The following is a 115,093-nucleotide window of genomic DNA, read 5'->3' on the forward strand; positions in this document are numbered from 1 at the left end:
TCGCTGCAGGAATTGACGAACTGCCCATCGGAATCGCGCAGTACGTTGGCCCGGTCCACCAGGGGGGTGAGGGCCTCCCGGTCGGTACCGCGCGCCGCGTTGAGTGCGTTCGCGAGGTTTTGGACGACGGCGGTGCCGTCGCCGATCGGGTACCCCAGTGCCGTGGTGATCGCCCTGACGATTGTCGCCCGCGACCACGGCAGTCCACCGTTCTGAGCGCGGTTCAACAGGTCCCCGACGGCACCCGCGGGATCCGGTCCCAGCGGGCAGTTGTTGGCGACGCACTGTGCCGCGAATGCGTCGAATGCCGACTGCTCGCCCTTGAGCCGTTGTTCGGCGGCCGCTTCGGCGGTGATGTCGACGGCCACAGGGGAGTCGAGCATCAGCCGCGCCAGCTTGTTGGGGTGGGACCCGGCGTAGGCCAGGGCGACGCGGGCGCCACTGCCGATGCCGAGGAGCGCCAGGCCGGGCACATCCCATTGGGCGCGCAGCGCCTCCAGGTCCTCCGCGGCATGCGCGTCGTTATAGGCGGAGTCGCCGGGAGAGATGGTGTCGGTGCAGTTGGTGGTGGCCGTTTCGACGATCTTTCCCAGGCTGGCGACGGGATCGTCGCCGCCCCGGTTCTGCGCCAGGTCACGCATATCCCGCAGGTCCCAGGTGTCCCGGCAGGTGATCGCGTCGGATCGCCCGATACCGCGACGGTCGACGGCCACCACGGGGCGCTGCTTGAGCACTTCCGCGCCCGGGCCGTTGAGCCACGTCGCCAGCTGGACCGAGGACGGCAGATCGGAGCCCGTGGTGAACACCAGCGGGCCAGCGTCGGCAGGTGTCTGGGAGGTCTTGGCGCGCACCGCGCCCAGCGTCACGCTGCCCGGTGCTCCGTTGATCGGGTCCAGCGGCGCCTTGTATTCGGCGCATTCGAGCGTGAACGTCGGCGATGTGGTGATGTTGGCGCTGCCGAGCACCTCACGGGTGCAGTCCTGCCACGACAGGTCCACCTTGGGCTTGTCGATCGATGGAGGGCCGCTCGGTGGCGGTGCGGTGGCGGGGCCGGCATTTCCGTGGCCCTCGTCCATGGCGAAATGCGGTCCCGCCGAGGGGCCGGGCGCGCACCCAGCCAGTACCCCGGTCAGCAGCTGGGCAACCGCCATCGCCCCCATTAGCCGTGCACGCATGCCGACCACAGTATCGGGTGAATGTCACTCAAGCCCGGACGTGCCGCGCGAACAGGTAGCCGTCGGCATCGCCGAGTAGCAACACTCGCCGCCACGACGTGAGCTCTTCGGAGGGGCTTGCTGTGATCCGGCCTCCGCCGCCGACGATCGTGATGGGTGCGGTGGTCAGGCACAGTTCGTCGACGAGCCGCGCCGCCAGCAGAGTGCCCAGCAGGGAGGGGCCTCCCTCGCACAGCACCCGGGACAGACCCCGGTCGTGCAGCTGCGCCAGCGCCGCACGCAGATCGACCTTCCCGGCGGCATCGACGGCGAGAACTTGCACACCCGCCACCTGAGACGTGACGTTCCTCGCCCCGGCGGACGAGGTCACCACGATGGGTGCGACCTCGGACTCGGTGAACAACGGGATGCCCGGATCTACCGCCCCTGAGGCCGTGACCACGGCAATCACCGGAACCTCGCTCTGTCCGCGTGCCTGGCGGCGCTGGCGCAGACCGACCGGCAGATGTGTTCCGTGGTAGCGCTCGGCCCGGACCGTGCCGGCCCCGACGAGAATCACATCGGCGTTGGCGCGCATTGCCGCGAATACGGCCCGGTCGCCCTCGCCGCCGAGTCCGCCGGACAAACCGGTTACCGTGGCGGCCCCGTCCAGGCTGCCAATCATGTTGGCGCGCAGGCAAAGTTCATCGCTGTCCGGGTAGTCGTAGAGGTCGACCAGCTCGCCGGAATCCACCGGCGCCCCGGTCGTCAGCTGTGTGAGCTGTATCCCAGCCGGGCCCCGTATCGCCTGTTCACCCTCACTGTCGGCCACAAGGAGATCTCAACACGCCGTTACGCTGCCCGTGTGACTGATCCGCAATCCGGTGCCGTTTCGGGCCATTCCCCGTCGCTTCGCTCGCCCGGGAACCTCCAGCACCTTGCCGACCGGCACCCCACCGTTTCCAATGAGCGGCTGATTGCGCAGCTGGTGCCGCCCCCCACGTTCACGTCGGTGAGTTTCGACTCGTACCGGCCTGACCCCAACGAGCCGACGCAGGCGGCGGCCGTGGAATCGTGCCGCGCCTTCGCTCAGGAGGCGACGATCCGCCGGGCGGGCAAGAAGAAGCTGTTCGGCAAGCGCGAGGTATTGCCCGGTGTCGGCATTTATCTCGACGGCGGGTTCGGAGTCGGTAAGACCCACCTCTTGGCCTCGATCTATCACACCGTGCCCGGCCCCAAGGCGTTCGCCAGCTTCGGTGAACTGACGCAGGTGGCGGGGGTTTTCGGCTTCCTGGAGTGCATCGAGCTGCTCGCGGAGTACACGGTGGTGTGCATCGACGAGTTCGAGTTGGACGACCCGGGCAACACGACGCTGGTATCGCGGCTGCTCTCGGAGCTGGTGGCGCGCGGGGTGTCGATTGCCGCCACCTCGAACACACTGCCCGAGCAGCTGGGCGAGGGCCGGTTCGCGGCACAGGACTTCTTGCGCGAGATCAACACGCTGTCGGCGATCTTCAACACGGTGCGCGTCGAGGGCCCCGATTACCGCCACCGCGACCTGCCGCCGGCCCCCGAGCCGCACACCGATGATGAGCTTCGCGAGCTGGCGGCGTCGATCGAGGGCGCGACCTTCGACCAGTTCGACGATCTGTGCCGGCACCTGGCGAGCATGCACCCGTCGCGGTATCTCACCCTGATCGAAGGTGTGACGGCGGTGTTCATCGCGGGCGTGGAGCAGGTGCACGATCAGGCGGTGGCACTGCGGATCGTCGCCTTGACCGACCGCCTCTACGACGCGGGTATCCCGGTGGAGGCCTCGGGCGCGAAGCTGGACACGGTTTTCGACGACGAGATGGTCGCCGGTGGATTCCGCAAGAAGTACCTGCGTGCCACCTCGCGGCTGCTGGCGCTCAGCGCGGCTCCGCTGCCAAGCGCTATATGACCCGCTGCATCACGTAGTCGTTCTCCAGGCGTTCGCCCACCTGGAAGGTCTTCGTGCCGCTGCGGTTGAAGCCGTGTTTGGCGTAAAAGCGCTGCGCGCGTTCATTTTCCTGGTTTACGCCCAGCCAGACACCGATCGCTCCGCGCGCGGCGGCATCGGTAAGGGCCGCGGTCATCAGGGTGCCCGCCACCCCCGCCTGGTGGAATTCGGGCAGCACGTACATCTTGGAGAGCTGCATGGCGGGCCGCAGCGTGACGGCGCGCTGCACGTCGGGGTCGTCGACCACGCCGTCGACGAGCATCGAATACCCGACGATGACGTCGTTCTCGCGAGCCACCAGCACGCGGTGCTCGCGGATGTACTCGTCGAACTTGGCCGTGCTGAGGTTGGCCGCGATGAATGCCGCGATGTTCTCCGGTGTTGACGACGCCGGACACGCGAGCGGGAAGGTGCGGGCGGCGACAGCTGCGAGTTCGGTGCTGTCGGCAGCCGTCGCGCTACTGACCTGAATCGGCATGACCGGCACGCTACCTATACTTGGCGCGGTTCCGAGACAGCGACCATGTTGATGACCAACCCTGAGGAGCACCATATGACGCGGCGCGTGACGGCCTTCGGCGAGATTCGTGACGCCGTGGTGGGGCAGGGCCTGCGCACACTTGCCCGCACCACCCCGTGGGTGGAAACCGAGCTAGTGGGTATCGCGCAGGTGGTCAAGCCCGGAGATGTGTGCCTGGATGTGGGTGCCGCCGCCGGTTTCTACACCGCGGAGCTGGCGCGCCTGGTGGGTGCGGACGGCCTGGTGTACAGCCTGGAGCCGCTGCGGTTCGCCCATGCCACGTCCTCCGCGGCCCTGGGCCTGCGGAGCGCACAGAACGTGCGCCGCCATGCCGTTGCGCTCGGCACCAACCCGGGTGAGCAGGTCATGAGCGTTCCGCTGCGCAACGGCAAGCCGATCACCGGACGGTCGTTCGTTGACGCCGGGGCTGACGGGCTGGGCTCGAACGCCGAGTTCGACGAGCACATCCGGGTGGTCGTGGACACCGAGACGTTCGACGGGTTCTGCCAGCGCCTGAGCATCACGCGGATCGACTTCGTGAAGATCGATGTCGAGGGTGCCGAGCTCGATGTCCTGGTGAGCGGCGAGAAGACCATCGAACGGACCCGCCCGGCGATGATGCTGGAGGTGGAGGATCGCCACATGGAGCGGTTCGGTCGCACCGCCGAGGACATCGTCGCGTGGTTTACCGCGCGGGATTACCGGATGTCGGTATGGAGCGCCGACTCCTGGCGGCCTGTGGAGAAGGTCACCGAGACCTATCGGAACTATCTGTTCCAGCCCCGCTGAGAGCTCAGAGGTCCCATTGGGCCAGGTGCACCTGAGTCTGCGATGAACGCAGCACGATATGACGTACCGGTCCGCGGTAGACGTCCCAGTACACCGCGCCGCTCACGGTCGAACCCTGAGGCGCGTTGCGCAGCGCGTAGTTCAGATCGTCGGGCTCATCGGTGCGCTGGGGCTCATAGGCATCCCCGGTTTCCGGTGAGATGCCGCCAAGCTTGAGCGCCATCAACAACGCATACGCGTTGGGCACCTTGGTCGGCCGGATGGTCACGTACGCCTTCCAGATGATGCCGCGCGGAGGAGCCATTCCGGCCGGTACACCGGTGGGTTCGATGTTGTGCACGGTGACATCGGCGCCGATGGTGCCGTAGTCGAAATGCAGGGTCTCGCCGATGTGCCCGATGGGCGTTACCCGCTCGGGTTGCGCGGTCGCCGCCGGAGCCAGGGCCATGGCGATGGCGGCGAGGGCGGCGATGAGCTGGAATGCAGGGCGTAGACGCACCCAGCGATCTTGGCACACGTCATGCCGGCGACGGTGCCACATGGCTCTTCGGCATTCGCCCGGTATGGAGGCGCTGACAACCTACGATGTCCTGATGGGAGCGGTCCGCCGCACCGGAGGAGGCGTGAAGTATGCGCGTATTGGTCACTGGCGGTACCGGATTCGTGGGTGGATGGACGGCGAAGGCCATTGCCGACGCCGGGCATCAGGTCCGTTTTCTGGTGCGCAAGGAGGCCCGCCTGCAGACCACGGTGGCGACGCTCGGTGTCGACGTATCCGACTACGCCGTCGGCGATATCACCGATCGGGACTCGGTCGAGGCCGCGCTCGACGGATGCGACGCGGTAGTGCACAGCGCGGCCATGGTCAGCACGGATCCCCGGGAAGCCGACCGGATGATGTCCATAAACCTCGAAGGCGCCCAGAACGTTCTCGGGACGGCGGTTGACCGGGGCCTCGATCCGATTGTGCACGTTTCCAGCATCACCGCGCTGTTTCGGCCGGGTCTGGAGACCTTCGAAGCCGACCTGCCCGCGGCCGGAGGCAGCGACGGATACGGTCAGTCGAAGGCGCGGGTCGAGCTGTACGTGCGCGACCTGCAGGACTCTGGTGCACCGGTGACCATCACCTACCCGGGCATGGTGCTGGGACCGCCGGTCGGGGATCAGTTCGGTGAGGCAGCCGAGGGGGTGCGCTGGGTCCTGCTGATGAGGTCCGTCCCGGGACGCAGCGCGGCCTGGCTGGTGGTCGACGTCCGAGACCTCGCTGCCCTGCACGCCGCGCTGTTGGAACCGGGGCGGGGCCCGCGACGCTACACCGCGGGCGGTCATCGGCTGGAGGTCGACGAGCTGGTGAACGTCTTGACCGATGCGGCCGGCAGCACCGTGCTGGCCGTGCCGGTGCCCGACTCGATGCTGCGGGTCGCGGGAACGGTCATGGATCAGATTGGGCGTTATGTGGCGCTCGATACTCCGATGACCGAGGCAGGGATGCAGTACTACACACAGATGCCTGCGTCCGATGACTCGCCCAGCGAGCGTGAACTCGGGGTCACCTACCGTGACCCACGGGAAACCCTGACGGACACCATCGTCGCCTTGCGCGGTCAGAAGGCGACCTCGAGATTGTTGGGCTTATGGCCCTTCTCAGAATAGAGCGCGCCAGTGCGCTGTCCGTCGGCGAAGCTTTCGCGCGAATCACCGAGTGGCCGCGGCACAGTGAGCACATTCCGCTGACGACGGTATCGGTGACGAGCGCGCCGCCTGCGGGGGTGGGTACCACGTTTGTGGGGCGAACAGGTCTGGGAGCCATAGGTTTTGACGACCCGATGACGGTCACGTGGTGGCAGCCGCCACGAGAGGGGAGCCCTGGCCGCTGTCGGCTGGAGAAGACGGGGACCTTGATTCTGGGATGGGCTGAGATCGAGGTAGAGGCGCAGGGCAGTGGTTCACGCGTCGTGTGGACCGAAGAGGTGAGCATTCGGGGCGTGCCGCGCGTCTTCGACCGATTGGCACAGGCGGGCGGGCAGTGGATGTTCGGCCGCGCGATCGACGGATTACTGCGCTAGCGGGAAGCGCGCCACTGCGCGATGGCGATTCCGATCTCGGTCGCGGGTGGGTCGCCGTAAATCCACTCGCGCGCAATGCGATGCCAGTTGCCGGTGACATTGAGCTGGCCGAGTACACCGAAGGTGTAGAAATCCGCGCGGCGCGAGAAAATATGCTCGGGAGGCAGGTTTTGCCTGCGCATCCCGGAGAACTCGCTCGAACGTGGGTCCACCGCGAGAATCATCGCACTAGAAGCGATTTCCGGGGTGATGGTCATTTCCTCGTCGACAAGATTCCACCCCGAAGCCGCATGGCAGTACTCCAGACAGTCCTGGGGGGTGACGTCCGAATGCGGCTCCACGATCCCGCGCGTCACCATCGCGTCGTACATGTCCTGGGCGCGGCCCTCGGTGGCAGCGCGCATGATCGTTCGTTCGAAGTCGACGTGTTCGGGGTTCATTCGGTTGTACAACCCGAAGTCCACGAATCCGATGGTGCCGTCGGCCGCGCGCAGAATGTTCCCCGGATGCGGGTCGCCGCAGAAGTCGTTGTCCTGGAACAGTGATCCGATATAAAACCGGAAGATGAGCTCACCGATGCGGTTGCGTTCCTCGTCATCGAGTGTCTGCATGAAGGGAAAGGCTTGCCCGTCCAGGAATTCCGTCACAAGAATCTGCGAGGTGCACAGCTCGGGTAGGCAGTCGGGGATGACGATGAACGGGTGTCCGCGATAGCGTTCGGCGATCTCGAGTTGCGTGCGAGCTTCCCGCGGATAGTCGAGCTCGCTTTCCAGATTCATGGAAATCTCGTCCATGAAGGCCGAATTGGACAGCGTCGGTAGCGCTTTACGCCAGAACTTGGTGAACAGCGCGAGGTTCTGCATGTCTGCTCGTACCGCGTCATCGACGCCGGGGTATTTGACCTTGACCGCGACCTCGCGCCCGTCGTGCAGGATGGCGCGGTACACCTGGCCGATGGAGGCGGCGGCGACAGGAGTTTCGTCGAAATCGCGGAAGTTCTTCCGCAGCGCTCCGAGGTTGGACTCGATGATCGGGCGCATCACCGTAAACGGCTCACGCGGAGCCTGATCGCGCAGCCGGGCCAACTTCTGGCGGAAGCGCTCGCGATGGGCTTCGGGCACCATGTCCACTTCCAGCATCGACAGCAGTTGGCCCAGCTTCATCGCCGAGCCCTTGAGCCCGCCCAGCACGGTCACGAGCTGATCGGCCGCCTGCAGTGTGGAGCGTTCCGCGAGGAGCGCGCGTGCTTGTTCGGATCGCCCGATCATGGAGAGCCGACTGCTCGCGGTGCGTACCGCCTGCCCGGCTGCCAACTTGCCAAGCGCCCGGCCGCGGGTGATGCGTGCCAGGGGGACCCCGTCGGTCATGCGGTGCCGCCGCGCGCGCTGGTGAATGCCAGGTGTAGAGGCTGGTCGGGATCAAGCGTGAGGCCGTTGAACTCGGCGATCGATGCGGCGAGTCCGGAGAGGACGGTGGTCAGGTACTCCACGAATGTCTCAATGGGCATCGGTTGCGCACGTTGCTGATTGGGGCCCAGGAACCATTCGGTGGCGGTACCAATGGCACCCGCGGCAGAGCTGACCGCTAAGTCGGCGTCGTCGATGTCCACCGTCTCGTCGTCGATCGCATTCGACAGTATTTCGGCGATGTCGTGCGTCATCTGCTGCGCGGTCTCTACCAAACGCTCAGTGCCATCACTGGAATTGACGAAATGGCCGTGCACGATGAAGCGCAACACATTCGGGTGATCCGAAATCATGCGCGCGTACTCCTGGGCGCCATGCTGGACCAACTCGCGGGCCGAGTCGGCCAGCAGATTTATCCGGTCCATGGCCGCGTTCCACACCATGTCTTGTACGCGTTCCAGCACGGCGCTGTGCAGGTCGGCCTTGTCTTCGAAGTAGCGGTACAACTTTGGTTTGGCTACTCCCGCCTCTCGGGCGATGTCGTCCATGCTGACGATGGAGCCGATGGCGTCGATGGCGCGAAACGCGGCGTCCACCAATTCTTCCCGGGCAACCTTGCGGCGGTCGCCACGTCGGGCGGCGCCGGGGCCGACCTTTGACGCGATGGCTGTACTCACGCTTTCCACGCCTCTCATCACCAGTGATGGTACGTGTGCCCGGCCTCTGGTTCGCCAGTTCGGGACGACACACGCGTGCTGCCTATTGTGCTAGCGCCGTGCGGTATGGATACTACCAGTAGTACTCGGAGTACTACTAAGAAATCGCCAGGTCAGACGTCAATGGAGACGTCCCAGGAAGGAGTTCCGTCATGGCTGTTGTCGAGCAGGGGCGGCGGGGAGTCGCGGCACGCGAGTTGCCCAAGGTGCGCCGGATGAACTTCCGATTCGGTGAGCCGGCCCCCATGAAGAAGCACTACGTCGAGGGCGACATCGTCTTCAGTCACTTGGTGTCGCTCCTTTCCGGCGCGTTTCCCCCCGGTGAGGAGTCCTTCATCAGGTCCGTGCGCAACTACGCCGACCAGATCACCGACCCGGTGTTGAAGAAGCGGGTGGCGGGCTTCATCGGACAGGAGGCCATGCACGGCCGCGAGCATCGCAAGCTCAACGAGAAGATCATCGATATGGGCTATCCCTTGGTCCGGATCATGAACTTCGAGGAGGGGAGCCGGCGCGAGAAATTCGTCATCGCGCTGGAGAAGCGCGCACCCAAGATCGCACATCTGGCTATGACCGCCGCTGCCGAGCATTACACGGCGGTGCTCGCCCAGCGGGTGCTCTCCAGCGCTGAACTGCAAGAGATTCCGATGTCCGACGAGGTTCACCACCTCCTGAACTGGCACGCCATGGAGGAGATGGAGCACAAGTCTGTCGCCTTCGACGTGTATCGCTCGGTGGGTGGTCCGGAGTCGGTGCGCATCGGCGTGATGTCGCTGATTTGGGCGGGCACGCTGCCCTTGATGACGCTGGCCGTCTTGGCGTCGATCCTCACCGACCCCAGTGGATGGAAGCCGTTGGCAGTGCTGCGGCAGACCATCGATGTCTACCGCGGCCCGCTGGTAAAGGGTTTGATGCGTGATATCGCCGAATACATGCGCCCCGGATTTCATCCCGACGATGTCGACACCGAGGAGCTGCTCGAAGAATGGCAGGGAATCCTCTTCGGTTCCGAGGGCGAGCTGAATGATCGCTTGCCGGGCCGCCGTGCGGTGGGCCAGTGACGGCAGAAGCCATCCGGGTCACCGGCAGCGACACCACCGGGAACGCGGTCCTGGAGGTTGAAATCTACGGCAGCACACATGTTCTGGACTGGCCGAGGGGTAAGAAGCTGCTCGACGTACTCCTGGACGCTGGGATCGACGCGCCCTATGTATGTCGCGAATCAGCCTGTGCCACCTGCATGTGTTCGGTGCGATCGGGTCAGACGCGGATGCTGATGAACGAGTCTCTCATCGACAGCGAGGTGGCCGAGGGGTTCACGCTGGCGTGCCAGACGCTGCCGGAATCTGACCGGGTACAGATCTTCTTCGACGCGTGAGTAAGGACTCCCGCGACACCTGGCGGAAATTGCGCCAGGCGTCGCGGGAGAACCGTGCCCGGGTCCACCCGCAAACCCGCAGGGCCGGGCCATGATCCAACGCCACCGCAGCGGTGGCGCCCGCCGCCACGACCATCCAGCACGCACGCAGCAGGATTTTGACGGTCCGGGGAGTGGACGCGAATCCCTCGTGTAGCGAGTCGATCTGGAACGCCACGTGATGATGCTCATCGTCGAGGATTCGCATCGACATCGCCTCCACCGCGGGGTCGCCGCACTGCGACATCGCGGCGTAGTAACTCAGGGCGATCACCTCGGCCACCGTCAGCACCATCACCTCCCAACGCAGCGTGAACATCCGGCGAGCCGATACGAACACCGAGTTCGACCAATGTCGCGACAGCGGCGGCACATCGAGGTGCTCCAGGCTTCGGCCCAGGAGGTGGGCGTGCTGCTGTTCTTCGGCGACGAACAATTCCAGCGCCCGCGCGTAGTGGGGGTCACCTGTGCGCGCCTTGCGGAGCAGCACCTCCCCATCGCCGCGTTCGCCGATTTCGAAGCGCTGCAGGGAACGTCCGATGGCCAACGCGGCCTCCCTGGACAGCATGGTGTCGCCGCGCCAGTTGATCGCGGCATCGACCTCCCGGTTGCGCGTACGGTTCCGTTCGAAATGGTCGACCCAGTTCATGCCGCACGGTAGCAATCAGTTGTGAAGCACCTGTGAAGACGCAGATGGGTCTTTCAGTTAGGCATGAATACTCAGGGATAAGCTGAGTATCTGCTGATCGAGTGAGGTGGATCGACTATGGCGACATTTGACCTGCTGGTGCGTGGCGGCCTGGTGTTCGACGGGACGGGCGCACCCGGCCAAGCTCTGGACGTCGGGATTCGCGGCGGCAAGGTGGTGGCCATGGCCCCCAGCCTGTCGAGTGCCGACGCGAGCGAGGTCATCGATGCCGACGGCAAGTGGGTTATCCCCGGCATGGTCGACGTGCATACCCACTATGACGCCGAGGTGCTGGTCAGCCCGGGACTCGGCGAATCGGTGCGGCACGGTGTCACGTCCGTCATTTACGGCAACTGCTCGATGTCCGCCGTGTACGCGGATCCGGAGGATGTTGCCGATCTTTTCGCCCGGGTGGAGGCCCTGCCGTGGGATGCGGTTCATTCCGCCCTCAAGGAGCACAAGGACTGGGACGGGCCACGTGGGTACCGCAAGTGCATCGAGTCACTTCCCTTGGGCGCCAACGTCGCAACGCTGATCGGGCACTCGGATATCCGTGCGGCGGTCATGGGTCTTGCGCGTGCGACCGACTACGACGAACGCCCCACATCCGAGGAGCTGACCCGGATGCGGGCCATGGTGGCCGATGCCCTGGACGCCGGTTTCGTCGGCTTGTCCACCGACCGGCTGCGTTTCTCCAAGCTGGAGGGCACCCGGTTCGCGGGTCGGCAGTTGCCGTCCACCTACGCGACCTGGCGCGAGTACGGCGCGCTCTATGACGTGGTGCGCCGCCGGGGCGCGGTGGTGCAATCGAACCTCGACGTGGAGAAGCGGCCCGAGACGGTCATGCACTTCTTGCTCAGCGGTGCTCGCCCCTGGCGGCGCTCCCTCAAGACCACGCTGCTGGCGGCCTTTGATCTGAAGAGCAACCGGTCGGTGATCAATCTCCTGAAGGCGGCGACCGGCGCTCTGAACCCGCTACTGCGCTCCCAGGTCAACTTCCAGCTGCTGGCGGTGCCGTTCCATCTGTACTCCGACGGTATGGATTTGGTGATTTTCGAGGAATTCGCCTCGGGCACGGCGGCACTGGATATCCGTGATCAGCTCCAGCGGGTCGATCTGATCAGGGACGAGGGGTATCGGCGACGGTTCCGCAAGGAGATGGCCCAGAAGTACGGGGTGGTGGCCTGGAATCGCGATATGTACGACACAGAGATTGTTGCTTGCCCCGATGAGTCGGTGGTAGGCAAGTCGTTTGGTCAGGTGGCAGACGATCGTGGGGTGCAGCCCGTCGACGCCTTCCTCGACCTCGTGTCCGAGTACCCGGGCAAGGTGCGCTGGCACACCACCATCGCCAATGACCGAACCGACATTCTGAACGAGGCCATCAAGTACCGCCATTTCCAGCTGGGCAACAACGACTCCGGTGCGCACCTGCGCAACATGTCCTTCTATAACGCGGGGCTGCGGTTACTCAAGCGCGTGAAGGAGGCCAGCGAGGCGGGCGTGCCCTTCATGCCGCTGGAAGCCGCGGTGCACCGGCTCACCGGCGAACTCGGTGGGTGGTACGGACTGGATGCCGGCCGTCTGCGCATTGGAGACACTGCCGATATCGCGGTGATCGACCCTGCGGGCCTTGATGATTCGCTGGAGGAGTATCACGAGCAGTTCATGGACGAATTCGGGGTGTCGCGGCAGGTATGCCGCAATGACAAGGCGATCGCGGCCACGGTCGTCGGTGGGCAGCGGGTGTACTCCTACGGCACCTTCGTCGAGGGCTTCGGCAGCACGGTCAAGGCGGGCCGGTTCCTGGCCGCGAGCTAGCTCAACCAGCCCATGTTCTTCCCGAAGGCCTCGGCCGCCGGAGACAGTGAGCCCAGCTCGCTGCTGCGCTGCACATAGCCTTGGATGGCAACCATGAACTGCATCGGGTTATAGATGTCTTCCTCGTTGGCCCATTGATTGTCGCCGGCGTAGCGGAAGATGCTGATATTCGTTGCTTCCCAGATGCTTCCGTCGCCAGGGTCCTTCATCCGATTGACCAGCTCGCAGATGACCCAGCCGTGTTCCTCGTCGACCACATGCCAGTTGGAGAAGTAGTGCGGCATCTCGGCTCCGGGGAACTCCGACATGGTCTTAACCATGGATTCGCGGATGGCCTCGCGCCCCTCGAACGTTCCGTAGGTCGGTTCGATATAGCTGGCTTCCTCGGCGAATAGGTCGGCGTATGTGGCCCACTCACCCTTGGGGCCTATCTCATCGACCACCCGGAGGTGATGGTCGAACATGTTCTGCAGCTCGTCGCGTGACCACTGTCCCATGGCCGGACACTAACACCGGTCACGAATCCGAATCCGGGCTTTCGCCGGTATCACTCCGGAATTGAAAGCGGCGCACAGAAATTCGCGCGGCTACAGTAGGCCGAGCTGTTCGAGGTCCGTTGCGTACTTGACGATGAGATCCTGGGTGAGGTGGGGGATGTCGATGTTCTGGACGGCCTGGACGCCTTCGCGGAATCTGGTCGCGGGTATGAAAGCCCCGTTGTGCGCGTGCTGCGGGTACCGGTACGCGTGCAGCAGTGGCAGCAGGGAATGCTGTTTTTGTTTTTCGGGCAGGCCGCGGAGGGCGGTGTCGAAGCGGGTGAACCAGTCGCCGTAGTTGTCGATGCGCTGGATGGGGTAGCCGGCGTCGATGAGCCAGTCGACGAAGTTGTCCAGCGAGATGCCGTCGGAATGTGGGTTTACCGAATCGTAGGTCTGAAATCCTTCAGAAGACGCAACTGCGCTGCCGAGTGCGGTAATGGCTGATGCCGTGAAATCGGCTGGCAGCCCGTCATAGTGGGCGTGCGGACGCTCACTCGTCGCCTGTTTCTGGTAAAACGACCCTGGGGCGATGCCGGTGGCGATGAGGCTGAGGATAAGCCGGGTGAACTGGTCGGGGACGTTGAGCTGGCCGGTATAGCGGCTGTGGGCCAGGATCATGTCGGAGCGGAACACCGCGACCGGCAGGCCACAGAGGTCGTGCGCTTCGCGCAGCAGCACCTCGCCCGCCCACTTGGCATTGCCGTATCCGTTGGCGTACCCCTCGTCTATTGGCCGGACCCCGCTGATGGTGCGGATGTCGGAATCCTCATTGAACACCCCGGGATCCACCGACATGGCCACGGCGACCGTGGACAGATAGGTGACAGGCTTGATCGTGGTGGTCAGTGCCAGCTTGATGATCTCCGCGGTGCCAACGACATTCGGGCCGAACAGCTGGCTATAAGGGAGCACGTGATTGACCAGGGCCGCGGGGTGAACGATGACGTCCACGGTGTCGGCCAGGCGCTGCCAGGTGTCCGCATCGAGCCCCAGGTTCGGGTCGCCGATGTCGCCGGGGAGCACCTCCAGGTGTTTTTCGGCCAGCGCCCGGAAGTGTGCCAGCAGCTGCGCGTCGCCGCTGCCGAATGCCTCTTCCAGGCGGCGGTAGGCGGCGTCGGCGTCCTTGCCGCGGATGATGGCGATGAGCTTGCCGCCGGTTTTGTCTAGGCATTCAAGCCATTCCAGTGTCAGGAACCGTCCCAGGTAGCCGTTGGCTCCGGTGAGTAACGCGGTCTGCGGTGTTCCGACGGCTCGGGGGAGCGCGGGGGCCGCCCGCAGCGTGGCCTCGTCGATGAACTTGTCCAGGGTCAGGTCGGCGGCGCGGATCTCGGTGTGCCCGGCGCCGTGCACCGTTTCGGCGGTCGGTTGGGCCGACCCGGAATCGCGGTGCTTTTCGATGATGCGCGCGATGGCGGTCAAATCGTTCGCGGCGCTGACGATATCGCCGACCGGAACGTCGACGGCGAAGATGTCGCGGAGCAGATCCGAGAAGGACAGGGCAGAGAGGGAATCGCCGCCGAGGTCGATGAAATGCGCGTCCGGGCTGACCTCTGCCGCGGACAGCCCCAGTAGCGCCGTCACCGCACGTTGCACGGTGTCGAGGACCGGCTTGCCCTGGTGTCCGGCCGCGTGCAGCGCCTGCAGTTCGAGCGTCTGGGCGCTCGCGATATCGGAGTACAGCTGTTCGAGACGGGCACCGTACTTCTCGTGCAGCTTGGGGCGAGCCAGCTTCGCGATACCGGTCAGCAAGCCGTTGGCGGCCGTGAACGGCTCGGTCTCCACCAGGAAGTCGCGGGGCACCTCGTAGGGTTGCAGCTCGGCATCGCGGGCCACCTGCTGAAGTGACTCGGCGATCAGGCGTCTGAGTAGTTCGTCATCGCCGTGGCTTAGCTCGAACGCCTCGGAGGTCGGTACCACCACGGCCAACAGATACGATCGCTCGCTGCTTCCATAGACGCAAATCTGGTGCACCAGTGGGCTGTTGGCATACTCGGCCTCCAAGTTGGCGATCGCGACGAACTCGCCCTGAGACAGCTTGATGACGTTGTTGCGCCGGTCGACGATCTGGATCTTGTCGGGTTCAAGCTCGGCGACGATATCGCCGGTCTTGTAGTACCCATCCGGATCGAACACATCGGCCGTGACGTCGGGACGCTTGAAGTAGCCTCCGAACACCGACTCGGCCTTGACGAGCAGCTCACCGCGCGGGTGCGGCTTGTCGGTGGAGAAGTAGCCCAGCTCGGGCACATCGATCAGCTTGTAGTCGATGACGGGCGGGCGCTGGATTCGTCCGTTGCGCACAATGACCCCGGCTTCGGTGGATCCGTATCCGTCGGTGATGCGGGCGTCGAGGCAGGACTCGATGAACGCCGCGAGCTCTTCCGATAATGGCGCAGAGCCGCAGACGATGGTCAAAACGCGTCCCCCGAAAAGGTTTTCACGGATCTCGGCTTTGACGTCCGCGCCGAGTGCGGCGAGGTTGGCCGCGGGATCTTCCCCGGCGCGGCGTTCGACCTCATTGCGGTAACGCTGAAAGAGCATGTCGCACACGCGGGGAACGAGAGTCACCACCGTGGGGCGGGTGAGGGTGATGTCCTCGAAGAGGGTGGACATATCGCTGGACGCCGCGAAGTAGGCGAGGCCGCCACAGGCCAGCGCGGTGACCAGGCTGCCGCGTCCCATCACGTGGCTCATCGGCATGAAATTGAGGTTGATCAAAGGAATTTCGGCCTTGGAGCTCAGGGTGTCGGCCCGCAGCCATGGTTTCGCGACCATCTTCTCGGTGTATGTGGCGCCCTTGGGGGTGCCCGTACTTCCCGAGGTGTAGATCACCAGGGCCAAGGGGTCGTCGCCTTCGGCGGCGGTGAACAGGGGAGCCTCCGGCAGGGCGCGCCCATGTCCGATCACCGCGGATATCACGTCAACGGAAATCGGCAGGCCGGCTTCGGCGATCCGGTGCTGCGCGGATTCGATGCTCTCGTGCTGTGTGTCGACACCGGGGTGGTAGTCGAAGACAGTGATATGCCGCAGGGACGGCGTGACGAGTGCCGATTCCATTGCCGCATCCAATAACTCGGCGCTTACGGCCAGTACCGAGGGTTCGGACTCGGCAAGGATCGCGGTCCAATTCGATGCGGGCGCGCTGGTCTGCAGCGGCACCGCTACCGCGCCCAGGTGGATGCACGCGAGATCAACCGCGGTGTAGTCGACGCTCGTGAAGCCGAGCATCGCGACAAAATCGCCGGTCCGCACCGGAGCGTGGGCATCGTGATGCCAGGCAGAAGCCAGCGCACGGGCCATACCCCACAGCTCGCCGTAGGTGACGGTCTCGAATTCGGGCAGCGGACGCAGCGTCGAGCGTCCCGCCTCATCGGTGACGAGCTCCTGGGCGCGGTGTCCGAGGGCGGGACGTTCGGCGTATCCGTCCATGATCGTGGCGACCACCTGTGCGAGCCGCAGACCGGGCACCGCGACGGCGGCATCGACCGCGGTGTCAGGTTTGGCAGCCCGGAACTGCGGATCCTCGGTGAAGAGACGCCTCACGCGGTCACTCAACCGCTGACGACGTGCTTCCTTCGTATGGGCAGCGGTGGCGTCGATCGTCATATCGGGCAGCTTACGAAACCGTCGATTCTGTAAGCGCGGGGGCTCACCTGGACCTACAGAAGACCGAGCTGTTCGAGGTCCTTGGCGTATTTGACGATCAGCTGCCGCGACAGATGAGGAATGTCGGTCGTGCCGTCTTGGCCGACCGGGCCGATTCCGGCGGCCTGGACCGCGTGCTGGAAACGCTTGGCCGGAACTACTCCATGGTCTTCGGCGCCGGAGGGTTGTTCGAACGCGTGCAGCAACGGCAACAGAGAGTGCTGCTTTTGCTTCTCGGGCAGGCCTCGGAGGGCGGTGTCGAAGCGGTCGAACCACTCGCTGTAGTTGTCGATGCGCCGAATGCGGTAGCCGGCGTCGATGAGCCAGTCGACGAAGTTGTCCAGCGAGATGCCGTCGGAATGGGGGTTCACACAGTCGTACGTCACATAGGCCTCGGGGCCCTCCGGCACCTGCGTGCCCAACGTCGTGATGGCCTCTGCGGTGAAGTCACCCGGCAGCCCGTCATAGTGCGCACGGGGACGCTCAGCCGTGACCTGCGCCTGATAAAACGATCCGGGTGCGATGCCGGTCGCGATCACGCTGAGGATCAGGCGGGTGAACTGGTCGGGGACGTTGAGCTGGCCGGTATAGCGGCTGTGGGCCAGGATCATGTCGGAGCGGAACACCGCGACCGGCAGGCCGCAGAGGTCGTGCGCTTCGCGCAGCAGCACCTCGCCGGCCCACTTGCTGTTGCCGTAGCCGTTCGCGTACAGCTCGTCCACGGGGCGCACCGCGCTGATGAGCCGGATATCGGACTCTTCGTCGAAGGTGGCCGGATCGACATACGCCGCGACCGCGACCGTGGACAGATAGGTGATGGGCTTGATCTTGGTGGTCAGTGCCAGCTTGATGATTTCAGCGGTCCCAACGACATTCGGGCCGAACAGCTGCTTGTAGGGCAGTACATGGTTCACCAGTGCGGCCGGGTGCACGATCACGTCCACGGTGTCGGCCAGGCGCTGCCAGGTGCCGGATTCCAGGCCGAGGTCGGGGTCGCCGATATCGCCCGCGAGCACCTCCAGCTGCGTTTCGGCCAGCGCCCGGAAGTGCGCAAGCAGTTCGGTGTCGCCGGTATCGAACGCTTCCTCGAGGCGGCGGTAGGCGGCGTCGGCGTCCTTGCCGCGGACGATGACGATGAGCTTGCCGCCGGTCTTGTCCAGGCGTTCAAGCCATTCCAGTGCCAGATAGTGGCCCAGGTAGCCGTTGGACCCGGTCAAGAGCACCGTCTGCGGGACTCCGACCGCTCGGGGGAGCGCGGGGGCCGCCTGCAGCGTGGCCTCGTCGATGAACTTGTCCAGGGTCAGGTCGGCGGCGCGGATCTCGGTGTGCCCGGCGTCGTGCACCGTCTCGGCGGTCGGTCGGCTTCCGCCCGAATGGCGTTGCTCGTCAACGAACTTCGCGACACCGCTGAGGTCGTTCGCGGCACTGACGATGACTCCGACGGGGACCTCGACGCCAAAGATATCGCGCAATAGATCTGAGAAGGACAAGGCGGACAGCGAATCGCCACCCAGGTCGGTGAAATGTGCGTCCGCGGTGAGTTCGGCCGACGAGACGCCCAGCAGAGCCTGTGCAGCCTTGAGCACCGTCTCCAGCGCGGGCTTATCGGGATCGTAATCGGAACGCAGCCGGTGCATTTCCAAGCTCTGCTGCTCGGCGATGTCGGCGTACATCTGTTCCAGCCGATCGCCGTAGTGCGACTTGAGGTTCGGACGGGCCAGCTTGGCAATGCCGGTCAGCAGTCCGTTGCCCTGGGTGAATGGCTGGGGCTCGATGATGAAGTCGCGCGGGATCTCGTAGGACTGCAACTGGATCTCTCGGGCGATGTCCTGCAACGAATCCGCGATGGTCGCCTTCAGTGCCGCTGCGTCGCCCTGTGCGGCCGCGACGGCTTCCGGTGTCGGCACCACGACCGCCAGCAGATAGGACCTTTCGCTGCTGCCATACACGTAGATTTGGTGCACCACAGGGCTGTTGGCGTACTCGGCTTCCAGTGTGGCGACCGCGACGAACTCGCCCTGGGACAGTTTGAGCACGTTGTTACGGCGATCGACAATCTGGATGTTGTCGTGGGCGAGCTCGGTGACAATGTCGCCGGTCATGTAGAAGCCGTCTTCGTCGAAGACGCCTGCGGTGACCTCGGGACGCTTGTAGTAGCCGAGGAACATGCCGTCGGTCTTCAGCAGCAGCTCACCGCGCGGGTGCGGCTGGTCGGTGGAGAAGTACCCCAGCTCGGGCACGTCGACCAGCTTGTACTCGATGACCGGCGGGCGTTGCACGACTCCATCACGGAACACCATGCCCGCCTCGGTGGATCCGTATCCGTCGGTCAGATGCAGCTCGAAGCAGGACTCGATGAATTCGCCCAGCTCTTCGGATAGCGGTGCCGAGCCCACCATGACCGCCAGTACACGTCCACCAAAGAGGTTGTCACGAATCTCGGCCTTGACCTCTGCGGCCACCGCATCTGGATCCGCGGCGTGACCGCTGGCGAGGCGGCGATCCACCTCCGTCTGGAACCGCTGGAAGACCATGTCGCATACGCGGGGCACCAGGGCGAGTGCGGTGGGGCGGATCAGCTCCATGTCGTCGAAGAGCGTTGACATGTCGCTGGATGCGGCGAAGTACCCGAGTCCACCGGTGGACAGCGTCGAGGTGAGTGTGCCGCGGCCCATGATGTGGCTCATCGGCATGAAGTTCAGTCCGATCATCGGCAGGTTCTCGGTCCCGGCCATGACGTCTTCGCGAATCCACCAGCGGCGCACGATGTTCTCACTGTGCATGGCGCCCTTGGGGGCCCCGGTGCTGCCGGAGGTGTAGATCAGCAGCGCGAGCGGGTCGTCGCCGTCGGAGGGTGCGTAGAGCGGGGCCGCGGGAAGCTTTGCGCCGCGGGTGATCACCCCATCGAGCGGCTCGATGGTGATACCGGTTCCCGCGAGCTGTGCGCTAGCGGCGTCGAAGGCCTCGCGTTGCGCATCGACCTCGGGGGCGTAGTCGAACACCACGACCTGCTTGATCGACGGGGTGGCGAGTACCGATTCCAATGCGGTGCCGATCAATTCGACGCTCACGGCCAGCGTGTTGGGTTCGGTCTCGGCGAGAATGGTGGTCCACTGCGACGCCGGTGCACTGGTCTGCAGCGGAACCGCGACCCCGCCGAGAATCATGATCGCGAGGTCCAGCACGGTGTAGTCGATGCTGGTGAACCCGAGGGTCGCCACCAGGTCGCCACCGTTGACCGAATGAGCCGCGTCGTGGTGCCAGTATGCTGCGACAGACGTTGTCCGGGACCATAATTCACCGTAGGTGGTGGTGTCGAAACGGGGGAGCAGCCGCAGCACGGTCCGGCCCTCGTGGTCGGTGACCAGTTCACGTGCACGCTCGCCCAGCGCCGGGCGCTCGGCGTATCCGGTCATCAACGTCGCGATGGCCTCGGAGAGATGTAGGCCGGGGCGCAGTACCTGCTCGGCGACCGTGCGATCGGGTGCAGTGGCGCGGAACTGTGGATCGCTCTCACGCAGATTTTCGATGCGGCGGGCCAGCTGCTCCAGCTGCGGGTCGGTCTCGTGGGTCACGGTCATGGCAGCCTCAAATCAACAGGGTGTTCTTTGGAAGTCTGAAAAGTAGATTACCTAAACTAACGATATATCCAGATATGGTATTCCTCACAACAGGCTCCCACTATCCGGGATGCAAATCCACTGCCGACGCGGCCGCGGGAACCGTTGCGCTCGTGCCTTCCCGCACGAAGGATTATCCGGCTTACGTGCTGTGAAAGGGATTGCCATGGCGCACGCGGCGGTTGCTCACGGGGGCCGGCGGGGCGCCGGTGCTCGCGGGTTTACACGAAGAATGGGCATCGATGGTCGAGCCCTGAACCGTGCTGTGGGCCGAGGAAATGGCCGTCGACGGTGTACCCGATGTGGCGGGGGGGTGGGATCAGGTTCGGGTGAACTCCACGATGTCGCGCCACCGGCTTCCGGTCGCCGAGGCAAAGGCGAAACCCCCTGATTCGGCGAGGGCGCGTAGCTCGGAGATGCTCAGGCGATCGGGGTCGAGGAAGATCTCCTGGAACACCAGCCGTCCGCCGGGTTTGAGCGCCTTGTGCAGAGACCGGATGCATGCGGTCTTGTCGGGGACTTCGCCGATCACGCTGGCGAGGAAGGCGATGTCAAAGGAGTTGTCCGGGAAGGGAAGTCCATTGCTGGCGTCGCCCGAGTGAAATCCCGCGTTCCGATATCCGGCCCGGTCGAGTTTGCGTTTCACCTTGTCGAGCATCTCGGGCTGCACGTCGAACAAGTCGAGATGGCCGGACGGGAGTCGTGGGGCGATCTGCACGCTGAAGATTCCCGGCCCTGGGCCGATCTCCAACACTCGTTCGTCACCACGCAGCGCCAGCCGCTCGGCTACGCCCGCGGGATTCACGAACCTTCGATGAATCGGATTGTCGAGCATGAAGGCCGCCTGGTGAGGAAACGGGAAGTCGCCCACCCTGCGCACCTGGCGTACCACGGTGTCCATCCATGTTGTCGGCATGAAATAAGGGTACCCTTACTTCCGCTGTGGGTGGGGCTCTCGCTAGTGGTGGCCGCCACCGCTGCTGCCACCGCCGCCGTAACCACCACCGCTACTGCCGCCCGAACTGGGTGCCTGTGTCGCGGTGCTGTACGTCGGTGCCTCCCGCGTGGGCGCGTCGCGTGTAGGCGCCGCGGTTTCTGGCGCCGACGCTCGTGACGGGGGCGTCTCACGCTCGACGGGTGTCTGCTTCGCTGGAGCCTCGGTCGGGACCTGCTGGGGCGCAGGTTCTACGGTCGCCCGCGGTGCGGGCGCTTCGGACGTCGGCGTCTCGTACGTCGGCGTGCTGCGCTGCTTGGTCGGTTCGGGAGCGACCGAGGGCTCGGCTGTTTCCGGTGGTGCTGTGGTGACCGTTTGGCGTGGCGTTGGCGTGACCGGTGTCTCGTGAGTCGGGGCCGTCGGCGTCGTCACGGGCGCGGAGGTCTCCTCCTTCGGTGTGGGTCCGGGAGCAGCCGAGGTGGGAGCGGGAGCGGACGGGCTGGTGGTGGCATCGGTCGGAGGCCCGGACGTCGGGGTCGGTGAGTGTGACGGTTCGGTCGACGGGGCCGGGCTCGACGTGCTGGACGTTGCGCGCGGCTCCGTGGACGGGGCCGGTGTCAGTGGCGGAACCGTCGGCAGTGACGGGGGTGTGAAATCTTCGGGCACTTGCTTGGGCGGAACTGTCGGCACTGGCGCCGTCAATACCGGTGGGGCGGCGGGCTTTACCTCGGCAGGGGGCACCGATGTCGGTGCCTTCTCGGGAGCCGGGGGCGGGGTGGCCAATTCCTTGCTGAAGTTTCGGACCGACTTAGTCGACAGATCCTTGATGAGATCCCCCGATGGATGGGCGGACTTGTCATCGGTGAGGAACTGCGCGAGTGACGCATCGAGGTTCACCACCGGCTCGGACAGTACCGGGCGGTCGGCGACCCGGGCGGTGCTGGTTACGGGGGACCAGTCGCGCTCTAACGGGTTGTCCCAGCCGCGATTCAGGTTCCAATCCCGGTATTGTGCGGGATTGATTCCATGCGCTTGATCCCACAGGTTGCGGCTGTACACCGGGTTGGTGTTCTGGAACTTCCAGTCGTAGTACTCCCGATACGGGTGATACCGGTCGTACCAACCCTGGTCGCGGGGATCGTCGTCCCGGAACTGACCCCATTCGTTGCGGCCGTCCCGATCTCGACCGTCGCGGTTGTAGCCCGACCAGTTGTAGCCGTCCCAGTTGTAACCCGACCGGTCGTAACCCCATCGGTCGTAACCCCATCGGTCGTAACCCCATCGGTCGAAGCCCATGAAGTCGAACCCGTACCGGTTGAAGCCGGACAGTCCCCAGTTGAACCAGTCCAAGACGTTGTATCCGTAGAGCAGAGACCACGACGGGTCGTAGCCACCCAGATCGAGCAGGTTGGGCGTCAACGGCGGCGCGACCGGAGCCGGCCAGTCGGCAACGGGATCGACCGGAATTCCGGGAGGCGGGGGAGCCGAGTAGGACTGCGGTGCCGGGCCCGGTGCGCTCGCGGCGGCGGCGTAGCCCCAGCTTGGCGGCGATGATGCCGGTGCGGCGGGCCCCACGTTGGCGGCCAGATTCGCGTCGGTGTTCACGCCTGGGGGCGCGGGTAGCGCGGGAAGTTGCTGTGCCTGTTCGGGTGTGTACTGGCGCAGCTGCTGAGTGAGCTGCAGATAGAGGTTCTGCAGTGTGGTGCGTTCATTGGAGGCGGAGACGAACTCCAGTCCTCGTTTGGCCTCGTTGAGTGAGGTACGCGCCTCGGTGAGTTGATCGGGAGAGGGCTGCGTGCCATTGCCCAGGATGTCCTGGGCGTTCTTGAGCGGGGAAACCACGGCACGCACAGCCACGTCCTGGGAGTGAGTGGTGAAGACGGTTTTGTTCAAGGCCCACAGTGAACCGCCGGGCTCGGCGCCATAGGCCGCGCCCAGTAACACCGCCACCAGCAGACCGATCAGCGTCCCGAAGGCCGCAGCACGCAGCTGCGGCTCGCCGGGTGCGTACTTGGCCGACGATGCGGGCGGTTCGGGGTCGTTCTCGGGGAACTCCCACGCCCGCATCGCGGTGTCCTCGACGGGAGGCGGAACAATCGTCATCTCAACCCTCTGTACTACCGGCGCCCCCACCACACCGGGCGGAGACAACTATCAGCACTAATTCACACCGAACTCTAGGTATTCCATCGCCAGGGTAGTCGCGGTCGTTACCGATTCTCACGGATCCGGTGAGTCCGCTATCAGCGACGTTGGGGCGCAATCAGTCCCGGTACATTGCCCACAGCGTGGGGCCGTCGGGCGCCGGTTTGATCTCGTCGACCACGGTGAATCCGAAGCGTTCGTAGAGCGGGTTATTGCGGATATTGGAGCTCTCCAGATATGCCGGACCTTCGATCTGATCGATCTGGTGTTTGAGGAGCGCTGAGCCGATGCCTCTGCCGGGGATGGCGGCACCGATAGTCGCCAGATACCAGTGCGGGTGCTTGGGCCGGACCGCGGCGGCGGCACGCGCCAGGGCGACACCGCGGAAGACGCCGAGCCGCACCCCGCCGAGAAGCAACGGGATGGCGCGCATCCGCTGCGCACCCGGAGGCTCCCAGCTCGGCGGATCCCAATGCGCGGCTCCTACCGCCACACCGTCGTCGTACAGCAGGTACTCACCTTGGCCGGAGCCGTGCAAGGCCAGCGAGATCCCACGGAATATCGCCACGTCACGCCGGGGGTCGGAGTTCACCCAACGCAGTACGGGATCCTCTGCGAATGCCGTGGCGATCACGCGGTGGGCAACGGCCTCAGTGGTGGAGTCGATGTCTCGGATCTCACGGGTCATATGTGTTCTACGAGCCCGGTGCGTCGAAGGTTCCCGATCAGGTGTCGCTGTGACGCATCACAACGGCGGCCGTGATCGCGGTGGCGACCAGGACCAGCGTCGATACTCCCGCTACCGCGTGGATTCCGTCGGTCCATCCGGTTCTGGCGAGCTCAGCCGCGGCGGCGCCCGTCTCGCCACCGATGTCCTTGGCGCGCGCCATGGCCTGCCCGAGTGTCTCGTGCACGTGGGTGCGTGCGGCGAAGATGGCGGAGGCGAGGGCACCGAACAAGGCCAGTCCAAAGGCCGTCCCGAGCTCAAAGCTCATCTCGGAAATGCCCGTGGCTTGCCCGGCCCGCTCGGTCGGGGCGGCATTGAGCGCTACGGCCGAGACGAACGTGAACATGACACCCGCCCCGGCGCCGACGATCACCGTCGCCGCGATGTAGACGCCCACCGGCCCGTGCGGGCCCAGGGCGAGGAGGACCGCGTTGCCGACGGCCATGGCCAGCAGAGACGTCACAAACGTCCAGCGCTCCCCGAGTAGACGCTCGATACGTGCCGCGTCCATCGAGAAGTAGGCGACCGTCAGCGCCATGGGTAGCCCGAGGAAGGCTGCGGCCAGTACGTCGAAACCGAGCACCGACTGCAGGTAGAGCCCGGTGAGGTAGGTCGTGGCGCCGAACGTCGCCATCGCGGCGACGGTGCCGACGATCGCCACGGTGAAGGTCCGGTTGCGGAACAGGTCCAGTGCGAGCAGCGGGTGCGGGCAGCGCATCTGCTGCCGGATGAACATCACCAGGGTGACGACGCCGATCACGCCGGTGATCGCGACAGATAGCGAGAAGCCATGCGTGGCTGCGGCTTTCACGGCGTATACCAGTGTCATGATTCCGGTCATCGACAGCGCGACGCCGGCGAGGTCAAAGGGTTCCAGGACGGGGTTCCGGTATTCGGGGATGAGCGCGTTGGCGGTGAGCAGCAGCACGATTAGCACCGGAACGTTGATGAGGAACACCGAGCCCCACCAGTAGTGGTGCAACAGCAGGCCGCCGATGACGGGTCCGACGGCGGCGCCGAATGAGAAGGCTGCGGCCCAGATGCCCACCGCAAGCGCCTTCTGGCGGGCGTTGGGGAACATGACGCCGATCAGTGCGAGGCTGGCGGGGAGCAGGGTGGCCCCGCCGATACCCATCAGTGCGCGGGCCGCGATGAGGGCCAGTGGAGTGGGTGCGAATGCGGCGATCACCGATGCGATGCCAAAGAGCGTTGCACCCCAGAGCATGAGGCGTCGGCGTCCCCACCGGTCGCCGAGGTTGCCCATGGTGATGAGCAGTCCGGCGAGCAGAAATCCGTACACATCCAGGATCCACAGCTGTTCGGCCGCCGACGGATTGAGCGACTCGGACAGTCGTGGCATCGCCAGGAATAGCACGGAGACATCCATGGACACCAGGAACACGGGCAGCAGGAGAGTGGCCAGCCCGAACCAGGTACGGCGTCCAGCGCGGGCGCCTTCTGGCGTCGCGTTTTCGGGCGCAGTGCTCTTACAGGTGGTCATGGGGTATCGCTCCGGTGATATTTTTGGCGCGTACGGCGTACGCAGTAGACTGGGTACACTGTACGCAAATTGGTGAAGCCGGTCAATCGAGTTATGGAGGGAGCATCGTGACCGATCCGCGTCTCACGCTGGAATCGATTGTCGCCAAGGCCATCACGATTGCCGACGCGGAAGGCCTGACCGGTGTGTCCATGCGCAAGATCGCCGAGGCTCTCGGCGTGGGCGCCATGTCGCTGTACCGCCACGTCGCCGACAAGGATGCGCTGCTGGTCGAGATGACCGCCGAGGTCACCCGGCGATTCGCCTATCCCGCTGACATGCTGGGCGACCCAGACTGGCGGGCACGGGTGCGCGTCGCCGTCGAATATGACTTCAATCTGTACAGCACCCATCCCTGGGTGCTGTTGGCGTACGCGGTGCCACGCAACGGGATGCAGCCCGACACCCTGGTGTGTTTCGACTGGTTGTTGGAGGCCTTCGGTCACCTTGGGGTTCCGGTGCCTGAGGCGGCGGAGTTGGCGTTTCAGGTGTGGAGCTACTCGCAGGGCGTCGGTCTCGGTGCGGTCGGTGGGCAGCTTGTCTCCCCGGGTGCACGCACCGACTTTTCGGGATTGTCGGAGCTGATCGGCGGTAATGCCGAGCTGCCGGAGTCCCCGCGACTGGCCGCACTGGTGGGGGTGGGTGAGCTGCCACAGGTGACCAATCCGCGTGAGGTGATCGTCAAGGGCGTGGAGATCTTGTGCGACGGGATCGCACGACGCTACGGGTCGCTATAGATACCTGGCGATGACTGCGGCCTCTTCGCGCAGCTGCGTGGCGGCCTGGGCGTGGCCGAGCGTGTCGTAGCGCTCGGCTTCGGTGACACGATCATCGACCTGTGCCTGCAGTACGGCCCGCACATCGGCCGGGGAGAGCACCCTGCGAGTTGCCTCGGCTGACCCGAGGCCTTTTGTCGCACCAGCGACATGAGCGTTATCCAGGGAGGCTTGCGCTGCGTTGTCCACTGACTCGGCGTTGTCGATCGCGGCGATCGCTGTCCGCAGTGCACTCACGGCCCGGCTGTTGCGGGCCTTCATCGCGGTGCTGAGATCGGTGCGCATGGCTGTGCGCAGTACATGTGGGTCGTGGGTCGAGGTCATGGGGTCTCGAGCGTATCGAGAAGGATCGATGCCGGCCATCGGATATTCGATGGTGTCAAGCGGATCCGGCCAGGCCGACGCCGTCTTCGTATTCCACGATGTCGACCGTGGAGGCCGCACCCCCGGGTGTCGCGAGGATCCATCGCTCGCCCGAGTCGGCGCCCGCATCCTCGATGTCGAAGAGCACCCGCTGGCGCAGTTCGTGGGCGATCGTCTGTGCCACCGCTTCCTGGGATCGGGGCATCCGCGTGGTAGGCGGCCAGATGATGCACAGTCCCATCTCGAATCCGTCTGTGTACTCGGTGATCTGCACGTAGCCATCCGCGTCGTCGACGGGATGGCCATCTGATTCCAGGCCAAGGCCACAGGCCTTGGTACAGGCCATGACCACCGCCGCATCGGAGGCGGCCCGCTCGACGAAGAAGTTCATGTAGTTGGGATCGGTCATGGTTGGTGCCCGCGGTCAGGCGTCGCCATCGCGTGGCTCGTCGTCGGAATTGTTGCGCCACTCCGAGAATCGGCGTCGCACGTCGGTGGCGACATCGGTGACGCCCTGGCCGACGACATTGACCACGCCGTCGAGCGTGGATCCGAAGTTGCGCAGCGCGGAGATCAGCGGATCGGTGGAGGAATCGAAATTGTCCTTGTATGACTTTGCCGCGGAGCGGAATTCGGAACCCAGGTCAGCCTGTGCGTCCTCGTCGCGTCGCGGATAGTCGCCGCGGAGGATCGCGCCGTATTCGCCGCGGTCGATCCACTTGCTGAGCTCGGCGGCCCGCAATACCGAGAACGGGTGCGATTGCAGTTCGAGGTTGAGTAGTTTGAGCACGCCGTCACGCATATCGCCGGTGCGCTCGTACTCTGCCGCCTGAGCCAGAAAGCGCTGCGTGTCCATCTCGTCGAGGCGTGAGCCGCCGGCCAGCTTCATCTCCACCCGGATCGCGGTGTCCACGTCCTGACCACAGAGCATTCCGGCGCGGTCCCCGGAAAGCTCGGACTTGCGCTGCCATTCCATGAGCGCGGCGACGACGGCGCGCAGCGCCCACCCGCCGATCGGCATCCAGCCGAGGTTCCCCGCCAGCCGCATCAGGTGCATCAGCATGGTGCGGTACACCGCATGGCCGGAGAGTGCATGCCCGAGTTCGTGGCCGACGATGAAGCGCAGCTCCTGCTCGTTCATCAGGTCCAGCAGGGCGGAGGTCAGCACGATGAACGGTTGGTCCATGCCGATGGTGTACGCGTTGGCGTATGGCCCCTGAATGACGTAGAGCTCCGGGGTTTCGGGGGCATCGAGGATGCGAGCGCAGTCATTGAGGGTGTCGTGCAATGACGTGAACTGTCGATCGTCGACGCGGACGGCGGTCGCCAGATACATCAGCCGATGCTGCCGTTCCCGCAGCAGTGCGGCCAGCGCTTTGAGGACGGTGTCGAAGCCTTTGAGGCTGCGCAGTGTTTGCAGAGCTGCCCGGTCGGCCGGGTGCTCCCAGGCGCGTGTGCTGATTCCGGGAAACTCGGCATAGGTGCGAGTAGGCAGATCGGACATGGCATTCAACCTATCTGGTTACCGTGCTTACCGTGTGCGCCCGGCGAAATCGGGGAACGCGACAGCTGTTAGCGGATACCGTCGCGGCAACGCCTGGTCTCGATGTCATGTGTCCCCCCGGAAGCGCTTCTTGTTAGGTCAGACGATCGCGCACACGTTTTGGTTCCCCGGGCACGTCTACGTATTCGTGTTCCGGAGTTCCCTCTGATACCACTCCGACTTGGTCCTCACCGCGTCCATCAGTGTCGGGTACTGCCCGATCCCGTTAGGGCCGCCAGCGCCGAGCTCGAACACGGTGCCCGGCTCGTCGCTGAAGTACGAATGGGCAACGGCGACGATCATGGCGTAGTCGTCCTCGGTGCCGAGAACGGGAATCAGCTGGTTGAAGGAATGGGCACCAAAGTATTCGGGAGTCAGCGACGCGCCTTCGATGTAGGCCTTCATGCCCTCCCAGTTCGTCGAACCCGGCGCCGAATCGGCGAGGGAGAACAAGTCGTCGAAGCCACAGAAGGCGCGCATGCCGTCGGATATCTGAAGCAGTTCCCGGTGGTCGGCATCGAGATACAAGCCCCACTGCCGTTCCTTTGCGCGGATGTCCTTGCGCGTCGTCGGCTGGGGTGCGCCGGGGAGGTCGTACAAAGGGTCCTTTTCGTGCAGAGCCTTCTGCTGGTCGGCGAGCATCGACACGAGCGACGACCATTCGTCGTGCCGGGCAGCGCTGCTGGGGGACACACACGCACACAGGAATGCGGCGATGAGGAAGAGTGTCGCGCTGAACCGCACGCGACCCGCAAAACTTGCGTCCATCAGCAACGATAGCAAACGGCACGAAAGCGGGATGACGAAATTCAGTAACCGAGCCTCATCTTGACAACGATTGATGTCAACATAATCATTGCTCGGGGTGACACGCCTCGGCTCTGCCGCCGCAACGCGAAACAGTCAGCAGCACACGAGTTATGGGAGACCCGATGCGGGCCGTCAGGCACATGATCAACGTTCTCACGAGGCCGGTCAGCATCAGCTACCCATGGACTCCGACACTGTCCGAGCGCGTGGGCGGTCGGACAGTGTTGATCACCGGCGCGTCGAGCGGGATCGGCCGCAGGCTGGCCGAGAGGGTCGCGGAGGCGGGCGCTCGTGCGATTGTCACCGCACGCCGGGCCGATGAACTCGACGACGTCGTGCGCGAGATCACTGTGCGGGGCGGTGCCGCGCACGCTGTGCCCGGCGACCTATCGACCAGCGATGGCGCGGATGCAGTCGCCAACGAGGTGCTCGAACGCTATGGGGCACCGGATATTTTGGTGCTGAACGCGGGCAGATCGATCATGCGGTCGCTCGCAGATTCCGAACACCGGCTGCACGACTACGAGCGGACCGTGGCGATCAATTACCTCGGTGGTGTGGGCCTGGTGCTGCGCCTGCTGCCGGGCATGCGTGCCCGTGGCTCGGGGCATATCGTGCACAGCTCGTCGATTGGAGTGCTGGGCAACCTGCCCGACTTCTCTGCCTATGTCGGGTCGAAGGCGGCCATGGATGCGGTACTGCGTATCGCGGGCATTGAGAGCCGTGCCGACGGAGTGCGCGTCACCAACGTTCATCTCCCGCTGGTGACGACCGACATGATCGCCCCGTCGGACTGGAGCCAGTACGCATCGCTGACGCTGGAGGAGGGCGTCGACATGGTCGTCGACGCGCTCAGGCGGCGCAGTCGCGAGGTGAACAACCCACTGGGCATCCTGTACCGGGATTCCTACCGTGTACTACCGGGAATCGTGAGCCGGGTGCAGAACGATTACTACCGTTGGTATTCGGGTCGCGGCCGGAGCCCGGAAGGCCAGGTGGAAGCGGTGGCCGGCCCGTTGAGGTAGACCCCAACGGGCCCCTCTGCGTGGATATACTCGCCGACCTATGGACAGCGTGCCTACCGCCCTCTCGGCGCCGAGCGGGTCGGCTGAGCAGCGTGGTGTGAATGAGCCGGGGCACCCCGACAAGCTCGACGCCGTACTGCTGCGGATCGCTGGCGTCTGCGGTTTGGCCAGCGTGATGGCATTTTTGGACAGCACGGCGGTGGCGGTCGCCCAGCGCACCTTTGTCGCCGAGTTCGGTTCCAGTCAGGCCGTGGTGTCCTGGACCATCGCCGGTTACATGCTTGCCTTCGCAACAGTGATCCCGATGACCGGATGGGCTGCCGACCGTTTCGGCACAAAACGTCTGTTCATGGGCGCCGTCCTGGTATTCACGGTTGGCTCGTTGTTGTGCGCGGTGGCCCCAAACATCTTGTTGCTCATTATCTTCCGTGTGATTCAGGGCATTGGTGGTGGCATGTTGATGCCACTGAGCTTCATGATCTTGACCCGTGAGGCGGGCCCGAAGCGCCTTGGCAGAGTGGTCGCCATAGGAGCGGTGCCCTTCTTGCTCGGCCCGATCGGTGGGCCGATCCTGGGGGGATGGTTGATCGGCAGCTACGGCTGGGAATGGATATTCCTGATCAACCTGCCGATCGGTTTGAGTGCCATCGTGCTGGCGGCCTTCATGTTTCCCGGGGATAACCCCGAGCCTTCAGAGAAACTCGACGTGGTGGGCGCACTGTTGCTCTCACCTGGCGTGGCGATGTTGCTTGTCGGGATGTCGGCGATCCCCGGGCGCGACAGCGTGGCCAACCGACATGTCCTGCTACCCGTCATCATCGGTTCCGCACTGATTTGTGCGTTCGTCGTGCACACCAGGAACCGTGCGTCACATCCTCTTGTCGACCTACGGCTGTTCGAAAATCGTGTGGTCAGGTGGGCCAACATCACGCAGTTCGCCTTCGCCGCCACCTTTGTCGGCGTCAGCTTGCTTGTGCCGAGTTACTTCCAGGTGGTGCTGCATCAATCGCCGATGCGGTCCGGGATGTCCATGGTGGCAATGGGAGTCGGTCTCATGCTGGCCATGCCCCTCGCGGGGATCTTCATGGACAGGCGCGGGCCAGGGACGATTGTGCTGATTGGCCTCCCGTTGATTGCGGTGGGCTTGGGCATCTTCACATTCGGTGTGGCGCGACAAGCAGATTTCTCGCCGATACTGCTGGCCGGGTTAATGGTCATGGGCATGGGGGTTGGCTGTACGTCGACGCCACTGTCAGCGGCCTGCGTGCAGTCGCTGGCACCGTCCCAGATCGCGCGGGGCACCACGCTGCTCAGCGTCAACGATCAGGTGGGCGGATCTGTGGGGGCCGCGTTGATGGCAACGCTGTTGACCAATCAATTCAATCGTGCCGGAGGCGGAATTCGGGTCGATCCGTTGTCCACAGCGGAGGGAGAAACCGCCAATCGCGGATTATCGAGTGACCCGATGATGAATCCCGCTTCAGATTTTGCGATAAACAATCCTGAGTGGCTTTCGCGCGCGTACACGGCGGTATTCTTAGTGGCCGCGGCATTAGCGGTGTTCACCATTGTTCCGGCGGTATTTTTGCCGAGGAAGTTGGTGGTGGGCGCCGACGCCTGAGAATTATTGCCACGTTTGGTTCCGTGCGCTCGTGCAGGTTAGCGGCCCGATGCCCAGCCCCGGGGCCCCTTCCTGTGGGTTAGGGAAGGCTTGCGTAACCTGAGGAAACCCTTAAGCTGATCTGCCAGTGGTGTTCAATTTGAGGGCATAAGCCCCTGACCAGCGCTTAAGAGCTAAGGGGTCGCACATGCGCATTGTGTCGTTCGGATATCAGGTCTGGGGCTACCGAACCCTGCAGGCCCTGATTGATCTCGGGCATGAGGTCGTTCTCGCCGTCACGCACCCGGCCAGCGAGGAGGCGTACAAGGCGATTTGGTCGGCACCGGTCGACGAACTCGCACGCAAGCATGGTATTCCTGTGCATTTCACCAAGCGGGTCGATGCCGAAACCATCAATTTGGTCAAGGGTGCCGAGCCCGACGTCATCGTCGTCAATAGCTGGTACAACCGGATGCCCGTCGAACTCTATGATTTCCCGCCACACGGCACCCTGAACTTCCATGATTCGTTGCTGCCCAAATTCACCGGATTTTCCCCTGTTTTATGGTCATTGATCAGCGGCGAGTCCGAATTCGGGTTGACCGTGCACCGCATGGACAGCGGGCTGGATACCGGTGACATTCTGGTGCAGCATTCGCTTCCGATCGGCCCCGCGGACACTGGCACCGAGCTGGTCCTGCGCGGGATGGACCTGATTCCGGGCGTGCTGTCCGAAGCGCTCAGCGCGCTGGAGTCCGGCAACGCTGTCTGGCGGCCGCAGAACAAGGCCGAACGGACCTACTGCCACAAGCGTTCAGAGCGGGATAGCGCGATTGACTGGACATGGCCTGCCGAGGACCTCGAGCGATTTGTTCGCGCACTGTCAGACCCGTACCCCCGCGCCTTCACCTTCTACGAGGGTGAACGGATCGAGGTTTTGGAGGCGCGGATCTCCGAGGCCCGCTACGGCGGGACGCCGGGCCGGGTGATCGTCCAGGAGGAAGGCGGCGTGGTGGTGTGCGGTTCCGATGCGTACCGTGTCGGCAACCGCGGCCTGGTGATCACCCGCATCCGTTGCGCCGACGGAGTGGAGCGCAGTGGCGAAGAGTACTTCCGGCGCGGGGGATATCTCAACAGCCACACGTGATCTCGAGGTAGCAGAACCGGTGCTGAATGCGGCGCCGTTGCGCTCGGATCGTGATGATGAGGAAAGTCGATGCAAACCAATCCCTTTGACGATGACAGTGGCAGTTTTCTGGTCCTGATCAACGACCAGGAACAACACAGCCTGTGGCCGTCCTTCGCCGATGCCCCGTCGGGCTGGAGCGTGGTCTACGGTCATGCCGACCGTGCGGCGTGTCTCGAGTACATCGATGAGCATTGGCCCGACATACGGCCGAAGGACTTACGCCAAAGACTCGCGTAGAGGGCCTATTCACCTTGCACGCCAAGGTATCTCAACGCTGATATCTCAGACGCCAGTACGCAGGCCCAAGTAGGGAGTTCGTCGTCCTCATGCTCAACTATGGAACGCAGTCCGACGTTCTTGGACCTCTGACAGCCGCACAGCGGTCGATATGGGTCGCGCAGCAACTGCGTCCCGAGGTTCCCTACAATTTTGCGGGATTTGTCACGATCGATCACGACGTGGACGCCGAAAAGTTGATGGTGGCCTGTGAATCGATGGCCGCACGGTTCGGTACGCCATGTGCACGGCTGTCCATCGAGGACGGCGAACCGGTCTTCGTCGTCGACCGTGCGTTCCCGGAGATCATGCCCTGCATCGATTTACGCTCCGAGCGTGATGCTGTCGCTGCTGCTCGCCACTGGATGGACGAGGAGTACCGCCGACCCATCGACTTGCTCAGTGAGCGCCTCACGTACTTCGCGCTCCTGCGGGTAGCCGACGATGTGTCGTACTTCTACATGCGCACACATCACGTTCTCTTGGACGGGTATGCCACCAACAATCTGCTGAGGCATATCGCGGATGTGTACTCGGGGTCGGTGGCGGCCGAGACCGATGTCGATTTCTCGGAGTTCTCCGTGATTCGCGAGGCCGATCAGAAGTATCAGCAGTCCTCGCGCAGCGATGCGGATTTCGAATACTGGAAGAACGTCCTATCCCGTCCGATAGAGACGGCTGATCTCGCGGGGATGGAGCGTGTCGTCACGCCGCGACACCCACTGGTACGCGAATTGGTGTGCGATGAGTTGTTGTCGCAGAACGGTCTTGGTCAGTTTGAGGTGGCCCGAGTCGTCGCGACGCTGGCCTCCTTCTTTGCGAAGACGACAGGGCGTCACAATGTTTCATTGTCGCTGCCGGTGTCCGGGCGGACTACCGCGGCGCTGAAGAGATGTGGCGGCATGGTGTCGAATCTGGTGCCGTTGTTGGTCACCGTCGATGATGGGGACACCATCGGAGCGCTGGACGACCAGGTCGCCAAGGCCGTGGTGGGCGCGCTGCGCCACCAACAGTTCCGGCGCTGGCCGGAGCTGGTCGTCGATGCGGGACGTCGCGACACGAACATCGAATTCGGCCAGGTAATCAACGTCTTCGACTTCGCGGATGTGTTCTTCTTCGGACCGTCGGAGGCGGTGGTTAACGTGTTGACCACCTTCCCTGTCCAGGACATCGCGATCAACATCTATCCGCGCCCGGGCGGCGGCACGTCGCGCATCCAGTTCGCGTGGAATCCCGATAGGTACACCGTTGCCGAGATCGATAGGCACATAGCCCGTTTGGAATCGCTCCTGGGACGGCTTCTGGGGGCCGAGCGCTCGGTGGTTGTGGGCGAGGTCCCGCTGCTGGATCAGCGGGAACGTGATCTGGTGCTGTCGCAGTGGTCCGGTGCGGGCGTACAGGCGCCGGTTGGTGTGGCACCGCAACTGTTGGCCGCAGCAGTGGCCGTCACCCCCGGGGCGGTGGCGGTGGTCGATGGTGCCCGAGAGCTGACCTACCGCGAGTTGGACGAATGGTCGACGCGCTGGGCGCGGGTGCTGATCGAGACCGGGGTGGGTCCGGAACGTGCGGTGGGTGTGGCGATGGACCGCTGTGCCGAGCTGGTGGTGGCGTGGTGGGCGGTGGCCAAGGCCGGCGGGGTGTACGTGCCGGTGGATAGCGCTCATCCGGTCGAGCGGGTTGCCGCGGTCTTGGACTCGGTGGCGGCGGCGTGCGTGTTGACCTGCGGCACCGACGAGGCTTCGGGGGCTGGTGCTCGTCCGGTGCTGCGCATCGACGGCCGCGACGTATCCGGGCTATCGGCCGAAACGCTCACCGACGCCGATCGATCGGCGGCGCTGCGGGCGGAGAACACCGCGTACGTGATCTTCACATCGGGCTCCACCGGCACCCCCAAGGGTGTGGCGGTGGGTCACGCCGGGCTGCCGGGAGTGGCGGCGGCGCAACAAGATCTGTTCGAACTGGGTGGCGAAGCGCGGGTGCTGATGGTGGCCTCGCCGACATTCGACGCCTCGGTCTTCGAGATGGTGTGGGCGGTCGGCGCAGGGGCCACGCTGGTAGTGGCGCCGCGCGACGTGTACGCCGCCGAGGCGTTGACGGAGTTTTTGCAGGCCCGGCGGGTCAGCGCGGCGGTGCTGACCCCGACGGTGTTGTCGTCGCTGGACCGGATGCGGCTGGACAGTCTGGGCACATTGGTCACCGCGGGGGAGGACTGCCCGCGCGAGCTGGTGGATGACTGGGCGCCGGGACGGCGGTTGGTCAACGCCTACGGCCCGAGTGAGGCCACCATCTGGGCCACCTCCGCGCCGATGGCGGCGGGGCAGCCGGTCGGGATCGGTGCCCCGATTCCGGGTATGCGCACCCTGGTGCTGGATGCCGGGCTGAACCCGACGCCGATCGGTGTGGTGGGCGAGCTGTATCTGGCCGGACCCGCACTGGCGTCTGGTTACGTGGGCCGGGCGGCGTTGACGGCGGAGCGGTTTGTGGCCAATCCGTACGGGCCGTCTGGGGCGCGCATGTATCGCACTGGAGATCTGGTGCGCTGGAACGCCGATGGTGCGTTGCAGTACATGGGCCGCGCCGACGAGCAGGTCAAGATCCGCGGTAATCGCATCGAACTGGGCGAAGTGCAGACCGTGCTCGCCGGTGCACACGGAGTGGAGCAGGCCGTGGTGATGGTCCGCGAGGACCGTCCGGGTGATAGGCGGCTGGTGGGTTATGTCACCGGTGCCGTCGACGCTGCCGGGACCCGCGCCGCACTCGGTGATCGGCTTCCTGCCTACATGATTCCGTCCGCGATCATCGTGTTGGACGCGCTTCCGCTGACCGCCAACGGCAAGCTCGACCTCCGAGCACTGCCGGTACCCGAGATCACTGCTGGTGCGTACCGCGCGCCGACGGACGAGGTTGAGCAGACGCTGGCCACCGTGTACGCCCAGGTCCTCGGGCTCCCGCGGGTCGGTGTGGACGACTCATTCTTCGATCTCGGCGGAGACAGCATCATGTCCATGCAGGTGGTGTCGCGGGCCCGCGCCGCCGGAGTGCTGTGCCGACCTCGCGATATTTTCGTCGAGCAGACCGTGGCACGGCTGGCTCGAGTGGCCACCACCGTCGTTGGCGATGCAGACGTGGCCGATGACGGACTGGGCGAGGTGCTCGCGACGCCGGTCATGCGATGGCTGCGGGATGTGCCGGGCGAGTCAGACCAGTTCAACCAGACGATGGTGGTGACGGTCCCGGCCGCCGTGACCGAGGCCGATGTGCTGGTGGTGCTTCAGGCTCTGCTGGACCGCCATCCCATGCTGCGGCTGCGTGCCGAAGACAACGGTGCGGCAGGCTGGTCGTTGATCGTTCCCGACGCGGAAACGGTGGACGCGCGCAACTGCCTGCAATCCGTGGATGTGTTGTCCGACGAGGCCCTGGTACAGGCCCGGGCCCGGTTGAGCCCGGCCCATGGGATGATGCTGAGCGCGCTGTGGGCCAGCTCCACGGCACAGTTGGCGCTGGTCATTCACCACCTCGCGGTCGATGGAGTGTCCTGGCGAATCCTGCTGGAAGACATGAACATCGGCTGGGCCCAGCGTCGCGCCGGACAACCGGTTGCCCTGCCGCCTGGCGGCACGTCCTTCGCCCGGTGGTCGGCATTAATCGACGAGCACGCGCGTACCGCCGGGGTGGCCGAACATGTCGACGCGTGGAAGCGGGTGCAGGCGATCCCCGCACTCTTGCCCGCCGTGCGGCCCGAACTCGACACGTACGCCACCGCACACACCTTGTCGGCGTCGCTGGATGCCGAAACCACCCGCATCTTGCTGGGCGAGGCGCCCGCGGCGTTCCACGCCGGGGTGGGCGACATCTTGCTGATCGCGTTGGGCATGGCAGTCGCCCAGCTCTCGGGCAACACCGGTGCACCAGTCGGCATTGACGTGGAAGGCCATGGGCGCCAGGAGGAATTGGTCACCGGCGGGAATTCGCCGGTGGACCTTTCGCGCACGGTGGGGTGGTTCACCAGCAAGTACCCGGTGGCCTTGAGTCTGGGCCGGCTGGACTGGGCGCAGGTGAGTGCCGGCGGCCCCGCGTTGGGCGCGGTGATCAAGGAGGCAAAGGAACAGCTCCGCGCGCTGCCCGATGGAATAACGTACGGCTTGTTGCGCTATGCGAATCCCGAGGTGGATCTCGCTGGGGCGCAGCCAGTTATCGGATTCAACTATCTGGGACGGCTGGGCGGCGTCGGTGATCAGGTCGGCGGCTTGTGGCTGCCGAGCCCCGACGCCCTGTCGGCGGCCGCGGTGGCCGCCGCGGTGCCGCTGGCGCTGGCCCACACCGTGACGCTGAATGCGGGCGTCCTGGAATCAAGTGCCGGCACAGGTCCCTCCCTGCAGGCCAATTGGACCTGGGCGCCCTCGATGGACGATGGGCAGATCACTCGGCTGAGCCAGCTGTGGATTGAGGCACTGACAGGCATCTGTGCGCATGTGCGTGGCGGCGGCGGGGGATTGACTCCGTCGGATATCGTGCCCGCACAACTCACCCAGCAGCAGATCGACGAGCTGGAGCGGTTGCACCGGGTTGCCGATGTGCTGCCGCTGACCCCGCTGCAGCAGGGGCTGCTGTTCCATGCCACCGCCCACGCCAGCAGTGACGACGTGTACGCGGTGCAGCTGGACCTCACTCTCTCGGGCACGCTGGATGCGCCCAGACTGCGCGATGCGGTGCATACGGTCGTGGCTCGGCACCCCAACCTGGCCGCCCGCTTCCATCAGCAGTTCGATCCGCCGGTGCAGAGCATTCCCTGCGACCCGGTAACCCCTTGGCAGTACCTCGAATTCACGGGTATCGATATCGAAGACCAGATCGCACAGCTGTGTGCTGCCGAGCGCGCGGCGGTATGCGACTTGACCAATCCGCCGCTGTTCCGGGTGGGGCTTATCGGAGTCGGTCGCGACCAACACCGCCTTGTCCTCACCAGTCACCACTGCGTCCTCGACGGTTGGTCGTTGCCCATCCTGTTGCAAGAGATCTTCGCGAGTTATGGCGGGCACGGCCTGCCGCCGGCCGTGCCGTACCGCAGGTTTGTGACGTGGCTCGCCGATCAGGATCGTGATGCGGCTCTTGCTGCTTGGCAGGATGTGCTGGCGGGGTTCGAGACGCCCGCGTTGGTGGGCTCGTCGCACAAGCTGGGATCGGGGCGGCGCCAGACACAATCGCTTCGACTTTCCGGGCAGGCCACGCGGGCGCTGACCGAACTTGCCCGCACCCACCACACCACCGTCAACACCGTCCTGCAGGCGGGCTGGGCGCAGCTACTGGTCTGGTTGACAGGCCAGCATGATGTGGCCTTCGGCGCTGCGGTCTCGGGCCGTCCCGCTGAGGTCGCAGGGGCGGAATCGATGGTGGGCCTGTTGATCAACACGGTGCCGGTGCGCGCGCGTATCACCGCGACGACCACCGCCGGCGAATTGTTGGAGCAGCTGCAGAGCGTCTCGAACCGGACACTGGATCACCAACACGTAGCGCTTCCCGAGATTCACCGAGTCACCGGGCAGGACCAGCTCTTCGACACCCTGTTCGTGTACGAGAACTACCCGATCGACCCGGCGGCCTTCGGGACGGTCATGGGCACAGGAGAATTGGCGATCGCGGGCTTCTCCAGCCGGGAAGCCACCCACTATCCGCTGGCACTACAGGTGACACCGGGTCATGAATTGGTGCTGAACATCGAATACGACACCGATGTGTTCGATTCGGAAAGCGCTGTGGTGTTGGCCGGCCGGTTGGAGCTCGTGCTGGCCGCGATGGTGGCCGACCCGTTGCGGCGGTTGTCCTCGGTGGATGTCCTGGCTGCCGATGAGCGTGTGCTTCTGGATGCGATGGGTAACCGCGCGGTGCTGGATCAGCAGGCGATGGGAGCGTCGATTCCGGAACTGTTTTCGGCGCAGGTGGCACGGACCGCGGATGCGGTGGCGCTGAGTTGCCGGGGCCGGTCGTGGACCTATGCTGCGGTGGAACGTGATTCGAATCGTCTGGCGCACTGTCTGATTGGTTTGGGCGCAGGACCGGGCCACTGTGTGGCGGTGATGTTCGGGCGGTCCGCGGAGGGGATTATCGCGATCTTGGCGGTACTCAAGACCGGGGCGGCGTACGTGCCGATCGACCCCGCGGTGCCCGATGCCCGGATCGATTTCGTGGTCGGTGACGCGAAACCGGTGGCGGTGATCACCACCGCGACGTTGGCCGGTCGGTTCGGGGCACATGATGTCGTGGTTGTCGATATCGACGACCCGGCGATCGCTGCGCAGACCGAAGCATCGCTAGCGCTACCCGCCCCTGACGATGTTGCGCACATCATCTATACGTCGGGCACCACTGGTGTTCCCAAGGGAGTGGCGACAACTCACCACAATGTGACCCAGTTGTTGGAGTCGTTGCATGTCGGTTTGCCCTCGGGGCCGGGACAGGTGTGGTCGCAGTGGTATTCGTTTGCCTTTGACGCGTCGGTGGAAGAGATCTGGGGTGCGCTGTTCCACGGTTCGCGGCTGCTCGTGATCCCGGAGTCGATCGGTCCGGATGAGTTCCAGGCCTTGCTGATTGACGAACATGTCACCGTGCTGCACCAGACGCCGTCGGCCGTATCGGCACTGTCGGTAGCGGCGCTGGATTCGGTGGCGCTGGTGGTGGCGGCCGAGGCATGTTCGGCGGAGCTGGTGGACCGTTGGGCGCCAGGGCGGGTGATGACGAACGCCTATGGGCCCACTGAGACCACGATGTGCGTGACAGTCAGTAAGCCGTTGGCCGCGGGCTCGGGGACGCCGACGATCGGTGGGCCGGTGCCGGGGGCTGCGCTGTTTGTGCTCGATGCCTGGCTGCGGCCGGTGCCGGTCGGTGTGGTCGGTGAGCTGTATGTGGCGGGGCTCGGGCTGGGGCTCGGATATGTGAGCCGGTCCTCGTTGACCGCGTCGCGGTTTGTCGCCTGCCCATTTGGTGCCGCGGGCGAGCGTATGTATCGCACAGGGGATTTGGTGCGCTGGCGTGCGGACGGAAACTTGCAGTATTTGGGCCGCGCCGATGAGCAGGTCAAGATTCGTGGGTATCGCATCGAGCTCGGTGAGATCCAGGCCGCCCTTGCCGACGTGGTCGGGGTCGAGCAGGCGGTGGTGATCGTGCGTGAGGACCGACCAGGCGATAAGCGGCTGGTCGGCTACGTCACGCAGTCGCCCGAAGCGGAGCTGGCGGGGGGAGTCGACACCGCGGCGGCGCGGGTGACGCTGGGCGAGCGGTTACCGCCCTACATGGTGCCGGCCGCGGTCGTGGTAGTGGACGCCCTGCCGTTGACGGTCAACGGAAAGCTCGACACCCGTGCCTTGCCGGTGCCGCAGTATCAGGAAACGCAGTACCGTGCACCGTCGAACGCGGTCGAGGAAATCCTGGCCGATATCTACGCACACGTGCTCGGTCTGAAACGTGTGGGCGTCGACGACTCGTTCTTCGATCTGGGTGGCGACTCCCTGTCGGCCATGCGCTTGATCGCGGCCGTCAACAAGTCGATGACTACGCATCTGACCGTGCGCGCCCTCTTCGACACCCCCACGATCGCCCAGTTGGCCCCGGGCCTGCGAACAGATTCGGGCGGGCGCGCACCATTGGTGCCCGCCGCACGGCCTGATGTGATTCCGCTGTCGTTCTCGCAGCGGCGGCTGTGGTTCCTGGACCAATTGCACGGTGCCTCACCGGTATACAACATGACGGTCGCGCTGCGGCTGAACGGGCAGCTCGACCTGGACGCATTGGGCGCGGCATTGTCCGATGTGGTGAGCCGCCACGAGTCGCTACGCACCGTGTTCCGCGATGAGGAAGGTGTGCCGTACCAGCTGGTGTTCGCACCCGACAGCGCGGAATTCGGCTGGGAGGTGGTCGATGCCACCGCATGGTCGCCCGCGCAGCTGGATGAAGAGATCGGCGCCGCGGCGCGCTATACGTTCGACCTCGCGGCAGAGATTCCCCTGCACGCAAAGCTGTTCACGGTGGCCGATGACGAGCACATCCTCGTGGCCACGGTGCATCACATCGCCGCCGACGGCTGGTCGGTGGCCCCACTCATGCGTGACCTGACGGTGGCCTATGCCAGCCGGTGCGGGGGGCAAGCCCCCGAGTGGGCGCCGCTGCCGGTGCAGTATGCCGATTACACACTGTGGCAACGTGATCAGCTGGGCGACCTCGAAGACAGCGAGAGCGCCATTGCGACCCAGGTTGCCTATTGGCATGATGCGCTGGCCGGGATGCCCGAACATCTCGCACTACCCACCGACCGGCCTTACCCGGCGGTCGCGGACTACCGCGGCGCCAGTGTGGATCTGGAGTGGCCGGAGCAGCTGCAACACGCCGTGCGCGCGCTGGCACGTGAACACGGGGCCACCAGCTTCATGGTGATCCAGGCGGCGCTGGCCGTGCTGCTCTCGAAGATCAGTGCCACTTCCGATGTGGCGGTGGGGTTCGCGGTTGCCGGCCGCGACGAGCCCGCCCTCGACGAGTTGGTGGGTTTCTTCGTCAACACCCTGGTGTTGCGCGTCGACGTCGGTGGCGATCCCACCTTCGCGGACCTGCTGGCGCAGGTCCGGACCCGCAGCCTGGAAGCGCTCGAACACCAGGATGTGCCCTTCGAGGTGTTGGTGGAAAGGCTCAACCCCATCCGGTCTCGGAGCAGCCACCCCCTGGTTCAGGTCGGATTGACCTGGCAGAACCTTCCCGGACAGGATGCCGACGGACTAGGTCTGGGCGATCTGCGGATCACCCAGATACCGGTGCACACCAATACCGCCCGCATGGACCTCACGTTCTCCCTGGGCGAGCGCTTCACCCAGGCCGGGGAGCCTGCCGGTCTCGGGGGTGCAGTCGAGTTCCGCACCGATGTATTCGATCTCGTGAGTGTCGAGTCGCTGATCGGGCGGCTGCAGCGGGTACTCGAGGCGGTTGCGGCCAACCCTTCGCAGCGCTTGTCGGCGGTAGATGTGCTCGACACCGCCGAGAGTGCCCGGCTGGATGAACTGGGCAACCGCGCGGTGCTCTCGGCGCCGGTGACACCGACGTCGATACCAGAACTGTTCGCAGCGCAGGTGGTTCGCAATCCAGCGGCGATCGCGATCAGATGCGGGCAGCGGTCGTGGACCTACCGCGAACTCGATGAGGAATCGAATCGTCTGGCGCACCTGCTCGTTGAGCACGGCGCCGGACCGGGTCAGTGCGTGGCGTTACTGTCGGAACGCCGTGGTGAGGCGATCGTCGCGATTCTGGCGGTGCTCAAGAGCGGTGCGGCATACCTACCGATCGCTCCGGCGGTGCCCGACTCGCGCATCGAATTCATGATCACCGATGCGGGCCCGATCGCCGCCATCGCGAGCGCGGCGCTGCGTTCGCGGCTGGACGGGTACACATTGCCGATCCTCGATATCAGCGATCCCGGGGTGAGCACCCAGCCCGGCACCGCCTTGGCGGGGCCGGCCGCCGACGATATCGCGCACATCGTGTACACCTCGGGCACCACTGGTGTTCCCAAGGGCGTGGCGACAACTCACCACAACGTGACGCAGGTGCTGGGGTATGAGCACCTCGGAGTGCCCTCGGGGCCAGGGCAGGTGTGGTCCCAGTGGTACTCGTATGCCTTTGATGCCTCGGTGGAAGAGATCTGGGGCCCGCTGCTGCACGGCGGCAGCCTCGTGGTGGTGCCCGAATCGTTGGTCCCGGAAGACTTCCAGGCGTTCCTCGTCTCCGAGGGAGTCACCGCTTTGCATCAGACACCTTCTGCGGCGGCCGCGCTGTCGCCGGAGGCGCTGGAGGGCATGGCCCTGGTGGTGGCTGCTGAGGCATGCTCGGCGGAGATGGTGGACCGCTGGGCGCCGGGACGGGTGATGGTCAACGCCTACGGTCCCACCGAGTCCACCCTCTGTGTGACGGTGAGCCCCCCGCTGGCCGCTGGTTCGGGAACACCCGCGATAGGTGTTCCGGTGGCAGGGGCGGCGCTGTTCGTGCTGGACACCTGGATGCGACGGGTTCCGGTGGGCGTAGTCGGCGAGCTGTATATCGCGGGCCACGGGCTCGGGGCCGGTTATCTGCACCGAGCAGGGCTGACGGCATCGCGGTTTGTGGCATGCCCATTCGTCGATCCGGGTCACGAAGGGCTCCGTATGTATCGCACAGGGGATTTGGTGCGGTGGGGTGCGGACGGAAACTTGCACTACATGGGCCGCGCCGATGATCAGGTGAAGATTCGCGGCTACCGCATCGAACTCGGCGAAATCCAAACCGCGCTAGCCGATCTCGAGGGTGTCGAGCAGGCGGTCGTGATTGTGCGTGAGGATCGTCCGGGCGATAAGCGGCTGGTCGGCTACGTCACGGGGACCATCGAGCCGGCCCAGGCGCGCGCGGCGCTGGCCGAGCGGATACCGGCCTACATGGTGCCCGCGGCGGTGGTGGTCATCGACGCTTTGCCGTTGACGGTCAACGGCAAGCTTGATACCCGTGCCTTGCCGGAGCCGCAGTATCAGGAAACTCAGTACCGCGCGCCGTCCAATCCGGTCGAGGAAGCCCTGGCCGGTCTCTACGCGGATGTGCTCGGCCTGGAGCGCGTCGGCGTCGACGACTCGTTCTTCGATCTGGGCGGCGACTCCCTGTCGGCCATGCGCCTGATCGCCGCCATCAACAAATCGATGAACACGCATCTGACCGTGCGCGCGCTCTTCGACACCCCCACCGTGAGCAGCCTGAGCGGACAGCTGGACAAGCATGCCAGCGACCCGCGCTATGTGGCCGTGCACGGTTCCGAGGTCGCAGAGGTACGGGCCGCCGACCTGACGCTGGATAAGTTCATCGATACGGAAACACTCAGCGTCGCAACAACACTGCCGAAGCCCAGCGGGGAAGCACGCACCGTGTTGCTGACCGGAGCGACCGGCTTCCTCGGGCGGTACCTGGTGCTGCAATGGCTTGAAAAGCTCGAACTGCTCGACGGCAAGCTGATCTGCTTGGTACGGGCCTCGTCGGACGACGAGGCCCGGCGCAGGCTGGAACAGATCTTCGACAGCGGCGACCCGGAACTGTTGCGGCACTTCCACGAACTGGCCGAGGACCATTTGGAGGTTATCGCCGGTGACAAGGGTGAAACAGACCTCGGTGTGACCACGGAGACCTGGCAGCGGTTGGCCGATACCGTTGACGTGATCGTCGATTCGGCAGCCGTTGTGAGCGGCGCGCTGTCCTACGGCGAGTTGTTCGGGCCGAATGTGGCGGGCACCGCGGAGCTGATCCGGCTGGCCCTCACCGCGAAGCTGAAGATGTTCACGTTCGTCTCGACGGCCAATGTGGGTGACCCGGTCAAACGGGTGGCCTTCACCGAGGACGCCGATATCCGTGACATCTGCGCCACGCGTGCCATCAAGGACACGTACGCCAACGGCTATGGCAGCAGCAAGTGGGCCGGAGAGGTGCTGCTGCGAGAGGCCCATGATCTGTGCGGGCTGCCGATCGGTGTCTTCCGCTGCGACATGATCCTGGCCGATACCACCTACGCGGGTCAGCTGAACGCCTCGGATGTGTTCAGCAAGATGATCCTGAGCATTGTGACCACCGGTCTGGCACCCAAGTCGTTCTATCGCCTTGACGCCGACGGCAATCGGAGGCGTGCGCACTTCGACGGGCTGCCCGTGGAATTCGTCGCCGAGGCCATCACCACCTTGGGTGTTCAAGTGGTTGACGGGTTCCAGACCTATCACGTGATGAACCCGCACGATGACGGCATCGGTCTCGACGAGTACGTCGACTGGCTGATCGAGGCTGGGTACCCCATCGAGCGCGTCGACGATTTCCAGGACTGGTTGCAGCGGTTCGGGACAGGATTGCAAGCGCTGCCCGAGAAGCACCGGCGAAACTCCGTACTGCAGATGTATCTGACGCTGGTGCAAGATCCCGAGCGGGTCAAGCCCATCGTGCCGACTGCGGGTTCATTCGCCCCAGCCGATCGGTTCCGTGCTGCGGTGCAGGAAGCCAAGATTGGCTCCGAGAGAGACATTCCTCAGGTCGGGGCGCCGAACATCGTCAAGTACGTCACCGATATGGAGCTACTCGGGATGCTCTAGGCGTCAGCTGGCTGCAGTTCGGCAGCGGGACCGATGAATTCGAGACCGGCGTTGATCGCCGGACGATGCCGCAGGATTCGGAAGTGCGCCAGGCGCCCGAGTCCCTTTGTCGCGATGAAACGTGCTCCGGGCCATGACTGCGCCAGACGTTCGCTTGACGCGTACGGCGTGTCCGGGTCGTCGGGGTCGTGGATCAGCAGTAGCGGAGGATGCCCGGCGGTCGCAGCGACGCGCACCAACTCGGTTTCGGGCAGCGTCATCTCGATGCGGCGCTCGAGCTGTCGCTGCAGTCCGGCGCGTATCCGCTTGCCGAAGCCATGGCGTGCGGCGAACAGGTCCAGGTAGAGGGGGAAATCGCCCATTGGTGCCAGGTACACCAGGCGGCCCACCGATGCGCCATAGGAGGCTGCGAAGGTGGTCGCGTTGGCCCCCAGGGAGTGGGCTACCACCGCGTGGGCGGGCCCGTGCTCCTTGATGACGGCCGCCACCGCGTGCGCGCACTCGATGAGCGTGGTGCGCCCGGGTGCCAGCGCGCCCCCAGCGGACTCGCTATGGCTGGGCAGGTCGAAGGCGATGACGCGGTAACCGGCCTGCAGCAGCGGCTTGATGAAGATCCCGAGGTGCGTGCGCTGCCCGCCCCAGCCGTGGACCAGGTAGACCGTCGGCCCTTCGCCCCATGACTCACCCGCAATCCGGTGCCCGTCCCAGTGAGCCTCCAGCGGCTCGCCGGGGGGCACACCGGGCGGCATGCGCAGACTCGATTCGATGACCGGCGGGGTGCACCACAGCTCGACCGCCCACCGGGATCCGATGGCCGGTGCGAGGCGTTCTAACCACCAGAAAGCCCTGCGTATCCGGTCGGAGACAGGGGGTTGGACACCGGAGCCCTCCACGTCGAGGGCGGCCCCCGCGTCCTTGGTGGGTGCGGAATCCGTCTTCTCTCGTTCGGTCACGTCGAAGGAGTCTATTGGCGCTACCCGGGAGACGCACGAAGCGCGGACCGGTCAGCCGTGTTGGAGGGAGGCCCGCCCTGCCGCTGTGAGGTCACCGAAGAGGCGTAAGCGGGCCAGCCCACCGTCGGGGTAGATGTCCAGGCGGACGTCGGTGACGGGCTGCTGACCATCCAGCAGAAAACGGTGCCGGGTGTCGGGCTGTAGCGGGGTGCGCGGCAGCAGCGGGACCCAGTCGCCCTGGGCGCTCAAGCCCTGCAGCCCCGCGGCGCCGGGGCTGTTGCCCACGAAATACGAGGTGTCGATCTCAGCCAGGCGCAGTACTCCTTCACCGGCGAGCCGCACCTGCACCCAGTCGTTGGCCCCGTCGCGGCGGCGGGCGGTCTCCCAGCCGTCGCCCATCACCCGCGCGACACCGGGGAACAGCAGATTCTGCGGTGAGCTGTAGAACCGGTTGGAGCAATCGGTCACCAGCCCGCCGTTCTCGATGGCGGCCAGGTCGAACTGGCCGGCGTCGAGGAATCGCGGGTCGGGCCGGCCGTGACCGTGCACCCGCAACCGTGCGACACCGCCGTCCGGGTGCATCGTCAACCGCACGTGTGTCCACCGCTGCGTCGAGTCAACATCGAACACGTTGCGGGTGTCGCCGTAGACCTTCGTACGCCCGATAATGCTGTGCCAGTCGGTATTCCGCGCGACATCGTCCGCAGGCGGGTACCCCTCGATCTCGGCGGCATCGACCGATATCTCCGGCGGGTAGTTGCCCTTGAACCACGCGGTGTCGACGACGATGCCCGCGATCACACCGGGGACGCCCAGCCGGACGATGGCGGCGTCGTGGCCGGGCTCGCCCGCGGGGTCGCGCCGGCGCCGGGTCTCCCATCCGTCGTACACCTGTCCCTTGTGCCCGAAGGTCGCGGGCCGGTAGTCCGCGGGGCCGGGCTTGATCAGGTTCTCCTTCTCGGCGAAGAGGTCGTCGTTGGCCCAGATCACCGCTCCGCCCAGGGATCGCAGCGCCAAGTCGGGCAGCATCGTGAAATCGGGCAGCCCTGCGGGTGTATTGCTGGTCATTGCTGGTCGGTATCTCCTGTTGTGGTGCGTTGCACGAGTTGGTCCAGTACCGCGCGGTCGCATCCGGGGGCGACGGCGGCGACCTCGTCGGGGGAGTAGGCGCCGCAGTCCAAGCCGCGCAGTATTCCGGCGGCCAGCGCCTGCGCCGTCGCCGGTTCGTCGACGATCGCGCCGCCCTGGCGCCGCAGGTAGGCATCGATGCGGGGCCCGGCGGTGGCCAGCGCCCGCTGGTGGAATGCGTAGGTGGCCAGCCACCGGGTGATCAAGTGCCCGGGATGCATGTCCCAGCCTTGCCAGTAGCCGCGTTCGAGGGCGCGGGTGACCAGCCGGTGGTGTCTGGTGATCGCGGCGGCCTGCTGTTCGGGGGTGCCTTCCGGGATCACCTGGGTGGAGCCGTCGCACACCCAGACACCGGTCTGGGCTGCGGCGGCCAGCATCACCGCCTTGGCGTGATCGGCCACGGGATGTTCCAGCGACTGGTGTTCGGCGGCGATCCCGCAGGCGGCGCTGTAGTCATAGGTTCCGTAATGCAATGCGGTGAGGCGCCCCTGCCCAAGGTGGATGGCCTGAGCCAGGGTGGCGGTGCCGTCGGCGCCTAGCACTGCTTGCGGGCTTTCGATCTGAAGCTCGAAACGCAGTGAACCATGGGGTAATCCGTGTACCCGCTCGAGTTCGTCGAACAGACGCAGGGCCGCCTCGACCTGAGCCAGCGCGCGAAATTTCGGGATGGTGGTGACGAATCCGCGCGGCACCCCCGACGCGCCGTCCAGCACCAGTTCCAATGTGCGCACGCTGCGCCGCAGGTGTTGGGAGGTCAGGCCCTTGATCCGGATACCCAGTACGGCAGGAGGATTCGCCGCGATCGACAGTGAGCGCAAGGTGCGTCCTGCCGTGCGTGCGTCTGCGTCCTCGGTGCTGTCCGCGCGCCAGCCGTAGCCGTCCTCGAAATCGAGCCGCAGGTCCTGAATCGGGTCGGCGGCAAGCCTCTCCCGGACGCGGGGGAGGACTCCCTGTGTATCGAGGGCCGCGAGCGCTTGCTCATGGCGCCCGGCGAGCTCGAGTGCTGCGGCACCCCACTGTTCGGGGGTCTGGACGTCGGCCAGCGCCGCGCTGACGTACGCGGTGTGGATTGGTTGCGGTTCGCCGCGGCCATCGGGGTACGCAGAGGCCAGCTCGGCGTCGAGACCGGCCACCAGCTCTGCGATAGGAGCCAGCCAGTCGGGACCATCGGCCTCTGGCGGGTGGGACGTAGAAGCCGCTGACACGGGTCCCATGCTCGCAGACTCGCTGCGGCGGCGCTCAGGCGTGTGCAGCTGGGGATTCCTCCTCGGGCTCGTCGGCGACCTGTTCACCGGCGAGAACCGCGCGCATGCGGTCCTTGTCGAGTTGGCCTTCCCAGTTGGCGACCACCAGCGTCGCCACGCAGTTGCCCAGCAGATTCACCGAGACCCGCATCGAGTCCATGATCCGGTCGGCGCCCAGCAGCAGGGCGACGGCGGCCACCGGGATGGCCCCGTGGCCTATCGCCGCCACGGTCGCCGAGAGCGCCAGGAACGATGAACCCGGCACGCCTGCCATGCCCTTGGAGGTCAGCATGAGCACCAGCACGGCGGTGATCTGCTCGCCGATGCTGAGGTCGACGCCCAGCGCCTGCGCGAGAAACAGCACGCAGATCGACAGGTACAGGGTGGCTCCGTCGAGATTGAAGGAGTACCCGGTGGGAATGACCAGTCCTGTAGTCGTCTTGGAACACCCCGCGTGATTCAGCTTGGTCATGATGCGCGGCAACACCACCTCGGTGGAGGCCGTGCCGAGGGCCAGGAAGAGCTCGTCCTTGATGTAGACGACGAACTTCGACAGGTTCACTCCCGCGAAGAGCCGCGCGATCACCGCCAGAACCCCGATGAACAGCAACGCGGCCACGTAGCACGCGGCGATGAGCTTGCCGTAACTTCCCAGCGAGCCGATCCCGTATTGGCCCACGATGTAGGCCATGGCCCCGAGCGCCCCGAGCGGTGCCAGCCGCATGATCCACCCGATGATGGTGAAGAAGATGTGACTGAGGTGCTCGATGAATTCCAGCACTACCGGTGGTCCCGATTCGCCGAACTTGGCCAGCGCCAAGCCGAAAAGTACGGCGAAGAACAGCACTTGCAACAAGGCGTTCTCGGCGAAGGCCGAGACAATGGACGAGGGGATGATGCCGAGCAGGAACTCGACGGTGTGTGGCAGTTCGCCATTGTTGGTCTTCTTGGCGATGGCATCGGCACCTGTCGCCAGCGTCCCGGCGTCGATGTGGAACCCTGCCCCCGGCTTGGCAAGATTTCCCACCAGCAGACCGAACAGCAGCGCGAAGGTGGTGACCGCCTCGAAGTAGATGAGCGCCTTGACGCCGATCCGTCCGACGGACTTGAGATCCCCGACGTGCGCGATGCCGAGGACGACCGTGCAGAAGATGATCGGCGCGATGAGCATCTTGATCAGCTTGATGAAGCCATCCGCTAACGGGCGCAGGTCGGCACCGACCCCGGGCCACTGCCAGCCGATGAGCACACCCGCGACGATGGCGGCCAGCAGCTGGACGAACAGCGACCGGTACCAGGGCGGCTTGTTCGCCAAACGCACCATCTCGCTGGCGGGTACCTCGATCGCGGCCGTCATGGGCGCGACCGTAACGACGGTCTGTTTAACGAATGTGAACGCGGGATGCAGTGCGTATTACGCGGACGGCGGTCATGAGGTTCGATAGGACTATGAGCTTCGCCGCGCCCGATGCCACGGCGGATGTCGTTGCCGGCGCGGTACTCGCGGCAGGAGCGGGCACCCGCTACGGCATGCCGAAGATCCTTGCCGAGGAAGGGCGCTGGCTCGCGCTCGCGGTGAAGGCGCTGGACCGTGGGGGCTGCGACGAGATCTACGTGACGCAGGGTGCCGCGCACGCCGACATGCCTTTTCCTGCACGGGGTATTGAGGTTCCTCGGTGGCGCGACGGTGCGTCCGAATCGGTGCGATCGGTGCTGGAACTGCTGCGCTCGAGAACGGATGTGGCGGGAGTCCTTATCCATCTGGTCGACCTGCCGTCCGTCGGACCGGAGGCGGTACGTGCGGTGCTGCGCGCAAGTGAGCACCGGCGCTCGGCACTGGCCCGTGCGACATTCGCGGGTCGTCCCGGGCATCCGGTGTACATCGGTTCGGAACATTTCGGCGCCGTGCTGGGCGCACTGGTAGGTGACCGGGGGGCCGGGCCGTACCTGAGCACACGCTCCGATGTGATCGAGGTGCCGTGTGATCACCTCGGCGACGGCGCCGACCAGGACTACCGGCCATAGGTCACGTGTGCCGGGACGTAGCGCATGCCCAGCAGGTAGATGCCGAAGCCGATTCCGGCACCCACGAACCAGGTGAAGCTCGCCAGGTATGCGCTGCCCCAGACCACCATCGCGATAGCTGTGAGCGCCCCGACGACAGTCGCGGCCACCGCCACTGGGTTGACCCCGCCGCGGTAGTAGTACGCGCCCGCCGGGGACAGGGTGAAGAGGTCGTCGACCTCGATGGTGCGGTTGCGCACGATATAGAAGTCGGCGATGAGGATTCCGAAGAGCGGGCCGATCACCGCGCCCAGGGTGTCCAGCGTGTAGTGGATGGTGTCCGGGTTGTTGTAGAGATTCCAGGGGGTGATCAGGATCGAGCCGACCGCCGCGATCATGCCGCCGGCCCGCCAGCTGATCCGTGTGGGGGACAGGTTGGAGAAATCGAAAGCGGGCGAGACGAAGTTGGCCACGATGTTGATGCCGATGGTGGCGATCGCGAAGGTGAGAACACCCAGCACTGCCGCGGTGGTGTTGTCGATCTTGTCCACGATCAGCACCGGGTCGGTGATGATGGCGCCGTCCTCGCCGCGGCCGATGACCGTCGCCCCTGCCGACACCGTGCACACCGCCAAAACCGCGAAGAACAGAAAGTTTAACGGCAATCCCAGGAAGTTGCCGCGCTTGACCTCTTCGAAGCTGCGCCCGTACCGCGAGAAGTCGCCGAAGTTGAGCATGGGCCCCGAGAAGTACGACACCACCAGCGCGATTGCGCTCAACACAGTCGCCACCGCGGCGAGCCCGGTTTTCGGCGGACCCGACGCCAGGCCGAAATGCACGTTCTCCCAGCCGGCCGCGACGACGAGATAGAGCGCCAATGCCAGCATCACCGCGTACACCGCGGGCCCACAGAAGTCGATGAACTTACGAATCGCCTCCATGCCGTTCCAGAAGACGGCGGCCTGCAGCACCCACATCAGCAGGAAGCCGCCCCAGCCGAGGAGCGATAACCCGAGAAAGCCGTACTCGCCGGCATTGCCGTAACGACCCAGGGAAGGCTCGAACTTCACCGCCAGGAGTACGAATGCCGTGGAAGCCAAATAGGTTTGGATGCCGTACCAGGCGACGGCGATGAGGCCCCGGATCACAGCGGGAAGATTGGCGCCCCGCACTCCGAACGCGATGCGGGCGGTCACCGGGTACGGCACGCCGGCCTGCTGGGAAGGTCGTGACACCAGATTGCACAGCCAGTACACCGCCACGATGCCGATCGTCAGTGCCAGTAGCACCTGCCAGGCTGAGATTCCCAGCGCGAAAAGACTTCCCGCGAAGACGTAGCCGCCGACACTGTGGACATCGGACATCCAGAACGCGAAGAAGTTGTAGCTGGTCCAGCTCTGCGCCCGCAGCGGGGCCAGATCGCCGTTGGTCAACGCCGGGTCGTACCCGGGTTTGATCACGCTGTCGCCGGCGGCGCTGTGCCCGCTGGCGGGAGCGCTGGCGTCAGCCGTGAGTACGCCGGTCACGTAACCTCCTGCGAATGGTCGACCAGCCAGAAAAGCTGGTGACCCGAAGTTAAGTGGTCGGTGTTGCCATCGTGTTGCGCAGAAACAATATTTTCCCAGGCCAGAATTGCTCCACCGGAACGTGATTCGATGCGGCAAATCGGGCGGCCTACTATCGTGCCCACGATGGCTCATAACGAGACTGGACAGGCGACACCCCGCGATATGGTGGGTTACGGGCGCACGCCACCGCACCCGCGGTGGCCCGGTGAGGCCCGCATCGCGGTGCAGTTCGTGCTCAATTATGAAGAGGGCGCCGAGAACAACGTCCTGGATGGATCGGCGGCCTCGGAGACATTTCTGTCGGAGATGGTCCCGGCCGAACCGTTCCCGAACCGGCACATGAGCATGGAATCGCTGTACGAATACGGTTCACGCGCCGGGCTCTGGCGGGTGCTGCGGGTTTTCGAGCGCCGGGGCCTACCGCTGACGATCTTCGCCGTGGCGCGGGCGTTGCAAGGTAACGCGGAGGCGGTGGCGGCGTTTGGCGAGCTCGGGCACGAAATTGCGTGCCATGGGCTGCGGTGGCAGTCCTACCAGCTGGTGTCCCCGGATATCGAGCGTGAGCACATGGCGCAGGCGATCCAGATTCTGCGTGATCTCACCGGAGCCGCCCCGTTGGGTTGGTACACCGGCCGTGACTCCCCACAGACCCGGCAACTGGTGGTCGAGCACGGGGGATTCGCTTACGATTCCGACTCTTATGCCGATGACCTGCCGTACTGGGTGCGGGTACCTGCGCACGGCGCTAGGGTCGAACACTTGGTGGTGCCCTACACCCTCGACACGAACGACATGCGTTTCGCCTCACCGGCCGGATTCCCTAGCGGGGAACAATTTTTCACGCATCTGCGTGATGCCTTCGACTGCCTGTACGCCGAAGGGGAGGCGGGCAGTCCGAAGATGCTATCGGTAGGCCTGCACTGCCGGCTGGTGGGTCGGCCGGCGAGGACAGTCGCGCTGGAGCGGTTCCTCGATCATGTGCAGGCTCATGAGGGGGTGTGGATCGCCAAACGCATCGACATCGCCGAACATTGGCGCCGGGTTCACCCCGCGGATACCGAACCGAACGAGTCCATCAGTCCGGCATAGGGTTTGATTGGCGGTGGGGCGAACTCGCCCCGTCCTGACTTGCGCAGGCCCATGGATACCAGCGACTGCACCAGGTTCACCGCGGCTGCCACACCATCGATCACCGGTAGTCCGATCTCGGCGGAGATGTCCCGGCACAGCCCGGCCATTCCCGCACAACCCAGCACAATCACATCGCTGCCGTCATCGCGCGCCGCGCATCGGCAGTGCTCGACGAGAATGTCCTTGGTCTTGGGGTTCGTTTCCAGGTCCAGTACCGCGATATCGCAACCGTGCACGCCCCGGCAGAAGCGGGACATCCCGTAGCGTTCGGCCAGGTCCCACGCGCGGCCGGTGGTGCGTTCCAACGTGGTGACCACGCTGAACCCCCTGCCGAGGTGGCTGGCCATGTGCATGGCGGCCTCGGCGATGCCGACCACCGGACCGGCCGCCAGTTCCCGGGCGGCATCAAGCCCGGGATCTCCGAAGCAGGCCAGCACGTACCCTTCGGCACCTTCGGATTCCGCGCGGCGGATTTCGGCCAGCACACCGGGCACACTCAACGCCTCGTCATAGTGGCTCTCTATCGAGACCGGCCCCATCTCCGGGTTGACCGCGCTGATGCTGGTTCCCGGCCAGGCCGCTGATCGCGCCACCGCTTCGATGGCCTTCGTCATGGCCTCGGTGGTGTTGGGATTGATGACGCGTATGCGCATGGCCGACAGGGTACGTCGGCCGCGACGCACGTGGGGTGTGGCGTTGTCGTGGCCGCCGCGTCATGAAACGTTCGCGTTAACTCTGTGTCGCCAGCGATGGCAGCCGGGCACGACCGCTGACAAGATCGAGGTTCGGCAGACGGCGATGGAGGGCGAATGTCACGTACGTTCCGCTACCGGAGGCTGATCAACGAGCTGCGCGCCAACCGGTCCGGGCATGACCAGACGAGCGTGCTCGACGGGTTGCGGCGGGCCATCCTTGATGGTGCCGCGCCGCCAGGTTCCATGATTCCCATCAGCGAGGTAGCCGACACCTACCAAATCAGCCCCATCCCGGTCCGGGAAGCACTCAAGACCCTTGTCGCCGAAGGGCTTGTCAACCATCGGGCCAATGGGGGCTACCGCGTGGCTCAGCTCACGCTGCCGGAGCTTCGCGAGATCTACTTCACCCGAGGCGTTCTCGAGCGTGCCGCGCTCGCACAGGCGGTGGCGCTTGCAACGCCCGAGGATCTGGATCGCGCGCTGGCCGAACATGAGCTGCTGCAACAGGCAACCATTGAAGGCGATGCGCGGGCATTTCACCTACATTCCCGTCGTTTTCACCGCGCACTGGTGATTCCCTGCGGCATGCACCGCCTCTTGCACATGTTCGAGGCCACCTGGAATCTGACCGAACCGTTCCAGGTGATGCGGACGGTTTCCGCGTCGGATCAGCTGCAGCTACACGCCGATCATGAGGCGATGATCACAGCGGTGGCAAGGCGCGATACCGAGGCTCTGCTGGCCGTCGCAGCCACCCACCACGACCGCTTGGAGTCGGTGATAGTCGCTGCCGCAGGACAATTGGACGTGATCGCGGAGACGTAGCGTGGTGACCCGCCGGGAAGATATAGACACCCGGCAACCTGGCCGCAACACGGTCGATCTAGCGTCGCTTCGGCGGTCGGCAAGTAGGCGCGGGCGCACCGAGGCAGGGAGGTTCTGCGATGAGGAGAGTCCATCCCGTCGACGAGGTGCCCTCTGCGGGCAAACTCGTCACTCTGGGCATCCAGCATGTGATCGCGTTCTATGCCGGCGCGGTGCTGGTGCCGCTGCTCATCGCGCGCGCCATCGACCTGGACGCCGAGGCGCTGACCATGTTGATCACCGCAGACCTGTTCACTTGCGGTATTGCCTCGATCCTGCAGGCGGTCGGGTTCTGGAAGATCGGCGTGCGGCTGCCGCTGCTCCAAGGGGTCACCTTCGCGACCCTGGCTCCGGTGATCAAGATCGCCAACGACCACGGCGGCGGCAGGGTGGGACTGCTCACCGTCTACGGCGCTGTCATCGCGGCGGGCGCCTTCACGTTTCTCATCGCGCCGTTCTTCGCCCGCCTCATCCGCTTCTTCCCGCCGATCGTGACCGGCTCGGTCATCACGATCATCGGGGTGTCGCTGCTGCCGGTGGGCATCGGTGACGCCGTCCGCAACCCGCACAGCCCGGTCGCCGCGCATGATCCAGGAAACGGGCGCTGGCTCATGTACGCGGTGGGCACCATCGTGCTGATCGTGCTGATGCAGAGGTTCTTCCGGGGCTTCTGGAGCACCATCGCGGTGCTGCTGGGTCTGGTTGCCGGTACCGCCATCGCCTGGCTTGCCGGTGACACCGATTTCACGCGGGTGGGTGAGGCGGGCTGGATCGGCTTCACCTCGCCGTTCGCATTCGGTGCCCCGCGCTTTGACGTTATTGCGGTGGTGTCGCTGATCGTGGTGCTGATGGTGACCGCTGTCGAATCCACCGGCGCGGTCTTCGCCACCGCCGAGATCGTCGGCAAGCGGGTGCGCGGGGCGGATATCGCCGCCACGGTGCGCGCGGACGGCATCGCCACCATGATCGGCGGCACCTTCAACTCGTTTCCGTACACGGCGTTCTCGGAGAACGTCGGGCTGGTGCGCCTCACCGGGGTCAAGAGTCGTTGGGTGGTAGCGACCGCCGGGGTGATCATGATGGTGTTGGGTGTGCTGCCCAAGACCGCCAAGATCGTGGAGTCGATTCCGGCTCCGGTGCTAGGCGGGGCCGCGATGACTTTGTTCGCGACGGTGGCGGTCGTCGGCATCCAGACGCTGGGAAAGGTCGATTTCAACGACCACCGCAACCTGATCATCGCCAGTACTTCGCTGGCCATGGGGATGTACGTGCAGTTCTCCCAGTCCTCGGGCCCGTCAACTGTCCTGGACCACGGGCGCGGTATCGCGGTTCCCGCGCTCCCGGGAATCGACCAGGCAGTACTGGGGCTACTGCAGATCCCGTTCAGCACCGGCATCACCATGGGCGCCATCACCGCGATCGTCTTGAACCTGCTGTTCTTCCACACCGGCAGCCGTGGCCTGGCGGTGGCTGGGGGAGGCGCCATTCGGCTCGCGCAGGTCAATGAGATGACCCTCGACGAGTTCCGCCACACGTTCGGCAGCCTGGTCCAGGACGTGCACTGGGTGGTGGATCGCGCCTACCAGCAGCGGCCTTTTGCCGACGCACACGATCTGCGCAGCGCATTCCAGGAGGCGATGCTCACCGGCAGCGACGAGCAGCAGCTCGAACTCATCAGATCGTTCCCCGATCTGGGTGCCGAGGACGAAGCTGGGGAGATGGCAGCCGTCGACCACACCATCCTGCAGACCCTCGACGAGGGTGAGCTGAACAATGTGGTGAGCCTGGCCAGCGCCTATCGCGAGCATTTCGGTTTCCCGCTGGTGATCTGCGCACGAGAGACCGAGCGGTACGAACGGGTGCTGCGCAACGGGTGGAGCCGCATGGAGAATTCGACAACCAGCGAGCGTTCCTTCGCTCTCATCGAGATCGCGAAGATCGCCAATTACCGGTTCGATGATCTGGTGGCCGACGCCAATCCCATCACGGCTGCCCGCTTCGGGCGTTACGAGGATTTCCATGCGGCGCGTTGACTGGCGGGGAATCGAGAGCTTCAACGAGCTCACCGATAACCAGGCGATCCACTGGCTCTACGAGTGTTGCACCTCGCGGATATGGGCGGTGCGGGTGGCGTCCGGGCGCCCCTTTCGCGATGAGGAGGCGCTGTACAACCGGGCGGACCTGATCCTGGCCGAGCTCACCGACTCCGATCTGGACGAGGCGCTCGACGGGCACCCGAGGATCGGGGAGCGGCCCGATAACGCGGCCTCGCGCCGGGAGCAGTCCGGCGTGGCCGGTGCCGAGGCCACGGTGTTGGCCCAGCTCAAGGAAGGCAATGCGGAATACGAGAAACGTTTTGGCTACGTGTATCTCGTGTTTGCCAATGGCAGGCCGGCCGGGGAACTGCTGGCGATCTTGCAGGAGCGGCTCAAGAATGACCCCCAGAATGAACGCCGCGTCATGAGAATGGAATTGGGCAAGATCAATCGCAGTCGCCTGGCGCGGATGCTGGGCCCGGCAGGCAGGCATGCCGATGACATCGAGACGGAGGACGGATCGTGACGGGTTTGAGTACCCATGTACTGGACGCGGTCTCCGGGCGGCCGGCGCAGGGTGTGCGTGTGACTCTGCTGGACACCGCGGAGTCTCTGGTGGCCAGTGGTACAACAGATTCCGACGGCAGGATTGCCGATCTTGCTGGGACAGTGCTGACCGCCGGTACATACCGGCTGGTGTTCGACACGGGAACCTGGTTCACCGACAACGCGATCGATGGGTTCTATCCGGAAGTGATCATTAGCTTCCGGGCGGCCGGTAGTGGGCACCTGCATGTCCCGCTGCTCCTGAGCCCGTACGCCTACTCCACCTATCGCGGCAGCTGAGAAAGGAAAGCATCGATGGCAATCGTCCTCGGAGGCAACCAGTACGGCAAGGCCGAGAACCGAGTCGTCCGGATCTACCGGGACTCTCCGCGCCATGAGATCAAGGACCTCAACGTCGGTAGCGCGCTGCGCGGGGACTTCGCCGCCGCCTACACCGATGGCGATCAGCGCAAGGTGCTGCCCACCGACAGCCAGAAGCAGACCATCTACGCCTACGCCAAGGAAAAGGGCATCGAGACCATCGAGCGATATGGTCTGGACCTGGCGTACCACTTCGTGGACGAGTATGAGCCGGTAACCGGCGCGCGCATTGAGATTGACGAATACGCCTGGGAGAGGGTCCTTGTCGATGGGCGCGAACATGATCACGCCTGGGTTCGTAAGGGTCAGGAGGTGCGCACCGCCGAGATCACCGTCGAGGGTGTGGGTGCGGCGCAGCGGACCTGGGTGATCGGCGGTCTCAAAGACCTTGTCGTCCTGAAGTCGACGGGATCGGAGTTCCACGATTTCCTCGAGGACAAGTACACGGTCCTGCAGCCCACCAACGACCGGGTGATGGCCACCTCACTGGTGGCCAAGTGGCGCTTCGTGGGTACCGAAGTCGACTGGGACCAGACCTATCTCGGAGTGAAGGCGCTCATTCTTGAGCGGTTCGCCACCGTGCACTCGCTGGCCCTGCAGCAGACGTTGTACGAGATCGGCAAGGCGATCCTGGAGGCTTATCCGCTGATCGCCGAGGTCCGGCTCTCGGCACCCAACAAACACCACTTCGTGTACGACCTGTCACCGTTCGGGCTGGAGAACCCCAACGAGGTCTTTCATGCCGATGACCGCCCGTACGGGCTGATTCAGGCCGTCGTGACCCGTGACGACGCACCGGAGGCCGGGCCGGCCTGGGATCCACATCTGGCCTGGCTGGTCTAGCTGTCGCGGTTGAGGTAGCCGGTGATATCGCGCCCACGTACTCGCACCGAGCTGATGGCCGGCTCGCGCAGCCCCATCAGCAGGCGGAACAGCGTCTGCTCGGTGGCCAGCTGCTCGTCGTCGGATCGGATGCCGTGGGAAAGGTTGTCGGCCAACGGTTCCCATCGGTGCGGGTCGATGATCAGGAAGTCCGCGTCCTTGCCCTGGTCCAGGTTGCCGAACGTGTCCTCGCGGTCCAGCGCGCGTGCCCCGGCAAGCGTGGCGGTGAACAGCAGCTCGGCGGGGTGTAGAGATACCGCAGCCGAAGCCGGTTCGGTCATATGGACTTTGAAACAGTCGTTCAGTACGCGCGTCAACAGCCATTCGTCGCCACCACCCACATCGGTGCCGAGAGCGACGTTGACTCCACTGCCGACGGTGCGGCGCCATGGCATGGTCCCGGAACCCAGGAACAGCTGGGAGGTGGGGCAATGTGCGATGGAGGTTCCGGTTTCGGCCATGCGGGCCAGTTCCGCGTCCTGGCAGTGCACGGCATGGGCCAGAATGCTTCTGCGGCCCAGCAGGGTCGAGCCGCCCTTGCGGGAGCCGGGCAGAAAATGACCGTCATAGGTATCCAGGTAGCTCCCGACCCCGTATGCGGACAGGGTGGCATCCACCTCGCCGGTGCCCGGCCGGGCGTTCTCGTTGAGGTGCGAATGGAAGTAGACACCCGTATCCCGCACCTCGTCATAGAGCTCGCCGAGCGCCGCGAGGGTGCCGGGCGCGACGGACAGCGAGAAGCGGGGCACCAGTGCCACATCCGTGAGGGAGTCGCCGTGCCAGCTGTCGATTTCGTGGGCGCACAGCCGGATTGCCTGCTCGGTCGTGGTGAGCAGCGGCGTGGCGCTGTCGGGCCCGGTGGTCTGCACACCGCGTCCGCTGACCATCCGCAGGCCCGCGGCGCGGGTCGCCGTGAACAAGGCGTCCTGGGCCTGAGGAAAGGCCGAGCCCATCACCATCGCGGCCGTGGTTCCGGCGGTGATCCGGCGGCGGCAGAAGGTTTCGGCAGCGCGCTGTGCCAGCACCGGGTCGGCCAAGCGGGCCTCGGCGGGAAAGATGCAGCGCTCCAGCCACTCCAACAGTTGGCCGCCGCCATAAGAATCGGTGCAATAGGTCTGCGGGAAGTGCATATGGGTGTCCACGAAACCGGGCAGCAGGAATCCGGGGCGATGATCGTGCACGGGCCACGCGCAGTAGGTCTGGGGCAGTTCGGGGTAGGTGCCGCAGTAGGCGATCACACCATCGATGCCGACTGCCAGCGCTCCATCGGGTATCGACTGCAGATGCGCGGCCGCATCTGCCACGCCGGGGGAGCCCGCGATGTGGAAGATGTGCCCGCGGTAGACGGTGGCTGCAATCGGGTGCATCGCACCATAGTGCACACCACGTGTCATATCCGCAGCCCGAAGTGCGGCAGCGAGTCCGGCCGATGAGCTCAATCACTTTGATCGAGAACGTATTCGTGGCCACGGTCGATCACGACGGGCGTGAGCTTGACGGTGCGACTGTCGTCATCGATGGCCAGCGGATCGCCGCGGTATTGCCGGCCGGAGAACAGAACCCGTGGCGGACACTGGGTGGTGCCGAACGTGTAGATGGTCGTGGTTGTCTACTCACACCGGGATTGGTGAACACCCACCACCACCTCTATCAGTGGATTACCCGCGGACTCGCCGCCGATCACACGCTCTTCCAATGGCTTACCGCGCTGTACCCGGTGTGGGAGGGTATCGACGCCGACAATCTCTACGTAGCGGCACAGGGCGCGTTGAGCTGGCTGGCCTTATCGGGATGTACCACCACGACCGATCATCACTATGTATTTCCTTCTGGTGCAGGCGATCTACTGGAATCTGAGATCGAGGCAGCCAGGCAAGTCGGGCTGCGCTTCGACCCGACCCGGGGTTCAATGGACTTTGGACAGTCCGCCGGGGGCTTGCCCCCGGACAGTCTGGTGGAGTCGATCGACACAGCTTTGGAGGCCAGCGCCGCGGCCGTCGCCCGCTGGCATGATCCGGCGCCAGGCTCCATGGTGCGCATCGGTCTGGCACCCTGCTCGCCCTTCTCGGTGAGCGGAGATCTCTTGCGCCAGTCAGCGCTCGTGGCTCGCGAGCACGGTGTCCGGATGCACACCCACCTGGCCGAGACCCAGGACGAAACTGACTACTGTGCCGAGCGGTTTGGCTGCAGCCCCATCGACTACATGGAACAGCTGGGCTGGCTGGGCCCCGATGTGTGGTTCGCGCACGGGATCCACTTCGACGATGCGGCCATTGCCCGCCTGGCCGGCACGGGCACCGGCATCGCGCACTGCCCGACCTCCAATGGGCGCCTGGGCGCCGGTATCGCCCGCACCCGGGAGCTGCTGGCGGCTGGGGTGCCGGTGGGTCTGGGGGTGGATGGTGCGGCCTCCAATGAGTCGGGACGGCTGCTGGGGGAGGCGCATCAGGCACTGTTGTTGGCGCGTGCTGTCGGAGGGCCTACGGCGCTGAGCACCCGCACCGCGCTGGAGTTGGCGACACTGGGCGGGGCTCGCCTGCTGGGCCGCGCCGACGAGATCGGCTCGATTGAGGCCGGTAAGTGCGCGGATCTGGTGCTATGGGATCTGCGCACGCTGGGCCACAGCGGCATCGATGATCCGGTGGCCGCTCTGATGTTGGGTGCGGTACCGCCGATCAGGTGTTCCTGGGTGAACGGGCGACTGGTCGTCAGAGATGGGGAGATGCTGACGGTGGATACCGATCGGATCGCGGCCGCGGTGCGGGCGGCGCATCATGGATTGATGGGCAGGGTTCGCTGATGGATCTGCACACCATCGACTCGGTGCTGATTCCGCGAGAGCGCGCAGATCTCAGCGGCCTCGGAGCGCAGGACGGCGTGCTGGCGGGCGGAACCTGGCTCATGAGCCAGCCGCAGCCGGAGTTGCGGCGGTTGGTGGACCTGGCCGGCATGCGGTGGCCCGATGTGGTGGTCGATGCGGGCGGCCTGCAGGTCGCAGCCACCTGCAGTATCGAACGCCTCATCAACGCCTCCTATCCGCCGCACTGGAGTGCGACCGTCCTTTTTGAGCAGTGCGCGCGTGCGCTGCTGGCCTCATTCAAGATCTGGCGTGCCGCGACGGTCGGAGGCAACATCTGTCTGGGTCTGCCGGCGGGAGCGATGATCTCGCTGTGCGCGGCCCTGGACGCCCAGCTGCTCATCTGGCGCCGCGACGGCACCGACGAGCGTTGCGCCATCACCGAATTCGTCACCGATGTCAACGAGACGGTATTGCGAGCCGGTGATGTCCTGCGCGCCATCGCCTTTCCCGCTGCGGCGCTCACGCAACCGACAGCGCTACGCAAGCTCGCGTACTCTGCACTGGGCCGCTCCGGTGCGCTCGTTACCGGCAGGCTCGACGGCCACGACATTGTGCTCGGAGTCTCCGCCGGAACGCGCAGGCCGATCGTGCTGCGCCTCCCGGCCGATCCGGAGGGTGTATTCGAGGCCGCTGCGGGCATTCCCGGCTCGGAGTTCCACACCGATGCCCACGGCACCGCTGATTGGCGGCGCGCGGTCACCGCGCAGCTGGCCCGCGAGGTCGCTGAAGAACTGACCGGAGGGCGCCCGTGAAGGTCAACGGCCAGATCATCGACACCAGCCCACGGCCCGGGCAGTGTCTGCGCACGTTCCTGCGCGAGCACGGCCACAGCGAGGTCAAAAAAGGCTGCGACGCCGGTGATTGCGGCGCCTGCACGGTGTTGGTGGACGGTGCCTCGCAACACTCCTGCATCGTGCCCGCACATCGGGTCACCGATGCCGAGATCCTCACCGTCCGCGGTCTCGGAGAAGAACATGACCTGCATCCCATGCAGCGTGGATTCATCGGTCATGCGGGTTTTCAATGCGGATTCTGCACCGCCGGAATGGTGTTGACGGCGGCGACGCTCACCGAGGATCAGACCGGGGATCTGGGAAACGCGTTGAAAGGCAATCTGTGCCGGTGTACCGGGTATAGGCCCATTCGCGCCGCAATCTGTGGTGTCGCACCACCGAAGGGAACCGTCAGCGCTCCGGCCGCCGCGCGGGTGGTCACCGGTACCGAGCCGTACACCATGGACCAGCTGCCCGCCGGTGTGGGACATATTGCGGTACTGGGCAGCCCGCACCCGTCGGCCCGCATCATCCGGATTGACATCGCCAAGGCCCGCGCCCTGCCGGGGGTGCGCGCGGTGCTGTGTTATCGCGACGACCCCGGGGTGCCGTTCTCCACCGCGCGCCACCATGAGCGCAGCGATGATCCCGACGACACACTGGTTTTCGACCGTGTGCTGCGGTTCGCGGGACAGCGCGTCGCGGCGGTAGTCGCGGACTCGTCGACCATCGCGCACCGGGCGCTCGAGCACATCGAGGTCGAATACGAGGTACTGCCGGCGGTATTCGATCCCGAGCTGTCGCAGCAACCGGGCGTGCATCGGGTGCACGGAGATAAAGGGGCCAGTGCCAGGATCGCTGACCCCGCCCGCAATCTGGTGGCGGAGGTGCACGGTGAGGTCGGCGATGTCGAGACGGCGGTGGCCCGTGCGGGGGAGTCTGGTGCGGTGGTACGCGGCAGCTGGCAGACCGCCCGGGTACAGCATGTCCACCTGGAGACGCACGGCTCGGTGGGGTGGCAGGACGAGCGCGGGCGCTACGTTCTGCGCACCAGCAGCCAGGTCCCGTTCCTGGTCCGCGACGAGCTCTGCCATATCTTCGGGCTTACGCGTGAACAGGTTCGGGTGTTCGCGCCGCGCGTCGGCGGCGGGTTCGGCGCCAAACAGGAGATGCTCACCGAGGACCTCGTGCTGCTGGCGGTGCGCGCGACTGGCGCTCCCGCCGTCTACGAGTTGACCCGTAGCGATCAGTTCACCATCGCGCCATGCCGCCACCCCATGCGGGTGGACGTGATCGCCGCGGCGGGCCTCGACGGCGTGTTGACGGCGCTGGCCGTGGATGTGCTCTCCGATGCCGGGGCCTACGGAAACCACAGCGTGGGTGTCATGTTTCACGGGTGCAACGAGTCCATGGCGCAATACCGTTGCGCCAATAAGAGAGTCGATGCGCAGGCCGTGTATACCAACAACCTTCCGTCCGGTGCGTTCCGCGGCTACGGGCTGGGGCAGGTGCTGTTCGGGATCGAGTCGGCCCTCGACGAGCTATCCGGTGAACTCGGTATCGACCCGTTCGAGTTGCGGCGCCGCAACGCCATCGTCCCGGGAGATGCCTTCGTCAGCTGGGAGGTGGAGGAGGACGACCTGGAATTCGGCAGCTATGGGCTGGACCAGTGCCTGGACCTGGCGCAGCATGCGCTGGCGCGGGGCGCGGCCGACCCGGCGCGCAATGGGTCGGACTTACCCGAGGACTGGAAGGTGGGCGAGGGTATGGCCATCGCCATGATCGCGACCGTGCCGCCGCGCGGGCATGTGGCCGATGCGCGTGCCGAGCTGGACGAGCGGGGCCGCTACCGGATCTTCGTGGGCTCGGCCGAATTCGGCAACGGCACCACCACCGTGCACGCTCAGCTCGCCGCCGCCGTGCTGGGGTGCGCACCGAGTCAGGTCGAGGTTCATCAGGCCGATACCGATGCGGTGGGCCACGACACCGGGGCATTCGGATCGGCGGGCACCACAGTCGCCGGACTGGCCGTGCACCGGGCGGCGGAGCTGTTGCGGGACAAGATTATCCGGTTCGCCGCGGAGAAGCTGGCAGTACCGGAATCGCGGTGTGTGCTGGGACCGGATGGAGTGCGGCTCGGCGAGGATCTGCTGAGACTGGCCGATATCGCGGACTCGGCGCCGCAGCCACTGGCGGCGCTGGGACGCCACGAAGGCACACCGCGGTCGGTCGCGTTCAATGTCCAGGCGTTCCGGGTCGGGGTGCATCCGGACACCGGCACCGTGCGGATCCTGCAGTCGGTGCAGTCCGCCGATGCCGGGGTGATCGTCAATCCGCAGCAGTGCCGTGGACAAGTGGAAGGCGGTGTCGCGCAGGCCATTGGCTCGGCACTCTACGAAGAGATCCTGGTGCGCGACGGCGTTGTCAGCACGGCGACCCTGCGCAACTACCACATTCCGCAGCTGGTCGATCTGCCCGATACCGAGGTCTACTTTGCCGACACCTACGACACATTGGGGCCGCTGGGGGCCAAGTCGATGAGCGAGTCCCCGTACAACCCGGTGGCGCCGGCGTTGGCCAACGCCATCCGCGATGCTGTCGGGGTGCGGATGCACCGCCTACCGATGAACGCGGCGCGAGTGTGGCGGGCCATCAATACATCCGGGGCGGGAGAGCCCTCATGAAAGACATACTCGGCGATCTGGTTCGCCTGCTCCAGACCGGTGGCTCTGTCGCGCTGGCCCGCGTGGTGGAGGTCAGTGGTGCGGCTCCGCGCGAGCCCGGCGCCGCCATGATCGTGACGGCCGATTCGGTAGTCATCGGGTCGTTGTCGGGTGGCTGCGTGGAGGCGGCGGTCATTCATACCGCGCGTGAAGTCCTGGAGACCGGCCTGTGCGTGAGCGAGCGGTTCGGTATCGACGACGGTATGGCGGCCGGACTGACGTGCGGCGGCGAGATCGAAGTTGTCACCGAAAGTGTTGGTGCCGACAGATTGCCGCTGCTGCTCCGATTGCGCAGCATGACCGAGGCGGGGGAGCCTGCTGCCGTGGTGAGCACGCTATCGGGGATTCCGGAATGGGCCCTGGTGCGCGCGGGCGAGCCGGCGCCGTGGCCGCAGATCGATGGTGATATCGCGTCGCTGGTGCGGGCGGGGCGCAGCGCGGTGGCAGGTGCCGATCGCTGTGAGCCCGATCAATCCGCGCTGCCGCGCGTGTTCGTCCAGGCATTCGGTGTGCCCCCGCGGATGATCCTGGCGGGGGCCAACGCCTTCGTGCGGGCGTTGAGCCACACGGGGAGCCAGCTCGGCTACCGGGTGACGGTGGTCGACGCCCGTGAGGTGTTCGCGACGCAAACGCAGTTCCCGCACGCCCACCAGGTGGTGGTCGACTGGCCGCACCGCTATCTGCGCGCCGAAGCAGCTGCCGGGCGCATCGATGGGCGCACGGTGGTGTGCGTCCTGACTCACGACCCCAAGTTCGATGTGCCGATGCTGGCGGCGGCTCTCACCATGGTGCCCGTCGCGTTTGTCGGCGCGCTGGGTTCACGACGCACCCACACCGACCGGCTGGCGCGTCTGCGTGAAGAGGGCATCACCGACGATCAGTTGCGGCGCTTACACAGCCCGCTGGGCCTGGACCTCAATGCCCGCACACCCGAGGAGACCGCGATATCCATTGCGGCGCAAATCATTGCGGAGACGTCGGGAGGCTCCGGGCGTGCCTTGAGCGACACCGACGGGCCGATCCACCGGTAGGGCCGTACACGTGGCGTATGTGAAGGCATGCCTGAACGGGGTGCGACGCAAGGACCAGCACCCTGCGATCCCGTGCACCCCGGCTGAGATCGCGGCGGATGCCGCGGCATGTCGCGATGCGGGCGCGGGCGCGGTGCACGTTCATGCCAAGGACGCCAGGGGGTTCGACTCGCTGCTGGCCAGTGCGGTCGATCCTGTGGTTGCGGCCATCCGTGCGCAGTGCCCGGGTCTTCCCGTTGGCGTCACCACTGGCGCGTGGGCTCTGACCGATTCGTCCGCACGCTGCGCGGCCATTAACGCGTGGGCCGAGCTGCCGGACTTCGCCTCGGTGAATTGGCACGAGGACGGTGCGGCCGAGGTCGCCGAGACCCTGCTGGCTCGCGGGATAGGTGTGGAGGCGGGGTTGTGGAACGAGGCGGCCGCGTTGTCGTGGTCGGGCTCGCCGCTTCGCAAGGAGTGCTTCCGTGTTCTGCTGGAGCTGCCGGGCGGGGTCGCCGGCACGGAAGTCGAAGAGCAAGCGGTGCGCATGCTGGCGCAGGTTCGTGTGGCTGGTGCCCTGGATGTGGTGCTGCACGGCGAGGACTCATCGGCATGGCCGGTACTCGACCTCGCGGTGGCGCGAGGGGTTGCCGCACGGATAGGGCTTGAGGACACGCTGCGTCTGCCGGATGGATCGCTGGCCGCAGGCAACGCCGAACTCGTCGCTGCGGCCCGCGCCCGGATGGGGAAGCGCTAGGCCGCCCGCTTCGCCAGCTGCTCCCGGTGCCATCTGCTCTGCGCTGAATGGTGTGCCGAGAATCCCTCGTTGGGGTGGGTGCCCAGCCTGCCGTTGGGTCGGTCGAACTGAACGAATACATCGAGATCTTCTGGGGATAAACTGAAATCGAAGATCTCGAGATTTTCGGTCAACCGGCTGGGCGAGCAGGTCTTGGGGATCACCACATGACCTAGTTCGATATGCCAGCGCAGGATCAGCTGTGCTGGTGTCTTGTTGTGCTTGGCAGCCAGGGCGGCCAGGGGGGAATCCCCGGAGGTACCGATTCCCTGAGCGAGGGGACTCCATGCCTCCGTGACGATTTCGCGGTCGGTGTTGAACTGCCGCAACTCTCGCTGCTGGAAGTACGGGTGCAGCTCCACCTGGTTGATCACCGGCAGCACGCCGGTCGCGTCAACAATGGCCTGTACGTGCTCGGGCTCGAAGTTAGAGACCCCGATGGCGCGAATGTTACCGGCGAGATAGAGCTGCACGATTTGCTGCCAGGCGGTCACATATTGTCCGTGATCCGGTGCAGGCCAATGGATCAGGAACAAATCCACATAATCGGTGCCAAGCATGTCAAGGCTCCGCGCGAAAGCACCTGCGGCATCACAGAAATCGTCCACCCACAGCTTTGTGGTGATGAAGACTTCTTCGCGGGGCACTTCAGAGCGAGAGATGCCGAGGCCGACGCCGCGCTCATTGCCATATCTGGTGGCGGTGTCGATATGTCGGTATCCGGCGTCAAGTGCTTGCCGGACAATGGTTTCCGCCTCGACATCGGGGATGGCGGCGACGCCGAGACCCAGCTGGGGGATGTCGACACCGTTGTAGAAACGAACTTTCGGGACAGTGCATGGTTGCACGACGGACTCCAATCACTCTGCGGCTGAAGGAGCAGTGGAATTGATACCCGGGAGCGACACGTCCTCGTGTCAGTTGAGACGGTACAACTGTCAGTTGAAGTCGGTATCTATGATGCCGATCACAGAATTGCTGTGAACTTGCTGAAATCGCTGAACAGCAAGGGTTTTCGGCGCACGGAAGGCTTTCGGGTTTACAAGATCCTTACGTCGCGAGTATCGCGGTAAGTCCGGTAACGATGACGGATGCGGGCGCTGCGGGGTGTTTATGCGGTGGCGTTGGCTTTGACCAAGCGGGCCACGGATTGGGCCTTGTTACTTGTGGTGTTGCTGTATTCGTGCACCGACACCTCGATGATGTACTGCGATGTCTGGACGGCGGCTCGTTGCGTTTGGCGTGGCGCCAGATGCTGGGGTCCAGTCGATTCGGCGATGATCGCATGCACAAAATCTGGGGAAACGCTTTCCTCTGCAACGCTTTTAACTTCCAGGTTGGTTACCGCGCCCGTCCCGGGGCCCTTTGTGGTGAACGGCTTGTCTTGGCAGCGCCGCCAGCTGGATTCCAGTGTGGTGAACCAGGTTCTGGCACTGTTGGGAGAGTCCATTTCTACTACCTGGATCTCTATTGCGGTTCCTGTACCAGCGCCCCTAATTTTCCAGCGTGTCGACCATTGCTGCTGTATCGCCTGGCGTACGGGAGCTTCGGCGAGTGTGGTGCCCCAACTGGGTAAGGCGACGCCGAGGCACTCGACAGAACTCGTACGGGTGTCCGCGCTATGGGCATTGGCTGCCGCGAGATCGAGTCTTTCGACGCGTGCGTCCGAATGGAGCCGGAGCGCCAGAAGTGAAGACATCTGAGCGTCATCGGGCAGTATCTCTGCGGCCGAGCCAACGTGCCCTTGACCTACGTTCGCGGCGCCGGGAACCACGCACCCAGTCAACAACCCGCCCGCGACGAGCAGGGCACTTAGCTTCACTCCAGCGGCGTGCACCAGCAATTTCTAGTGGGGAAATATCAGATCGTCAAGCCGCAAGAATCGCGAGATTCTTAGAGGTTCAGCTACCGATAAGCCGAAAGGGTGAATGACTTCTTCACTCAGGTGCAATGAGAAATGAACACATGACGGCGAACTGTGTGCAGGAGGCGTATGTGGGTCAACTCACCGACGAGGCAGGCACGCCGCCGGTTAATGGGATCTGAACTACCGATTGACGACTCGGTTGTTATGGCTCACTCTGATGTGATGTCTGGGATGAGTGAGCAGACATTAGTGGCTGCGGTTTAGCAGCGGCTGATGACGAAGTACTCATGGTTGTCGTCTGCGTATGTCTCGGCTGTCGTGCAGAGTGCGCACGCTCAATTCGCAGATTGCCGGGTTCGCGAGTTTGTGCCCTTGCTGGTCGAGTGACGTGCCCGCGTGGAGTTGTCGAAGGCCGGCGCGTCTAGTGCCGTGACGGTGGAGGAGCCCACTGTGTGTCTCGCGTAGCGGGGTATCGGTGGTGTAGGCCGTCGATGAGGCGGTGGGCTTCGTAGAGGTCTTTGCGCATGGCTGACGCCCGGCGGTGGTGATGTCGGTGGGTTGTGCTGTGGCGCGAGGTATGTCGAATGAGGTGTTCTGTCTTGGCCATCGTGGTCGATACCTCGTTGACATGCTCGTAGAGCGATGCCAGGAGTGTCCGGGCTTGTGCCACGGAAGCTTCCTCAGTCACGTGCGTATCCTTGCATCTGGTGTCGACTGTGTACAGATATCTGTCAGGTCCGGCGACAGTGCGTCGACTGCTTGTTGAACCGCCAGCATGGGATGGCCCTGGCAATGCCGGGATCGCCACCGCTGGGCGTGCCCGGTTGTGCCGTAAAACTGGGCGTGCCGGATGCGTAAGAGACGTGCGTGCCCCACAGTGGAGAGGACACTGCGCCAGCTTGGAGGTTTGTCGATTTCTAGGACATTACGAGTGGCGGGCCTGCAATCGGCCGGGAACCCCGCGAATCCGGATGCCAACCTTGCTCAACTCGAGCAGGTCGCGAGAAGACTTGCAGGGCAGGCGGATCTGCTCATCACGCCGGAACTGTTTGTCACCGGTTACGACATCGGGGACCGTTTACCCGAGCTCGTGAGCGCCGATCATCTTGATGCCGTCTGTTCAATCGCTGAACGGAACAAGATTGCGATCATCGTGGGGCTGGCGGAGAGCAGTGCTGCGGGGGCGCTGTACAACAATGCTGTCTTTGTCGATGAGCGTGGCACGGTGTGTGGCCGGCACCGGAAGACTCACCTCTTCGGCGAGATCGATCGTGCCTATTTCACGCCGGGGAGCCAACCGGCGACCGTGGTGCGGTATCGCGGCGTCAACGTCGCCATGATGATTTGTTACGACGTGGAGTTTCCCGAGAATGTCCGGATGAGTGCCCTTGCCGGTGCGCATCTGCTTGCGGTGCCGACGGCACAGATGACGCCTTTCGAGTTCGTCGCCGATGTCGTGATCCGGACACGGGCCTGGGAGAACCAGATCTATGTGGCGTACATCAATCACAACGGTGTCGAGAGAGCGACAACCTATGTCGGCAGGAGCAGCATCGTCGGTCCCGACGGGGGTGTTCTCGACCGCATCGAATCGGGGACCGGGACGATCATGGCCGAGATCGATACCGCGGTGGTACGTGTAGCGCAGCAGGCCAATCCGTATCTGGCCGATTTGCGCCCCGAACTAAATTCCCCTCTGGTGCCACCGCCGACTCGGTGACGTCAATGATCTGGTTAATGGCCATGAGGATGACAACGTCCTCTAGCCTCGCAGCCAGACAGCGGATTCGACTCGAAACCGGTTTGGTGACGCGTATTCTCCCCAGATGACGGTGGGGCAGCTGGCGGGCATTGACCTTCAGGGAAGCGGTGCGGCATTTGATCTCGGGCAGCGGTGCACAACGACGGCGACGTTCAAGGTCGGCGATTGGACCGTAGCTGTGGCAGATGGCTCAAAGTGGCTACTTGTCTACGCTGCGATTGATTCGGACATCGACCAGATTTTCAAAGTTGCCTTGGCACAGGCGAATTTGTGCCTTGACTATCTGTCCGCTATAGGCAGGGGTGACGCCGTTATTCGCCAGCCTTACGACGCTTCTCTGACCTGGGCGATGACGGGCCCGAACGTGACTATGCGCGTCACCAGCATCATTCCTGGCACTTTGGGGATGAGCATGACGGTTCGCGTACTCGACGCTGATGGGAATGAGATACCCTCGCTGCCGCCGCCTCCGCCACGACTTCACGATGCGCTTCGTTTCTTGCGGATGGCGAGGACTGGGGAAGTGCTGTAGGACGCGTATCGCAACATGTTCCTGGCCTTGGAGGCCGTATTACACCACTTGCACCCCCACCGGCGAGGGCGTGAAAGCGATTGGTTCAAGGCCGCTCTCAGGCACGTAGAACCAATCGCGTCGGCAGACATCCTCGCCCCGGAGAATGAAACAGATCCAGTCAGATGGGCGTACCGAAACATCTATTCGGATATGCGCTCGGGTCTGATGCACGCTAAGCATCTCTATCACCTTCCTGGTGACGAGACGCGCCGAGCCGATATGGAACGGTCGTTCGAATCGTTATGGCGCTATACCAGCAAGTTGGTGGGCAGCGCGTTGGACGCCAGATTCGACCGCGGCCACTTTGCCGCGGCTGCGTGGAAAGGTGTCGCTAAGACGGTGTGCGAGACCTTCGAGCTAGTTGCAACCAACGACACACCTCACCGCGTGCCCGGGTCTCAGCGAGCAGCTCGCAGCCGAAGTACCAGACGCGGACTTCGACACCGGGTTCTACATTGATGCGGGCGTACTCCTTGCCTTCGCGTAGGTCGCCGGCGATGGTTTCCGTCCAGACCCCGTGGCCCCAGTTGTGCATCACCGTGCACACCGTCTGGCCGGTCGTGAGTTTGTCGACGTGGAACTTCACCACAATGCGGGACGCTAGCCCCGGGGTATGACAACTAGTCGCGCCAGCGTTCCCCAAGTGCTTTTGCAGCTGTAGAAACCTTCATCACCAGGCGGCGCTCCCGATTCTTAACGGGGGCGAAGCCATAGTGTTTGTAGAACTCCGCTGCTTCGTCATCGAGCGCGTCTACGACGATCAGACGTCCGGCGCCGATCTCAGAAGCGGCTACGGCCTTGCCGAGAGCGTCGACTAGCAGCTGTTCCCCGTAACCTCTTCCGCGAAGTGATTTGTCCAGTGCCAACCGGGCAATGAGAAAGCCGGGGATGCTGGAGTAGCCACCGGCCAGGCTTCGAGGTACCCCGTCCTCCTCGCGGTAGACCAAGGTCGGGCAAATGGCGAAGTAGGCGCACACCTTTGGCTCACCGAGCTGAGTCCAGACATAGACATGAGCAACCCCGTTGTTGTCCGCACGCATGGCATCATTGACCAGCCAATTGTTCAGCGATTCCTTACCGCAGTCGAATCCCTCAACTAGGTGGTCGTCCTCTAAGCGTGCCGACTCGAAGTGCATCAGCGCCTCTTGAACACCGCGGGCTTACGAGCGGCCGCAGCCAGACGTGGCGCCGCATCCGCTACATCCAGCGACTCCATCAACGCGTCGAACTGCTCGGATGGCATGGCCGTCACCAGCTCTTGCCGTAGAACATCTTCCGCTCGCTGAAGTGCAGCTTTGCGTACAAACTCTGATGTCTGCTCATGAACCGCGCTCGCGGCGCGCTGGATGCGCACCAAGCTTGCCTCTTCAGTTCGGAACTCCACCCGTTCCGTTTTCGCAGCCATTAGTGACACCTCCCAATTTGTGTCCATAGGTGCATGCCCAAGTGTACGGCGAATGTCCGTACAAATCTATAGAAGTGTTGTAGTCCAACCGTTATTCCCACGGTGACGAGCGGTAGCCGCCGGTACAGGGAGGGCGTAGACGCTAACGTCACAATGAAGCGGCCCCAGCCAGGGAACTTTGTATTTTCCTGGATGGGGCCGCGCCTCCGTGTATTGGCTATGTGGTTACGGCCGCCAGCTCGTCAGCGAGCGTGATCGCCACGGTTCCCAGATTTCGTAGATCCTGCGGGTCATCGATCTGGTTGGGACTGCGGTCGCCGACGAGTTCGATGTGCGCGTCGTAGGAAATGGTGCCAGCGTCGTACTGCGAGCGGACAATTCGGCCCGTGACGTGACCTAGTGCCACGGTGACAACCGTGTCGACTCGATCCTCGGTGGTGTCGACGGGGGAGACCGGGTGACGCTTGATTTGGATGGACATGGCTTCCTCTCGGTTAGCCATTGGGTCAGGTCCCATCTAGGTCCCGCGTCCAGATTAGAGGTCTTGAAATAACCTCTGAACTGCAAAAACTTTGGTGCGCGATACTGGGATTGAACCAGTGACCTCTTCCGTGTCAGGGAAGCGCTCTCCCGCTGAGCTAATCGCGCGGGGTCTTTATGGAGGTGGAGACGGGAATCGAACCCGTGTGCACGGCTTTGCAGGCCGTTGCCTCACCACTCGGCCACTCCACCGCTAGGGATGACTGTCCACCCTCCGAGCGGATGACGGGATTCGAACCCGCGACCCCAACCTTGGCAAGGTTGTGCGCTACCAACTGCGCTACATCCGCGCGCAACGGATGAGATCGTCACCCGGTGCGAAGTGAAACAGTAGTCGAACGAGAGGTTTAATCACAAATCCCTTGCGTGCGCGGCCCGTCGGCGGCCGGACTGCGGTGTTTCCGGCGTCTCGTGCTAGCCTTTCACCTCGGTTGATCAGCCATCAACGATCAACATGCGGTCTCGTAGCTCAGTGGAAGAGCACTCGCCTCACACGCGAGGGGTCGCTGGTTCGAACCCAGCCGGGACCACAGAAGAAGTACAGGGCAGGAGAGTTTTTCTGCTTTGCCACGCGCCGCACTAATTAAGAGTGCAATAAGAGCTTGATTCGCTTATGGCAGCGCCACGGCGCGATGAGGCTTGAGTGTGCCCTAGGGGCATAGCTGATACTTCGCCCCATGAGTGTTGTAGAGCACTTCGGCGCGGCGAGCGGACCCGCTCGGCCCGGTTGGCTGGAACTTGGTGTAGCTGCGGCCACTGCTGTCTTTCTGTATCTAGTGGGCGGCGTGGCCGCATACTTCGTGCCGGAAGATTTCCCCATTGCCCTCGGACACGTGAACTTCCTGATTTCAGGGCTTGCGCCGTTGGGAGCGTTTGCTGCTGCGGTCCTCGTTCGGATTCGTGATGTCCGTCCGTTCGGGTTGCGGCATACGAGTCTCTTGTGGCTGCTGACCGGCGTCGTCATCGGCCTGGTGTGCTTCGGGCTTAGTTGGCCGGTTTCGGCGATTTTTGATCCGCTGTTTCCGGGGGCGGAGGGTGTTCAGCAGCCCTACCGTGATGCTGCTCGGTCGGGAGCAGTGCCTCTTATCGCGGCAGTGGGGCTGGGCGGTATCTTGACGCCGCTCGGTGAGGAGGCTTTGTTTCGTGGCGTGCTTGCGACTTTCCTGTTCCGCTGGGGGAGCTGCATCAGCGTGGTCTTCAGCGCGGCAGTTTTCGCTGTGGCACATGGGATCAACGGCGTGATGCCTTTGGCCCTCATGATCGGTTTGGCCAATGGTGTCCTGCTGTGGCGCTCAGGCTCGATCTGGCCTGCGGTCATGGTGCACATCGCCTATAACAGTGCGGGCATCTTGTATCACGGCCTCGGATACTGACTGCCGGGGGTCGCGGTGCCCCTGCGGCACGGTCAAGTCGCTCTTGACTGTGCCGCTACGTCCGAGTGTTGGATGCCTGGTGTGACGACATTGCTGAGCGATTCCGATTACGCGCGTGCCGAGCAGATGCTTTTCCCGCACCGGGCCCGGCGGGTGCCGGGCACGGTGCTGACACCGCAGTGGTTCGCCGACGGTGCCCGATTCTGGTACCGGATCGGAACCCGCTACGTCGCGGTTGATCCGAGCGTGAAGGCTCGTCGTGCCGCCTTCGACCACGACGCGCTGGCCGCCGCACTGTCGGCGGCAGTTGGGCAGGCGGTAACCGGTGCCGATCTACCGATACAGGCCGTGGAAATTCGTGCCGACGACACGGTGCTGTTCAGCGCGTTCGGCCGGAATTGGCGATGGGCGGACAACGCCTGCACCGAATCTGACACCACCGCAACCATTCCGGGCGCGATCCCGTCGCCCGATGAGCGGTGGGATGCGTTCGGCCGCGATGGCAATATCTGGATCCGCAACCGGGCCGATGGCACCGAACATGCCCTCACCGATGACGCCGAACCCTACTTCGATTACGGCGGCCTGCCGGACACCACCGGTGCACGCGCACTGACCCGTGCACTGGGCATTCCGGGGCCGATGATTTTGCACTGGTCGCCCGATTCCACCCGAATCCTGGTCGCGCGCATCGATCAACGTGAGGTGCCCGAACTGGTGCTCGTGGAATCTAGCCCGGCCGATGGCGGCCGGCCCGTGGAACACCGCACCCGTTACACCATGCCCGGCGAGGACACCGTGGCAACGATGACCTGGAACGTGCTCGACGTCGGGCAACGCACGGTCGTACGGCAGCAGAGCGAGCCGACACCGATCATGCACAATGTCGCGCTCGTCTATGCCTGGTGGTCGAGTGCGGACGTCGTTCATTACCTGCACCAATCGCGCGACGCCCGGACGTTGCAACTGCGTCGACTCGACCCGTCGACCGGCGAGGTCACCACGCTGATCACGGAGACATGCCAGACGCGGGTCGACCCGACTGCGCTGCTCGGCGACCCGCACATGGTGCACGTGCTGGACACCGGCGAGATCCTGTGGTGGTCGCAGCGCGACGGTTGGGGCCACCTGTACCTCTATTCGGCGGACGGCGCCCAGGTCACCCAGATCACCGCCGGGCCGTGGCTGGTGAGCAGCCTGCTATGGGTCGACGAGAAGGCTCGGCAGGTGTACTTCGCGGCCAACGGTCTGGTCGAGGCCGACCCGTATCTGCGGCAGCTCTGCCGAATCGGACTGGACGGCAACGAGTTCACCCGCCTCACAGATGACGAGCTGGATCATGATGCGGTCAGCCCGCCGCAGGGCGGCTACCTGGTGGACCGGGCCTCAAGCCCGAGCCTGCCGCCACGCTCAGTGGTACTCGACGGGGAGGGTCAGGTGGTGGTGGAGTTGGAGACGCCCGACACCGACGACCTGAGGATTCTGGGTTGGCAACCGCCGGAGCGGTTCCGGACGACCGCCGCGGACGGCAGAACCCCCATCTACGGTCTGCTCTGGCGACCGCAGGATCTGGACCCGGACCGCACGTACCCGATCATCGAACACATCTATCCGGGGCCGCAGCTCTACCGCGCCGGACCGATGTTCAACCCGCCGCACTATGGCGAACCGGAGGCCTTCGCCGCGCTCGGGTTCGCGGTGGTGGCCATCGACGGTCGCGGAAGCGCGGGGCGCAGCAAGGCATTTCATGACCACTCCTATGGAGATCTCGGCAACGCTGGCGCCCTGGACGACCACATCGCCGCAATCCGCGAACTCGGACAACGGTATCCGTGGCTGGACACCGCCCGAGTCGGGATTACCGGACAGTCCGCCGGTGCGTTCGCCGCGGCGCGTGCCGTGCTGCGATACCCGGACTTCTACTCGGTGGCCGTCGCGGTCTCGGGCAATCATGACAACGCCCTCAACCTGGCGATGTGGGCCGAGCACTACCACGGCGATCTGAGCGCCGAAGGCAAAGCGGCGATCTCGAACACCACGCTGGCCGCCAACCTGAAAGGCAAGCTGCTGCTCATCCACGGTGAACTCGACGACAACGCACATCCATACATGACGATGCGCCTGGCCGATGCACTCATCAAGGCGGACAAGGACTTCGACTTGATCATGATTCCTGGTGCCGAGCACTCGCTGTACGGTTGGCTGCACTATTCGCTACGTCGCACCTGGGATTACTTTGTGCGGCATCTACACGGCACCGAGCCGCCCAGCTACCGACTGCAGCCGCTGCTGCTACCTCCCCTCGGCTGACCGGCACGATCTCTCCGTCCCGCTTCAGCACATCTAGCTGCGCCGGGTTGTACAGAGCAGCCATAGCCAGGTGGATCGCCCAGACCGAACCTTTTTCCGCGTGGGCACGAGCTACGTCTGCGGACGCGACTCTAACCCTGGATCGAGCTAGTAGGAATGAAGTTTCGGTACGGGCAATGCGTTCGAGATCTTGGCTACGAGGGCACGAGCCTTCGTGAGCTGTGCCGCCACCTGATCTTCCCGGCGCCAGGTCAGGAAGAGGCCTAGTTCAACGCCAATCACGAACGCCTCACCGAACTCGGACTCAGCTAACCTGCACGACCGTGCACGTCGGCGGCGCAGCGCAGTGGGCCCGATGCAGGCACACCGGCCAGACAACCAATGGGTTGAAAAGGAAGGAAGATGAACCCAAATATCAGGAGCGGTCGCAGCATCGTCGACGGCAGGAACACGGCCGGGGCGGCGAAGGGCCGCGACGCTTTCGACGTCGATGCCCTGGTCACAAGGACCGGCGGCAGCACCACGGGGAAGACGCACTGCGTCGGCCGACTATGCAGGGAAATCCGCACTGCGAGAAAGCGTCTCGTTCGCCCGGATGTCGGCGAGCGTCTGCTGCAGCGTATCGATCACGGCGTCGTAGCCGCTATTGCCTAGGACCAGCCGTCGGGGCGGCGGGTTCTGGGCCATCGCCGCGATCACCGCACGGGCACCGCGGAGCGGATCGCCGGGCTGCACACCGTCCATCCCGACGAAGACGGCTCGGACCTGCTCCAGCATGTGGTGATATTCCGGGATCGGCTCCGCGACAGGCTCGTTGGCGAAGCCGGCGTAAGCGTTCGTGCGGAACGCCCCCGGTTCGACTGTCAAGACGGAGATGCCCTGTGTGGCGACCTCATCACGCAGCGCATCGGTGATGGCTTCGATGGCGAACTTCGTCGCACTGTAGTAGCCAAATCCGGGTGCGGACACAAGCCCGGCCACCGAGGACACGTTGACGATCCACCCGTTGCCGCGGGCGCGCATCCCGGGCAGCACTGCACGTGTCACCGACAGCACGGCGAAGAAGTTCAGTTCGAACATTGCCCGCAACGAGGACTCGTCCATCGCTTCGATCGATCCGTACCAACCGCGGCCGGCGTTGTTGACGAGCACGTCGATGCCGCCGAAGCGCTCCTCGGCGGCATGCACCGCGCGCTGCACCTGCGCCGCATCGGTGAGTTCCAGCGGCACGACCAGAACGCGGTCGCCGTACTGCTCGGCCCACGTCGCCAGCTCCTGCGGGCGCCGGGAGGTGAGCGTTACGCGGTCCCCGGTCTCCAGCGCCGCCTCGGCGAACGCCACCCCGAAGCCGCCGGGCGTGCCCCCGGTGATGAACCATCTCCTTGTCATGGCTCGATCACCAACCGGCTGATCAACGCGCCGTCCAACGTGAAGCGGAAGTGCAGGTCGACGACCCCGCCGGGGAAGTCGCCCTCCAGGTGCTGCCCGACGTCGATGGTCGTGTCGGTTGTGGTCGCGCCGGTGAACTCGGAGGTATAGATGTATTCGCCGGCCGAGGCGGTCAGCCAGGCCCCGATCTCGTCGCGGCCCGTGTAGTCGCGGCCCTCATCGGTCACGACGGCATCGGCGGTGAACGTGGCTACCGCTCGGCCGTCCACTGGGGTGCTGAGTGCGGTCATGAACGTTTTTACGGTGTCCGGGAGTGCTTCCCATTCTGTGGTCATGACCCCAGGTTGGAGCTTCCCCTAAGGGGAAGGTCAACCTTCGGCAGGGCGAATCTCGTATTCGTGCGGCCCCGGCAGCCAGGCCCTCGGTTCCCCAGGGAGGCCACTGGAACGGGACAGGAGCCTTCGGTCTCACGCCGCGATGTTGACCTGGCCCCAGGGGGAGACTTCAGGATGGACCCACCCCTTAACACAGGCGGCGGAACACAGAGGAGGATGCCATGGGCGCGCGGGTCTCGATCGGTGATTTCGCGGTGATGACCAGCCTGAGCAGGAAGGCGCTACGGCACTACCACGACATCGGCATTCTCGAACCAGCTGACATCGATCTCCACACTGGCTACCGGTTCTACGACACCAGCCAGGTCGATCATGCACACATCATCCGCCGGTTCCGCTCTCTGGGCATGTCCATTCCCGACATCAAGGCGCTGCTGAGCACAGACGACGCCGCGGCCCGCACTGAGATCATCACGACTCATCTCGAACAAATGGAAGTGCAACTGCAGCACACCCGTGACACCGTTGGCGCGCTGCGCGAGCTGCTTTCTCCCGTGCACACCTCCGCCGCTGTGGAGTTGCGCCATGAACCCGCGCTCGCCGTGTGGTCGATCGGCGCCACCATCGAGGTTTCCGCGATTGACAGCTGGTTCGTGGCGACGCTGAAGACACTGAGAGACGCAGTTGCCACGGCGACAGGCGCACCGTCGGCGGTCGTTCCGGGTGGCCTCTACGACCGAGCACTGTTTCTCGAATTACGTGGCAAGGCGACCCTGTTCGTGCCTGCGCCGCAGTCCGCGATCACTCCGGAGGGGGTGCGTGCCGAGGTCTTGCCTCAGGCCGAATTCGCCGTGCTCACTCACCCCGGCGGCCACGACGAGAGCATCGACCGCAGTTACGGGGCTCTGGGCATATACGCAAACGAGCATCTGATCAGCGGCCAGGGGCCGATCCGCGAACACTACATCGGTGCTACGCCCTCAGATCCGACAGCGTTCACCGCCACAGAAATCTGTTGGCCGATCTTTAGCACCGCTCCACCGCCATGCTGACAGCAGTTCTCAGCCAGTTCATTCCTCGGCCATGTGCGAGCCCGCGCGGTTTGGGCACGGATTCGGAACACCGTGGGCGCTAGGGTGCGGGATCTGCGGATCGAGCGCGGCATGACCCAGGAGCAGCTGGCGCTGGATCTCGCCAGCGGTTTAGTCGGCGAGGAACTCGGCGGCGGCGGGGGCGAATTCCTTGTGGTACTGGAAGATCCCGCCGTGACCGGAGTTGGGGTAGATGAGCAGTTGGCTGCCCTGGATGCGGTTGTGCAGGTCCTCTGACAGGACGGTGGGGACCATGCGGTCGTGGCCTCCGTTTGCGATCAGCGTCGGCTGGGTGAACATGGACAGGTCTGAGGGAGCCGAGCGGCCGAACTTCTGTATCGCCTTCAATTGAGTCAGCAGCGCCTTGATGTTGATCTCCTGGTCCCGATCGGCGGTGCGTTCCCGGAGTCGCTTGATGAATGCTTTCCCCGCGGCCTTTCCCGCGGTATCGCGGTTGAAGAAGAGGAATTCCTTCGGGTCCGACCTCGTCAATGTCGCGCGCAGGATGTCCCAGTAGGTCACGCTGGCGACCTTGTCGATGTCCTTGCCGCCGCGCGGTCCGGTCCCGGTGAGGACGAGTTTGCGGACAAGGTCGGGATGTTTGACGATCAGGTCCTGGGCGATCATGCCGCCCATCGAGAAGGAGAAGATGTCGATGGTCTCGTATCCGAGTGCCGCGATGAATTCGTAGGCGTGATCGGCGGCTTCTTCGAGGGTGTCAGGCACCTGTCCGGTGGAGGCACCGACGCCGCGCTGGTCGAACGCGATGACGTGTCGATTCTGTGCGATGGGGTCGATGATGCGGGGGTCCCAGTTGTCGAGGGTCCCCGCGAGGTGGACGAAGAAGACAACGGGAATGCCTCCCTTGGGGCCCAGTTCCCGGTATGCGTACCTTGTATTGCCGACGGCGACGGTGCGCGTTGGGGCCTGCGCGTACGAGCTGAGGATGGCCTCGTTGCTGTTGTTGCTCATGGAGAACTCCTTAGGATGTGGTGGCGCTTGCGAACAATGCGTCAGTGACGGTTGTTGTGGTTACTGATACGAGTGCCGGCTGAGTTCGGCTGAGGTTGTCGCACCGGTAGCGTCGTTTCAGGTGTCGGGCGGTGCGAGAGCGGTTGTCGGCTTTCATGACCTTCTGGGGATCGCCGATGAGTTTCGGCGCGCGGCGAGAAGTCCGATTCCCCGACCGGCGCCGGCGACCAGGACGGACGGTGATCTGCCGAAATCGTCATCGGCTCACTGTGATCTTGCCGTTAGCTTTGCCCTGCTCGACGTAGGCCATAGCGTCCAGCGTCTCTGCGAACGGGAAGGTCCGGTCCAGGACAGGTCGCAGGGTGCCCGCGTCGTAGAGCGCCCCGAGTATCGCGAGCTGCGGACCGCTAGCCCGCATGAAAAAGAATGAGTAACGCACGCCCAGCTTGCGTGCTTGACGGCGGATCTTGCGGCTGAGAACGGCCATAACGGGCTTAAGGACCGGCTGCCGGAGTTGATCGGCGAAGGCCGGGTCCGGCGGTCCGACGACGCTGATCGCAAGACCGCCTGGCTGCAGCACGGTCAATGACTTCTCCAGACTCGCCAGACCTAGGGAGTCCAGCACGACGTCGTACCCGGACAGGACCTGGGCGAATTCCCGGGCCCTGAAGTCGATGACCTCGTCGGCACCCAGGGCCCGAACCTTGTCGATGTCCTTGGCGCTCGCAGTAGTGGCGACATACGCGCCGAGGTGCTTGGCGACCTGGATGGCTGTGGAGCCCAATCCGCCTGCGCCGGCGTGGACCAGGACCTTCTGCCCCGGTTGAACATCGGCTAGCTCGGCCAGGGCCTGCCACGCGGCGAGCGCGACGAGGGGCACTGCGGCCGCTTCCTCAAACGACAGGGAGGCGGGTTTGAGGGCGATGTCGTCAGCATCGACGGCTACCTGTTCGGCAAAGGCGCCGATACGCAGGTCTCGCGGCCGGGCGTAGACCTCATCACCAGCCTTGAAGCCGCGGACCTCGGCGCCGACCTTGGTGATCACGCCGGCCAGGTCATGGCCGAGGATGAAAGGCCGCTTGTACCTGATGAGCTGCTTGAACTCCCCGTTGCGGACCATCTTGTCGAGCGGATTGATACTAGCGGCCCGGACGTCTATCAGAACGTCGCGAGGTCCAACGCTCGGCGTCGGGACATCAGCAGCCCGGAGCCCGTCGGGGCCGTAATGAGTGACGACGAAGGCCTTCATTCTGTTTCCTGTCGGATCGTTGGGCGTACGGGATTTCGTGAAGCGCCGGCAAGGGTCATGGCGTTGCTGAACGCCGCCGCAAGGATGCGGTCGGACAGCGCGGTATCGGTGACCGCGCGGGCGGCCTGGAGCGAGCCGACGAGCAAGGAGAACAAGCCAATCGCACGCTCGTTGGTCCGCTGCGGGTCGCCGTCGTCGAGGTGGCGGGCAATCGCCTCGATCATCGAACTGGCGCCGTCGGTGTAGGCCTCCCGGATCGTGACATCGCACCGCCCGATCTCATCCAGCAGTGCCGCGGAGGGGCAGCCACCAGCGAGATCGTGGCGGTGTGCGGGGGAGAGGTACTCCCGGAGGAACGCCTCGACCGAGTCAAGGCCGGCCGGCAGCGAGTTCACAACGGCGACCTGGTCCTCGAGCTGTTGCGCGACGACCGTAGCGACCAGGTCGTCCTTCGAAGAGAAGTGGCCGTAGAAGGCGCCGTTGGTCAGGCCGGCGTCGGCGACCAGCGTCGCGATGCCGGAGCCGTCGATTCCGTCGCTCTTGAACCTGCGTCCGGCGGACTCGATCATCCGGCGCCGGGTCGCTTCCTTGTGTTCCGGGCTGTATCTCACCATGACGCGGATCTCCTTACTGGGCTTGTCAACACCATAGCATTATGATCATAATATAACAGTCGTGCCGCAAAGGAAATCGGACCATTTCACGGCAGCGCCTGCCGATCAGCTCGACGTGCGGTCCTGCGCATGCCCGCCCAACCCCGCAGCACCCTGACGAAAGAAGGAGTCATGGCTACCTGGAAGACCGCGCCCACCAAGACAATTGACGTCGACGGCACCTCGTTCACCTACCGCGAGCTGGGCAGGCCCGTCGGCGTGCCGGTAGTGTTCCTGCACCACCTGACTGCCGTCCTCGACGACTGGGATCCGCGCGTCCTGGATGGCGTCGCCGCTCATCACCATGTGATCGCGTTCGATAACCGGGGGGTGGGGGCTACCGCCGGACGTGTGCCGACCGACATCGAGCAGATGGGCGCCGACGCGATCGCGTTCATCCGTGCGCTGGGGTACGAGCAGGTAGACCTGATCGGTTTCTCGCTCGGTGGTGGCGTGGCTCAGATGATTGCCCTCCAGGCTCCTGACCTTGTGCGCCGCATGGTGCTCGCGGGCACCGGCCCGCGCGGCGGCGGGGGAATCTGGAAGATGCCATTCATCGTCGGTGGCGCCTACACCAAGGCGTTCCTGTCCCGAAAGGACCCACGCCACTTCCTGTTTTTCCCTCGTACCACGAAGGGCAAAGAGGCGGCCAACGCCTACCTCGAGCGGCTCGCGGAGCGCACGTCGGATCTGGACAAGCCGATATCCTCACAGGCCGGCCTCGCGCAGGTGCGAGCAATCACCAGCGCGGGACTGCACCCCGCCGACGACCTGTCACAGATCAAAATCCCGGTCTTCGTCGCCAACGGCGACCATGACCTGATGGTCGCCAGTGAGCACTCCAAGGACATGGCCGCTCGGCTGCCGGACTCCCGCCTTCGGATCTACCCCAACTCCGGCCACGGTGGCGTCTTTCAGTACCACCATGAGTTCGTACCGGAGGTTCTGGACTTCCTGGCTCCGCGCCCGCACCGTCCTGAGGTCGCGGCGATCAGTGCACTGGATCTTCCGCGGAACTGACCGACCCACTGGACCGTCCGCGATGAACGTCAACAACGGTTCAACGGCTTGTCGGTACGCCTCGGCGCTGATTCGACGGCAGTCGCCTGGTCTAAGCATTCCGAGAGTTCTCCGAGATTCAGGCCATGGTGATGCTGAAACCAGCCTCCGGTAGGTACATCGTCGAAGAGTTCGTCCAAGGCCATCGGCATGGACGACGGCTACACGAAGTTTTGACAACGCCGTGCACCGGCGCTCCGGCTTCCGCCTCGCCGAGCGGTCACCGCTAGAGCATGTCACAGCAATCGCCACGCCCTTGTATCGGTGATGGTGGTGCCGGGTCAGCCCGCCTCGGGGAACTGTTGCCTGGGTGTGGCGTTGGCGTGTGCAGATCGTCCAGGTGTGGGCGCAGACGACGACGCCCAAGTGGTGTGGACCTTTCGGGACGGGCTGGCCCGGCACGGTTGGATAGCTGTACCGGCACCTCGCTTTCACCTGATCGTGATCGGATTAGCTTGTGGGCGTGTGGATCTTGTTGGCGGAGGGCTGCGCTGCATCGGGTCGACTCGCCGGACTGGTTCACTGTGTTGTCGCGGCGATGGGCGGTGGTGAGACCGACCAGCTTGCCGGGGCCCGCGAAGGGCGCACCCGACCGCTGGTGGCGCCGGCCGCTGGCATCGGTGAGCTTCGGCGGCGCCGAGTATGGCGTCGACTTCAGCGATCAGCGCTATCAGCCCTGTGGCGTCGTCCAGATCCAGGGTGGCCAGCACCTCTGACTCGGCCGGGCTTGGCGGTGCCGGCGCCACCATCATGACGCTCTGCGTCATTGCTCACCTCCTTTGTGCTGTCAGCGGGGCCGACCATCCAGGTTTTGAGATGCGGTCTATTGCAATATGTATTTCGCTGCAGCCCAGGTGTCTACCTAGGGCATCGGGATGATTGAGCTGAGGATGGATCGCTGGCATGAGCCCCGCCGGCATCATCCCGAGGACACCTGGCGCCGGGATGAGACGTAGCACGGCGCCAGGTGGCATCGGGCGGCCCAGCTAGTGGAACACGAACACAGTCAGGCGCTGACCGGTTCCTTGATCGCACCACCGCCACGCACCGCGTCGCCCTCTTCGGTGATCACCGTGGTGTCATCGATCGCCTTGGCGGCGGCCGGGCGATCCACGGCGATTTTGCGGGGTTTGGCTTTCTCGGCTACCGGGACCACTAACCGCAACACGCCGTCGTGGTAGTCCGCGGTGATCCGGCCGGTGTCCAGATTGTTGCCCAGTACCAACTGGCGTGAGAACACCCCGCGGGCACGCTCGGCGGCCAACATCTCACGGCCGGGATCCAGCGGTGCGCGTTCGGCGCGCACTGTCACCACATTGTTCTCGATATCCAGATCCAGCGAATCGGTAGCGATACCGGGCAGATCGAACTCCACGTGGAACTCATCCCCGTCACGCCAGGCGTCCATCGGCATCGCCGCCGGACGTGCCGCGGTTCCCAGCACCTGCTGGGTGAAGCGATCTAGCTCTCGGAATGGATCGGTACGCATCAGCATCGTGGCCACCTCCATCTGTCCTTTCCCTTGTGCCATCTGTGCGCTTCCAACTGTTTTATCTATGCCAGTTGGTATAGATTTATTTAGCACTCAACGATGCCGAGTGCAAGTAGGCGAACGAGAAAAGTTGTGACGATGATCAATGAAGGCTTGCCGGTGCAAGGCCCTGGGATCCGCGCTCGGATGCCCGCACCCCACCACGGGGTGTACGGGATTACGATCGCCGCGGAATTATCCGGCGCCCCCACGCAATCGCTACGACTGTGGGAACGCCATGGGTTGCTATCCCCGGCGCGCACAGAGGGCGGCACCCGCCGCTACAGTGCCGATGACTTGGCGCGTATCGAACGCATCGTCGCCCTCGTTATGGTCGGCGTCAACATCGCAGGCATCGGTCGCATCTTGGACCTAGAAGATGTCAACGCCGCACTACGATCTAGCGCCGCCGACCACGCCCGACCTAAACGCAACGGCTCACTGGAGGACGGTTAGATCCGCTATTGAGCGCTGGACCCGGCGCGGCTGGGAATTGGGCGCGGCCGGCATGCACGTGGGAAGCAAGCGACATGGCGGCCGAGGATGCGAGCCTGAGTGAGTTTAAGTGCCTTCGATCTACGCCTGTGGACTGACCTCGCTGATGGATTGTGGTCCGGGGCTCGGCTCATTTCTGAAGGTGGCCCGCCTCGGCGTGGGCAGTTTCTGCGGCCACCAGAACCAGGGCCCGAGGAGACTGGCTAACGGCATCACCAGCAATAGCCGGACGATCATCATGTCGAAGACCAGTCCGATGCAGATGGTCGCTCCGGCTTGGCCGATGTTGACCACGTCGCTGGAGAGCATCGCCAGCATGGTGCCGGCGAGCACGAACGCCGCAGTGACGGCGACGTTGCCGGAGCCGGTGATAGTTCGGATCAGGCCGGTGCGGATGCCGGCCGACAACTCTTCGCGGTATCGGGACAGCAGTAGCAGGTTGTAGTCGCAGCCCACGCCGACGAGCACGATGAAGGCGATGGGCAGTGTGAGCCAATGCAAGGTGATGCCGAACAGGGTCTCCCAGATGAAAGCCGCCAGCCCCAGCGAGCCCAGGAAGGACAGCACCACGGTGATCAACACGATCACCGAACCGGCCAGCGTTCGCGTGATGACCATGACGATCAGGAACACCAACCCGAAGGTGGCCAGCATCATCGTCAGGATGTCGTTCATGGAAAACGTTTGCACATCACGGAAATTTGAGGATGAGCCGGCCATGAGAAGCTGTACGTCCGATAGGGAGGTGCCCTTGATGGCTTCGTGGGCGGCGGCATCAGCGCGCTGGATCTGATCGATGCCCTCGGGGCTCATTGCTTCACCCTGGTGGTAGATCATGATGCGGGTACCCCTACCGTCGGGCGTCATCATGAACTTCAACCCAGTCTGAAATTCCGTGGTTTTGAAGGAATCCGGGGGCAGGAAGAAGAAGTCGTCGTTCTTGGCGTTGTCGAACGCCTGCGCCATGTCGACCATCGGGCTGACCATCGGCTCAAGCTGGGTGATGGTCGCATGCATCAGGCTCTGCGTGGTCAGCGTCAGCCGCTGCATGACAGTCATGTTCTGCACCATGGCGTTGAGTTGGGCGATCATCTGCGGGGTGGCGGTGGAAATCTTGGTCAGACCATCGACCATCGGCCCTAGATACTGAGTCGTTTCGTCGATACTGTCGAGAGACTCGTTCAGCGAGCGCATGGCCCAGCAGATCGGGATGTCGAAGCAGTGCGGTTCCCAATACAGATAGTTGCGCACTGGCCGGAAGAAGTCATCGAAGTCGGCCATCTTGTCCCGCATCGTCTCCATTGCCTCTTTGAGCCCCTTGGCGGCCTCTGTGGAGATCTGCGTGCCTTCGGCTAATTGTCCTGTGAGGCTCGTCATCTTTTGGGTCGAGGCGATCATGTCGCCCATACGAGCGGCCATGGTGTCGATATCGGCGACCCGGTCTTTCATGAATCCGAGATTCTGGCCGATCTTGGTTCCCATGGAACCCATCGCGTAGGGCAGCGAGGCGTGTTCCAGCGGTCGGCCGTTGGGCCGGGTGATGCTCTGCACCATCGAAATGCCCGGTGTGCGGACGATATTCTTGGCAATCCGGTCCAGGCTGATCATGTCGGTGGTGTTGCGCATGTCGTGGTCGGCCTTGATGTACAGGGTGTCGATCGAGAGCTGGCTCGGCTGGAAATGCCGGTCGGCCGCTGCGTAACCCTGAGATGCTTCCACAGAAGTCGGTGCGTAGTCCCGGTCGTTGTAGCTCACCGTGTAGTTGGCCAGGTTGGCGATGCACAGCGGAATCACCAGTGCCGCAACCGCAATCATGGCGGCGGGCCACTTGGCGGTGGCGGTGCCGAGCTTACGCCAGACGGGGCTGGCCTTGGCCGGCTCGCCTAGCCAGGGGATCTTGCTTCCCAGCGTCAACAGCGCCGGGCCCATCGTGAGGGCCGCCATGACCGACACGGCCATCGCCACGAAACACGGCGGCCCCAGGGTGCGGAAGTAGTCGAGCGTGGTCAGGCTCAGACACAGGCACGCACCCGAGATCGCTACTCCCGAGCCGATGACGACGTGGGTCACGTTGTGCACCGAGGTGTAGTACGCCGACTCGCGGTCCTCCCCGGCCCGCAAGGCCTCCTCGAAGCGGCCCAGGTAGAAGATGCCGTAGTCGGTGGCAACACCCAGGACCAGGGACACCGCCATATTCATCCCGAAGGACGAGATCCCGATGACGTGATTCTCAACCAGCAGCGAGATCACGCCACGCGCGGTAGCGAGCGTGATCAACACACCGAACAGCGGGATGATCGCCCGGGTAACGGAGCGGAAGGCGATCAGCAGCATGACGATGATCACCACGACGGTGACGATTTCCAGCGTGACCATGCTCTCGTCGGCGGCGGTCAGCATGTCCGAGGCCAAAGGCGCCGGACCGCTCACGTAGACCTTGAGTCCCTCGGGTTTCTCATTGTCGAGTTTCTCGATGATGCCCCGAATGGCCTTAATCGACCTGTTCGAGTCGGCATCAGCCAAATCGCCGGTCGGCCGGACCGTCAGCGTTGCCACCTGACCGTCCGCGCTCTGCTGACCCGAGCGGGTGACCGGATCGCCCCACATGTCCATCAGTGACTGCACATGCTCTTTGTCGTCCCGCAGCCGACGAACCATCTCGTCGTAATACTTTCGGTCCTGTTCGCCGAGCTGGCGGCCCTGCGCCTCAAGCACGACGACGGCAGCGCTGGTGTAGTCGGATTCCTTGAAGTCCTTCCCCTGAGTGATGGCCGCAACCGACGAGGGCGCGTCCCGCGGAATCATCGCTTTAGCGTTGGCCGAGGTGGTTTCTTCCAGGGAGGGCACAAAGATAGTCACGGCAGCGGCGGCAATGACCCAGAAAAGCACCACCGGAACCGCGAGCACACGAAGCCAGCGTGCGGCGGCTGGATGCTTGTGCGTTTCGTGCTTCACCGGGCGTTGAGTCGGCACCGGACCCGTGACCGCGTCATCACCCGGCGGCTGCTGGCCCGCGGTCATGCTGCCGTCACCGAGCACGCAACCGCGGCACCGACGTGGTTGACGACCTGTTCCTCACGCACTTCTCCGTTGACCCGTATGCGGCAACCCACAGTGTTGCCGTCGACCTGCGCCACCAGGCTCAGCGACACGGCCGACGACATCGTGGTCTCCGAAACCAACCACGGCAGTGAGGTCAGCACGACATTGACGGGTTCGCTATTGAGGTTGGCATAGGCCACCTTCCCGCTATTTCCGAGATCACCGAACACCTCGTAGGTGACATTCTTGGGATTGATCTGAACCACCGTGGCCGGGATCGGACGAGCAGTCGGAGGGTGGCTGATCGCCTGCGACTTCTCCCGAATCCGATTCACCCCGAAGCCCACCACCGCGATGACGATCAGCGCTACCAAGGGCATCCACAACGCGCCCGCCACTCGGCCGGCTCGGCCTTTTGCTTGTTTGCGTCGACTCATGATCGAGACCCTGTCGCTGGGGCGCGATGAATGACAATCATTGGATCCTCGTTTCGCTCGGCGCTTCATGGGGTTTCGCTGTACGCGGTGAGCCGGCTGGGGGAGCCAGTAATGGTGTCGTACTAACTAGTTCAGAAAGGTGTCGGGCTGTCTGCATTACAGTGCGATCCGGCCGAACCAGCGCCACTTTGGCGTGGCCGCGGCGCAGCCAACGGCCCAACTCGGATTGGCGCGGTTCGATAATGAGGTCGGCGCCGCACCGACCTAGCAGGGCTCGTTGATCGCAATCCACCGCTTCGCAGGTGACCACTGCGAATCCCATCCCGAGGACCGTGTCAAGTCGTTGGCCCTGGCTGAGAACAAGATTCGGAATCTGGGTGCCAGCTAGCTGCAGCGGGCGTCGGGGTTTGATCACTAGCGCAGACCGAGTCAGCGGCGGCGACCCCGAATGACGTATGCGTGATCGCACCCCCGGGACGTGACGTAGGCGGGGAACCAGCAGTTTGCAGATGGCAGCGCCCACTGCGCTGCGAGTGGTCATGGCCATGCCGATGGCTACCGCAACGGCGATCGCTTTCCAGGCGTGAGGCTTTCGTTCTTTTTCATAGGTGTCCAGCACCCGCGCGGGCAACTGGCCGCCCAGCACCCCGGCTAATTTCCAGGCGAGGTTGGCCGCATCCCTCATTCCCGCTCCCATGCCCTGGCCGACAAATGGTGGGGTCAGGTGGGCGGCATCGCCCAGAATGAACACATTGCCGTTGCGCCAGTGATCGGCAACGCAGGCGCGGAAGTCGTACTCGGTGGCCCGAATCAATTCGAGTTCATTGGCCGTGACGTTGCCTATCCACGGGGCGAGCAGCGGCCGCAGCTTCACAGTGGTGACAAAGTCTGCCGCCGTCTCATCGTGGTTAAGTTTGAATTCCCAACGGTAGCGGCGTTTTCCGATCCGCATGAACGTGGCCGGACGATCTGGATCGCACAAGTGGTGTACGCCGTCCCATTGGCGCAGGTCGGCGTCCGAGGACATGTCGACCACAAGCCACCGCTGGGCGAACGGCCATGCAGTCATGCTGGATCCGATGGCTGTGCGGACCACGCTGTTGGCGCCATCACAGCCCAAGACATAGGCAGCCATCACACGGTGCTCATCACCGCTATCGCGGTCGGTGAACCTCACCCTCACCTGGCTGTTGCCAAGTTGTCTGACCGCAGTGACTTCGACACCGCTTCGCACTGTGACTTGCCGATACCGCGCCAGGTTGGCACGCAGCAGCTCCTCCAATTCGGGCTGATCGAACATATTGGCCTGCGGGTATCCATGGATACCGATCTGAACGCGGTCTATCTGGCTCAGCACCCGTCGATGGTGATCGAGCAGCCGCATACCCGCGCCGGGACGGGAGATGGCGGCGAACTGTTCGCCGACACCTAACTGCACCAAGATGCGGTAGATCTCGTCGTCGAGATGTACGGCCCGCGGCTGCGGATACACCGTGGGCCACCGATCAAGCAGCAGGCACGGTACGCCGCGCTGGGCTAACAGCGTGGCAGCAGTCAGGCCGGTCGGCCCAGCCCCCACGATGACAACCGGAAACGGCTGCTGTGCTGAGGTATTCACGACAGGTGCCGGATCTGATCGGAGCATGGCGTTCAGTGCTCCTCGATCAGACGCCATGTGATGGTGTACCGGTCCAGAATCGCCTCGACCATCGCGTGGCTGCTCCCCGCAGCGAGGTTGACGGTGACGACCGTTGCTCCGTCTTCGGTGTCGGCGGTCACGGCGCGTATGCCGTCGATGCCGGTCACGGCGTCGGTGACGGCGCGGCGGGCGGCATCGGCCCGTAGCGGCAGTTTGTACGGTTTGCCGATGGCGGTAATCGGGATGGTGTCGATCACGATGACCGCTTTGGGTGCGGCGGCCGCCTCGGCGACGCGGTCAGCGGCCCACTGCCGTAAGGACTCTGCGGTAGCGGTGGCGTGCTGTCGTACGGTCACGTAGGCGACCGGTACTTCGCCAGCATGTATATCGGGGCGGCCCACCGCAGCGGCGCCGATAACGTGGGGATGAGCGAGCAGGGCATCTTCGATCATTGCCGGGTCGATATTGTGCCCGCCGCGGATGATGAGGTCTTTGGCACGGCCGGACAGATGGACAAAATCGTCGTCATCGATCCAGGCCAGGTCGCCGGTGTCGAGCCAGCCGTCGACCAGTTTGCCGTCGCCGTCAAGTACGAAACCATCGGCGTTACGGCCCATGACGTACCCGGGGAACACGGTGGGCCCGTGGATGGCCAAGGTGCCAACGGAGCCGCGCGGCAGGTCATGCCACGCACCGTCATCGTCGATATGGACGGCTTTGATCTGTTGGTAAGGCAGTCTTTGGCCCGCCGCACCGGGCCGCGGATGATCGGGAAAGCTGCGGGCGCTTGCGCAGGTCGCTTCGGTCAGGCCGTATCCCTCAACGAGGGGAATCCCGGTGTGTGTCTGAAAGTCGTTGCGGACCGCGGCGGGCAATGCTGCGGCGCCCACCACGGCGAGCTTCATGTCGGAGATGTCCGCATCGACCGGGATGTGCGCGAGGACGGCGTACACCGTGGGGACGGCGCTCATCGCGGTTATCCGATAGCGCTCAACGATTTTCCAGAAGTTGCTGTACAGCGCCATGTCTCGGTAGCCCCGTGGTCCTGCCCACAGGACGTGTTGCCCACGCAGCAGCGGAGCCAGGGTGGTTACCACGAGTGCGTTGACATGGAATAGCGGCAACGCGGCGAACAGCCCGGCGGTCTCGTCAAGCACGGTGTTGGCCGCGATCATCCAGGCGTTGATGACTTCGTTGGCGTGGGTGTGGGCGGCCAGCTTGGGGGCGCCGGTGGTTCCGCCGGTGTGAAATAGTGCCGCCAGATCGTCGGGTTGTGGTGCAGCGCCATGGAATTGGTCGCTGTCGTAGTCGGCGGCCCGACCCATGAGGTAGTCCACTTTTGCGCCTGGCAGGAAATGCGCACGTGTGGCCGCGGGGGTGCCTGTCGCGGTGGTAAGGAGGACGGTGTCGATGAGACCATCCGCGACGAGGCCTTCGGCGACGGTCCACGTGGTGGCATCGAGATCAGGGTCGGCGGTTATCAGGACGCGGGCGCCGGAGCGGCGGATGAGTTCACCAATGTGGTCGGGTGAGAGTGCACCGTTGATCGGGGCTGCGATCCCAGCCAGCTGTGCCGCCAGTGTCGCGGTGATCAGGTCGGCGCAGTTCGGTGCGATCAGAGCGACGGTATCGGTGCGCTGAACACCGATGTCGCGCAAGAGGTTTGCCACTTGGTGGACATCATGTAGCAGGTGCCCAAAGGTGCGGCGGGCAGGCTGCTGCCAACGTTCACCATCAGGCAGTACGCTGACCGCCATCCGGTCGGGCCAGATCTGCCCGGCACGGGCGAGCAGCGCGTAGGTAGAAGCGGGCAGGCCGCGATGGGACAAAGGTATCGATTCGATGATGCGAAGATCATCCGGGCGGGCATAGTTGAGCCACAACTGGTTCGGGCTCATGCGTAGCGCACCGTGTTAGTCTGCGTGCCCAGCTTGATGCTGCCATCGTCGAGAGCCGCGGTTGCTTCGATGACGTCTCCGTCATGCAGGTACCTCGGGTTGCCGGCTTGACGTTTGAAGAAGGCCTTCCATTTCACCGCGGGCGGCAACAGGGACGCGATGATCTGGATCGGCTTGGGCGGTGCGCTCAGTGCGGTACCCACCGGCGTCCCGGTCAGTAGGAGATCGCCGGCGCTGAGGTCCTGGAAGCGGGTCAGTGCTTGCAGAGCCTGCCGTGGCGTGTAGATCATGTCATCACCAACAAGCATGTTCTGGCGCAGTTGGCCATTGACGCGCAGCTGCAGGCGAAGATCGCCGAAGCGCTTGAGTTCAGAGGCGGTCAACAAGACCAAGGCCGGGCCGACCGGGGTGAAGGTCGGGTACGACTTAGCTTCGTAGAACTGGGTTTGGGACAGCTGAATGTCGCGGGCGGACACATCGTTGGTGACCACCAGCCCGCCCACGTAGCGGGCGAGGTCATCCTCGTCAATGCGGGTGCCTACCGGGATGTCGGTCCCGATGACCAGACCGATTTCGACTTCGTAGTCCAGCAGCTTGACGTGGCCGGGTTTGACGATGTTGGCGAAGGGGCCGGTGATCGATGCCGAGGATTTGCGGAAGAAGGTCAACGGGATCGTGTCCGGGTCCATGCCGGAGTCTTTGACGTGCGAGGCGAAGTTGGTCATCTGGGCCACGACCCGGCACGGCGCGGTAACCGGTGAGATCAGTGCGAGGGTGTCGACCGGCACCGTCTCGGTGTCGTTCGTCGCGGCCTCGATGGCGGCACGGTCGGTCAGCAGGCCGCCGGTGGTGGTGGCGTCGGTGACTATCTTTGCTGCCCCGTTTGGGGTGTGCACCCACCAGGCGTCAGCGGTGCGCAGAACGGAAATGGTCATGACTTGGCCGCTTTCAGTAAGCCGATGAGGCGGTGGACGTCGAATTCGTTATTGCTACGCACAGCGGTCAGCAGTTCGCGTACGTCGCGCCGCATGTGGCGGGCACTGGTGCCGAGGAAATCGGCCGTGGCGGGCGGCCCCCACTGCGCCAGGCCCGAGGCGCCGAACTGGGCCCATCCGGGTTCGAGGGTGTTGTCGAACATGTCGCCGTCGGTGAAATGTTCGACCATGAACCCGTCGGGGTCACGCCAGTAGTCGAAGATCTGGCTGCCCTGGACGTGCCGCCCGATACCCCAGGAACGTTGGTAGCCGCGCTCTTTGAGGTATTCGCCGCCGGCGGCGAGGGCGTCGAGATCGCTGACCTGGTAGGCCGAGTGCACATAGCGGTTGGCTGGCCCCAGCGCCAACGCGAGGGTGTGATGGTCGCTCGGGATCGAGCCGCGGTCACAGCGTATAAAGCTCATGATCGGGCCTCGGTTGCGCTGGCCGGGGAAGTGCAGGAAGTCGCTGACGATCATGCCGAGGGTGTCGAGGTACCAATTCAGTGCCGCACGGTATTTCGTGCTTTGCAGAACGACGTGACCCAGACGTTGGACCGTGGAGGGTACTCGCGGCGGCCGCTGCGTCACATTGATCCGCTCAAGGCGGTCGCCAACGTTGAGGAGGTGGGGTACCTGCCTCGGCAGCGGGCGCACCGGCCGTGTCGTGGCCACGACACGGACCGGGATGCCGCTGGGATCGGTCAATTGCACGCCCAGGCCGCCCATCGATTTCCGGTAGCGGCGTCACCCGGGAGCCGGTCGCGTTGGCCAGGCGCACCAGGTCGGCGTCGTCGCCGGCGGCGAATGCCATTCCGCGGAAGCGGGTTTGCGTGCCGCGCCGGATGAGTACGCAGGGAGCGTTGCGATCGCTGCCACGCAAGTGCAATTCGGTTTCAGTGCGCATCGCGGTGGCCAAGCCGAACGCGTGAGCAAAAGCTTCAGCACGGGCCAGATCAGGTTTGTCGAATTCCAGCCAAGCGACGTCGGTGACCTTGATCAGTGGGTTACGCGATCGGCCCGGATGCTCACCGCTGCGGGCGCCCTCAGAGCTGTGCAGGTCGGCGTGTGCACCGGCGGTGCTGCTGCTCACGGGGACCCGGTCAGACATCGGGTCGCCGGCTACTGCCGATTCTGAGCTCATTGCCGAGCCTTTCCATCCGCCACCGTGGGCCACGCCTCAACAACAACGTAACTAATTGAACAGTATTGTTCAATTCAGGTCAAGACTGTCCTTACGTCTAGCGCAGTTGACGCCGCCAGGCGTCGCGCCAACCAGTCCTCATCTATGGCACTGGCCAGCAGAAATAACGAAGCGTATTCAGCCCGTGGAACACATCTGTTCACCCGGTCAGGGATCTGTGCAATCTGCGCTGGTAGAGTTCGTCATTGAACGGCGGTGTAAACCCGCACGGCGGTGAGGAGCGGCTCAATGACGACGACCGACGACCGCATCTACACGGCTGCCATGCGGCTCTTCGTCGAGAAGGGCACCACGCAGATCACCATCAGCGAGCTCGCGCAAGAGGCTAACCTGGCACGCGGCACCCTGTACCGGAACCTGGGCTCGATCGACGGCCTGTTTGACCGTGTAGTCGGCGCCATCAGTACGGATCTGCATCAGCGAGTGGCGGCGACGTTCGCCGGGATCGACGATTCGGCGACACGACTGGCCATCGGGGTACGCATGTGGGTGCGGTACGCGCACGAGAACCCCCTGATGGGCCGGTTCGCCGTCAAGTTCGGCCTCAGCCAGCAAACCTTACGCACGTGGATGACCGGCCAGCCGCAGCGTGACATCGATTCCGGCATCGCTTCAGGCCGCTATTCACTGGGCGATCTCACCGTTGACAGCGTGGCATCACTGGTCCAGGGGGCCACGATCAGCTCAATGTGGATGGTGCTGGAAGGCCACCAGACGTGGCGCGAAGCCGGGTCAGCGGCGGCCGAACTTGTGTTACGCGCCTTAGGGATTACCCCGGATGAAGCCCGCGACATCGCGGCAATGCCCTTACCCGCGATGCCATCTCACGTCTTGACGACGACTTAACAGACTTCCGAGTCGGCTTTGACTGCATCGAGATCTGCTGCCGTCGTGACCGTCGAATACACCTACTCGCGAACTGTAGATAACGTGTGCCAGCTTGTTCGACGTACCCGTTCGGAAGCACACGCGGACTTCCGATTTCAGGTCCGAGGCGTTGGTTTCGGGGATACCCTGCTCCGGTGAAGCTGGGGATTGGCGGGGGTGCTTCCGGCTTCCGGGGTGGTATTTCGACTCGGGGTGTCGGGGTAGGGGTGGCGCCGCGGACGGTCACGTGGTGGGGGAGGCGGCGGCGTTGCTGTCTGGGTGATCGCCATTGGTTTGGTCTTGTTCGTGGCGTTGTGGCCCTACCTGCTCGGTACCTTTATCGCGGGTACTAGGTGCGAATGCGCTCTCACTGGTCGCCAGCCGATCCGGTGAGGTTGCCACTGGACTTGAACTTCTGTCTTGGGGTCAACGTTGGCTGAGACTCGGGACTAGTCGGCCGGGGCGGGGCCGTGCCGAATCCGGCGACAAGGGGCATGGCAGCAATGTCACTGCAGGACAGCACATATCACGAGAAGCGTCAAGTTCGACGAACGCACTCTGAGCGTCGGATGTCAGCGACCTTGGGTGTCATTGGTGGAGGGCTCGGCTATGAGCGCTCGTCTTCGGTGGAAGAGTCGTGGTCCTTGGCGAGGTGGTGCAGTATTCGCTCGTGGAGGGCGGCAAGCATGTCGAGTTCAGCGGGGGTCATCAGCTCGATGAAGTTCCGGCGGACGTCCTCCACGTGCCCAGGCGCCGCCTTCTCGACGGCGGCGCGGCCGGCCGATAACAAGCAGACCATGGTGCTGCGAGCGTCGTCGGGATTGGGTTCACGGGTGATCAGACCGTCGGTATGCATGCGCCGAACCTGGTGGGAGACACGGCTTTTCTCCCAGCCTAGTGCGTTTCCCAAGTCGCGAGCGGGCATGCGACCTTCGTCGAGAGCCGAGAGTAACGCCAGGACCTGGTAGTCGGCACCGGACAGGCCTGATTCCTGCAAGCGTCGGGATAGGTGGACCTCGAGTCCGTGATGCGCGTCGACGAAAGCGCGCCAGGCGCGGGCTTCACGAGCATTCAGCCAGTTCGGTTCCATCAGTCTCCACCCTCGTCATTTTGTTGACAAGTCTACCAATTTCATTATGGTTGAGGTGTCAACCTGATTGCCGGGGAGTCTGGACGAGATGCGTCACGAGCAGCATCGGCATCACGACCAGCACCCCGGCCGGTCGGGCATTCGCCGCCGACAACGCAGTCGCGCACCGCCACTCTCGCGTCACATCAGGCCAGTCTTCCTACGGCACAAGAAGAACACCCACTCCATCAATCTCAGAAGGGCAGTCACATGCGCGTTTTAGTCACTGGCGGAACCGGCCACGCCGGCTCGCACATCATCCCCGAGCTGATTGCCGCCGGGCACGAGGTCACCGGCCTGGCCCGGTCGGAGGCATCCGCGGCGGCCCTGTCCGCGCTCGGCGCGACGGTGCGTCGCGGCGACCTCGAGGACCTTGACGGGCTCAAGGAGGCGGCCGCGGACGCCGAGGGCGTCATCCACGTTGCGCACAGGCAAGACCTGCTTCCATACGGCGGGATAGACGCCGTGGCTGCCGCGGAGCTACCGATCATGCTTGCCTACGGCGAGGCCCTGGAAGGGACCGGAAAGCCGCTGGTCGCAGCGGGCAGCATCGGCTCGCCTGGAAACCTGGGCCGACCGGCCGCCGAGGAAGACCCGGCCCTTCCCGCCAGGGCGGGGGACAAGGGCACGCTGCGTGTTCGTAACGTCGTGGAACGCGCCGTAGTCGGCCTTGCCGAGCGGGGAGTGCGGTCTTCGATCGTGCGGCTTCCGCTCATCGCGCACAGCACGACCGATAGTGTCGGCTTTCTCCCGGGGCTCATCGCGCTCGCGAAGGAGAAGGGTGTCGCCGGCTACCCCGGAGACGGCATGAATGCGTGGAACGCCGTACACATCCGCGATGCAGCTTCGTTGTTCCGCTTGGCGTTGGAGAAGGGTCCGGCCGGTAGATATTGGCACGCGGTTCAGGATGGGGGCATCCCGTTCCGCGAGATCGCCGAGGCCATCGGCAGCCGTCTGGGCCTGCCCGCCGTGAGCGTTCCTGTGGATGTCCTAATGCTGCCGGGATACTTCGGCATGTTCACGAATCTGGTCACGCTGGACCTTCCGGCCTCCAGTCTGATCACGCGTCAGACCTTGGGCTGGGCACCTACTCAGCCCGCACTGATGGCTGATCTGGACAACGGTCACTACTTCGCCGCCAGCTGACGGCCTCGGCGCGCCAACCGAATTCCCCACCCTAGGAGGAGTAACCATGACCACGTTCGCCTTGCACCGTGCCACCTTGGAATCCTTCGTCGACTGCATCCACGGCGGTGTAGACGAGAACACCCTCACCCTTCTGCTCGCCGAGAACGTGGTGCTGTATGGCCCGTTTGGCGATGAGCCAGTCAGCGGACGCGAGGCCGTCGTGGAGGCCATCAAGACCGTCAACAAACGGTCGTCCGACGACACCTACATGGAGGTCCTCAGCGGTGAGACCCACCACGCCGCGCACTTCCGGCTGCAGGTCGGAGACGCCACGGTCAACGGCATCTTCTTCGTCCTGCTCGACGCAGACGGCAAGATCGCCGAGGTGAGCATCTTCTACCGAACTCTGCCGGCCGGCGTTGCGCTGCAACGCAATCTCGCCGCCGCAATCGGCATGCTGCCCTGGGAATTACGCACGTACGAGGAGTGATGCCTCACCCCGGAGCGCCCGGCCAGGATTCCGGTAGTCGGCCCAGGACGGGTCCTGGACGTACGTGCGCGCCAAAGGCGATGCCGGGGGTGCGAGCAGGCTCACCGGGACTTTGTGTCCGGAGGGCTCGCCCGGTTCGCTTCCGTCCACCGCGACCTTCCCGGATTGGTTGACATGGCCACCAATTCGCATATGGTGGAGTAGTCAACCTTTTGTCCAGTAGGAAAGACAGGCACCTCATGAGCAGCATCAGCATCATCGGCACCGGCAACATGGCCCACGCCATCGGCGCGCTGGCGGTAGCGGGAGGCAGCACCGTCGAGGTCATCGGCCGGGACCGGTCCAAGGCGGCTGACCTAGCCGCGACTCTCGGCTGCGGCACCACGACGGGAGAGTTCGGCGCCGCCCCGGCCGGGGACATTGTGATCGTGGCCCTGAGGTATGCCGATGTCGTGCCGGTCGTCACCCAATATGGAAACGCGTTGGCAGACAAGGTCATCGTTGACATCAGCAACCCCTTCAATGCCAAGGCCGACGGGCTCGCTATCCCCGCTGACACCTCGATCGCCCAGGAAATAGCCAAGGCGGCTCCGGCCGGCGCCCGTGTGGTGAAGGCCTTCAACACCGTCTTCGGTCACGTCCTGGAGAAGGGTCGGACGTTGGATGTGTTCATGGCAGGCGACGATGCGCAGGCCAAGGCGCGCGTGTCGGAGTTCATCGCCAGTCTCGGGCTGCGCCCGTTGGACGTCGGCGGCTTAACTATGGCGCACTGGCTGGAGGGAACGGGGCTGGTTCTTATGGGCCTCGCCCGTTATGGACTGGACAACTTTGACGTAGCCCTCGGCGCCACCGAATTCTCGGGCTGAGCCGCCTTGCACGCCAGTCCGAGCGGTCAAAGAACGAGGTGCCGCTGCGCACCCGCGATTGCTGATGGATCACTCGATTGCGCTGCTCGAATGCGTGGGTTAGCAGAAATATGAGTTCGGGGCTAGTGCTAACACGTACACGACCACCGCGAGAGTCATGGCAGGCACAGCGGAAACCGGATGCATGTGTTACTCACGAGCAACTCAACGGGCTTCGTGCACTTGTGGCGATCGATGCATGCGGACTGAGTATCTCCCGCATCATTAGAGATAAGCCGTTCGGCTCCCGGCCAGATTCGGCCTCAGTTCGCTGCGTTGAATGCGTCAATAACCTCAGAGGGAATGCGGCCACGCAATGACACCGAATGTCCATTCTTGCTGGCCCACTTGCGGATGGCTGCACTCTGCGCGCGGTCGATGCTTGGTCGCTTCCGGCCTGAACCCAGGCTGGGACGGCCGCGGCGACGACCGTTGACACGACGAGCATGCTCAACCCAAATAGACAGCTGGTTGCGGAGCTTCTCGGCATTCTTTGACGAAAGATCTATTTCGTAAGTGATTCCGTCGATACCGAATTCAACGGATTCGTCGGCAGCTACCTCGCCATCGACATCATCAACGAGCGTTACAGTGACCTTTTTGGCCATTCCGGACGTCCTTCTGAAGGAGAGTTACTTACCAGTAACAGCATGCCAGATGCGACGGAATAGCAACGGCATATCCGCGCAGGCGGGTACGGATATGTGGTTATGCACCGTGATTGGCGCCACGTCGGTCTGGGGTGGTTAGGGCGGCGGATCTTTCTGTTTGGCGTCCTGGGACACGTGGATTCGGCCCCGCGAGGGTCGGCGGGTTGGTAGGTTGCGCTCTGAGCCGCCTGACGTCGAGAGCTTTATACATTCAACCCGGATTCTGAAGCATTCGAGGGCACTCTGGAACTTGGCTATCAGGTTGGGTACCCGTGGTCACTTGGTGTGGGCTTGAACTTCAACTACACGACCCCGAACACCTCGATCCTCTATGGCATTCCGAGTGTTTTCCCCAATGGAGGTCCGGAGGCCTCCTACGTTCAGACCACCAACCTGCTGCCTAGCGCGGGAATCAACGTCGATCTGGGCAACGGCCCCGGCATCGAAGAAGTTGCCACCTTCTCCGTCGCGGTCACCGGAGCGAAAGGTGCTGTGGCGGTGAGTAATGCGCACGGCACGGTCACCGGCGCGGCGGGCGGTGTGTTGCTGCGCCCTTATGCTCGGCTGATCAGCGCTGCCGGTGACAGCGTGACGACCTACGGCGAAACCTGGGACATGAAGTAGTTTGGGCGCAACAGATCTGATTGCTTTCGGACGTGCGTATCACACTGGGCCGCAAGAAATTTGAAAGTCTCCCAGTGAATCTGAAAGCCCGGAAGCGGGTTCGACCGAGCCGGACAGCAGGCACTTAGGGTTGAAATGGATGCGATTGAAGATCCTTGTGCACCCAGCGGCCAGTCATTAGCGTCAGTGGTTGCTTATGAGTTGAGCCGTAATGCTTTTCAGGTTTTATCGCGTAGCCGACGGACATCGCGCTCAACGCAGCCTACGCGGTTGGCGGCCACCGCGGCCGGTATCGACAGATCCAGTAGCACCGCCAACTCATCGGACGAGAACGCCGCCGAATTTGCTGGTTTCTGTCGGCTCGTGTGGTGATGGCGGCAGGACGGTTGACAGGATTGCCAGGAATAGCCCGGTGCAGTCGTTGAGCAGTTCGTCGCGGGTGGCACTGGTGGGGTTGGTGATCCAGTTAGTGAGGATTTCGGCGAACCCGCCAACGACGAATCGGGTGGCGGTCAGTAGCTGCTGTCGGTTGGTGCTGGGGTGAAGGTAGTCGCTGCCGAGGTCTGCGATCATGGTGGCGATGCGTTCGGCAACGTGGCTTCGGCGCTGAGCCAACGGTGGGCTGGCGAGGGCGAGGCTCAGCGCGACGCGGCCTTTCCGGGGATCGTCGGCGGCGAGGTCGATGGCGCATTTGAGGTTGGCGCGGACTTGCGTGGCGATGTCGGGCGGTGTGTGCGCCAGCGTGTCACGGCCGAGATCGATCAGTTCATCCATGATGCGGTCGTAAACGGCCACCGTGAATGCGTCGATATCGGAGAAGTTCTCGTAGAAGTATCGCGAGGGTAGGTCGGCGGATTCGCAGACCTTACGGACGGTGGTGGCCGCCAGCCCGTGGTTGCCGAGCAACTCAAGGCCGGCGTCGAGTAGCCGGGTGCGTCGTTCGGCGCGACGTTGGTCACCGGTTTTGCCGCCGTACACCCGGGCTTCGGTTGTCACCCGAATATCTTGACACACTTGTGCGCAGATAGTATATCTGTCTACAGTCGTGATCAGATGAAGGAGGCTCGAATGACCGACCTCATCGAGGAGGGTTCTGCCGAAGTTGGAACCAGCCGCCACCGAAGCAAACGCCATTAAGCTGTCACATCTGCTCTGCCGAACAGTGATGTCCGCGTTGCTATTTGAACAAGCCGCCCACGCGGAAGCGTCAGCCAGGCCGACTCTCATCGCAGTTCGACATGCCCGCCGCCACCATGTCGTTGACACGTCCTGGACCGACGGACGCATCGATTTCGAGGTGATGGCCACCATGCGGACTATGCGTTGACTGCCACGAATTTCGCATTGTAATCCGCCGGGACCGCTCGTGGCCTGCGACATCGCAACAGCCACAAACGAATCGAAACACCGACCATATTCGGCACAGCGCTCAAGGAGAGATGAAATATGACCGTTGCACAACAGGAAATTCAGCCCGGGTTCAATCCGGCGGCTGACTTCAATCCTGAGGACTACACCACGGGGATCGCCGCCTTCGTCAATGGAACGGCCAATGTGATCATGCAGTTAAGCCAGGCGCCTATCGGTTACGGGGTGATCGAAAGCCCCGTGCACAGCGGGAGCGTCATGTTGCACCCGATCAAACGGTTGCGGACGACGCTGAGTTACATAGCGGTTGCCATACTGGGCACCGACGAGGAACGGCGCGCATACCGCGACGCGGTCAACGTCTCACACCGACAGGTGAGGTCCGGGCCCCACAGCCCGGTGAAGTACAACGCATTCGACAAAAATCTGCAGCTGTGGGTCGCGGCGTGTCTCTACAAGGGCGTCGCCGACACCACCGCACTGCTATCTGGGCCGATTCGCGATGCGGACGCCGACGCTCTTTATCGACACTGCGCGCGACTGGGTACAACACTGCAGCTTCCGCCGGCCATGTGGCCGGCAGATCGTGCCGCCTTCGCGAGGTATTGGGACGAGAATCTCGCTCTCGCCTCAATCGATGACACAGTGCGCGCCTACTTCAACGCATTGATCGACCTAAAGATGCTGCCCCTGCCGTTGCGCTGGGTATTCGCGGGCAGCCACCGCTTCTTCGTCGCCGGGTTCCTGCCGCCGCAGCTGCGCGAGCAGATGCGAATGTCATGGACCGATTCTCAACAACGCCGATTTGAGAAGGTTATGCGCACCGCCGGCACGATACTCGGACGGTCACCCGCGATGATTCGGATGTTCCCGTTCAACTACTACCTATGGGACCTTCGCCGCAGGATCGCCCAAGGTAAACAACTTGTCTGATCACCAAGCCCATCTACCGCCGTCAGGCAAACGCAGGGCCGAGATAGGCTCTCCACAAAGGACTTTCATTCGGTAGGTCCACTGCTAATTCAGCGCGTTCATTAGCGGTAGCACCCTCATTGAAAGAGGTAGAACCTTGGGAAACATTGCACCATCCAGGAAAGCGTCGGAACCGCACATGCAATATCGCATACAGCTGTGGTGCGGAGCCGCGTTGAATATCTGCGGAGCACTCTACGCAGTCGGCCTCATTGTTGTTGCGCGGCTTCTGTTCCCGGTGCCCAACGCCAACGCTTCAGCAATCGAGATTGCCACCTTCTTCGCGCGGAACAGTGATCGCATCCGACTCGGTGCCCTCATCATGGTGATCGGCATAGGATTCTTCGCTCCGTGGGGCGCAATGCTCGTGGCCAGGACCAGGCTCCTGGAGGGCAGGCTCCCCATCTTCACGTACATGAGCGCAACAACCTTCGGGGCAACGCTACTGGCGACCTTCCTTGTTCCGGCCTGCTTTGCGATTGCCGCGTTCAGAACCTGGACCAGCCCTGAAATTCCGCAGATGCTGAACGACGCAGCCTGGTACCTCCTGCTTTACATCTGGCCGCTGTTCACTGTCTGGATATTCTCCTTTGGCATACCCATTCTCACCGCTCCTCAACACCGGCAACTACATCCACGTTGGATCGGATACTTCAGCCTCCTTTGCGGAGCACTGTTCGGTACCTCATTCCTGGTCAATCACGTCAAAACCGGGCCATTCGCCTACAACGGATTCTTCGGTGTGTACGTCCCGGCAGCAGCACTCGGCCTCTGGGGAACGGTGATCAGCATTGAACTAATCCGCGTAGCACGGGCCGAACTGCATACAACGACGCCCGGTAGCCGATAAGAGCGGCAGTCTGCCGCACAACAGCACGATGCTTGCCGAAATCGAATCATGGCCCCGCTGACCATCAAGAGTGCCGCAGCGACACAGCATCCGGCAGCCGCCTCTGGGCTCCCGTCGTTGAGGAACATCCCGTTGGGCGCATCCTCGAGTGCGGAGTCGGTGCGGCAGATAGGGGCGCTCGAAGAGGTCTTCTCGCCGGGTGATGCCGACTGACCTCCATCTACTGCGGCCGGCCCACGGTAACAGTGGGTTTTCTTGTATCGGGGGTGTCGCAGGTGCGGCGGTCGTCGCTATGCGCCGTCCGCTGTCGCGCGTATCGGGCGCGAAAATGCGCGCAGCATGGCGGGGAAGGCCAGTCGTTCCAGCATGCGTGTCTCGGGCAGCTCGGGTTCAACATAGAACTGCGCGGCCACTCCTTCGCGCAGGGCGGTTGCGAGCCGTGCGATCAACTCGGTGTCGATGATCAGCTCGCGGTCGGCAATCGACATCAGTTCGTTGATGATGCCGGCCGCCTCGCGCCGTAGCCGAGCGTCATGCTCGGCCAGCGCCACCGCGGCGCCTGGATCCCGGATCGCGTAGAGCGTGAACTCCATGCTGATCAGGTACCAGCGGCGTTGTGCGGGGCCTTTGTCGTCGATAGCGCGGATGAATGTGCTGAGGGGATCGGGGCTCGTGCGGCATTCGTCCAGCGCCGCCCGCAGCTGAGCGATCAGTTGCTCACCGCTGGCGTCGAACAGGGTGAAGAAGAGCTCATCCTTGCCCGCGAAATTCGAGTAGAACGCGCCGCGCGTGAATCCTGCTGTCTCACAGATGTTCTCGATGCTGGCGCCATGGAATCCGCGGTCGGCGAACACGTCGAGCGCCGCCTCCATCAGGCGCGCACGGGTCTGTTCGCGCCGGCGAGTCGAGCCAGTCGCCATGGGACGCCTTTCCGGTGGTGCGGACTGTAGGTCCATTTTCAATACAACTATGCATCTTAAAGGTTGTCCGCGCGGAATGGCGAGCGAATCACCGAGACGTCGATGGGAAGGTTGACGATGGTCAGCCATCTGATTGATGTGGAAACAGGCGCTATTCACTGTGACACCCTCGTGTGCGGTTTCCCTTGACGGGTTTTCGGTGGCAGGGGTAGCTTGTGGTCAATAGATACAGAACTGTATTGAAAGGTGAGTACATGACCTCCGGAGACGTCGTGGTGGGCGAAGAGCTGTCCGCGTACCTGGTCGGTTCTGCCGATGTAGACCCGATGAGCCCGACACCCGCGGCGACGGTCGAGGAGGAGCGTGACCACCGGCTGCGCGAGTTGGCGGCAGCGTTCCGGATCTTCGGGGCGTTTGGCTTTTCCGAAGGGGTGGCCGGGCATATCACCGTTCGCGATCCGGAGTTCCCCGAGACGTTTTGGGTGAATCCCTTCGGCATGAATTTCCGGCACATCACAGTGTCCGATCTGATCCAGGTCGATCACGACGGCAATGTGATTACCGGCAGTCGCCCCGTGAACAGGGCGGCCTTCTGCATTCACTCCGAGGTCCACAAGGCCAGGCCCGATGTGATCGCCGCCGCGCACGCACACTCGATACATGGCAAGGCGTTCTCCTCGCTCGGGCAGCCGTTGTTACCCATCACGCAGGATGCGTGTGCCTTCTACCAGGACCACGCTGTGTACACCGACTATCGCGGTGTGGTTACGGACCTGGAAGAGGGCAAGGCGATCGGTGCTGCGCTTGGGCCGGCCAAGGCGGTGATCCTGCAGAATCACGGGCTGCTCACCGTGGGCCACTCGGTGGCGGAGGCCGCCTGGTGGTTCATCACGATGGAGCGTTCCTGCCAAGCTCAGCTCCTCGCCATGGCCGCCGGGGAACCCCGGACGATCGACCATGACACGGCCGTCTCGGTCTATAGCCAGATCGGCACCCCGGCTGCCGGATGGTTCCAGTTCCAGCCGCTGTGGGACGACGTGATCAGGGCGGCCCCGGAGGCTCTTCGTTGAGGTCGGCGCTACCCGTATTCGAGGGTCGCCGCGGATGAGTACCACTGCCGAGCAGTCCAAGAGGCTGAGTGACACCGCGCTGACGGTCGATATGCACACCCACGGGCTCAGTATCGTGCCGCGATGGCTGCGCGCCTTGGGCGCCAAGACAATAGGTATGCCGTCCGAGCCGTTGTCGAGATTGTCGACCGGCAAGGTAAATCTCGCGGTCGTCACCGCAGTCGGAGATGCGTTGCTGGGCACCGCATGGCGGTTCCGTTCTCCGTGGCACGGTGTCCAGAGCCAGCTGGCTCTAGCGCGTGCGGAGGCCTCGGCTGCGGGTATTGCCGTGGTCGACACGGTTGAGCAGATCGAAGGCGGCGACGCCGCAGCCGTCATGCTCGGCATCGAAGGCGCCGATGTTGTGGGTACGCAACCGGATCGGCTGATCGACCTTCATCGCGGGGGAGTGCGGGTGCTGGGTTTGGTCCATTACGCCGACAATGGCCTCGGAACGATCAGCACTTCGCTGTCCGGGGGCCGGGGCAGCAGGGCTGTGCGTGCCGGGCGCTACTCCTCGGGTCTGACCGCCCTCGGTAAAGAGGTTGTCACAGAGGCGAACCGGCTGGGCATGCTGATCGATCTTGCGCATGCCGACGCATCGACCACCGTGGCCGTATGCGATCAGACGTCGGCTCCGGTGGTCAGCTCGCACACCGGCGCGGCAGCGGTCCATGAGTTTGCGCGCTACATCAGCGACGCGGAGGCGCGCGCGATAGCCGCCACCGGCGGGCTGATCGGATTGTGGCCGATGGGGTTTCGCGGCGTGGGCATGCGCGACCTGGATGAGTTCGCCCGACACGCCTCGCATCTTGCGGGGCTGGTCGGTCCCGACCACCTATGCATCGGAACGGATATGAACGGCATACCCAGGTATGTCCCGGGGTTCGACGGTCCTACCGGATTCCCATCGTTGATCGACGCACTGTTGCGCACCGGCTTCGATGCTTCCGAGGCCACCGGGATTCTCGGAGGCAACGCCCTGCGCGTTCTGAAGCAGACCCTCCCGGCTCCACCGGGGAGCGCACGTATCACGTAACCAGCCAATTCAATGGGTAGTAAAGGAGTTCGGATGGCAAAGGTCCAGATAGAAACCGCTGTGGCACCGCATCCCGTCGGTGCCTACTCGCAGGCCGTGCGCATTGGTGACACTCTGCAGGTGTCGGGCCAAGCGGGGATCAACGCCCGGACCCATTCTTTGGCGGGCGATACCGTCTATGAGCAGACGATCCAGGCGCTGCGCAACGTCGAGGCGATCCTGCACGCTGGGGGCGCTGACCTCGGCGATGTGCTGATGCTCCGGGTATTCCTTCATGCCCCAGAAGGATTCGCCGAACTCAATAAGGCGTTCGAGGACACCATCAGCAAGCCCTACCCGGCGCGCACGACTCTTTTCGGCGGGCTGCCGCCCGGGTTGTTGGTGGAGATAGACGCGCTCGCGAAACTTTCCGGGACAGGGGAATAGTCATGCGCAGACCGCGCCTCTCTGCCGCGCAGAGCATTCAGGTTGGAGTTCAATGAAAATCGCCGTGGCCGGCGCCGGAAGCGTCGGCTGCTATGTGGGCGGCAGACTGCAGACCGCGGGCCATGACCTCGTGTACGTCGGTCGGGGGACCCTTGGTCAGTCGATCGCGGAGCACGGCCTCGCTCTGTCGGATTATCAGGGATGGTCGGCGACGATCCCTGGACACGATTGCGTGTTCTCCGAGGACATCGATGCGGTGCGCGCCGCCGACGTCGTGCTCGTGACCGTGAAGTCGGCCGCGACCCCGAAGATGGCGGAATCGCTGGCCGACAGGCTCCGCCCCGGAGCAGTGGTGGTCAGTCTGCAGAATGGGATCAGCAATCCGGCTCAGATATCGCGATACGTCAAGCAGCACCGTGTGATCACCGGAATGGTCGGCTTCAACGTCGCACAGGTCGGGCCGGTGCACTTTCATCAGGGCACACAGGGAAAACTCTCGATCTCCGTCGGAGCAGAGTCCCTGGCGGACGCACTCACGGACAGCGGATTACCCGCTGCCGTGCGTGACGACATGCCAGCGGTGCAGTGGGGAAAGCTCGTGGTGAACCTCAACAATGCGGTGAACGCGCTCTCGGGCCTACCGTTGAAAGCCGAACTGGGAGAGCGGGAGTACCGCCTGGTGCTGGCCGCGGCCCAGCGGGAGGCCCTCAGCCTTCTGCGCCGTAACAACCAGCCGGTGGTCGGCCCTCTCGCGGCGCCCCTCGCACTCATGCCCTGGGTGCTCCGGATGCCCAACTCGGTGTTCGCCCTGCTGGCGCGACAGATGGTCGAGATCGACCCTCAGGCGCGTTCATCCATGCTCGACGACATCACCCGTGGCAGGCCGACCGAAATCGACTACATCAATGGCGAAGTCGTCAAGCTTGCCCAGAAACTCGGCACGAAGGCGCCCGTCAACGCCGCGCTCGTCAGCCTCGTCCGCGAGGCCAGCTCATCCGGTGACAAGAAGTGGTCGGGTTCGGAGCTGCGCCGAGAGGTCGAGCTTCGCAGCGCAGGAAGCCACGCCACGTGACGGCCGATCGAGTGACCTCCACGCGAACGCGTCGTGACCGCTCGATTAATTCCACTGCAACACATATGAACTAGCGAGTCGAGCAGTTCTATCTCTCAGTCTGTAGGGCTTGGATTGCGGGATGGTCGAGGTCGATTTCTCACTGTTGGACGTTCCGCGAACCGGGGCGGTGACAGATCCCGAGGCCTACCTGCGTGCCGCGATCAACTGGCATTTCGGGGAGGACACCGGGTCGGCGTTCTGGTTGCGTACCGCCCAGGCCCTGGACTTTCATCCGTTGACCGACGTGAATGTTTTCGACGACCTTCGGCTGTTCCCGAACCTGGTCAACGAGCTGCGCAACGCGCCCGTCGAGGACCTGATTCCGCGCGGCTATGGAACCCCGGCGCCGGTGCCCAGGATCTTCGAATCGGGCGGCACCACCGGCGCGCCCAAACGCACGGCGCAGCTGCCCGACTGGGTTGAACAGGTCACCCGCTGGCAGATCGAGGACTTCACCGCCGGCGGATTCGTGCCAGGTCAGGGCCTGCTGTTCCTCATGCCCAGCGGTCCGCACGGCGTCGGCCACTTCTCCCGCGCAGTCAGTGAGCGGCTCGGATCGGTGTTCTATCCGGTGGACCTGGATCCGCGGTGGGTCAAGAAGCTCGCTGCACGCAATGCCACCGCCGAGGTGTCGGGTTATGTCCAGCATGTTCTGGAGCAGGCACGGTTCGTTCTGCAGACCCAGCACGTGGCCAATCTGCACACCAGCCCGCCGCTGCTAGGCGCTATCGCCCGCGATGAGGCCATGGTGGACCTGGTGAACCAGAAGATCCGCTACATACTGATCAGCGGTGCCCACGTTGATCTGGACACCCTCGATCTACTTCGTGAAATCTTCCCGGCGGCCGCGATCACGATGGCGTTCGGCAGCACAATGATCCTGTCCCAGGCCAAGACTCGAGTCGACGGCGATGCCTTCGTCTTCGACCCCCGGACGCCCTACGTCGTCTTCTGGGTGATCGATCCCGCAACAGGCGAGTGCGTGCCCTACGGAGAGCGCGGTCAGGTGGTGATGAACCACATCAGCAAGGGCATGTTCATTCCGAACAACCTCGAACGCGACAGCGCGATCCGCATGCGCGGACCCGAGGGCCAGGTGGGCGATTCCGTCAGCGAGGTAGTTCCCGTGGCCACCTTCGGGGGCGAGCCGGTGATCGAGGGCGTCTACTGATCGTGATTGCACTTGATGCACTCGGCCCCGGCGGCGAGTACCGCACCCGCACCCACGAGGCGATCACCGATGTGACCGGGGCGCCGGTCGCCGAGTTGAGCATCGTGCCCCCGCTGTATGTGATCCGCAGCATTCGTGCGCAGCGCAATGTCAGGCCGCTTCCCGCCGATCTGCGTGAGGCCGCTCTGGCCAAGGCTGCCAACATCTTTGGCACCGCGGAGATCGGCGGCATGGGATTTGAGCAGTATGTCGACATGGTCAGTCGGGTATCGGGGCTGCCGATCGCGCTTGCGCGATTCAGTGCCCGTGGTGTCGCCGAAGCGGTGGATCGGGCGGTCGACGCGGTGGCACCGGCCCGGCCGGAGGGTGCGGCTCTGGACTGGCGCGACGAACGCACCAGACGGGGGAGCGCGGTGTGGGCGCGCCGCGGGGAGGTGCTTGCCGTGCACGCATCGGGGAACAGCCCCGGTGTTCACGGTGGGTGGGCGCAGGCCTTGGCCCTGGGATATCGGGTGGCGATCCGCCCGTCGCGGCGAGAACCCTTTACCGGACACCGACTCGTCAATGCAATGCGCCAGGCGGGATTTCGGCCCGAAGATGCGCTGTACCTGCCGACCGACCATGCGGGTGCCGCCGAGATCATCACCGCGGCCGACCTCGCCGTCGTCTACGGCGGACAAGACGTGGTCGACGCGTACGCCCATGACCCGACGGTGATGGTGAACGGACCGGGCCGCACCAAGATCCTGATCACCGCAGAACAGGACTGGCGTGATTACCTCGACGTCATCGTCGAGTCGATCAGCGGGCAGGGCGGCATGGCCTGCACCAACGCGACGGCCGTTCTCTACGAGGGCGATCCGCGACTGTTGGCAGAGGCGATCGCTGGCAGGCTCGCGACGATCGCGCCGCTGCCGATCGCCGACGAACGTGCCGCTCTGCCGGTCCAGCCTCTAGCCGCCGCCGGGCGCCTTGCCGAGCATCTGGCGGCGAAATCTCGGGGCGCCACACCGCTGCTGGGCGCCGCGCAGGTGGTGGCGGACCTCGGCGACGGCTCGGCCGCGCTGAGACCGGCCGTGCATCTGCTCGAACTACCCGACATCGACACGCTCAATACCGAGTTTGCCTTCCCGTGCGTGTGGATAGCACCCTGGTCGCGTGCCGACGGGCTTGCCCCGCTGCGGGATTCGCTGGTCATCAACACGATCACCGATGACGAGGGGCTGATCGATGATCTCCTCAACGAGCCGACGGTGGCGAACGTGTACAGCGGCGCACACCTCACCTCATATTCGGCACCCGATATCCCGCATGACGGTTTTCTCGCTGACTTTCTGATGCGCACCAAGGGCGTCATCAGAGGCTGAGCTCAGGGTTGTGGCGCCCAGGGGCCTTGACCACCGACCGACTCGATGCGGACGCGGGTCAAGTATCCATCCGGGGAGCCGGGCGGTGGGAAGTACTCATCGGAGCCGAGCAGGGCGACGGCCAGCCCCTTGAGTACCTCGAGTCCGCCTCCCTCGACCACTCGCGCGGAACCAGTGACGGACAGGTATTGGCGCTGCTGGCCGGGTTGGCTAGGGGCGAGGATGGTCAGGGCGACATGCGGATCGCGCCGGATGTTGCGCAGCTTCTTGTAGTTGCCCGACAGATGAGCGGACACCAGCTCGTCGCCCTCTGACGTGGACTGCAGGGCAACCCAGACGACGGACACCTGTGGGGTGCCGTCGGGGTTGATGGTGACGAGCGTGGCGTCAACGCCCGCTCCGATCAGAGTGCGGCCGGCATCGTTGAGTTCCATGTGTGATGTCTACCCCGTTGCGGCTGATTTCATTCCCGCAATGGAAGGACGCTCTGGCCCGGAAGCGCGATAGTCCCTGAGACGGGAGTGCCCGGCTGACAACGTTGTCAACCGGGCACGGCGCCGAAATATGTTATTGCAGAACGGTTGTGGTGTTCGTACCGAACGGAACCTGCGGGTTGGTGCCCAACGGGGTCCGCGGGTTGGCGCCCTCGTGGGTGGGCTCATGGAAGCCGCGGTCGTACAGATTGGTGCCGGGCTGGGTGCACGCTCCACCGACGCGCGGAGCGCCGCCGGCACACGCGGTGCGGCAGCTGTGGTTGTACGGCGTCTCGCCTGCGGAACACACCGGGAGATCAGCGGCCGCTACCGGGGCGAGGTACATCGCGGCGGAGGCGCCCAGGGTCCCGGCGAACAACGCGATGCGGATGGGCAGTGACACCATGAGGTTCAGGGCTCCTAACAAAGCATGAATCGAAGTTGAACCACAGGTTACCTATCATAACGATTCTAACGGACAGAATATTTGCTATGAGTTACCTGCATGCTTTGTTTTCGCGCGAAATACCAGTTGACACGCATACTGCGCGACACGCCAGTGTAGCTATTAACAACCTCCAGCTAACCCGTAGGCTACCGGGGGAGGGTTATCTGGGCGATAGATACCTGCGCCGCGCTCAGAGCGCGCGCAGGTATCGCCGAGTTACCACTCGCTGTAGCTGCTCGACCACCAGGTTGCCCATCCGGACCCACCAGTACGACGGCTTCGAGAAGGCTGTGATCTCCACGGATACAACGTCATTGGATGGATCAAGGCGCACGATGAAGACCTCTTCGCCGGTTTCGGGGTGGCCCCGAAGCGTGCCGTATGCGAAACCGCGCCGATTCGGCTCGTCGACCACGTACACGATGCGGCACAACGCCCAGAACGGCCACAGGCGTGTTGCCACGTTGACACCCTCAGCGGCCTGGGGTGCGGAGGTCTGCACCGGCAGCCCGATCCCGCGTTGGATACCGAACCGCATCAGGCTTGCGGCGGCCTCCTCGAACCGCGCTCTGCCGGTCCCGAGCTGCTGTGATTCGCGCACGTGGTGGTATCCGGCGGGCAGCTCACCGGCCGTCGCGCCGATTTCGGAGTAGGTGAAAGGGAGCTGGCTCAGCTGGGCAATATCCACCCCAATAACGTAGGTGAGCATGACCACCGAGGAAGCAGTAACAGCGCATGAGGGAGGCGGGTTCAACCCGCCGGATCCCACCCTCAAGGGCGGCCCAGACTACGGCCGTTTCATCGACGCGCTGCGAACCCTGCAGGACCGCGCCCGTGCCGCCCTGCCACCCGATGAGATGGTCACCGCGCTGGCCAGCCAGCTGGACACCATGAACGAGCTGCTGGCCCCCTACGAGGTGTCGGAATGGGACTCGCCCTCGGGTCGGCGCACCGATCTCCCGCTGCGCGGGAACATCCTGCTGGTTCCGATGACAATCGACAGCTTTGATAACGGAGTGCTCAGGGGCACAGCAACTTTCGGTCGTTATCACCTGGGCCGAAACGGTGCCGTGCACGGCGGATGCCTCGGGCTGCTCTTCGACACCATTATCGGTACCGGCACGATGCTGCTGACTGATCTGCGTAAGTTGCGCACCGCGTACCTGAACATCAACTACCGCAAGGTCACGCCGATTGAGAAGGAGCTGCAGTACGACTGCACGCTGGACCGCGTGGAGGGGCGCAAGGTGTTCCTGACGAGCAGATTGCTCGACGGCGATGATGTGCTCGCTGAAGCCGACGCGCTTTTCGTCAAGCTCAATCCCGGCCAGCCGTGAACAAGGCCACCCGCAGGTGGGCCCGGTGGCGTGACACTGTGCGGGATCGGCCGGCGCTCGACATCGTCTACCGCGTGGTGGTCGCCGTCATCGGTCTGCTGGTGCTTGGTGTGGGCATCATCGCCATCCCGTATCCGGGACCCGGCTGGGCGATCGTGTTCCTCGGTCTGGCCATTCTCGCTACCGAATTCTCATGGGCTGCCAAACTTCTGCACGCAGTGAGGGTCCGGTATGACAGATTCATGGCCTGGTTCTCCACCCAGCCACAGTGGGTGCGGGGGATAGGGGTGCTGTTCACCGCGGCCTTGGTGTTGGTCACGCTGTGGGCACTCGGTGCGGTCGGTTGGGTCGCCGCGCTCGTCGGGGTCGAAGCGCCCTGGCTGAAGAGCCCGCTAGGGATTGGCAGCTGACCTTTTCCGCATTCGGTCGATAACGTTCGCCCACATTACTTTTGAGCCCGCGACGAGCTCGGTGCCGGCGTCGCGTGCCGAGATCATGCCCTTCATCATCCGCACCGCGTCTGCCTTGTTGCGGGTGGAGGCCTTGTTCATGTGGCCCGTATCGAACGGCGGCTGCGGGTCGTACTCGATGCAGAGTTGGGTGGCCTCGGCGCGCGGCCGTCCGGCGATTTCGCCGACGAGCCATAGCCCAAGGTCGAGTCCTGCCGATACGCCTGCGGCGGTGACCACCTTGCCGTCGCGGACGATGCGTTTGTCGCGCTGAGCATTCGCGCCGAAGGTGGACAGCACCCGCTGTCCGGCCCAGTGGCAGGTGGCGTTCTTGCCTTGCAGGATTCCGGCGGCACCCAGAATGAGCGACCCGCTGCATACCGGCGCGGTCCACGTCGTGGTCTGATGCGCTTGCTGGAGCCACGTGAGTACGCCCTCGTCGGCGGCGGTGCTCATCGTGGCCGGTATCGAACCTCCGACCAGGACGATGTCGGGTGCCGCGGTTTCTCCGAAGGAATGTGTCGCGCCGAGCGCCAGCACGCCACTGTCGGTCACTACCGGGCCCGGCTCGTGCCAGACGAATCGAAGCTCGGCATCGGGTAGTCCCCGGAGCATTTCGTACGGACCTATCGCGTCGAGCGCCGTCATGCCGGGGTACGCCAGGATCGCTATCTGCATGACTGCCATGGTGGTCGTGCGGTCGCAGAAGCAGAAGTGGCCAGATAGCCAGTATCCGATGAGATATTGCCAGTCGGAGTTAGGCTGGCCGCATGCACTCCGTGTCATCGGGTCGTTCGGACAAGCCTCACTCCGTACCTTCGAGTCGTTCGGACAAGCCTCACTCCGTCGTCGTTCTTGCGCTTCCCGACACCATCGGCTTCGACCTGGCCACCGCCGTGGAGGTGTTCCGTCGCGTGCACCTCGCCGATGGCACCCGGCCCTACCGGGTGCGCGTGTGCGGGACCGCGCCAGTCGTCTCCGCCGGACCGTTTGGCATCGCGACAGATCTTGGGCTGGAGGCCTTTTCGGAGGCTGACACGATCGTGGTCCCGGCGCGCAATGACGTGACGGCACCCACGCCGGACGGTGTCATCGAGGCGCTGCAGGCCGCCTACCGGTGTGGAGTGCGCATCGCTTCCATCTGCGCAGGGGCGTTCACGCTTGCCGAGGCGGGAATTCTGGACGGCAAGCGGGCCACCACCCATTGGCTGGCGGCCGACCTGTTCCGGGAGATGTTCCCGGCGGTGCGCCTGGATGCCGATGTGCTGTACGTGGATGAGGGGCAGGTGCTCACCTCCGCCGGCGCCTCCGCAGGGCTCGATCTGTGCCTGCACATGGTCACGCGCGATCACGGCGCGGCGGTCGCTTCGGAGGCTGCGCGGGTGGCCGTGGCGCCGTTGCACCGCGACGGTGGCCAAGCGCAGTACGTCATCCGTAACCGTCAGCGCACCGA

General features: G+C 64.3%; 100 protein-coding genes, 4 tRNA genes and 2 pseudogenes (2 of these 106 only partly in view). 52 read left to right on the forward strand and 54 right to left on the reverse strand.

All coding sequences use genetic code 11. From position 1 onward, the window contains the following. Both B4394_RS15320 and B4394_RS15325 read right to left on the reverse strand, forming a co-directional pair. A protein-coding gene (locus tag B4394_RS15320) for an alpha/beta fold hydrolase (RefSeq protein ID WP_078315687.1) crosses the window boundary here: on the reverse strand, nt 1–1,175 show its 5' portion. The gene continues 379 nt to the left of window position 1, outside the view; 1,175 of the gene's 1,554 nt are visible here — the first part of the coding sequence; its start codon is at nt 1,173–1,175; the stop codon falls past the left edge of the window. Between the two features lie 28 nt (nt 1,176–1,203). After that, nucleotides 1,204–1,986, reverse strand: coding sequence for a pyrimidine reductase family protein (locus B4394_RS15325; protein ID WP_078315584.1), 783 nt, complete (start codon nt 1,984–1,986; stop codon nt 1,204–1,206). A 33-nt stretch (nt 1,987–2,019) separates the two neighbouring features. On the opposite strand from B4394_RS15325, the gene zapE reads away from it, so the two are divergent. Further along, a complete protein-coding gene (gene zapE / locus B4394_RS15330; RefSeq protein ID WP_078315585.1) occupies nt 2,020–3,096 on the forward strand; it encodes a cell division protein ZapE in 1,077 nt (358 codons plus the stop codon). Here the strand turns inward: zapE and B4394_RS15335 are convergent. Continuing rightward, complete coding sequence (locus B4394_RS15335) at nt 3,089–3,613, reverse strand: GNAT family N-acetyltransferase (RefSeq protein WP_078315586.1); 525 nt, start codon at nt 3,611–3,613, stop codon at nt 3,089–3,091. The two genes, zapE and B4394_RS15335, sit on opposite strands and share 8 nt — an antisense overlap. A gap of 75 nt (nt 3,614–3,688) precedes the next feature. On the opposite strand from B4394_RS15335, the gene B4394_RS15340 reads away from it, so the two are divergent. After that, the gene (locus tag B4394_RS15340; RefSeq protein WP_078311125.1) at nt 3,689–4,444 is read left to right on the forward strand and encodes an FkbM family methyltransferase; all 756 of its coding nucleotides are present in this window, start codon (nt 3,689–3,691) and stop codon (nt 4,442–4,444) included. 4 nt (nt 4,445–4,448) lie between these two features. Here the strand turns inward: B4394_RS15340 and B4394_RS15345 are convergent, their stop codons facing one another. Continuing rightward, nucleotides 4,449–4,943, reverse strand: coding sequence for a DUF1942 domain-containing protein (locus B4394_RS15345; RefSeq protein WP_139360226.1), 495 nt, complete (start codon nt 4,941–4,943; stop codon nt 4,449–4,451). A 131-nt stretch (nt 4,944–5,074) separates the two neighbouring features. Between B4394_RS15345 and B4394_RS15350 the strand changes: the two genes are divergently transcribed. Together B4394_RS15350 and B4394_RS15355 are read left to right on the forward strand one after the other, a co-directional pair. Then, a complete protein-coding gene (locus tag B4394_RS15350) occupies nt 5,075–6,097 on the forward strand; it encodes an SDR family NAD(P)-dependent oxidoreductase (RefSeq protein WP_078315588.1) in 1,023 nt (340 codons plus the stop codon). Continuing rightward, nucleotides 6,079–6,510, forward strand: coding sequence for an SRPBCC family protein (locus B4394_RS15355; protein ID WP_078310910.1), 432 nt, complete (start codon nt 6,079–6,081; stop codon nt 6,508–6,510). The genes B4394_RS15350 and B4394_RS15355 overlap by 19 nt, the downstream gene beginning before the upstream one ends. On the opposite strand, the gene B4394_RS15360 is transcribed toward B4394_RS15355, so the two are convergent. Both B4394_RS15360 and B4394_RS15365 read right to left on the reverse strand, forming a co-directional pair. Then, nucleotides 6,507–7,877 carry an ABC1 kinase family protein gene (locus B4394_RS15360; RefSeq protein ID WP_078315589.1) on the reverse strand — a complete coding sequence of 457 codons (1,371 nt, stop codon included), beginning with the start codon at nt 7,875–7,877 and terminating at the stop codon, nt 6,507–6,509. The two genes, B4394_RS15355 and B4394_RS15360, sit on opposite strands and share 4 nt — an antisense overlap. After that, nucleotides 7,874–8,602 carry a TetR/AcrR family transcriptional regulator gene (locus B4394_RS15365; protein ID WP_078310908.1) on the reverse strand — a complete coding sequence of 243 codons (729 nt, stop codon included), beginning with the start codon at nt 8,600–8,602 and terminating at the stop codon, nt 7,874–7,876. The genes B4394_RS15360 and B4394_RS15365 overlap by 4 nt, the downstream gene beginning before the upstream one ends. 182 nt (nt 8,603–8,784) lie before the next feature. Here B4394_RS15365 and B4394_RS15370 point away from each other — a divergent pair, with 182 nt between their 5' ends. Together B4394_RS15370 and B4394_RS15375 are read left to right on the forward strand one after the other, a co-directional pair. Next, nucleotides 8,785–9,693 (forward strand): metal-dependent hydrolase, encoded by a 909-nt coding sequence (locus tag B4394_RS15370; protein WP_078310907.1) that lies wholly within the window; start codon nt 8,785–8,787, stop codon nt 9,691–9,693. Then, on the forward strand, nt 9,690–10,010 hold the full coding sequence (locus tag B4394_RS15375) for a 2Fe-2S iron-sulfur cluster-binding protein (protein ID WP_078310906.1): 321 nt from the start codon (nt 9,690–9,692) through the stop codon (nt 10,008–10,010). Before B4394_RS15370 ends, B4394_RS15375 begins: the two co-directional genes overlap by 4 nt. Here B4394_RS15375 and B4394_RS15380 read toward each other — a convergent pair. Continuing rightward, nucleotides 9,949–10,698 (reverse strand): ferritin family protein, encoded by a 750-nt coding sequence (locus tag B4394_RS15380; RefSeq protein ID WP_078315590.1) that lies wholly within the window; start codon nt 10,696–10,698, stop codon nt 9,949–9,951. The genes B4394_RS15375 and B4394_RS15380 overlap by 62 nt on opposite strands. Before the next feature lie 117 nt (nt 10,699–10,815). On the opposite strand from B4394_RS15380, the gene B4394_RS15385 reads away from it, so the two are divergent. Continuing rightward, nucleotides 10,816–12,558, forward strand: coding sequence for an N-acyl-D-amino-acid deacylase family protein (locus B4394_RS15385; RefSeq protein ID WP_078315591.1), 1,743 nt, complete (start codon nt 10,816–10,818; stop codon nt 12,556–12,558). On the opposite strand, the gene B4394_RS15390 is transcribed toward B4394_RS15385, so the two are convergent. From B4394_RS15390 to B4394_RS15420, 7 genes are all read right to left on the reverse strand, one after another. After that, a complete protein-coding gene (locus B4394_RS15390; protein WP_078315592.1) occupies nt 12,555–13,055 on the reverse strand; it encodes a nuclear transport factor 2 family protein in 501 nt (166 codons plus the stop codon). The two genes, B4394_RS15385 and B4394_RS15390, sit on opposite strands and share 4 nt — an antisense overlap. A 90-nt stretch (nt 13,056–13,145) precedes the next feature. After that, complete coding sequence (gene car, locus B4394_RS15395) at nt 13,146–16,703, reverse strand: carboxylic acid reductase (protein ID WP_078315593.1); 3,558 nt, start codon at nt 16,701–16,703, stop codon at nt 13,146–13,148. Nucleotides 16,704–16,756: 53 nt separating this feature from the next. Continuing rightward, on the reverse strand, nt 16,757–20,323 hold the full coding sequence (car, locus tag B4394_RS15400; RefSeq protein ID WP_078315594.1) for a carboxylic acid reductase: 3,567 nt from the start codon (nt 20,321–20,323) through the stop codon (nt 16,757–16,759). Between the two features lie 358 nt (nt 20,324–20,681). Further along, a complete protein-coding gene (locus B4394_RS15405) occupies nt 20,682–21,263 on the reverse strand; it encodes a class I SAM-dependent methyltransferase (protein WP_078310901.1) in 582 nt (193 codons plus the stop codon). 57 nt (nt 21,264–21,320) lie between these two features. Next, complete coding sequence (locus B4394_RS15410; RefSeq protein WP_078315595.1) at nt 21,321–23,399, reverse strand: hypothetical protein; 2,079 nt, start codon at nt 23,397–23,399, stop codon at nt 21,321–21,323. A gap of 160 nt (nt 23,400–23,559) precedes the next feature. Further along, nucleotides 23,560–24,129 carry a GNAT family N-acetyltransferase gene (locus B4394_RS15415; protein ID WP_078310876.1) on the reverse strand — a complete coding sequence of 190 codons (570 nt, stop codon included), beginning with the start codon at nt 24,127–24,129 and terminating at the stop codon, nt 23,560–23,562. Between the two features lie 37 nt (nt 24,130–24,166). Then, a complete protein-coding gene (locus B4394_RS15420) occupies nt 24,167–25,669 on the reverse strand; it encodes an MFS transporter (RefSeq protein WP_078315596.1) in 1,503 nt (500 codons plus the stop codon). A gap of 107 nt (nt 25,670–25,776) precedes the next feature. Here B4394_RS15420 and B4394_RS15425 point away from each other — a divergent pair, with 107 nt between their 5' ends. Next, nucleotides 25,777–26,445 (forward strand): TetR/AcrR family transcriptional regulator, encoded by a 669-nt coding sequence (locus B4394_RS15425; protein WP_078315597.1) that lies wholly within the window; start codon nt 25,777–25,779, stop codon nt 26,443–26,445. Here B4394_RS15425 and B4394_RS15430 read toward each other — a convergent pair. From B4394_RS15430 to B4394_RS15445, 4 genes are all read right to left on the reverse strand, one after another. Beyond that, complete coding sequence (locus B4394_RS15430; RefSeq protein WP_078315598.1) at nt 26,440–26,808, reverse strand: GatB/YqeY domain-containing protein; 369 nt, start codon at nt 26,806–26,808, stop codon at nt 26,440–26,442. The genes B4394_RS15425 and B4394_RS15430 overlap by 6 nt on opposite strands. 55 nt (nt 26,809–26,863) lie before the next feature. After that, nucleotides 26,864–27,256 (reverse strand): hypothetical protein, encoded by a 393-nt coding sequence (locus B4394_RS15435; protein ID WP_078315599.1) that lies wholly within the window; start codon nt 27,254–27,256, stop codon nt 26,864–26,866. 15 nt (nt 27,257–27,271) lie between these two features. Next, nucleotides 27,272–28,351: a M48 family metallopeptidase gene (locus tag B4394_RS15440; protein ID WP_078315600.1), complete on the reverse strand. Its 1,080-nt coding sequence runs from the start codon at nt 28,349–28,351 to the stop codon at nt 27,272–27,274. 177 nt (nt 28,352–28,528) lie between these two features. Then, nucleotides 28,529–29,038, reverse strand: coding sequence for an SMI1/KNR4 family protein (locus B4394_RS15445; protein WP_078310899.1), 510 nt, complete (start codon nt 29,036–29,038; stop codon nt 28,529–28,531). A 284-nt stretch (nt 29,039–29,322) separates the two neighbouring features. Between B4394_RS15445 and B4394_RS15450 the strand changes: the two genes are divergently transcribed. The 5 genes from B4394_RS15450 (at nt 29,323) to B4394_RS15470 (ending at nt 45,412) form a co-directional block, all read left to right on the forward strand. Then, the gene (locus tag B4394_RS15450) at nt 29,323–30,225 is read left to right on the forward strand and encodes an SDR family NAD(P)-dependent oxidoreductase (RefSeq protein ID WP_078315688.1); all 903 of its coding nucleotides are present in this window, start codon (nt 29,323–29,325) and stop codon (nt 30,223–30,225) included. A 40-nt stretch (nt 30,226–30,265) separates the two neighbouring features. Further along, a complete protein-coding gene (locus B4394_RS15455) occupies nt 30,266–31,846 on the forward strand; it encodes a DHA2 family efflux MFS transporter permease subunit (protein ID WP_078315601.1) in 1,581 nt (526 codons plus the stop codon). A 187-nt stretch (nt 31,847–32,033) separates the two neighbouring features. Then, nucleotides 32,034–32,972, forward strand: coding sequence for a methionyl-tRNA formyltransferase (locus tag B4394_RS15460; RefSeq protein ID WP_078315602.1), 939 nt, complete (start codon nt 32,034–32,036; stop codon nt 32,970–32,972). Nucleotides 32,973–33,041: 69 nt separating this feature from the next. After that, nucleotides 33,042–33,251, forward strand: a complete 210-nt coding sequence (locus tag B4394_RS15465) for an MbtH family protein (RefSeq protein WP_078315603.1) — start codon at nt 33,042–33,044, stop codon at nt 33,249–33,251. 89 nt (nt 33,252–33,340) lie between these two features. Next, nucleotides 33,341–45,412 carry a non-ribosomal peptide synthetase gene (locus B4394_RS15470; RefSeq protein WP_078315604.1) on the forward strand — a complete coding sequence of 4,024 codons (12,072 nt, stop codon included), beginning with the start codon at nt 33,341–33,343 and terminating at the stop codon, nt 45,410–45,412. On the opposite strand, the gene B4394_RS15475 is transcribed toward B4394_RS15470, so the two are convergent. From B4394_RS15475 to dctA, 4 genes are read right to left on the reverse strand one after another with little or no spacing between them, the layout of a single operon-like run. Next, nucleotides 45,409–46,365: an alpha/beta fold hydrolase gene (locus B4394_RS15475; protein WP_078310867.1), complete on the reverse strand. Its 957-nt coding sequence runs from the start codon at nt 46,363–46,365 to the stop codon at nt 45,409–45,411. The two genes, B4394_RS15470 and B4394_RS15475, sit on opposite strands and share 4 nt — an antisense overlap. Before the next feature lie 51 nt (nt 46,366–46,416). Beyond that, nucleotides 46,417–47,433 carry an allantoicase gene (alc, locus tag B4394_RS15480; RefSeq protein ID WP_078315605.1) on the reverse strand — a complete coding sequence of 339 codons (1,017 nt, stop codon included), beginning with the start codon at nt 47,431–47,433 and terminating at the stop codon, nt 46,417–46,419. Continuing rightward, a complete protein-coding gene (locus B4394_RS15485; protein WP_078315606.1) occupies nt 47,430–48,707 on the reverse strand; it encodes a DUF6986 family protein in 1,278 nt (425 codons plus the stop codon). Before B4394_RS15485 ends, alc begins: the two co-directional genes overlap by 4 nt. 25 nt (nt 48,708–48,732) lie before the next feature. Then, entirely contained in the window at nt 48,733–50,094 is a 1,362-nt protein-coding gene (dctA, locus tag B4394_RS15490) for a C4-dicarboxylate transporter DctA (protein ID WP_078315607.1), read from the reverse strand. 74 nt (nt 50,095–50,168) lie between these two features. On the opposite strand from dctA, the gene B4394_RS15495 reads away from it, so the two are divergent. Then, on the forward strand, nt 50,169–50,762 hold the full coding sequence (locus tag B4394_RS15495) for a nucleotidyltransferase family protein (protein WP_078315608.1): 594 nt from the start codon (nt 50,169–50,171) through the stop codon (nt 50,760–50,762). Here B4394_RS15495 and B4394_RS15500 read toward each other — a convergent pair. Continuing rightward, nucleotides 50,750–52,267: an NCS1 family nucleobase:cation symporter-1 gene (locus B4394_RS15500; RefSeq protein ID WP_078315609.1), complete on the reverse strand. Its 1,518-nt coding sequence runs from the start codon at nt 52,265–52,267 to the stop codon at nt 50,750–50,752. The genes B4394_RS15495 and B4394_RS15500 overlap by 13 nt on opposite strands. Before the next feature lie 165 nt (nt 52,268–52,432). Here B4394_RS15500 and puuE point away from each other — a divergent pair, with 165 nt between their 5' ends. Beyond that, complete coding sequence (gene puuE, locus B4394_RS15505) at nt 52,433–53,398, forward strand: allantoinase PuuE (protein WP_078315610.1); 966 nt, start codon at nt 52,433–52,435, stop codon at nt 53,396–53,398. On the opposite strand, the gene B4394_RS15510 is transcribed toward puuE, so the two are convergent. Beyond that, the gene (locus B4394_RS15510; RefSeq protein WP_078315611.1) at nt 53,353–54,093 is read right to left on the reverse strand and encodes an aspartate/glutamate racemase family protein; all 741 of its coding nucleotides are present in this window, start codon (nt 54,091–54,093) and stop codon (nt 53,353–53,355) included. The genes puuE and B4394_RS15510 overlap by 46 nt on opposite strands. Before the next feature lie 156 nt (nt 54,094–54,249). On the opposite strand from B4394_RS15510, the gene B4394_RS15520 reads away from it, so the two are divergent. From B4394_RS15520 to pucL, 5 genes are all read left to right on the forward strand, one after another. After that, a complete protein-coding gene (locus B4394_RS15520) occupies nt 54,250–54,960 on the forward strand; it encodes a GntR family transcriptional regulator (RefSeq protein ID WP_078310858.1) in 711 nt (236 codons plus the stop codon). 119 nt (nt 54,961–55,079) lie between these two features. Continuing rightward, nucleotides 55,080–57,032 (forward strand): solute carrier family 23 protein, encoded by a 1,953-nt coding sequence (locus tag B4394_RS15525; RefSeq protein ID WP_078315613.1) that lies wholly within the window; start codon nt 55,080–55,082, stop codon nt 57,030–57,032. Further along, nucleotides 57,019–57,561 (forward strand): 2-oxo-4-hydroxy-4-carboxy-5-ureidoimidazoline decarboxylase, encoded by a 543-nt coding sequence (gene uraD / locus B4394_RS15530; RefSeq protein ID WP_078310856.1) that lies wholly within the window; start codon nt 57,019–57,021, stop codon nt 57,559–57,561. The genes B4394_RS15525 and uraD overlap by 14 nt, the downstream gene beginning before the upstream one ends. After that, the gene (gene uraH, locus B4394_RS15535) at nt 57,558–57,881 is read left to right on the forward strand and encodes a hydroxyisourate hydrolase (protein WP_078310855.1); all 324 of its coding nucleotides are present in this window, start codon (nt 57,558–57,560) and stop codon (nt 57,879–57,881) included. The genes uraD and uraH overlap by 4 nt, the downstream gene beginning before the upstream one ends. A gap of 15 nt (nt 57,882–57,896) precedes the next feature. Beyond that, a complete protein-coding gene (gene pucL, locus B4394_RS15540) occupies nt 57,897–58,805 on the forward strand; it encodes a factor-independent urate hydroxylase (protein ID WP_078315614.1) in 909 nt (302 codons plus the stop codon). Here pucL and B4394_RS15545 read toward each other — a convergent pair. Further along, the gene (locus B4394_RS15545; RefSeq protein WP_078310897.1) at nt 58,802–60,211 is read right to left on the reverse strand and encodes an amidohydrolase family protein; all 1,410 of its coding nucleotides are present in this window, start codon (nt 60,209–60,211) and stop codon (nt 58,802–58,804) included. The genes pucL and B4394_RS15545 overlap by 4 nt on opposite strands. 62 nt (nt 60,212–60,273) lie before the next feature. Between B4394_RS15545 and B4394_RS15550 the strand changes: the two genes are divergently transcribed. The 5 genes from B4394_RS15550 to B4394_RS15570 are packed head-to-tail and all read left to right on the forward strand — an operon-like array spanning nt 60,274 to nt 66,967. Further along, the gene (locus tag B4394_RS15550) at nt 60,274–61,644 is read left to right on the forward strand and encodes an 8-oxoguanine deaminase (protein WP_078310853.1); all 1,371 of its coding nucleotides are present in this window, start codon (nt 60,274–60,276) and stop codon (nt 61,642–61,644) included. After that, complete coding sequence (locus B4394_RS15555) at nt 61,644–62,456, forward strand: FAD binding domain-containing protein (RefSeq protein ID WP_078310852.1); 813 nt, start codon at nt 61,644–61,646, stop codon at nt 62,454–62,456. Before B4394_RS15550 ends, B4394_RS15555 begins: the two co-directional genes overlap by 1 nt. Next, nucleotides 62,453–65,161 (forward strand): molybdopterin-dependent oxidoreductase, encoded by a 2,709-nt coding sequence (locus B4394_RS15560; protein ID WP_078315615.1) that lies wholly within the window; start codon nt 62,453–62,455, stop codon nt 65,159–65,161. Before B4394_RS15555 ends, B4394_RS15560 begins: the two co-directional genes overlap by 4 nt. Beyond that, nucleotides 65,158–66,231: an XdhC family protein gene (locus B4394_RS15565; protein ID WP_078315616.1), complete on the forward strand. Its 1,074-nt coding sequence runs from the start codon at nt 65,158–65,160 to the stop codon at nt 66,229–66,231. The genes B4394_RS15560 and B4394_RS15565 overlap by 4 nt, the downstream gene beginning before the upstream one ends. A gap of 10 nt (nt 66,232–66,241) precedes the next feature. Next, nucleotides 66,242–66,967 (forward strand): 3-keto-5-aminohexanoate cleavage protein, encoded by a 726-nt coding sequence (locus B4394_RS15570; protein ID WP_078315617.1) that lies wholly within the window; start codon nt 66,242–66,244, stop codon nt 66,965–66,967. Here the strand turns inward: B4394_RS15570 and B4394_RS15575 are convergent. Continuing rightward, a complete protein-coding gene (locus B4394_RS15575; protein ID WP_078315618.1) occupies nt 66,964–67,854 on the reverse strand; it encodes an aldo/keto reductase in 891 nt (296 codons plus the stop codon). The two genes, B4394_RS15570 and B4394_RS15575, sit on opposite strands and share 4 nt — an antisense overlap. A 263-nt stretch (nt 67,855–68,117) precedes the next feature. Next, the gene (locus B4394_RS15580; RefSeq protein WP_078315619.1) at nt 68,118–68,843 is read right to left on the reverse strand and encodes a sensor domain-containing protein; all 726 of its coding nucleotides are present in this window, start codon (nt 68,841–68,843) and stop codon (nt 68,118–68,120) included. Between the two features lie 303 nt (nt 68,844–69,146). Here B4394_RS15580 and B4394_RS26040 point away from each other — a divergent pair, with 303 nt between their 5' ends. From B4394_RS26040 to B4394_RS15595, 3 genes are all read left to right on the forward strand, one after another. Next, a complete protein-coding gene (locus B4394_RS26040; protein WP_502688529.1) occupies nt 69,147–69,260 on the forward strand; it encodes a three-helix bundle dimerization domain-containing protein in 114 nt (37 codons plus the stop codon). 520 nt (nt 69,261–69,780) lie between these two features. After that, nucleotides 69,781–70,593, forward strand: coding sequence for a carbon-nitrogen hydrolase family protein (locus B4394_RS15590; protein ID WP_286142089.1), 813 nt, complete (start codon nt 69,781–69,783; stop codon nt 70,591–70,593). A gap of 106 nt (nt 70,594–70,699) precedes the next feature. Continuing rightward, complete coding sequence (locus tag B4394_RS15595; protein WP_078315621.1) at nt 70,700–71,167, forward strand: hypothetical protein; 468 nt, start codon at nt 70,700–70,702, stop codon at nt 71,165–71,167. A 373-nt stretch (nt 71,168–71,540) separates the two neighbouring features. Here the strand turns inward: B4394_RS15595 and B4394_RS15600 are convergent, their stop codons facing one another. The 7 genes from B4394_RS15600 to B4394_RS15630 form a co-directional block, all read right to left on the reverse strand. Continuing rightward, entirely contained in the window at nt 71,541–71,798 is a 258-nt protein-coding gene (locus tag B4394_RS15600; RefSeq protein WP_078310845.1) for a hypothetical protein, read from the reverse strand. Nucleotides 71,799–71,829: 31 nt separating this feature from the next. Further along, a complete protein-coding gene (locus tag B4394_RS15605; RefSeq protein ID WP_078310844.1) occupies nt 71,830–72,345 on the reverse strand; it encodes a GNAT family N-acetyltransferase in 516 nt (171 codons plus the stop codon). Next, complete coding sequence (locus B4394_RS15610; RefSeq protein WP_078310895.1) at nt 72,345–72,614, reverse strand: type II toxin-antitoxin system TacA family antitoxin; 270 nt, start codon at nt 72,612–72,614, stop codon at nt 72,345–72,347. Before B4394_RS15610 ends, B4394_RS15605 begins: the two co-directional genes overlap by 1 nt. A 217-nt stretch (nt 72,615–72,831) precedes the next feature. Continuing rightward, nucleotides 72,832–73,116, reverse strand: coding sequence for a hypothetical protein (locus tag B4394_RS15615; RefSeq protein WP_286142090.1), 285 nt, complete (start codon nt 73,114–73,116; stop codon nt 72,832–72,834). A gap of 71 nt (nt 73,117–73,187) precedes the next feature. After that, nucleotides 73,188–73,262 (reverse strand) — tRNA-Val (locus B4394_RS15620). 10 nt (nt 73,263–73,272) lie between these two features. Next, a tRNA-Cys gene (locus B4394_RS15625) sits at nt 73,273–73,346 on the reverse strand. 25 nt (nt 73,347–73,371) lie between these two features. Further along, nucleotides 73,372–73,444 (reverse strand) — tRNA-Gly (locus B4394_RS15630). Between the two features lie 168 nt (nt 73,445–73,612). On the opposite strand from B4394_RS15630, the gene B4394_RS15635 reads away from it, so the two are divergent. The 3 genes from B4394_RS15635 to B4394_RS15645 all read left to right on the forward strand — a co-directional run bounded on the left by B4394_RS15635 (nt 73,613) and on the right by B4394_RS15645 (nt 76,837). Continuing rightward, a tRNA-Val gene (locus B4394_RS15635) sits at nt 73,613–73,684 on the forward strand. Nucleotides 73,685–73,831: 147 nt separating this feature from the next. After that, entirely contained in the window at nt 73,832–74,527 is a 696-nt protein-coding gene (locus B4394_RS15640) for a CPBP family intramembrane glutamic endopeptidase (protein WP_078315622.1), read from the forward strand. Between the two features lie 81 nt (nt 74,528–74,608). After that, the gene (locus B4394_RS15645; protein ID WP_078315623.1) at nt 74,609–76,837 is read left to right on the forward strand and encodes a S9 family peptidase; all 2,229 of its coding nucleotides are present in this window, start codon (nt 74,609–74,611) and stop codon (nt 76,835–76,837) included. Between the two features lie 549 nt (nt 76,838–77,386). On the opposite strand, the gene B4394_RS15650 is transcribed toward B4394_RS15645, so the two are convergent. Both B4394_RS15650 and B4394_RS15655 read right to left on the reverse strand, forming a co-directional pair. Continuing rightward, on the reverse strand, nt 77,387–78,226 hold the full coding sequence (locus B4394_RS15650; RefSeq protein WP_078315624.1) for an SDR family NAD(P)-dependent oxidoreductase: 840 nt from the start codon (nt 78,224–78,226) through the stop codon (nt 77,387–77,389). Further along, nucleotides 78,223–78,561, reverse strand: coding sequence for a nuclear transport factor 2 family protein (locus tag B4394_RS15655; RefSeq protein ID WP_170915001.1), 339 nt, complete (start codon nt 78,559–78,561; stop codon nt 78,223–78,225). Before B4394_RS15655 ends, B4394_RS15650 begins: the two co-directional genes overlap by 4 nt. A 221-nt stretch (nt 78,562–78,782) precedes the next feature. Here B4394_RS15655 and B4394_RS15660 point away from each other — a divergent pair, with 221 nt between their 5' ends. Next, a complete protein-coding gene (locus tag B4394_RS15660) occupies nt 78,783–79,613 on the forward strand; it encodes a MerR family transcriptional regulator (RefSeq protein ID WP_078315625.1) in 831 nt (276 codons plus the stop codon). Between the two features lie 150 nt (nt 79,614–79,763). Here B4394_RS15660 and B4394_RS15665 read toward each other — a convergent pair whose 3' ends face one another. The 3 genes from B4394_RS15665 to B4394_RS15675 all read right to left on the reverse strand — a co-directional run bounded on the left by B4394_RS15665 (nt 79,764) and on the right by B4394_RS15675 (nt 82,487). Beyond that, nucleotides 79,764–80,624: an alpha/beta fold hydrolase gene (locus B4394_RS15665; protein WP_078310839.1), complete on the reverse strand. Its 861-nt coding sequence runs from the start codon at nt 80,622–80,624 to the stop codon at nt 79,764–79,766. 256 nt (nt 80,625–80,880) lie between these two features. Continuing rightward, nucleotides 80,881–81,873, reverse strand: coding sequence for an NADP-dependent oxidoreductase (locus B4394_RS15670; protein ID WP_078315626.1), 993 nt, complete (start codon nt 81,871–81,873; stop codon nt 80,881–80,883). Then, nucleotides 81,870–82,487, reverse strand: coding sequence for a TetR/AcrR family transcriptional regulator (locus tag B4394_RS15675; protein ID WP_078310837.1), 618 nt, complete (start codon nt 82,485–82,487; stop codon nt 81,870–81,872). The genes B4394_RS15670 and B4394_RS15675 overlap by 4 nt, the downstream gene beginning before the upstream one ends. 171 nt (nt 82,488–82,658) lie before the next feature. Between B4394_RS15675 and B4394_RS15680 the strand changes: the two genes are divergently transcribed. Continuing rightward, nucleotides 82,659–83,546, forward strand: coding sequence for an alpha/beta fold hydrolase (locus B4394_RS15680; protein WP_078315627.1), 888 nt, complete (start codon nt 82,659–82,661; stop codon nt 83,544–83,546). A gap of 587 nt (nt 83,547–84,133) precedes the next feature. Then, nucleotides 84,134–84,301 carry a hypothetical protein gene (locus B4394_RS25435; protein WP_176138322.1) on the forward strand — a complete coding sequence of 56 codons (168 nt, stop codon included), beginning with the start codon at nt 84,134–84,136 and terminating at the stop codon, nt 84,299–84,301. 290 nt (nt 84,302–84,591) lie between these two features. Here the strand turns inward: B4394_RS25435 and B4394_RS15690 are convergent, their stop codons facing one another. Beyond that, complete coding sequence (locus tag B4394_RS15690) at nt 84,592–85,080, reverse strand: Hsp20/alpha crystallin family protein (protein WP_078310892.1); 489 nt, start codon at nt 85,078–85,080, stop codon at nt 84,592–84,594. 135 nt (nt 85,081–85,215) lie between these two features. Between B4394_RS15690 and B4394_RS15695 the strand changes: the two genes are divergently transcribed. Next, on the forward strand, nt 85,216–85,572 hold the full coding sequence (locus tag B4394_RS15695) for a MerR family transcriptional regulator (protein WP_078315628.1): 357 nt from the start codon (nt 85,216–85,218) through the stop codon (nt 85,570–85,572). Nucleotides 85,573–85,692: 120 nt separating this feature from the next. On the opposite strand, the gene B4394_RS15700 is transcribed toward B4394_RS15695, so the two are convergent. The 6 genes and pseudogenes from B4394_RS15700 to B4394_RS15725 form a co-directional block, all read right to left on the reverse strand. Then, complete coding sequence (locus tag B4394_RS15700) at nt 85,693–88,632, reverse strand: MMPL/RND family transporter (RefSeq protein ID WP_078315690.1); 2,940 nt, start codon at nt 88,630–88,632, stop codon at nt 85,693–85,695. Next, nucleotides 88,629–89,090, reverse strand: coding sequence for an MmpS family transport accessory protein (locus B4394_RS15705; RefSeq protein ID WP_078310834.1), 462 nt, complete (start codon nt 89,088–89,090; stop codon nt 88,629–88,631). The genes B4394_RS15700 and B4394_RS15705 overlap by 4 nt, the downstream gene beginning before the upstream one ends. A 37-nt stretch (nt 89,091–89,127) precedes the next feature. After that, complete coding sequence (mhpA, locus tag B4394_RS15710; protein WP_078315691.1) at nt 89,128–90,708, reverse strand: bifunctional 3-(3-hydroxy-phenyl)propionate/3-hydroxycinnamic acid hydroxylase MhpA; 1,581 nt, start codon at nt 90,706–90,708, stop codon at nt 89,128–89,130. Nucleotides 90,709–90,740: 32 nt separating this feature from the next. Continuing rightward, on the reverse strand, nt 90,741–92,627 hold the full coding sequence (locus tag B4394_RS15715) for an acyl-CoA synthetase (RefSeq protein WP_078315629.1): 1,887 nt from the start codon (nt 92,625–92,627) through the stop codon (nt 90,741–90,743). After that, nucleotides 92,624–93,562: a fumarylacetoacetate hydrolase family protein gene (locus tag B4394_RS15720; RefSeq protein WP_078310832.1), complete on the reverse strand. Its 939-nt coding sequence runs from the start codon at nt 93,560–93,562 to the stop codon at nt 92,624–92,626. The genes B4394_RS15715 and B4394_RS15720 overlap by 4 nt, the downstream gene beginning before the upstream one ends. Beyond that, nucleotides 93,559–94,711, reverse strand: a pseudogene (locus tag B4394_RS15725) (VOC family protein). The gene B4394_RS15720 and the pseudogene B4394_RS15725 overlap by 4 nt, the downstream one beginning before the upstream one ends. 321 nt (nt 94,712–95,032) lie before the next feature. Here B4394_RS15725 and B4394_RS15730 point away from each other — a divergent pair. Continuing rightward, nucleotides 95,033–95,650: a TetR/AcrR family transcriptional regulator gene (locus B4394_RS15730; RefSeq protein ID WP_078310830.1), complete on the forward strand. Its 618-nt coding sequence runs from the start codon at nt 95,033–95,035 to the stop codon at nt 95,648–95,650. A 628-nt stretch (nt 95,651–96,278) separates the two neighbouring features. Here the strand turns inward: B4394_RS15730 and B4394_RS15735 are convergent. After that, entirely contained in the window at nt 96,279–96,761 is a 483-nt protein-coding gene (locus B4394_RS15735) for a MarR family winged helix-turn-helix transcriptional regulator (RefSeq protein WP_078310829.1), read from the reverse strand. A gap of 249 nt (nt 96,762–97,010) precedes the next feature. Here B4394_RS15735 and B4394_RS15740 point away from each other — a divergent pair, with 249 nt between their 5' ends. The 3 genes from B4394_RS15740 to B4394_RS15750 all read left to right on the forward strand — a co-directional run bounded on the left by B4394_RS15740 (nt 97,011) and on the right by B4394_RS15750 (nt 99,284). After that, on the forward strand, nt 97,011–97,946 hold the full coding sequence (locus tag B4394_RS15740; RefSeq protein ID WP_078310828.1) for an SDR family oxidoreductase: 936 nt from the start codon (nt 97,011–97,013) through the stop codon (nt 97,944–97,946). 46 nt (nt 97,947–97,992) lie between these two features. Beyond that, nucleotides 97,993–98,418 carry a nuclear transport factor 2-like protein gene (locus B4394_RS15745; protein WP_078315630.1) on the forward strand — a complete coding sequence of 142 codons (426 nt, stop codon included), beginning with the start codon at nt 97,993–97,995 and terminating at the stop codon, nt 98,416–98,418. Nucleotides 98,419–98,657: 239 nt separating this feature from the next. Next, a complete protein-coding gene (locus B4394_RS15750) occupies nt 98,658–99,284 on the forward strand; it encodes an NADPH-dependent F420 reductase (protein ID WP_078315631.1) in 627 nt (208 codons plus the stop codon). 302 nt (nt 99,285–99,586) lie between these two features. Here the strand turns inward: B4394_RS15750 and B4394_RS15755 are convergent, their stop codons facing one another. Further along, the gene (locus tag B4394_RS15755) at nt 99,587–99,931 is read right to left on the reverse strand and encodes a histone-like nucleoid-structuring protein Lsr2 (protein WP_078310825.1); all 345 of its coding nucleotides are present in this window, start codon (nt 99,929–99,931) and stop codon (nt 99,587–99,589) included. 264 nt (nt 99,932–100,195) lie between these two features. Between B4394_RS15755 and B4394_RS15760 the strand changes: the two are divergent. Beyond that, nucleotides 100,196–100,597 (forward strand): annotated as a pseudogene (locus B4394_RS15760) (MspA family porin); the annotation flags it as partial. A 318-nt stretch (nt 100,598–100,915) separates the two neighbouring features. Here the strand turns inward: B4394_RS15760 and B4394_RS25440 are convergent. Then, a complete protein-coding gene (locus tag B4394_RS25440) occupies nt 100,916–101,593 on the reverse strand; it encodes a TetR/AcrR family transcriptional regulator (RefSeq protein ID WP_170914999.1) in 678 nt (225 codons plus the stop codon). 450 nt (nt 101,594–102,043) lie between these two features. Here B4394_RS25440 and B4394_RS15770 point away from each other — a divergent pair, with 450 nt between their 5' ends. The 3 genes from B4394_RS15770 (at nt 102,044) to B4394_RS25445 (ending at nt 104,000) form a co-directional block, all read left to right on the forward strand. Continuing rightward, nucleotides 102,044–102,898: an oxygenase MpaB family protein gene (locus B4394_RS15770; protein WP_078310823.1), complete on the forward strand. Its 855-nt coding sequence runs from the start codon at nt 102,044–102,046 to the stop codon at nt 102,896–102,898. A 178-nt stretch (nt 102,899–103,076) separates the two neighbouring features. Next, nucleotides 103,077–103,787: a hypothetical protein gene (locus B4394_RS15775; RefSeq protein ID WP_078315633.1), complete on the forward strand. Its 711-nt coding sequence runs from the start codon at nt 103,077–103,079 to the stop codon at nt 103,785–103,787. Nucleotides 103,788–103,835: 48 nt separating this feature from the next. Continuing rightward, complete coding sequence (locus B4394_RS25445) at nt 103,836–104,000, forward strand: hypothetical protein (RefSeq protein WP_170914998.1); 165 nt, start codon at nt 103,836–103,838, stop codon at nt 103,998–104,000. A gap of 77 nt (nt 104,001–104,077) precedes the next feature. On the opposite strand, the gene B4394_RS15780 is transcribed toward B4394_RS25445, so the two are convergent. Next, a complete protein-coding gene (locus tag B4394_RS15780) occupies nt 104,078–104,707 on the reverse strand; it encodes a TetR/AcrR family transcriptional regulator (protein ID WP_078310821.1) in 630 nt (209 codons plus the stop codon). A 254-nt stretch (nt 104,708–104,961) separates the two neighbouring features. Here B4394_RS15780 and B4394_RS15785 point away from each other — a divergent pair, with 254 nt between their 5' ends. The 6 genes from B4394_RS15785 (at nt 104,962) to B4394_RS15810 (ending at nt 110,933) form a co-directional block, all read left to right on the forward strand. Then, nucleotides 104,962–105,777, forward strand: a complete 816-nt coding sequence (locus B4394_RS15785; RefSeq protein WP_078315634.1) for a class II aldolase/adducin family protein — start codon at nt 104,962–104,964, stop codon at nt 105,775–105,777. Nucleotides 105,778–105,811: 34 nt separating this feature from the next. After that, complete coding sequence (locus tag B4394_RS15790) at nt 105,812–106,855, forward strand: dipeptidase (RefSeq protein WP_078315635.1); 1,044 nt, start codon at nt 105,812–105,814, stop codon at nt 106,853–106,855. Nucleotides 106,856–106,888: 33 nt separating this feature from the next. After that, on the forward strand, nt 106,889–107,281 hold the full coding sequence (locus B4394_RS15795) for a RidA family protein (protein ID WP_078315636.1): 393 nt from the start codon (nt 106,889–106,891) through the stop codon (nt 107,279–107,281). Nucleotides 107,282–107,333: 52 nt separating this feature from the next. Beyond that, entirely contained in the window at nt 107,334–108,353 is a 1,020-nt protein-coding gene (locus B4394_RS15800; protein WP_078315637.1) for a 2-dehydropantoate 2-reductase, read from the forward strand. A 121-nt stretch (nt 108,354–108,474) separates the two neighbouring features. Then, a complete protein-coding gene (locus B4394_RS15805) occupies nt 108,475–109,566 on the forward strand; it encodes a phenylacetate--CoA ligase family protein (RefSeq protein WP_078310816.1) in 1,092 nt (363 codons plus the stop codon). A gap of 2 nt (nt 109,567–109,568) precedes the next feature. Further along, entirely contained in the window at nt 109,569–110,933 is a 1,365-nt protein-coding gene (locus B4394_RS15810; RefSeq protein ID WP_078310815.1) for an aldehyde dehydrogenase family protein, read from the forward strand. A gap of 2 nt (nt 110,934–110,935) precedes the next feature. On the opposite strand, the gene B4394_RS15815 is transcribed toward B4394_RS15810, so the two are convergent. From B4394_RS15815 to B4394_RS15825, 3 genes are all read right to left on the reverse strand, one after another. Further along, a complete protein-coding gene (locus B4394_RS15815) occupies nt 110,936–111,367 on the reverse strand; it encodes a PPOX class F420-dependent oxidoreductase (protein WP_078315638.1) in 432 nt (143 codons plus the stop codon). Nucleotides 111,368–111,500: 133 nt separating this feature from the next. Beyond that, complete coding sequence (locus B4394_RS15820) at nt 111,501–111,812, reverse strand: hypothetical protein (RefSeq protein ID WP_078310812.1); 312 nt, start codon at nt 111,810–111,812, stop codon at nt 111,501–111,503. Between the two features lie 232 nt (nt 111,813–112,044). After that, nucleotides 112,045–112,542, reverse strand: coding sequence for a DUF1990 domain-containing protein (locus B4394_RS15825; RefSeq protein WP_078315692.1), 498 nt, complete (start codon nt 112,540–112,542; stop codon nt 112,045–112,047). Nucleotides 112,543–112,561: 19 nt separating this feature from the next. Between B4394_RS15825 and B4394_RS15830 the strand changes: the two genes are divergently transcribed. Together B4394_RS15830 and B4394_RS15835 are read left to right on the forward strand one after the other, a co-directional pair. Continuing rightward, nucleotides 112,562–113,191, forward strand: a complete 630-nt coding sequence (locus B4394_RS15830) for a PaaI family thioesterase (protein ID WP_078310810.1) — start codon at nt 112,562–112,564, stop codon at nt 113,189–113,191. After that, nucleotides 113,188–113,601, forward strand: coding sequence for a TIGR02611 family protein (locus B4394_RS15835; protein ID WP_078315639.1), 414 nt, complete (start codon nt 113,188–113,190; stop codon nt 113,599–113,601). The genes B4394_RS15830 and B4394_RS15835 overlap by 4 nt, the downstream gene beginning before the upstream one ends. Here the strand turns inward: B4394_RS15835 and B4394_RS15840 are convergent. Further along, complete coding sequence (locus B4394_RS15840) at nt 113,584–114,318, reverse strand: DJ-1/PfpI family protein (RefSeq protein WP_078315693.1); 735 nt, start codon at nt 114,316–114,318, stop codon at nt 113,584–113,586. The two genes, B4394_RS15835 and B4394_RS15840, sit on opposite strands and share 18 nt — an antisense overlap. A gap of 92 nt (nt 114,319–114,410) precedes the next feature. Here B4394_RS15840 and B4394_RS15845 point away from each other — a divergent pair, with 92 nt between their 5' ends. Continuing rightward, a protein-coding gene (locus tag B4394_RS15845; protein ID WP_139360231.1) for a GlxA family transcriptional regulator crosses the window boundary here: on the forward strand, nt 114,411–115,093 show its 5' portion. Its footprint extends 328 nt past the window's final position; the window shows 683 of its 1,011 coding nt (coding positions 1–683); it begins with the start codon at nt 114,411–114,413; its stop codon lies off the right edge, out of view.

The sequence above is a fragment of the Mycobacterium sp. D16Q16 genome, from assembly GCF_002013745.1.
Taxonomy (GTDB): Bacteria; Actinomycetota; Actinomycetes; order Mycobacteriales; family Mycobacteriaceae; genus Mycobacterium.

Bases quoted from the DNA above. Each gene is read 5' to 3' on its own strand.
- B4394_RS15360 (WP_078315589.1), bottom strand. From the start codon at position 7,877: ATGACCGACGGGGTCCCCCTGGCACGCATCACCCGCGGCCGGGCGCTT.
- B4394_RS15385 (WP_078315591.1), top strand. From the start codon at position 10,816: ATGGCGACATTTGACCTGCTGGTGCGTGGCGGCCTGGTGTTCGACGGG.
- B4394_RS15715 (WP_078315629.1), bottom strand. From the start codon at position 92,627: ATGAGCCCGAACCAGTTGTGGCTCAACTATGCCCGCCCGGATGATCTT.
- B4394_RS15730 (WP_078310830.1), top strand. From the start codon at position 95,033: ATGACGACGACCGACGACCGCATCTACACGGCTGCCATGCGGCTCTTC.
- B4394_RS15450 (WP_078315688.1), top strand. From the start codon at position 29,323: ATGCGGGCCGTCAGGCACATGATCAACGTTCTCACGAGGCCGGTCAGC.
- B4394_RS15605 (WP_078310844.1), bottom strand. From the start codon at position 72,345: ATGCACTTCGAGTCGGCACGCTTAGAGGACGACCACCTAGTTGAGGGA.
- B4394_RS15565 (WP_078315616.1), top strand. From the start codon at position 65,158: ATGAAAGACATACTCGGCGATCTGGTTCGCCTGCTCCAGACCGGTGGC.
- car (WP_078315594.1), bottom strand. From the start codon at position 20,323: ATGACCGTGACCCACGAGACCGACCCGCAGCTGGAGCAGCTGGCCCGC.
- B4394_RS15745 (WP_078315630.1), top strand. From the start codon at position 97,993: ATGACCACGTTCGCCTTGCACCGTGCCACCTTGGAATCCTTCGTCGAC.
- B4394_RS25445 (WP_170914998.1), top strand. From the start codon at position 103,836: ATGGCCCCGCTGACCATCAAGAGTGCCGCAGCGACACAGCATCCGGCA.
- B4394_RS15460 (WP_078315602.1), top strand. From the start codon at position 32,034: ATGCGCATTGTGTCGTTCGGATATCAGGTCTGGGGCTACCGAACCCTG.
- B4394_RS15775 (WP_078315633.1), top strand. From the start codon at position 103,077: ATGCAATATCGCATACAGCTGTGGTGCGGAGCCGCGTTGAATATCTGC.
- B4394_RS15660 (WP_078315625.1), top strand. From the start codon at position 78,783: ATGGGCGCGCGGGTCTCGATCGGTGATTTCGCGGTGATGACCAGCCTG.
- B4394_RS15405 (WP_078310901.1), bottom strand. From the start codon at position 21,263: ATGGACACCGTGGTACGCCAGGTGCGCAGGGTGGGCGACTTCCCGTTT.
- B4394_RS15465 (WP_078315603.1), top strand. From the start codon at position 33,042: ATGCAAACCAATCCCTTTGACGATGACAGTGGCAGTTTTCTGGTCCTG.
- B4394_RS15840 (WP_078315693.1), bottom strand. From the start codon at position 114,318: ATGCAGATAGCGATCCTGGCGTACCCCGGCATGACGGCGCTCGACGCG.
- B4394_RS15550 (WP_078310853.1), top strand. From the start codon at position 60,274: ATGAGCTCAATCACTTTGATCGAGAACGTATTCGTGGCCACGGTCGAT.
- B4394_RS15815 (WP_078315638.1), bottom strand. From the start codon at position 111,367: ATGGAACTCAACGATGCCGGCCGCACTCTGATCGGAGCGGGCGTTGAC.
- B4394_RS15520 (WP_078310858.1), top strand. From the start codon at position 54,250: ATGTCACGTACGTTCCGCTACCGGAGGCTGATCAACGAGCTGCGCGCC.
- B4394_RS15430 (WP_078315598.1), bottom strand. From the start codon at position 26,808: ATGACCTCGACCCACGACCCACATGTACTGCGCACAGCCATGCGCACC.
- B4394_RS15780 (WP_078310821.1), bottom strand. From the start codon at position 104,707: ATGGCGACTGGCTCGACTCGCCGGCGCGAACAGACCCGTGCGCGCCTG.
- B4394_RS15675 (WP_078310837.1), bottom strand. From the start codon at position 82,487: ATGGTGAGATACAGCCCGGAACACAAGGAAGCGACCCGGCGCCGGATG.
- B4394_RS15485 (WP_078315606.1), bottom strand. From the start codon at position 48,707: ATGGGACCCGTGTCAGCGGCTTCTACGTCCCACCCGCCAGAGGCCGAT.
- B4394_RS15435 (WP_078315599.1), bottom strand. From the start codon at position 27,256: ATGACCGATCCCAACTACATGAACTTCTTCGTCGAGCGGGCCGCCTCC.
- B4394_RS15785 (WP_078315634.1), top strand. From the start codon at position 104,962: ATGACCTCCGGAGACGTCGTGGTGGGCGAAGAGCTGTCCGCGTACCTG.
- B4394_RS15440 (WP_078315600.1), bottom strand. From the start codon at position 28,351: ATGTCCGATCTGCCTACTCGCACCTATGCCGAGTTTCCCGGAATCAGC.
- B4394_RS15410 (WP_078315595.1), bottom strand. From the start codon at position 23,399: ATGACGATTGTTCCGCCTCCCGTCGAGGACACCGCGATGCGGGCGTGG.
- B4394_RS15495 (WP_078315608.1), top strand. From the start codon at position 50,169: ATGAGGTTCGATAGGACTATGAGCTTCGCCGCGCCCGATGCCACGGCG.
- B4394_RS15610 (WP_078310895.1), bottom strand. From the start codon at position 72,614: ATGGCTGCGAAAACGGAACGGGTGGAGTTCCGAACTGAAGAGGCAAGC.
- pucL (WP_078315614.1), top strand. From the start codon at position 57,897: ATGGCAATCGTCCTCGGAGGCAACCAGTACGGCAAGGCCGAGAACCGA.
- B4394_RS15795 (WP_078315636.1), top strand. From the start codon at position 106,889: ATGGCAAAGGTCCAGATAGAAACCGCTGTGGCACCGCATCCCGTCGGT.
- alc (WP_078315605.1), bottom strand. From the start codon at position 47,433: ATGACCAGCAATACACCCGCAGGGCTGCCCGATTTCACGATGCTGCCC.
- B4394_RS15720 (WP_078310832.1), bottom strand. From the start codon at position 93,562: ATGACCATTTCCGTTCTGCGCACCGCTGACGCCTGGTGGGTGCACACC.
- B4394_RS15820 (WP_078310812.1), bottom strand. From the start codon at position 111,812: ATGGTGTCACTGCCCATCCGCATCGCGTTGTTCGCCGGGACCCTGGGC.
- B4394_RS15350 (WP_078315588.1), top strand. From the start codon at position 5,075: ATGCGCGTATTGGTCACTGGCGGTACCGGATTCGTGGGTGGATGGACG.
- B4394_RS15525 (WP_078315613.1), top strand. From the start codon at position 55,080: ATGAGGAGAGTCCATCCCGTCGACGAGGTGCCCTCTGCGGGCAAACTC.
- B4394_RS15740 (WP_078310828.1), top strand. From the start codon at position 97,011: ATGCGCGTTTTAGTCACTGGCGGAACCGGCCACGCCGGCTCGCACATC.
- B4394_RS15640 (WP_078315622.1), top strand. From the start codon at position 73,832: ATGAGTGTTGTAGAGCACTTCGGCGCGGCGAGCGGACCCGCTCGGCCC.
- uraD (WP_078310856.1), top strand. From the start codon at position 57,019: ATGCGGCGCGTTGACTGGCGGGGAATCGAGAGCTTCAACGAGCTCACC.
- B4394_RS15700 (WP_078315690.1), bottom strand. From the start codon at position 88,632: ATGACCGCGGGCCAGCAGCCGCCGGGTGATGACGCGGTCACGGGTCCG.
- puuE (WP_078315610.1), top strand. From the start codon at position 52,433: ATGGCTCATAACGAGACTGGACAGGCGACACCCCGCGATATGGTGGGT.
- B4394_RS15415 (WP_078310876.1), bottom strand. From the start codon at position 24,129: ATGACCCGTGAGATCCGAGACATCGACTCCACCACTGAGGCCGTTGCC.
- B4394_RS15690 (WP_078310892.1), bottom strand. From the start codon at position 85,080: ATGCTGATGCGTACCGATCCATTCCGAGAGCTAGATCGCTTCACCCAG.
- B4394_RS15545 (WP_078310897.1), bottom strand. From the start codon at position 60,211: ATGCACCCGATTGCAGCCACCGTCTACCGCGGGCACATCTTCCACATC.
- B4394_RS15455 (WP_078315601.1), top strand. From the start codon at position 30,266: ATGGACAGCGTGCCTACCGCCCTCTCGGCGCCGAGCGGGTCGGCTGAG.
- B4394_RS15680 (WP_078315627.1), top strand. From the start codon at position 82,659: ATGGCTACCTGGAAGACCGCGCCCACCAAGACAATTGACGTCGACGGC.
- B4394_RS15340 (WP_078311125.1), top strand. From the start codon at position 3,689: ATGACGCGGCGCGTGACGGCCTTCGGCGAGATTCGTGACGCCGTGGTG.
- B4394_RS15510 (WP_078315611.1), bottom strand. From the start codon at position 54,093: ATGCGCATACGCGTCATCAATCCCAACACCACCGAGGCCATGACGAAG.
- B4394_RS15420 (WP_078315596.1), bottom strand. From the start codon at position 25,669: ATGACCACCTGTAAGAGCACTGCGCCCGAAAACGCGACGCCAGAAGGC.
- B4394_RS15670 (WP_078315626.1), bottom strand. From the start codon at position 81,873: ATGAAGGCCTTCGTCGTCACTCATTACGGCCCCGACGGGCTCCGGGCT.
- B4394_RS15595 (WP_078315621.1), top strand. From the start codon at position 70,700: ATGACGGTGGGGCAGCTGGCGGGCATTGACCTTCAGGGAAGCGGTGCG.
- B4394_RS15735 (WP_078310829.1), bottom strand. From the start codon at position 96,761: ATGGAACCGAACTGGCTGAATGCTCGTGAAGCCCGCGCCTGGCGCGCT.
- B4394_RS15335 (WP_078315586.1), bottom strand. From the start codon at position 3,613: ATGCCGATTCAGGTCAGTAGCGCGACGGCTGCCGACAGCACCGAACTC.
- B4394_RS15555 (WP_078310852.1), top strand. From the start codon at position 61,644: ATGGATCTGCACACCATCGACTCGGTGCTGATTCCGCGAGAGCGCGCA.
- B4394_RS15770 (WP_078310823.1), top strand. From the start codon at position 102,044: ATGACCGTTGCACAACAGGAAATTCAGCCCGGGTTCAATCCGGCGGCT.
- B4394_RS15755 (WP_078310825.1), bottom strand. From the start codon at position 99,931: ATGGCCAAAAAGGTCACTGTAACGCTCGTTGATGATGTCGATGGCGAG.
- B4394_RS15830 (WP_078310810.1), top strand. From the start codon at position 112,562: ATGACCACCGAGGAAGCAGTAACAGCGCATGAGGGAGGCGGGTTCAAC.
- B4394_RS15695 (WP_078315628.1), top strand. From the start codon at position 85,216: ATGATCAATGAAGGCTTGCCGGTGCAAGGCCCTGGGATCCGCGCTCGG.
- B4394_RS15750 (WP_078315631.1), top strand. From the start codon at position 98,658: ATGAGCAGCATCAGCATCATCGGCACCGGCAACATGGCCCACGCCATC.
- B4394_RS15615 (WP_286142090.1), bottom strand. From the start codon at position 73,116: ATGGCTAACCGAGAGGAAGCCATGTCCATCCAAATCAAGCGTCACCCG.
- B4394_RS15355 (WP_078310910.1), top strand. From the start codon at position 6,079: ATGGCCCTTCTCAGAATAGAGCGCGCCAGTGCGCTGTCCGTCGGCGAA.
- B4394_RS15800 (WP_078315637.1), top strand. From the start codon at position 107,334: ATGAAAATCGCCGTGGCCGGCGCCGGAAGCGTCGGCTGCTATGTGGGC.
- B4394_RS15370 (WP_078310907.1), top strand. From the start codon at position 8,785: ATGGCTGTTGTCGAGCAGGGGCGGCGGGGAGTCGCGGCACGCGAGTTG.
- B4394_RS15470 (WP_078315604.1), top strand. From the start codon at position 33,341: ATGCTCAACTATGGAACGCAGTCCGACGTTCTTGGACCTCTGACAGCC.
- B4394_RS15790 (WP_078315635.1), top strand. From the start codon at position 105,812: ATGAGTACCACTGCCGAGCAGTCCAAGAGGCTGAGTGACACCGCGCTG.
- B4394_RS15390 (WP_078315592.1), bottom strand. From the start codon at position 13,055: ATGGGACAGTGGTCACGCGACGAGCTGCAGAACATGTTCGACCATCAC.
- car (WP_078315593.1), bottom strand. From the start codon at position 16,703: ATGACGATCGACGCCACCGCTGCCCATACGAAGGAAGCACGTCGTCAG.
- B4394_RS15650 (WP_078315624.1), bottom strand. From the start codon at position 78,226: ATGACAAGGAGATGGTTCATCACCGGGGGCACGCCCGGCGGCTTCGGG.
- B4394_RS15655 (WP_170915001.1), bottom strand. From the start codon at position 78,561: ATGACCACAGAATGGGAAGCACTCCCGGACACCGTAAAAACGTTCATG.
- B4394_RS15805 (WP_078310816.1), top strand. From the start codon at position 108,475: ATGGTCGAGGTCGATTTCTCACTGTTGGACGTTCCGCGAACCGGGGCG.
- dctA (WP_078315607.1), bottom strand. From the start codon at position 50,094: ATGACGGCCGCGATCGAGGTACCCGCCAGCGAGATGGTGCGTTTGGCG.
- B4394_RS15705 (WP_078310834.1), bottom strand. From the start codon at position 89,090: ATGAGTCGACGCAAACAAGCAAAAGGCCGAGCCGGCCGAGTGGCGGGC.
- B4394_RS15665 (WP_078310839.1), bottom strand. From the start codon at position 80,624: ATGAGCAACAACAGCAACGAGGCCATCCTCAGCTCGTACGCGCAGGCC.
- B4394_RS26040 (WP_502688529.1), top strand. From the start codon at position 69,147: ATGACGAAGTACTCATGGTTGTCGTCTGCGTATGTCTCGGCTGTCGTG.
- B4394_RS15380 (WP_078315590.1), bottom strand. From the start codon at position 10,698: ATGAACTGGGTCGACCATTTCGAACGGAACCGTACGCGCAACCGGGAG.